General features: G+C 58.7%; 108 protein-coding genes and 1 tRNA gene (1 of these 109 running past the window's edge). 48 read left to right on the plus strand and 61 right to left on the minus strand.

The window, feature by feature from the left end; genetic code table 11:
• The 10 genes from EV660_RS18840 to EV660_RS13815 form a co-directional block, all read left to right on the plus strand.
• The coding region (locus EV660_RS18840) for a hypothetical protein (protein ID WP_211116225.1) at positions 1-312 on the plus strand (312 nt) is incomplete at its 5' end.
• 135 nt (positions 313-447) lie between these two features.
• Complete coding sequence (locus EV660_RS13775; RefSeq protein ID WP_084634656.1) at positions 448-891, plus strand: DUF302 domain-containing protein; 444 nt, start codon at positions 448-450, stop codon at positions 889-891.
• A gap of 192 nt (positions 892-1,083) precedes the next feature.
• Positions 1,084-1,569, plus strand: a complete 486-nt coding sequence (locus tag EV660_RS13780) for a fasciclin domain-containing protein (RefSeq protein ID WP_071479548.1) — start codon at positions 1,084-1,086, stop codon at positions 1,567-1,569.
• Between the two features lie 228 nt (positions 1,570-1,797).
• Positions 1,798-3,159 (plus strand): MFS transporter, encoded by a 1,362-nt coding sequence (locus EV660_RS13785; RefSeq protein WP_084635054.1) that lies wholly within the window; start codon positions 1,798-1,800, stop codon positions 3,157-3,159.
• Positions 3,135-4,019 carry a penicillin-insensitive murein endopeptidase gene (mepA, locus tag EV660_RS13790; protein ID WP_071479546.1) on the plus strand — a complete coding sequence of 295 codons (885 nt, stop codon included), beginning with the start codon at positions 3,135-3,137 and terminating at the stop codon, positions 4,017-4,019. The genes EV660_RS13785 and mepA overlap by 25 nt, the downstream gene beginning before the upstream one ends.
• A gap of 141 nt (positions 4,020-4,160) precedes the next feature.
• The gene (locus tag EV660_RS13795; protein WP_071479545.1) at positions 4,161-5,816 is read left to right on the plus strand and encodes a bifunctional metallophosphatase/5'-nucleotidase; all 1,656 of its coding nucleotides are present in this window, start codon (positions 4,161-4,163) and stop codon (positions 5,814-5,816) included.
• A 167-nt stretch (positions 5,817-5,983) separates the two neighbouring features.
• Complete coding sequence (locus tag EV660_RS13800; protein ID WP_071479544.1) at positions 5,984-6,619, plus strand: queuosine precursor transporter; 636 nt, start codon at positions 5,984-5,986, stop codon at positions 6,617-6,619.
• 253 nt (positions 6,620-6,872) lie between these two features.
• Entirely contained in the window at positions 6,873-7,289 is a 417-nt protein-coding gene (gene arfB, locus EV660_RS13805; protein ID WP_071481861.1) for an alternative ribosome rescue aminoacyl-tRNA hydrolase ArfB, read from the plus strand.
• Between the two features lie 30 nt (positions 7,290-7,319).
• Positions 7,320-7,829, plus strand: coding sequence for an NUDIX hydrolase (locus EV660_RS13810; RefSeq protein ID WP_232727330.1), 510 nt, complete (start codon positions 7,320-7,322; stop codon positions 7,827-7,829).
• A 73-nt stretch (positions 7,830-7,902) separates the two neighbouring features.
• Positions 7,903-9,369, plus strand: a complete 1,467-nt coding sequence (locus tag EV660_RS13815) for an inorganic phosphate transporter (RefSeq protein ID WP_071481859.1) — start codon at positions 7,903-7,905, stop codon at positions 9,367-9,369.
• Between the two features lie 159 nt (positions 9,370-9,528).
• Here the strand turns inward: EV660_RS13815 and gltB are convergent, their stop codons facing one another.
• Together gltB and EV660_RS13825 are read right to left on the minus strand one after the other, a co-directional pair.
• Positions 9,529-14,067, minus strand: a complete 4,539-nt coding sequence (gene gltB, locus EV660_RS13820; protein WP_071479543.1) for a glutamate synthase large subunit — start codon at positions 14,065-14,067, stop codon at positions 9,529-9,531.
• A gap of 31 nt (positions 14,068-14,098) precedes the next feature.
• Positions 14,099-15,541: an NAD(P)-dependent oxidoreductase gene (locus tag EV660_RS13825; RefSeq protein ID WP_071479542.1), complete on the minus strand. Its 1,443-nt coding sequence runs from the start codon at positions 15,539-15,541 to the stop codon at positions 14,099-14,101.
• A 208-nt stretch (positions 15,542-15,749) separates the two neighbouring features.
• Between EV660_RS13825 and EV660_RS13830 the strand changes: the two genes are divergently transcribed.
• Positions 15,750-16,553 (plus strand): undecaprenyl-diphosphate phosphatase, encoded by an 804-nt coding sequence (locus EV660_RS13830; protein WP_071479541.1) that lies wholly within the window; start codon positions 15,750-15,752, stop codon positions 16,551-16,553.
• Positions 16,554-16,589: 36 nt separating this feature from the next.
• On the opposite strand, the gene ubiG is transcribed toward EV660_RS13830, so the two are convergent.
• On the minus strand, positions 16,590-17,327 hold the full coding sequence (gene ubiG, locus EV660_RS13835; RefSeq protein WP_071479540.1) for a bifunctional 2-polyprenyl-6-hydroxyphenol methylase/3-demethylubiquinol 3-O-methyltransferase UbiG: 738 nt from the start codon (positions 17,325-17,327) through the stop codon (positions 16,590-16,592).
• Positions 17,328-17,393: 66 nt separating this feature from the next.
• Here ubiG and pip point away from each other — a divergent pair, with 66 nt between their 5' ends.
• The 5 genes from pip to infB all read left to right on the plus strand — a co-directional run bounded on the left by pip (position 17,394) and on the right by infB (position 24,125).
• Complete coding sequence (pip, locus tag EV660_RS13840) at positions 17,394-18,386, plus strand: prolyl aminopeptidase (RefSeq protein WP_071479539.1); 993 nt, start codon at positions 17,394-17,396, stop codon at positions 18,384-18,386.
• 332 nt (positions 18,387-18,718) lie between these two features.
• Complete coding sequence (gene rimP, locus EV660_RS13845; protein ID WP_071479538.1) at positions 18,719-19,324, plus strand: ribosome maturation factor RimP; 606 nt, start codon at positions 18,719-18,721, stop codon at positions 19,322-19,324.
• Between the two features lie 3 nt (positions 19,325-19,327).
• Positions 19,328-20,953, plus strand: coding sequence for a transcription termination factor NusA (gene nusA, locus EV660_RS13850; protein ID WP_071479537.1), 1,626 nt, complete (start codon positions 19,328-19,330; stop codon positions 20,951-20,953).
• A gap of 17 nt (positions 20,954-20,970) precedes the next feature.
• Positions 20,971-21,603: an RNA-binding protein gene (locus EV660_RS13855; protein ID WP_071479536.1), complete on the plus strand. Its 633-nt coding sequence runs from the start codon at positions 20,971-20,973 to the stop codon at positions 21,601-21,603.
• Positions 21,600-24,125, plus strand: coding sequence for a translation initiation factor IF-2 (gene infB / locus EV660_RS13860; protein ID WP_071479535.1), 2,526 nt, complete (start codon positions 21,600-21,602; stop codon positions 24,123-24,125). The genes EV660_RS13855 and infB overlap by 4 nt, the downstream gene beginning before the upstream one ends.
• A 165-nt stretch (positions 24,126-24,290) precedes the next feature.
• On the opposite strand, the gene EV660_RS13865 is transcribed toward infB, so the two are convergent.
• A complete protein-coding gene (locus EV660_RS13865; protein WP_071479534.1) occupies positions 24,291-26,606 on the minus strand; it encodes a hypothetical protein in 2,316 nt (771 codons plus the stop codon).
• Between the two features lie 138 nt (positions 26,607-26,744).
• Here EV660_RS13865 and EV660_RS13870 point away from each other — a divergent pair, with 138 nt between their 5' ends.
• Positions 26,745-27,416 (plus strand): thiamine diphosphokinase, encoded by a 672-nt coding sequence (locus EV660_RS13870; RefSeq protein ID WP_071479533.1) that lies wholly within the window; start codon positions 26,745-26,747, stop codon positions 27,414-27,416.
• Between the two features lie 15 nt (positions 27,417-27,431).
• Here the strand turns inward: EV660_RS13870 and ubiB are convergent, their stop codons facing one another.
• On the minus strand, positions 27,432-28,961 hold the full coding sequence (gene ubiB, locus EV660_RS13875; RefSeq protein ID WP_071481858.1) for a 2-polyprenylphenol 6-hydroxylase: 1,530 nt from the start codon (positions 28,959-28,961) through the stop codon (positions 27,432-27,434).
• Between the two features lie 2 nt (positions 28,962-28,963).
• Positions 28,964-29,716 carry a bifunctional demethylmenaquinone methyltransferase/2-methoxy-6-polyprenyl-1,4-benzoquinol methylase UbiE gene (gene ubiE, locus EV660_RS13880; protein ID WP_071479532.1) on the minus strand — a complete coding sequence of 251 codons (753 nt, stop codon included), beginning with the start codon at positions 29,714-29,716 and terminating at the stop codon, positions 28,964-28,966.
• A gap of 108 nt (positions 29,717-29,824) precedes the next feature.
• On the opposite strand from ubiE, the gene mutM reads away from it, so the two are divergent.
• The 7 genes from mutM to EV660_RS13915 all read left to right on the plus strand — a co-directional run bounded on the left by mutM (position 29,825) and on the right by EV660_RS13915 (position 36,774).
• On the plus strand, positions 29,825-30,688 hold the full coding sequence (gene mutM / locus EV660_RS13885; protein WP_071479531.1) for a bifunctional DNA-formamidopyrimidine glycosylase/DNA-(apurinic or apyrimidinic site) lyase: 864 nt from the start codon (positions 29,825-29,827) through the stop codon (positions 30,686-30,688).
• A gap of 64 nt (positions 30,689-30,752) precedes the next feature.
• The gene (locus EV660_RS13890; protein WP_071479530.1) at positions 30,753-31,529 is read left to right on the plus strand and encodes an enoyl-CoA hydratase; all 777 of its coding nucleotides are present in this window, start codon (positions 30,753-30,755) and stop codon (positions 31,527-31,529) included.
• 150 nt (positions 31,530-31,679) lie between these two features.
• The gene (gene rpsT / locus EV660_RS13895; protein WP_071479529.1) at positions 31,680-31,946 is read left to right on the plus strand and encodes a 30S ribosomal protein S20; all 267 of its coding nucleotides are present in this window, start codon (positions 31,680-31,682) and stop codon (positions 31,944-31,946) included.
• A 445-nt stretch (positions 31,947-32,391) separates the two neighbouring features.
• Complete coding sequence (gene dnaA, locus EV660_RS13900) at positions 32,392-33,744, plus strand: chromosomal replication initiator protein DnaA (RefSeq protein ID WP_071479528.1); 1,353 nt, start codon at positions 32,392-32,394, stop codon at positions 33,742-33,744.
• A gap of 107 nt (positions 33,745-33,851) precedes the next feature.
• Positions 33,852-34,970, plus strand: a complete 1,119-nt coding sequence (dnaN, locus tag EV660_RS13905) for a DNA polymerase III subunit beta (RefSeq protein WP_071479527.1) — start codon at positions 33,852-33,854, stop codon at positions 34,968-34,970.
• Positions 34,971-35,062: 92 nt separating this feature from the next.
• Positions 35,063-36,157 carry a DNA replication/repair protein RecF gene (recF, locus tag EV660_RS13910; protein ID WP_071479526.1) on the plus strand — a complete coding sequence of 365 codons (1,095 nt, stop codon included), beginning with the start codon at positions 35,063-35,065 and terminating at the stop codon, positions 36,155-36,157.
• Positions 36,154-36,774, plus strand: a complete 621-nt coding sequence (locus EV660_RS13915; RefSeq protein ID WP_071479525.1) for a LysE family translocator — start codon at positions 36,154-36,156, stop codon at positions 36,772-36,774. The genes recF and EV660_RS13915 overlap by 4 nt, the downstream gene beginning before the upstream one ends.
• Before the next feature lie 11 nt (positions 36,775-36,785).
• On the opposite strand, the gene EV660_RS13920 is transcribed toward EV660_RS13915, so the two are convergent.
• Positions 36,786-38,765 (minus strand): lytic transglycosylase domain-containing protein, encoded by a 1,980-nt coding sequence (locus tag EV660_RS13920; protein ID WP_071479524.1) that lies wholly within the window; start codon positions 38,763-38,765, stop codon positions 36,786-36,788.
• Between the two features lie 131 nt (positions 38,766-38,896).
• Between EV660_RS13920 and dapA the strand changes: the two genes are divergently transcribed.
• Positions 38,897-39,775 (plus strand): 4-hydroxy-tetrahydrodipicolinate synthase, encoded by an 879-nt coding sequence (gene dapA, locus EV660_RS13925; protein WP_071481857.1) that lies wholly within the window; start codon positions 38,897-38,899, stop codon positions 39,773-39,775.
• Here the strand turns inward: dapA and EV660_RS13930 are convergent.
• The 4 genes from EV660_RS13930 to leuC form a co-directional block, all read right to left on the minus strand.
• On the minus strand, positions 39,768-40,844 hold the full coding sequence (locus EV660_RS13930) for an endonuclease/exonuclease/phosphatase family protein (protein WP_084634655.1): 1,077 nt from the start codon (positions 40,842-40,844) through the stop codon (positions 39,768-39,770). The two genes, dapA and EV660_RS13930, sit on opposite strands and share 8 nt — an antisense overlap.
• 41 nt (positions 40,845-40,885) lie before the next feature.
• Entirely contained in the window at positions 40,886-41,764 is an 879-nt protein-coding gene (locus tag EV660_RS13935) for a hypothetical protein (RefSeq protein ID WP_071481855.1), read from the minus strand.
• A gap of 234 nt (positions 41,765-41,998) precedes the next feature.
• Complete coding sequence (leuD, locus tag EV660_RS13940) at positions 41,999-42,604, minus strand: 3-isopropylmalate dehydratase small subunit (RefSeq protein ID WP_071479523.1); 606 nt, start codon at positions 42,602-42,604, stop codon at positions 41,999-42,001.
• A 65-nt stretch (positions 42,605-42,669) separates the two neighbouring features.
• Entirely contained in the window at positions 42,670-44,088 is a 1,419-nt protein-coding gene (gene leuC, locus EV660_RS13945; RefSeq protein ID WP_100319036.1) for a 3-isopropylmalate dehydratase large subunit, read from the minus strand.
• A 340-nt stretch (positions 44,089-44,428) separates the two neighbouring features.
• Here leuC and rsfS point away from each other — a divergent pair, with 340 nt between their 5' ends.
• Both rsfS and rlmH read left to right on the plus strand, forming a co-directional pair.
• Entirely contained in the window at positions 44,429-44,815 is a 387-nt protein-coding gene (gene rsfS / locus EV660_RS13950; protein ID WP_071479521.1) for a ribosome silencing factor, read from the plus strand.
• A complete protein-coding gene (gene rlmH / locus EV660_RS13955) occupies positions 44,815-45,285 on the plus strand; it encodes a 23S rRNA (pseudouridine(1915)-N(3))-methyltransferase RlmH (RefSeq protein WP_071479520.1) in 471 nt (156 codons plus the stop codon). Before rsfS ends, rlmH begins: the two co-directional genes overlap by 1 nt.
• Positions 45,286-45,638: 353 nt before the next feature.
• Here the strand turns inward: rlmH and EV660_RS13960 are convergent, their stop codons facing one another.
• The 5 genes from EV660_RS13960 to EV660_RS13980 form a co-directional block, all read right to left on the minus strand.
• Entirely contained in the window at positions 45,639-46,544 is a 906-nt protein-coding gene (locus EV660_RS13960) for a LysR family transcriptional regulator (protein WP_071479519.1), read from the minus strand.
• 156 nt (positions 46,545-46,700) lie between these two features.
• Positions 46,701-48,821: a molybdopterin-binding protein gene (locus EV660_RS13965; protein WP_071479518.1), complete on the minus strand. Its 2,121-nt coding sequence runs from the start codon at positions 48,819-48,821 to the stop codon at positions 46,701-46,703.
• A complete protein-coding gene (mobB, locus tag EV660_RS13970) occupies positions 48,818-49,318 on the minus strand; it encodes a molybdopterin-guanine dinucleotide biosynthesis protein B (RefSeq protein WP_071479517.1) in 501 nt (166 codons plus the stop codon). The genes EV660_RS13965 and mobB overlap by 4 nt, the downstream gene beginning before the upstream one ends.
• Positions 49,315-49,923, minus strand: coding sequence for a molybdenum cofactor guanylyltransferase MobA (gene mobA, locus EV660_RS13975; protein ID WP_071479516.1), 609 nt, complete (start codon positions 49,921-49,923; stop codon positions 49,315-49,317). Before mobA ends, mobB begins: the two co-directional genes overlap by 4 nt.
• Positions 49,920-50,789, minus strand: a complete 870-nt coding sequence (locus EV660_RS13980) for a formate dehydrogenase accessory sulfurtransferase FdhD (RefSeq protein ID WP_375781729.1) — start codon at positions 50,787-50,789, stop codon at positions 49,920-49,922. The genes mobA and EV660_RS13980 overlap by 4 nt, the downstream gene beginning before the upstream one ends.
• 70 nt (positions 50,790-50,859) lie before the next feature.
• Between EV660_RS13980 and EV660_RS13985 the strand changes: the two genes are divergently transcribed.
• Positions 50,860-51,372, plus strand: a complete 513-nt coding sequence (locus EV660_RS13985; protein ID WP_071479514.1) for a DUF2478 domain-containing protein — start codon at positions 50,860-50,862, stop codon at positions 51,370-51,372.
• A gap of 323 nt (positions 51,373-51,695) precedes the next feature.
• Here EV660_RS13985 and clpB read toward each other — a convergent pair whose 3' ends face one another.
• The gene (gene clpB / locus EV660_RS13990; RefSeq protein WP_071479513.1) at positions 51,696-54,308 is read right to left on the minus strand and encodes an ATP-dependent chaperone ClpB; all 2,613 of its coding nucleotides are present in this window, start codon (positions 54,306-54,308) and stop codon (positions 51,696-51,698) included.
• Between the two features lie 486 nt (positions 54,309-54,794).
• Here clpB and EV660_RS13995 point away from each other — a divergent pair, with 486 nt between their 5' ends.
• Positions 54,795-55,355 carry an NYN domain-containing protein gene (locus EV660_RS13995; RefSeq protein ID WP_071479512.1) on the plus strand — a complete coding sequence of 187 codons (561 nt, stop codon included), beginning with the start codon at positions 54,795-54,797 and terminating at the stop codon, positions 55,353-55,355.
• Positions 55,356-55,404: 49 nt separating this feature from the next.
• Here EV660_RS13995 and EV660_RS14000 read toward each other — a convergent pair whose 3' ends face one another.
• Both EV660_RS14000 and trmB read right to left on the minus strand, forming a co-directional pair.
• Positions 55,405-58,722, minus strand: coding sequence for an error-prone DNA polymerase (locus EV660_RS14000; RefSeq protein WP_071479511.1), 3,318 nt, complete (start codon positions 58,720-58,722; stop codon positions 55,405-55,407).
• 84 nt (positions 58,723-58,806) lie between these two features.
• Entirely contained in the window at positions 58,807-59,532 is a 726-nt protein-coding gene (trmB, locus tag EV660_RS14005) for a tRNA (guanine(46)-N(7))-methyltransferase TrmB (protein WP_084635053.1), read from the minus strand.
• Between the two features lie 182 nt (positions 59,533-59,714).
• Between trmB and EV660_RS14010 the strand changes: the two genes are divergently transcribed.
• Positions 59,715-60,143: an FKBP-type peptidyl-prolyl cis-trans isomerase gene (locus EV660_RS14010; RefSeq protein WP_071479509.1), complete on the plus strand. Its 429-nt coding sequence runs from the start codon at positions 59,715-59,717 to the stop codon at positions 60,141-60,143.
• A gap of 7 nt (positions 60,144-60,150) precedes the next feature.
• Here EV660_RS14010 and EV660_RS14015 read toward each other — a convergent pair whose 3' ends face one another.
• Positions 60,151-61,119 (minus strand): calcium-binding protein, encoded by a 969-nt coding sequence (locus tag EV660_RS14015; RefSeq protein ID WP_071479508.1) that lies wholly within the window; start codon positions 61,117-61,119, stop codon positions 60,151-60,153.
• A gap of 261 nt (positions 61,120-61,380) precedes the next feature.
• Here EV660_RS14015 and rpsO point away from each other — a divergent pair, with 261 nt between their 5' ends.
• Positions 61,381-61,650: a 30S ribosomal protein S15 gene (gene rpsO / locus EV660_RS14020; protein WP_071479507.1), complete on the plus strand. Its 270-nt coding sequence runs from the start codon at positions 61,381-61,383 to the stop codon at positions 61,648-61,650.
• Positions 61,651-61,776: 126 nt separating this feature from the next.
• Here the strand turns inward: rpsO and EV660_RS14025 are convergent, their stop codons facing one another.
• The 5 genes from EV660_RS14025 to hppD form a co-directional block, all read right to left on the minus strand.
• The gene (locus EV660_RS14025) at positions 61,777-62,373 is read right to left on the minus strand and encodes a TetR/AcrR family transcriptional regulator (protein WP_071479506.1); all 597 of its coding nucleotides are present in this window, start codon (positions 62,371-62,373) and stop codon (positions 61,777-61,779) included.
• 1 nt (position 62,374) lies between these two features.
• Positions 62,375-63,688, minus strand: a complete 1,314-nt coding sequence (gene paaK / locus EV660_RS14030; protein WP_071479505.1) for a phenylacetate--CoA ligase PaaK — start codon at positions 63,686-63,688, stop codon at positions 62,375-62,377.
• Between the two features lie 3 nt (positions 63,689-63,691).
• Positions 63,692-64,120: a hydroxyphenylacetyl-CoA thioesterase PaaI gene (gene paaI / locus EV660_RS14035; protein WP_198510677.1), complete on the minus strand. Its 429-nt coding sequence runs from the start codon at positions 64,118-64,120 to the stop codon at positions 63,692-63,694.
• 14 nt (positions 64,121-64,134) lie between these two features.
• Positions 64,135-64,929, minus strand: coding sequence for a 2-(1,2-epoxy-1,2-dihydrophenyl)acetyl-CoA isomerase PaaG (paaG, locus tag EV660_RS14040; RefSeq protein WP_071479503.1), 795 nt, complete (start codon positions 64,927-64,929; stop codon positions 64,135-64,137).
• A gap of 143 nt (positions 64,930-65,072) precedes the next feature.
• Positions 65,073-66,164, minus strand: a complete 1,092-nt coding sequence (hppD, locus tag EV660_RS14045; protein ID WP_071481854.1) for a 4-hydroxyphenylpyruvate dioxygenase — start codon at positions 66,162-66,164, stop codon at positions 65,073-65,075.
• Between the two features lie 134 nt (positions 66,165-66,298).
• On the opposite strand from hppD, the gene EV660_RS14050 reads away from it, so the two are divergent.
• The 4 genes from EV660_RS14050 (at position 66,299) to EV660_RS14065 (ending at position 68,562) form a co-directional block, all read left to right on the plus strand.
• Positions 66,299-66,754: an Lrp/AsnC family transcriptional regulator gene (locus tag EV660_RS14050; protein ID WP_071479502.1), complete on the plus strand. Its 456-nt coding sequence runs from the start codon at positions 66,299-66,301 to the stop codon at positions 66,752-66,754.
• Between the two features lie 70 nt (positions 66,755-66,824).
• Complete coding sequence (meaB, locus tag EV660_RS14055) at positions 66,825-67,853, plus strand: methylmalonyl Co-A mutase-associated GTPase MeaB (protein WP_071481853.1); 1,029 nt, start codon at positions 66,825-66,827, stop codon at positions 67,851-67,853.
• A 102-nt stretch (positions 67,854-67,955) separates the two neighbouring features.
• Positions 67,956-68,243, plus strand: a complete 288-nt coding sequence (rpmB, locus tag EV660_RS14060; protein ID WP_071481852.1) for a 50S ribosomal protein L28 — start codon at positions 67,956-67,958, stop codon at positions 68,241-68,243.
• A 242-nt stretch (positions 68,244-68,485) separates the two neighbouring features.
• Positions 68,486-68,562, plus strand: a tRNA-Arg gene (locus EV660_RS14065).
• Between the two features lie 24 nt (positions 68,563-68,586).
• Here EV660_RS14065 and EV660_RS14070 read toward each other — a convergent pair.
• The 14 genes from EV660_RS14070 to EV660_RS14125 form a co-directional block, all read right to left on the minus strand.
• A complete protein-coding gene (locus tag EV660_RS14070; protein ID WP_157798871.1) occupies positions 68,587-69,711 on the minus strand; it encodes a tyrosine-type recombinase/integrase in 1,125 nt (374 codons plus the stop codon).
• The gene (locus EV660_RS18650; protein ID WP_071479500.1) at positions 69,684-69,929 is read right to left on the minus strand and encodes a hypothetical protein; all 246 of its coding nucleotides are present in this window, start codon (positions 69,927-69,929) and stop codon (positions 69,684-69,686) included. The genes EV660_RS14070 and EV660_RS18650 overlap by 28 nt, the downstream gene beginning before the upstream one ends.
• Positions 69,926-70,093, minus strand: a complete 168-nt coding sequence (locus tag EV660_RS18655; protein WP_157798872.1) for a hypothetical protein — start codon at positions 70,091-70,093, stop codon at positions 69,926-69,928. Before EV660_RS18655 ends, EV660_RS18650 begins: the two co-directional genes overlap by 4 nt.
• Positions 70,090-70,806, minus strand: coding sequence for a hypothetical protein (locus EV660_RS14075; protein ID WP_071479499.1), 717 nt, complete (start codon positions 70,804-70,806; stop codon positions 70,090-70,092). Before EV660_RS14075 ends, EV660_RS18655 begins: the two co-directional genes overlap by 4 nt.
• 57 nt (positions 70,807-70,863) lie before the next feature.
• On the minus strand, positions 70,864-71,085 hold the full coding sequence (locus tag EV660_RS14080) for a hypothetical protein (RefSeq protein WP_071479498.1): 222 nt from the start codon (positions 71,083-71,085) through the stop codon (positions 70,864-70,866).
• Complete coding sequence (locus EV660_RS18660; protein WP_100319038.1) at positions 71,085-71,312, minus strand: hypothetical protein; 228 nt, start codon at positions 71,310-71,312, stop codon at positions 71,085-71,087. The genes EV660_RS14080 and EV660_RS18660 overlap by 1 nt, the downstream gene beginning before the upstream one ends.
• Positions 71,313-71,751: 439 nt before the next feature.
• Complete coding sequence (locus tag EV660_RS14090) at positions 71,752-72,819, minus strand: phage portal protein (protein ID WP_071479496.1); 1,068 nt, start codon at positions 72,817-72,819, stop codon at positions 71,752-71,754.
• A 1-nt stretch (position 72,820) separates the two neighbouring features.
• Positions 72,821-73,378: an HK97 family phage prohead protease gene (locus EV660_RS14095; RefSeq protein WP_071479495.1), complete on the minus strand. Its 558-nt coding sequence runs from the start codon at positions 73,376-73,378 to the stop codon at positions 72,821-72,823.
• Positions 73,378-74,643: a phage major capsid protein gene (locus EV660_RS14100; protein ID WP_071479494.1), complete on the minus strand. Its 1,266-nt coding sequence runs from the start codon at positions 74,641-74,643 to the stop codon at positions 73,378-73,380. Before EV660_RS14100 ends, EV660_RS14095 begins: the two co-directional genes overlap by 1 nt.
• A gap of 5 nt (positions 74,644-74,648) precedes the next feature.
• The gene (locus tag EV660_RS14105; protein ID WP_071479493.1) at positions 74,649-74,990 is read right to left on the minus strand and encodes an HNH endonuclease; all 342 of its coding nucleotides are present in this window, start codon (positions 74,988-74,990) and stop codon (positions 74,649-74,651) included.
• Positions 74,981-76,621 (minus strand): terminase large subunit domain-containing protein, encoded by a 1,641-nt coding sequence (locus EV660_RS14110; protein WP_100319039.1) that lies wholly within the window; start codon positions 76,619-76,621, stop codon positions 74,981-74,983. Before EV660_RS14110 ends, EV660_RS14105 begins: the two co-directional genes overlap by 10 nt.
• Before the next feature lie 426 nt (positions 76,622-77,047).
• The gene (locus tag EV660_RS14115; RefSeq protein WP_071479492.1) at positions 77,048-77,257 is read right to left on the minus strand and encodes a hypothetical protein; all 210 of its coding nucleotides are present in this window, start codon (positions 77,255-77,257) and stop codon (positions 77,048-77,050) included.
• Positions 77,254-77,826: a head-tail connector protein gene (locus EV660_RS14120; RefSeq protein WP_134014041.1), complete on the minus strand. Its 573-nt coding sequence runs from the start codon at positions 77,824-77,826 to the stop codon at positions 77,254-77,256. The genes EV660_RS14115 and EV660_RS14120 overlap by 4 nt, the downstream gene beginning before the upstream one ends.
• Positions 77,817-78,143, minus strand: coding sequence for a hypothetical protein (locus EV660_RS14125; protein ID WP_134014039.1), 327 nt, complete (start codon positions 78,141-78,143; stop codon positions 77,817-77,819). Before EV660_RS14125 ends, EV660_RS14120 begins: the two co-directional genes overlap by 10 nt.
• A 403-nt stretch (positions 78,144-78,546) precedes the next feature.
• Between EV660_RS14125 and EV660_RS14130 the strand changes: the two genes are divergently transcribed.
• Entirely contained in the window at positions 78,547-78,765 is a 219-nt protein-coding gene (locus tag EV660_RS14130) for a hypothetical protein (protein WP_134014037.1), read from the plus strand.
• A gap of 187 nt (positions 78,766-78,952) precedes the next feature.
• On the opposite strand, the gene EV660_RS14135 is transcribed toward EV660_RS14130, so the two are convergent.
• From EV660_RS14135 to EV660_RS14155, 5 genes are all read right to left on the minus strand, one after another.
• On the minus strand, positions 78,953-80,053 hold the full coding sequence (locus EV660_RS14135; protein WP_071479488.1) for a site-2 protease family protein: 1,101 nt from the start codon (positions 80,051-80,053) through the stop codon (positions 78,953-78,955).
• Between the two features lie 576 nt (positions 80,054-80,629).
• Positions 80,630-81,670, minus strand: coding sequence for an AbrB family transcriptional regulator (locus tag EV660_RS14140; RefSeq protein ID WP_071479487.1), 1,041 nt, complete (start codon positions 81,668-81,670; stop codon positions 80,630-80,632).
• A 34-nt stretch (positions 81,671-81,704) separates the two neighbouring features.
• Entirely contained in the window at positions 81,705-83,249 is a 1,545-nt protein-coding gene (locus EV660_RS14145; RefSeq protein WP_071479486.1) for a tripartite tricarboxylate transporter permease, read from the minus strand.
• A 27-nt stretch (positions 83,250-83,276) separates the two neighbouring features.
• Entirely contained in the window at positions 83,277-83,750 is a 474-nt protein-coding gene (locus EV660_RS14150; RefSeq protein ID WP_071479485.1) for a tripartite tricarboxylate transporter TctB family protein, read from the minus strand.
• Between the two features lie 58 nt (positions 83,751-83,808).
• Entirely contained in the window at positions 83,809-84,759 is a 951-nt protein-coding gene (locus EV660_RS14155; protein ID WP_071479484.1) for a tripartite tricarboxylate transporter substrate-binding protein, read from the minus strand.
• Between the two features lie 167 nt (positions 84,760-84,926).
• On the opposite strand from EV660_RS14155, the gene EV660_RS14160 reads away from it, so the two are divergent.
• The 5 genes from EV660_RS14160 to EV660_RS14180 all read left to right on the plus strand — a co-directional run bounded on the left by EV660_RS14160 (position 84,927) and on the right by EV660_RS14180 (position 89,371).
• Positions 84,927-86,300 (plus strand): acyclic terpene utilization AtuA family protein, encoded by a 1,374-nt coding sequence (locus EV660_RS14160; protein WP_071479483.1) that lies wholly within the window; start codon positions 84,927-84,929, stop codon positions 86,298-86,300.
• On the plus strand, positions 86,284-86,583 hold the full coding sequence (locus tag EV660_RS14165; protein ID WP_071479482.1) for a DUF4387 family protein: 300 nt from the start codon (positions 86,284-86,286) through the stop codon (positions 86,581-86,583). The genes EV660_RS14160 and EV660_RS14165 overlap by 17 nt, the downstream gene beginning before the upstream one ends.
• A 313-nt stretch (positions 86,584-86,896) precedes the next feature.
• The gene (locus EV660_RS14170; protein WP_134014035.1) at positions 86,897-87,295 is read left to right on the plus strand and encodes a hypothetical protein; all 399 of its coding nucleotides are present in this window, start codon (positions 86,897-86,899) and stop codon (positions 87,293-87,295) included.
• 74 nt (positions 87,296-87,369) lie between these two features.
• Positions 87,370-88,251, plus strand: a complete 882-nt coding sequence (locus tag EV660_RS14175; protein ID WP_071479480.1) for a LysR family transcriptional regulator — start codon at positions 87,370-87,372, stop codon at positions 88,249-88,251.
• A gap of 286 nt (positions 88,252-88,537) precedes the next feature.
• The gene (locus tag EV660_RS14180) at positions 88,538-89,371 is read left to right on the plus strand and encodes a DUF481 domain-containing protein (protein WP_071479479.1); all 834 of its coding nucleotides are present in this window, start codon (positions 88,538-88,540) and stop codon (positions 89,369-89,371) included.
• A 271-nt stretch (positions 89,372-89,642) separates the two neighbouring features.
• Here the strand turns inward: EV660_RS14180 and EV660_RS14185 are convergent, their stop codons facing one another.
• Positions 89,643-91,322, minus strand: coding sequence for a BCCT family transporter (locus EV660_RS14185; RefSeq protein WP_134047592.1), 1,680 nt, complete (start codon positions 91,320-91,322; stop codon positions 89,643-89,645).
• A gap of 305 nt (positions 91,323-91,627) precedes the next feature.
• On the opposite strand from EV660_RS14185, the gene EV660_RS14190 reads away from it, so the two are divergent.
• Positions 91,628-92,425 (plus strand): potassium channel family protein, encoded by a 798-nt coding sequence (locus EV660_RS14190; RefSeq protein ID WP_071479478.1) that lies wholly within the window; start codon positions 91,628-91,630, stop codon positions 92,423-92,425.
• 43 nt (positions 92,426-92,468) lie between these two features.
• A complete protein-coding gene (locus EV660_RS14195) occupies positions 92,469-93,785 on the plus strand; it encodes a mechanosensitive ion channel family protein (protein WP_071479477.1) in 1,317 nt (438 codons plus the stop codon).
• A gap of 163 nt (positions 93,786-93,948) precedes the next feature.
• Here the strand turns inward: EV660_RS14195 and EV660_RS14200 are convergent, their stop codons facing one another.
• On the minus strand, positions 93,949-94,362 hold the full coding sequence (locus EV660_RS14200) for an RrF2 family transcriptional regulator (RefSeq protein ID WP_071481850.1): 414 nt from the start codon (positions 94,360-94,362) through the stop codon (positions 93,949-93,951).
• 89 nt (positions 94,363-94,451) lie between these two features.
• On the opposite strand from EV660_RS14200, the gene EV660_RS14205 reads away from it, so the two are divergent.
• A complete protein-coding gene (locus EV660_RS14205) occupies positions 94,452-95,660 on the plus strand; it encodes an NnrS family protein (protein ID WP_071479476.1) in 1,209 nt (402 codons plus the stop codon).
• The gene (locus EV660_RS14210; RefSeq protein ID WP_071479475.1) at positions 95,657-96,331 is read left to right on the plus strand and encodes an NnrU family protein; all 675 of its coding nucleotides are present in this window, start codon (positions 95,657-95,659) and stop codon (positions 96,329-96,331) included. Before EV660_RS14205 ends, EV660_RS14210 begins: the two co-directional genes overlap by 4 nt.
• Here EV660_RS14210 and mog read toward each other — a convergent pair.
• From mog to EV660_RS18665, 13 genes are all read right to left on the minus strand, one after another.
• Entirely contained in the window at positions 96,328-96,864 is a 537-nt protein-coding gene (gene mog / locus EV660_RS14215; RefSeq protein WP_071479474.1) for a molybdopterin adenylyltransferase, read from the minus strand. The two genes, EV660_RS14210 and mog, sit on opposite strands and share 4 nt — an antisense overlap.
• Complete coding sequence (locus EV660_RS14220; RefSeq protein WP_071481849.1) at positions 96,854-97,363, minus strand: DUF2478 domain-containing protein; 510 nt, start codon at positions 97,361-97,363, stop codon at positions 96,854-96,856. The genes mog and EV660_RS14220 overlap by 11 nt, the downstream gene beginning before the upstream one ends.
• 170 nt (positions 97,364-97,533) lie before the next feature.
• Positions 97,534-98,802 carry a molybdopterin molybdotransferase MoeA gene (locus EV660_RS14225; RefSeq protein ID WP_071479473.1) on the minus strand — a complete coding sequence of 423 codons (1,269 nt, stop codon included), beginning with the start codon at positions 98,800-98,802 and terminating at the stop codon, positions 97,534-97,536.
• Positions 98,802-99,440, minus strand: coding sequence for a hemerythrin domain-containing protein (locus EV660_RS14230; protein WP_071479472.1), 639 nt, complete (start codon positions 99,438-99,440; stop codon positions 98,802-98,804). The genes EV660_RS14225 and EV660_RS14230 overlap by 1 nt, the downstream gene beginning before the upstream one ends.
• 18 nt (positions 99,441-99,458) lie before the next feature.
• Positions 99,459-100,238: a peptidylprolyl isomerase gene (locus EV660_RS14235; RefSeq protein WP_071479471.1), complete on the minus strand. Its 780-nt coding sequence runs from the start codon at positions 100,236-100,238 to the stop codon at positions 99,459-99,461.
• A gap of 12 nt (positions 100,239-100,250) precedes the next feature.
• Positions 100,251-101,048, minus strand: coding sequence for a respiratory nitrate reductase subunit gamma (gene narI / locus EV660_RS14240; RefSeq protein WP_071479470.1), 798 nt, complete (start codon positions 101,046-101,048; stop codon positions 100,251-100,253).
• A 12-nt stretch (positions 101,049-101,060) separates the two neighbouring features.
• Positions 101,061-101,762, minus strand: coding sequence for a nitrate reductase molybdenum cofactor assembly chaperone (narJ, locus tag EV660_RS14245; RefSeq protein WP_071479469.1), 702 nt, complete (start codon positions 101,760-101,762; stop codon positions 101,061-101,063).
• Complete coding sequence (gene narH / locus EV660_RS14250) at positions 101,759-103,285, minus strand: nitrate reductase subunit beta (RefSeq protein ID WP_071479468.1); 1,527 nt, start codon at positions 103,283-103,285, stop codon at positions 101,759-101,761. The genes narJ and narH overlap by 4 nt, the downstream gene beginning before the upstream one ends.
• Complete coding sequence (locus EV660_RS14255; RefSeq protein WP_071479467.1) at positions 103,282-107,022, minus strand: nitrate reductase subunit alpha; 3,741 nt, start codon at positions 107,020-107,022, stop codon at positions 103,282-103,284. The genes narH and EV660_RS14255 overlap by 4 nt, the downstream gene beginning before the upstream one ends.
• A 64-nt stretch (positions 107,023-107,086) precedes the next feature.
• Entirely contained in the window at positions 107,087-108,451 is a 1,365-nt protein-coding gene (locus EV660_RS14260; protein WP_071479466.1) for an MFS transporter, read from the minus strand.
• A gap of 71 nt (positions 108,452-108,522) precedes the next feature.
• Positions 108,523-110,169, minus strand: a complete 1,647-nt coding sequence (locus EV660_RS14265) for an MFS transporter (RefSeq protein WP_134047593.1) — start codon at positions 110,167-110,169, stop codon at positions 108,523-108,525.
• A gap of 48 nt (positions 110,170-110,217) precedes the next feature.
• The gene (locus tag EV660_RS14270; RefSeq protein ID WP_071479465.1) at positions 110,218-110,691 is read right to left on the minus strand and encodes a universal stress protein; all 474 of its coding nucleotides are present in this window, start codon (positions 110,689-110,691) and stop codon (positions 110,218-110,220) included.
• Positions 110,692-110,718: 27 nt separating this feature from the next.
• On the minus strand, positions 110,719-110,997 hold the full coding sequence (locus EV660_RS18665; RefSeq protein ID WP_168800317.1) for a hypothetical protein: 279 nt from the start codon (positions 110,995-110,997) through the stop codon (positions 110,719-110,721).
• Here EV660_RS18665 and EV660_RS14275 point away from each other — a divergent pair.
• The 3 genes from EV660_RS14275 (at position 110,989) to EV660_RS14285 (ending at position 112,890) form a co-directional block, all read left to right on the plus strand.
• Positions 110,989-111,678, plus strand: a complete 690-nt coding sequence (locus EV660_RS14275) for a helix-turn-helix domain-containing protein (protein WP_232727332.1) — start codon at positions 110,989-110,991, stop codon at positions 111,676-111,678. The genes EV660_RS18665 and EV660_RS14275 overlap by 9 nt on opposite strands.
• Positions 111,679-111,984: 306 nt before the next feature.
• Positions 111,985-112,326: a potassium channel family protein gene (locus EV660_RS14280; RefSeq protein WP_071479464.1), complete on the plus strand. Its 342-nt coding sequence runs from the start codon at positions 111,985-111,987 to the stop codon at positions 112,324-112,326.
• Between the two features lie 399 nt (positions 112,327-112,725).
• On the plus strand, positions 112,726-112,890 hold the full coding sequence (locus EV660_RS14285; protein ID WP_157798873.1) for a hypothetical protein: 165 nt from the start codon (positions 112,726-112,728) through the stop codon (positions 112,888-112,890).
• Positions 112,891-113,036: 146 nt separating this feature from the next.
• On the opposite strand, the gene EV660_RS14290 is transcribed toward EV660_RS14285, so the two are convergent.
• Together EV660_RS14290 and EV660_RS18915 are read right to left on the minus strand one after the other, a co-directional pair.
• Positions 113,037-113,837, minus strand: a complete 801-nt coding sequence (locus EV660_RS14290) for a hypothetical protein (RefSeq protein ID WP_134014031.1) — start codon at positions 113,835-113,837, stop codon at positions 113,037-113,039.
• A 127-nt stretch (positions 113,838-113,964) separates the two neighbouring features.
• Positions 113,965-115,343: the 3' end of a VCBS domain-containing protein gene (locus EV660_RS18915; protein ID WP_134047594.1), read on the minus strand. 4,123 nt of this gene lie beyond the right edge of the window; only the last 1,379 of its 5,502 coding nucleotides appear in the window; its start codon lies beyond the right edge, outside the window; the stop codon is at positions 113,965-113,967.

Raw genomic sequence — 115,343 nt, forward strand, 5'->3', positions numbered from 1 at the left:
AGCCGATATGTGAAGGGCCGATCCATCGAAATGAACCAAACCGCCCTCATATCTCTTCAAGTTCCAATTCTGTCAAACAACACAAGACAAAAACATACACAGCGCTACACCAATCCGGCGCAACCCCATGCAACCCTGTCTCGAAAATCTCTCAGCAGCAAACCCTCAGTCACCCTCAAGCCCGCCGCCTCTCCCAGCAACCTCTCAGCCGCCGGTGAGCGCTATCTAGGTAATACAAAACAAACACGCAAGAGAGAAATTCACAACAACCACAAAAAAAATACGGCACCCCCCGGAAACCGTCATAATTAAGGGATATCAGGAAGAGCTTTGCCCTTGCATCGACAGGCACACAGAGATGGAGGTTTGATCTGCATCACTTCCCCTTTGGCAGAAGTCGCGTAAAGTTGCAGCGCAGATGTGACTACAATCAAAGGGAGTGATGCGATGAAAACCACCTTAACGGGCGCTATCGTCGCCGCGATGCTGGCAATGCCCGCATGGAGCGACGGGTTTTACACTGTGGATGTCGATGCCGATTTTGAAGATGTTGTCTTCAACGTTGAGATGGCAATCACGAATCAAGGGCTGGTGATTGATGACGTCAGTTATGTCGGCCGGATGCTGGAACGCACCAAGGAAGATGTTGGCGGGGAAAAGGATCTGTTCGTCGATGCACGCATTTTCTCTTTCTGCTCGGCACCGCTGTCGCGCGAGGTGATGGAAGCCAAGCTGCGCAACATTCAGTTCTGCCCCTATAATGTATATGTCTATCAGTCTGCTGAAGAGGGTGCGCCAGTCGTTGTCGGGTATCGCGAATTCAACGAACCGACCATGCGCAGCATCAACTACCTGCTTCAACAGATCGTCGCCGAGGCTGCTGGCGGCTGACAGAACCAATAAGACCCCGCATTTCTGGGGGCGATTGACACGTTATCGTTACTGGAAGGTTTGGGAAGCGCTGGCTTAGCGACCCAAACCCGCCAGTCAACAGTCTTCACATTATTTTGGGAACTGATCTCTTTCCATCCTCCTGGCGTAACTGGGACATCATCACTCAATGATGCAACCTAGGAGGGTACTATGTTCAGAACGACACTTGGCGCTATTGCACTGGCTGGCACAATCGCTGTGCCTGGTTTCGCAATCGCAGATACGCATGAGCAACCCGGCGATATTGTTGATATTGCGGCAGGCAATGAGGCGTTTTCGACACTGGTCGCCGCAGTAACCGCCGCTGGTTTGGTCGACACGCTGAAAGGTGAAGGCCCGTTCACTGTCTTTGCACCGACGGATGAGGCCTTTGCAGCACTGCCAGAAGGCACTGTTGAAGGGCTGCTGGAAGACATTCCGGCGCTGACAGCGATTCTGACTTATCACGTTGTGCCGGGCACAGTCATGTCTGGTGATCTGGAAGATGGCATGATGGCAGAAACCGTGAATGGTGCGTCAGTGACCATTGGCGTCGGTGAAACGGTAACGGTTGACGGTGCAACTGTCATTCAGGCCGATATCGAAGCCAGCAATGGTGTGATCCACGTCATCGATTCGGTGATCCTGCCGGAATAATGAAGCGTCAACGCTGAGTTGCCGAAACGGCAACTCCGACGTGATGAAGACAGGCTGGCGGAATGCGTGCATTCCGCCAGTTCTTTTATGTGCCTAGCGCTATGGTGATCGGAGCAAGCGTGTGGGGATCATGGCCGTCTCTCGCAGTACATAGATGGGTGGGCTTTCCCTCTTGCCAGCCAGTTCTTGCGCTGCCTTAGTGTCTGCACATGAATGACCGGAGGGCATATGGAACAAAAACGCAAACGCGTTTGGGGGTGGTGGATGTTCGACTGGGCCAACCAGCCCTATAACATTTTGCTGCTGACGTTCATTTTTGCGCCTTATTTCACGTCATTTGTCGCCACCGACCCGGTTAAGGGACAGGCCATGTGGGGCTGGATGCTGGCCATTGCAGGTGTTCTGACAGCACTCTGTGCCCCCGTACTCGGCGCGATTGCCGACAGTTCAGGCGCGAAGAAAAGGTGGATATTGCTATGGTCTTGTCTGTATGTCGCTGGCTCAACCATGCTGTGGTGGGCCGTGCCCGAAGCGGACGAGGGTAGGCTGATCCTGATTCTGGTGGCCTTCGCCATTGGCATGGTCGGGTTGGAATACGGGATTGTCTTTACCAATGCATTGCTGCCGACGCTTGGCACGCGTGAAGAATGGGGCAAGATATCGGGGACAGGCTGGGCATTGGGATATATCGGCGGGTTGATCTCGCTGTTCATCATGCTTCTGCTTCTGGCCGAGAATGACCGGGGAGTCACCTTGCTGGGAATCGCCCCGATTCTTGGGCTGGACCCGGAGATGCGCGAAGGCACCCGCGCTGTCGGGCCGTTTACTGCACTGTGGTATATGGTCTTCGTGATTCCGTTCTTTTTGTGGGTCAAGGAACCAGCGCAGCCAAAAGCCACCGCTGGTGCAATCCGGCGCGGGCTGACCGAGCTGAAAGTGTCATTGCGCGCCCTGCCCGGCCGCCGCAGCCTGCTTGCCTATCTGGGGTCGTCGATGGTCTATCGCGACGCGCTGAATGGCATCTATGCCTTTGGCGGAATCTATGCGGCGGGCGTGTTGGAATGGTCCATTATCCAGATCGGGGTTTTCGGCATACTCGCTGCCGCAGTTGGCGCGCTTTCGTGCTGGCTGACAGGCAAACTTGATTCGCGTTTTGGCCCGAAACCGGTGATCGTCAGCGCGATTGCGCTGCTGATCGTTGTCTGTACTGTCATTATAAGCACCGACCGCACGATGGTGTTGTTCTCGCCTGTGGTTGCGGGGTCGAACCTGCCAGATATTGTCTTTTACATTTGCGGCGCATTGATCGGCGCGGGCGGTGGCAGCCTTCAGGCAGCCTCGCGCACAATGATGGTGCGGCAGGCAAACCCGGATCGTATGACCGAAGGCTTTGGCCTTTATGCCTTGTCGGGCAAGGTTGTGTCCTTCATCGCGCCCGCGCTGATCGCGCTGACAACCACGCTGACAGGCAGCCAGCGTTTGGGGGTGACCCCTCTGATTGTGCTTTTTGTAATTGGCCTGATCCTGCTACTATGGGTGAAAGCTGAAGGAGAACCAGAATTCGAATGCGCATCCCCCTCCTCGCCCTGATCCTTGCCCTTTCCCCCCTGCCGGGTGCAGCGCAATCCCTTGCGAACCAGTTGTTTGGTGGCCATGCCATGCCGTCGCTGCAACAGCCCGAAGCGATAGGGTCCTATGCCAACGGCTGCGCTGCAGGTCTGGTACGGCTGCCGGAAACCGGGCCGACATGGCAGGCCATGCGGCTGTCGCGCAACCGCAACTGGGGGCACCCTGACGCGATTGCCTATGTGCAGGACCTGTCGCGCAAGGCGGTCCAGATTGGGTGGCGCGGATTATATATCGGCGATATCAGCCAACCGCGCGGAGGGCCGATGACTTCGGGCCATGCCAGCCATCAAATCGGGCTGGATATAGATATATGGATGCTGCCGCCCAGCCGTCTGAACCTGTCTGTGGCCGAACGCGAATCGCTCAGTTCAATCTCGGTGCGGACGCAAGACCAGCGCAGCATCAATTCCAACTGGACGGCTCAGCACCATGAGCTGATGAAACAGGCCGCCCTCGACCCGCGCGTTGACCGGATTTTCGTGGCGGCCGCGGTGAAACTGGAAATGTGCCGCACAGCAACACGCGCCGACACAGCATGGCTTCAGAAGATCCGCCCCGCAGTGGGGCATAACTACCATTTCCATGTACGCCTGAAATGCCCGCGCGGGGATCGCAACTGCGTCACACAGACCCCGACCGTGGCCGAGTTGTCAAATGGCGGGAATGGCTGTGATGACACATTGCAATGGTGGGTCACCGATTTCCTGAACCCGCCAAGGCGCGAACGCACCGAACCCGCCCCACCCCGCAGACGGCACCCGCGAGAGTTCACGATGGCGGATCTTCCGGCACAATGTCAGCAGGTTCTTGCTTCTAACTGACTGTTTGGCAAAAATCCTTGCGCACCCCCTTTTGCGCCGTAGACTTCCAGTTGCGAGCGGTCATTACTGCGTCATGTCGCAGTTACAGTATTCGCTGCAAGATGCTTTCAGTCTGTAAACAAGCGACAGGGGATTCCAAAAATGGCATATCACAAAGACAATTCCGCCCTTAGCCGACGTGGCTTTCTGTCCGTGGCAGGGGCCAGTCTGGCGCTGGCAGGTGCAGGGCAATTCACACTGCGCACCGCACAGGCAGGAACGGGGTTTTCACTGGCAGTGCTGCATATAAACGACATGCACAGCCGCGTGGACGAAATCAGCCGCTTCAATTCCAATTGCTCCCCCTCTGACGCTGAAGACAGCAACTGTTTCGGCGGCGCGGCACGTCTTGCAACCGCGATTCGCCAGTATCGCGCCACACATGACGAACAGGGCCGCCCGGTTCTGACGCTGGATGCGGGCGACCAGTCACAAGGGACGTTGTATTACACGACCTATGGCGGACGGGCCGAAGTGCAGATGATGAACGCCATCGGCTTTGATGCGATGGGCATTGGCAATCACGAATTCAATCGTGGCCCCGAAAACCTTGCCCGGATGATAGAAGAAGCCGATTTTCCGGTTGTGTCTGGCAATATCAAGGTTGCTGAAGGGTCTGTGCTTGCGGACAAGATCGCGCCGCATGTGGTGGTCGAACGCAACGGCGAACAGATCGGTATTCTGGGGATTACCACACCTGATACGGTCTTCCTGTCCTCTCCTGGCGAGGACGTCACTTTTCAGGATGAAATCGAACATCTGCGCGAAGGCGTGGCCGAATTGCAGGGTCAGGGCATTACCAAGATACTTGTGCTCAGCCATGTGGGCTTCGGACGCGACCAACAGATCGCGGCGGAAGTAGACGGCATTTCCGCCATCATCGGCGGGCATAGCCACACATTGATGTCGAATACCGAAGAGGGCGCGGTCGAATATGCCACACTGGTCGAAAGCCCGTCAGGCCGGGCAGTGCCAATTGTGCAGGCATTCGCCTTCTCGCGCTATCTTGGCAACTTGACGCTGGAATTTGCCGAAGATGGCGCAGTCGTTTCTGCGACGGGCGATACTGTGCTGCTGGATGCAAGTTTTGCCCCCGCCGAAGATATTGAAGCGCTGATCGCACCCTTGCGCGCCCCGATCGAGGAAATGACCCGTCGTCCAGTTGCAGAACTGGCCGCTGATATTGACGGGAGCCGCGAAACCTGCCGCGCGGGAGAGTGCGAGATGGGCAATACCGTCACCGATGCGATGCTTTCTGAAGTCGCGCATCAGGGCATCCAGATTGCCCTGACCAATGGCGGGGGGCTGCGGGCCTCTATGGGGGCAGGAACCGCAACATTGGGCGATGTGCTGACGGTTTTACCATTTCAGAACACCCTCTATACGCTAGAAGTTTCGGGTGAGACATTGCTGGCCGCGCTGGAGCATGGCGTCAATGATGTCGAAGACGGCGCAGGGCGTTTCCCCCAGGTGGCGGGGATCAGATTCAAACTGGATTTATCTGTCGCCCCCAATTCCGGGCGCGTCTCGGACGTCGAAGTCATGAGCGCAGAGGGATGGACAGCGCTTCAACCGGCCGAAATCTATGGCCTTGTGACCAACAATTTCATGGCTGGCGGCGGGGATGGATATGCCATGCTGCGCGATGGTGGGATGAACGGTTACGACACAGCGATTGATCTTGCCGAAATACTGGCCCGATACCTTTCTGAAAACGAACCCTTCGCCCCTGTGCTTGATGGGCGTATAGTTCAATAGCCTGTTCGCACCCATCCCCGGCGCAGCGCCGGGGATGGGCAAGATACCGGTCAGGGCCGGAACACGCGGGTCATACATTTCTTGCCTTGCCTGATCGGAATTTCTGCATTAGGTGCCGCTGGTCTTCAGGCACAAGTCTCCGCAACCTTGTCAAAACGGAACATATCATGACCCGCACCTACCTGCCCGGCATTCTTGCCATGGCGGCCATCGTTGTCGCTTCCAACATCCTCGTTCAATTCCTGTTCGGAAACTGGCTCACTTGGGGGGCTTTTACCTATCCGCTGGCATTTCTCGTCAATGACGTGATGAACCGCGTCTATGGTCCCTCTGCTGCGCGGCGCGTGGTCTGGGTGGGTTTTGCGGTGGGCGTTGCCTGTTCGCTGATCGGCACACAGATCATGGGTGAATTCGGCCCGCTTGTGACGCTGCGCATCGCGCTTGGCTCTGGCATCGCGTTTCTGACCGCACAGTTGGTCGATGTCGCAATTTTCGACCGCCTGCGAGAGGACAAGCATGGCGGGGCATGGTGGCGCGCGCCGCTCGCCTCGACGCTTGTTGGCTCCACGCTCGATACTGCCTTATTTTTCAGCATCGCCTTTTCGGCAACGCTGACATTCATTGAGCCGGCCAGTGACGTGTCATGGGCAGGTGAAATCCTGCCAATGCTGGGCGTAGGCCCGGCAGTGCCGCTCTGGGTTAGCCTTGCGGTCGCAGATTGGGGTGTAAAACTATCACTCGCACTGCTTGCTTTGGTGCCATTTCGACTCATCGTGAGGAAATTAACGCAACCTGTCGCATAATTTCTTTTGACAAACACAAAATCTGTGCCACCATCCTCATAACAGCAACGTAATGAAAGGAGGTGGTCCAGTGTCTAGAGTGATGTTGGAGAGAGGTGCGAAGACAGTCAGAGGGGGCGTGTCCTGACGGCAGTCCCGAGGGGGACATCCTTCTGATTGGGCCGATGCTCTAATTGGCTCCATCTCCTGAAGCTCGCTTAGGGCCGCCTATTTTCAAGGCGGCCCTTTCGATTCACCGACCCGAATGCAGGCCATGCGCATCAACGACCAGATCACCTTGCAAGACTGGGAAATGACCGAAAGTTTCTCGCGCGCCTCGGGGCCGGGTGGGCAGAATGTCAACAAGGTCTCAACCGCTGTGGAGTTGCGGTTCGAGGCAGAACGCAGCCCAAACCTGCCTGATCCGGTCAAGGCAAGGCTAAGGCGGTTGGCAGGGCGGCGCTGGACACAGGATGGCGCACTTGTGTTGCGGGTAGAAGATACGCGTTCTCAGGCGCGCAATCGTGAAATCGCGCGCGCGCGCCTTGCCGAACTTATCCGCAATGCGCTGGAACGTCCAAAACCGCGCATTCCGACACGGCCAACCCTGGCCAGTAAACGGCGGCGACTTGAATCCAAGGCACGGCGCGCCGAAATAAAGTCGATGCGTGCACCGCCCGGGCAGGAGTGACCGGGTGCGACATATAAATGTAACAAAACCATGTCACGCAGGTTGAGTTGGGAAACAGAGCAGATGAATGTCCGGTCAATGCCGCTTGAGATGCTGAACAATGTGCTTGAATTCATCCGCCCTGCCTTTGTGCAAGCGGCGGCACTATGCCTGCGCGATGGCCCAAAAGGGCAGGAAGTGCTTCTTGTAAAGACATTGCAGCGTGAAAACTGGATCACGCCGAAGGGCTGGCCCATGCGCAACAAGCCACTTTGTCAGGCTGCCGCGATCGAGGCTTGGGAAGAAGCGGGTGTCAAGGGCGCGATCAGCGCGGAACCTGTTGGCGCGTTCACCTACACCAAGATCAAGAAAAGCGGCCTGCCTGTGCAGTGCCGTCCGCTGGTGTTCAGGCTGGATGTGTCCGAATTGCGCGACACATACCCCGAATCGAACAAGCGCACGCGGCAGTGGTTTTCCCTATCCGAAGCCGCCGAAGTCGTGAAACCGCCCGAATTGAAAGCATTGCTGCAACGGCTCGCAGAACAATCAAACCAGACATAGCCAAGGTGATTGTCGCCTTCGGACACCTCTGATACTGCCCTCCATGACAGTTTGATGACAGAGAGTGCCCGGCGTGTCTAATTTTGAAGAGAAATCCTGGAAGACGCTGAATAAGGATCTCGACCGCATTTCCGCAATGGAACAAGCGGTGGCCTATACGTCGCGTCCGCTAGTTGCGCCAGGGCTTGCACTTGCCTTCATGGCCATTACGGGTCTGGCCGTTGCAGCATTCATCGGCTTCGAGCCGCTGGGTCTGGTGGTGATCGCGGCAGCTATTATCGGCGCGTATATGGCGATCAATATCGGTGCGAATGATGTCGCCAACAATATGGGCCCCGCTGTCGGTGCGCGCGCGCTGACGATTGGCACCGCGCTTATTGTGGCCGCTTTATGTGAAACCGCAGGCGCCCTGATCGCGGGGGGCGATGTGGTCGGCACTGTTTCACGCGGGATCATCGCGCCAGAATCGGTTGCGGAAACACAGGTGTTCATCTGGGCGATGATGGCCGCACTTCTGGCAGGGGCGCTCTGGATCAATCTGGCGACATGGGTCGGTGCGCCCGTGTCCACAACACATTCCATTGTTGGCGGTGTGATGGGCGCAGGCATCGCGGCGGCCGGTTTTGCCGCTGTGAACTGGCCCATGATGGGCAGAATCGCAGCAAGCTGGGTAATTTCGCCAGTACTGGGCGGCATTTTTGCAGCCTTTTTCCTGGCGATCATCAAGTCCCGCATCATCTACCGTCCCAACATGATCGAGGCCGCGCGCTACTGGGTTCCCATCCTGATCGGCATCATGGGCGGGTGTTTTGCGACCTATCTTTCGCTCAAGGGCTTGGACAAGCTCATCAAAATCCCTTTTGGCACCGCAGTGCTGATCGGGCTGGGTGTCGGCGTCGTGCTGACTTTCGCAATGCGCCCGGTCATTCGCCGCCAAAGCGAGGGGATGGAGAATCGCAAGAAATCGTTGAAAATCCTGTTCAACATTCCGCTGATCTTCTCGGCCGCGCTGTTGTCCTTTGCGCATGGGGCAAATGATGTCGCCAATGCCATCGGCCCTGTTGCAGCCATCGTGCACGCAGTTCAGGCAGGGGACGCATCAGATGCGGTCGGCATCCCGCTATGGGTTATGCTGATCGGCGGGATCGGCCTGTCCATCGGGCTGTTGCTGTTCGGACCAAAGCTGATCAACATTGTCGGCAGCGAAATCACGCGACTGAACGCCATGCGCGCCTATTGCGTGGCGCTTGCGGCGGCGATCACTGTTATTTTTGCATCATGGTTGGGCCTGCCAGTCAGTTCCACCCATATCGCCATTGGCGCGATCTTTGGCGTTGGCTTTTTCAGAGAGTGGTATCACGAACGCATCCTGAAAGAAAAACGTGTAGATACAACCAGCCCCGTTGAGGTGCGCAAACGCAAGAAGGTTGTACGGCGCGCGCATTTCGTCACCATTCTGGCCGCTTGGGTTGTGACCGTGCCGACTGCAGCGCTTCTATCCGCGATGCTGTTTTACATCATGAACCTGATTGCGCTGTGATAGCCCGCAGTTTGCCAAACTCTGCCTTGGGTTACAGATAACGACGGTGCGGGGCTTTGCAGAAAAGGCTGCATCGGTCGCAGTCACCAGCGCGCCAGTTCACTGAAAGAAAAAGGCGCGAAGCAATTGCTTCGCGCCTTTTTTCGACCATCAGCCTGATTATTCAGCCGGCACCGCCTCAGATTCGTAGCTGATCGGATGCGGCAGATGAATCAACATTTCCTTTGGACAGATTTGCAGGAAATGCGCTTTCTCGCTGTCCCAGTTTCGCAGAATTTCAAGCGCATGTGTCGATTCGGTTTCGCGTGCATGCATCTCGATCAGCGATTTCAGCTCGCCCTCCCAATGCGGCACAGTGACAGGACAGGTGACCAGCGACTCCATATTGATCAATGGTGCCGCCACGCCCTCTGGGTCATAGAGATAGGCCATGCCCCCAGTCATCCCTGCGCCAAAATTGGCCCCGATTGACCCGAGTATGACCGCAACACCGCCGGTCATGTATTCACACCCGTTAGACCCGCAACCCTCGATCACTACCTTTGCACCAGAGTTTCGCACCGCAAAACGCTCGCCCGCGCGGCCCGCAGCAAACAAGTGCCCGCCAGTCGCCCCGTACAAGACGGTATTGCCGATGATCGTATTGTCACGCGCGACCAGCGGCGAGGACATGCGCGGACGCACGACGATCATGCCGCCAGACAGGCCCTTTCCGACATAGTCATTGGCATCACCAAACACCTCGATCTTCAAGCCGGGCGCAGCAAATGCCCCAAGCGACTGCCCGGCACTGCCCGCCAGCTTGACTGTCAGGTGGTCGGGTTGCAGGGTGTTGCGCATACCGAACCGCTTGACGATATGGCTGGACGCGCGCGTACCCACAGTGCGGTGGGTGTTTTCCACTGCATAGGAAAGCTGCATCTTTTCGCCGTCTTCGAAGAAACGCGCAGCATCGCGGATGATTTCAGCATCCAGCGTGTCCGGCACTGCATTGCGGGCCTTGTTGCGATCATAGCGGATGTTTTCTGCACCATCCACCGTCAGCAGAAGCGGGTTGAGGTCCAGATCATCCAGATGCGCCGCCCCACGGCTGACCTGTGCCAGCAGATCGGCACGGCCGATCACCTCATCCAGCGACCGGGCGCCGATAGAGGCCAGGATCTCGCGCACTTCCTGCGCGTAGAATGTGATCAGGTTCACCACCTTGTCGGCATTGCCCGTGAACTTGGCGCGCAAGGCTTCGTCCTGCGTGCACACGCCAACGGGGCAGGTATTGGATTGGCACTGACGCACCATGATGCAGCCCATCGCGATCAGGGCGGCAGTGCCGATACCGAATTCCTCTGCGCCCATCATTGCGGCCATGACAATGTCGCGGCCTGTGCGCAGCCCACCATCGGTGCGCAGCGTCACGCGTTCACGCAGCTTGTTCATGGCAAGCACCTGATGCGCCTCGGACAGGCCCATTTCCCACGGCAGGCCCGCATATTTGATAGAAGTGCCGGGGCTGGCCCCGGTGCCTCCATTATGGCCCGAAATCAGGATGATATCAGCCTTGGCCTTGGCCACCCCTGCCGCAATCGTGCCAACGCCAGATTGCGCCACCAGCTTGACCGTCACCTTTACGCGCGGGTTGATCTGTTTCAGGTCATAGATCAACTGCGCCAGATCCTCGATCGAGTAGATGTCATGATGCGGCGGCGGAGAGATCAGCGTCACGCCGGGTGTGGAATGGCGTAAGCGCGCGATCAGCTTGGTCACCTTCATACCCGGAAGCTGGCCGCCCTCGCCGGGCTTGGCGCCTTGGGCGACCTTGATTTCCAGCTCTTCACAGGCATTCAGGTATTCCGCAGTGACCCCGAACCGGCCAGAGGCCACCTGCTTGATCTTGGCGCAGGGGTTATCACCATTGGGCAGCGGATGCGCGTGGGCCGGATCTTCGCCGCCCTCGCCGGAATCGGACTTGGCACCGATTCGGTTCATCGCAATGTTCAGCGTCATATGCGCTTCGGGCGACAATGCGCCAAGCGACATGCCCGGTGTCACGAACCGCTTGCGAATGGCGGTGATCGATTCAACTTCCTCGATTGCGATGGATTTGCCCAAAGGCTTGATATCCAGCAAATCACGCAGATGGATCGGCGGATTTGCCTGCATCGCCGCAGAATATTGCTTCCACAAGGCATAACTGGACTGGTTGCACGCCTGTTGCAGCAAATGCATGCTGCTCGCTTCCCAGGCGTGCCGCTCACCCGAGCGGCGGGCCTTGTAAAACCCGCCAATCGGCAAGACATCCTGCCCGTTGCGCCAGCCCTTTGCGTGCACCTCTTCCAGTTTCATCTGAATCCCGTGCAGACCGATGCCAGAGATGCGGCTTTGCATTCCGGGGAAATACTCTGCCACAAGTGCGCGGCTCAGGCCGACAGCCTCAAAGTTCAGCCCTCCGCGATAGGACGAAATCACCGAGATGCCCATCTTGGACATGATTTTCAGCAAGCCCAGATTGATCGCCTCGCGGTAGCGGCGCATGGCGTCGATCAGGCTGCCTTCGATCAGGCCACGGTCAATCCGGTCGGCAATGGTTTCCTGCGCCAGATAGGCGTTCACAGTCGTCGCGCCGCTGCCGATAAGCACGGCAAAGTAATGCGGGTCGATACATTCGGCCGAGCGCACATTCAACGAACAGAAGGTTCTAAGCCCTTTGCGGGTAAGCCAGCTATGCACGGCACTTGTCGCAAGGATCATGGGCATGGCAACTTTGTCCATGTCCTGATTTTCATCTGTCAGAACAAGGTGGCCGGCACCCGAACGGACAGCATCCTCTGCTTCGGAGCGGATACGCTCCAACCCGTCGCGCAACGCTTCCTCGCCCGCGCCGACAGGAAAGGTGCAATCGACAAAGGCCACCTGGTCGCCAAACTCACGCACCATTTCGGCAAATTCGCCATTGGCCACGAAGGGGCTTTCCAGAACCAGAATTTCGGTCTGGCTGCTATCTTCATCCAGCACGTTCTTCAGGTTGCCAAAGCGCGTGTTCAGGCTCATCACCCGGTACTCGCGCAGACTGTCGATGGCCGGGTTTGTCACCTGGCTGAAGTTCTGGCGGAAGTAGTGTGACAAGGGGCGATACACTTTGGACAGAACCGCAGCCGGGGTGTCATCGCCCATAGAGGCGATCATTTCCTTGCCGTCTTCGGCCATCGGGGCCAGAACCTGCTCGATCTCTTCAATGGTGAACCCGGCGGCCACCTGACGGCGGCGCAGGTCGGCAGGCTCCATCCCGCGTGCTTCGGGCACGTCACGCAGCTTTTCGTTCAGATCGACAATCTTGTCATTCCACGCGCCAAATGGCTGCGAATTGGCAAGTTTGTCCTTGATGTCGGTGTCGTGATAGAGCTTGGCCTCTTTCATATCGACCGCAATCATCTGCCCCGGCCCAAGCGCGCCTTTTTCGCGCACGGCCAGTTCATCGACCACAACCATCCCGGCCTCGGACCCTGCGATCAGCAGGCCGTCGCCGGTGACCACATAGCGCATCGGGCGCAACCCGTTGCGGTCAAGCCCTGCACAGACCCAGCGCCCGTCCGTCATGGCAAGCGCGGCCGGGCCGTCCCACGGCTCCATCACCGAATTGCAGTAAGAATACATGTCGCGCCAGGCTTCGGGCATTTCGACCGCCTGTTTGGACCACGCTTCTGGCACCAGCATGGTTTTTGCCATGGGCGCATTGCGCCCGGCGCGCACCAACACTTCGAAGACCGAATCCAGCGCCGCCGAATCCGAGGCACCAGAGGCGACGATGGGCTTGATATCCTCGGCCATCTCACCGAATGCGCCAGAGGCCATGCGAATCTCATGGCTTTTCAGCCAGTTCAGGTTGCCTTTCAGGGTGTTGATCTCGCCATTATGGGCCAACATGCGGAACGGTTGCGCCAGCCACCATTGCGGGAAAGTGTTGGTCGAATAGCGCTGGTGATAGATGGCGAAAGCCGATTCAAACCTGTCATCTTTCAGATCGGGGTAGAACTCGGCCACCTGCTCGGCCAGCATCATACCCTTGTAGATGACCGACCGGCAAGACAACGAACAAATGTAGAAACCCGCTATCCCGGCAGCCGAAATCGCTTTTTCAATCCGGCGGCGGATAACATAGAGTTCGCGCTCGAACGTCTCTTCATCGGTTTCCTTGGAATTGCGGATCAGGATCTGCTCGATTTCAGGGCGGGTGGCATTCGCCTTTTCGCCCAGAACCGTCACATCGACAGGCACATGCCGCCAGCCATAGATCGAATAGCCCATGCGCAGCACTTCGGTTTCGACAATCGTGCGCGACCGTTCCTGCGCGGCGAAATCCGTGCGCGGCAAGAAGACCTGCCCAACTGCGATCAACTGGTCCATGCGCGGCTCGTGGCCAGTGCGACGGATCTTGTCATAGAAAAACTGCACAGGGATCTGGACATGAATGCCAGCCCCGTCACCCGTCTTTCCATCGGCATCGACCGCGCCACGGTGCCAGATGGCTTTCAGCGCCTCGATCCCGTTCTCGACCACCTTGCGCGAGGGCGCACCGTCCAGCGAGACAACAAGCCCGACACCACAGGAAGAATGCTCATCTTCGGCTTTGTAAAGGCCATGCTCGGCAATATAGGCGCGGCGCGCTTCTTCGTTTGCGGCCCATTCTGCATCATATTTCGTCATCGTTCAGGTTCCTTTGGCAAAGGACTAAGGATTATTCGGCCGCAACCCGTGCGGGGGCCGAAAGATAGGTCAGAATAGACTCTGCGGCTTCGCGTCCATCGCGGATGGCCCAGACAACAAGGCTGGCACCGCGCACGATATCACCGACCGCCCAGACGCCCGGCAAATCTGTTTCATGCGTGTTGAACTTGGCCTTGATCGTTCCCCAGCGTGTCACCGTCAATTCCGGCACACCCCACAGGGCTGGCAGGTCTTCCGGCTCGAAGCCCAGCGCCATGATGGCAAGGTCCGACTCTTCGGTGTAATCTGCGCCCTCAATGACCTCTGGCGCGCGGCGGCCTGTGGCATCTGGCTGGCCCAGACGCATTTTCTGCACCCGGACACCAGTCAGATTGCCGTCATCATCAGTCACGAATCCCGATGGAGCCGACAGCCAGACGAATTCGACACCTTCCTCCTCGGCGTTCTGCGTTTCGCGGCGGGAACCGGGCATATTCTCGCGGTCGCGACGATACAGGCAGCGCACAGACTTGGCCCCCTGCCGCACGGCGGTACGCACGCAATCCATCGCAGTATCACCACCACCGATCACGACAACGCGTTTGCCACGCGCATCCAGATCACCGCTGTCAAATTCTGGCACATCATCGCCGAAGCTCTTGCGGTTGGAGGCAGTCAGATAGTCCAGCGCCTTGACCAGCCCGGTGGCATTGGCATTCGGGGCTGTCAGATCGCGCGACTTGTAGACGCCCGTGGCGATCAGCACTGCGTCATGCTTTCCACGGATTGCGTCGAAAGTAATGTCTTCGCCCACGGTGCAGTTCAGCACAAATTCAACACCGCCTTGTTCCAACTGTTCAATCCGGCGCATGACCACGGGTTTTTCCAGCTTGAAGCCGGGAATGCCATAGGTCATCAGCCCACCTGCGCGGTCATAGCGGTCATAAACCGTTACCTGCACACCTGCGCGGCGCAGCATATCTGCGGCCGCCAATCCACCCGGCCCGGCCCCGATGATCGCCACAGACTCGCCCCGCTCAGAGACGGGCGTGATCGGCTTGACCCAGCCTTTTTCCCACGCGGTATCAGTGATGTATTTCTCGACCGAACCAATGGTCACTGTGCCGTGGCCTGCCTGCTCAATCACGCAGTTCCCTTCGCACAGCCGGTCCTGCGGGCAGATTCGACCACAAATTTCCGGGAAAGTATTTGTTGCCTGACTTAACTCATAGGCTTCCTGCAACCGCCCTGTTGCAGTCATCATCAGCCAGTCGGGAATGTTGTTGTGCAAAGGGCAATGGCTCTGGCAATAGGGCACGCCACACTGGCTGCACCGCCCGGCCTGATCTGCTGCTTTTTCTTCAGCATATTCGGCATAGATCTCGTTAAAGTCTTCTGAACGCAAATTCGGCGGACGCTTTTCGGGCATCTCTTTCTCAAGCGTCACAAAGCGGAGCATTTGCTGTTTCGCCATGGCTGATCCTCCAGGAATTTTCGCCCTTTTACACAGGCTTATATCGCATGAAAAGTCAGAATTACTGACCTATTTGTCGGTATTTTGCCCTGATGCGATCTTTTCTGGGTTATATTCAGCATTTTTATGTCACTACTACTTACCTATTTTGCCGATTCCACTTTCCAGCGGTTGGCACTAGAGTGCAGGAACTGTAACGAGGTTGGGCATGTCACTCTTCCATTTATTTTTGCTGGCGATCATTCAGGGCGTTACCGAATTCCTGCCGGTCTCCTCTTCCGGCCACCTGATCCTGCTGCCCGCCCTGACACAACTGGACGATCAGGGTCTTGTTATTGATGTCGCCGTCCATGTCGGGACCCTCTTTGCTGTCTGCTGGTATTTCCGCGCCGATGTCGGACTGGCCGCACGTGGAGTCCCCGAACTCGTCCGCGGGCGGATCGAGACGCGCGGCGGATTTCTGGCCCTCTGCCTGATCATCGCGACAATTCCGGTTATCATCCTTGGCCTGATCTTCAAAATCTTCGGCATCATGGACATGCTGCGCTCCATCGCCGTTATCGGCTGGATGATGATCATTTTCGGGATCGTGCTTTATATAACTGACCGCATTGGCGAACAGACCCGCACGGCCACCGGCTGGACGATGAAACACGCGCTCTATCTCGGCCTTTGGCAGGCAATCGCGCTTATTCCCGGCACATCGCGGTCCGGCATCGTCATCTCGGGGGCGCGCGCTTTGGGGTATGGCCGCCACGATGCGGCGAAACTCTCGATGCTCATGTCAATCCCAACAATCATCGCTTCAGGGGCGCTGATGGGAATTGACGTGGTTCGTATCGCCGACTGGCAAGCCGCGCGCGACGGGGCAATTGCAGCGCTCATTTCCTTTTTCGCGGCATGGGCTGCACTTGTTTTCATGATGAAGCTGCTTCGCACAGTCAGCTTCACCCCTTACGTTATCTATCGCATTGTTCTTGGTGTTGTGCTGCTGGCGATAGCATATAGCTGAACTGCATTTTCTTGCCAAAAATACTCAAACACCACGTCACGGCCTGACCGAGGCTGTGACATAGTTCACCGACAGGTCCCGCTGCGAAATGGACCAACCCCATGACAGTTTGTCGAACACCAGACCCTTGCGGTCCACCGGGTTCAGCCCTGCATTTTGCAAAAGCGTATAGAGTTCCTCCGGCGTGATGAATTTTGACCACTCATGCGTGCCCTTTGGCAACCAGCGCATCACATATTCTGCGCCGACAATCGCCATCGCAAAGCTTTTCGCAGTGCGGTTCAGCGTTGAGCAGATCATCAACCCGCCCGGCACCAACAGATTGTGGCAAGCCGTCAGAAATGCCAGCGGGTCGGCCACATGCTCGATCACCTCCATATTCAGCACCACGTCGAATTGCTCACCTTGAGTGACCAGGTCTTCGGCGCTGGTATGGCGGTAATCAATCTCTAACCCCTGCTGTGCGGCATGTACCCGGGCTACGGGCAGGTTGCCTTCGGCAGCATCCGCGCCCACGACATCCGCGCCCAAACGCGCCATCGGTTCAGACAGCAGCCCACCACCGCACCCGATATCCAGAATACGCAGGCCCGCAAACGGCTTTGGCTGCGTCAGATCGCGGTCAAACTCTGCGGCGATTTGCTGCGTGATGTAATCCAGTCTGCATGGGTTGAGCATGTGCAGGGGTTTGAATTTCCCGTTGGGGTCCCACCACTCTGCGGCCATCGCCTCGAATTTTGCAATCTCGCCGGGATCTATTGTTGACACACCCATGCTTCCTCCAGCTTTTTCGTGACATGCTTATGGCAGGTCGGCTTTTCACACTATATAGTATTCATTATGGACAAGTCTGCAGGACATGACACCACAGGATCGGCGCTATATCCGATTTGCGACCCGTTCGACCAGCGCCTTCTGGATGTTGGGGACGGGCACCGCGTCTATGTGGAACAATCAGGCCATCCAAACGGGATTCCTGTGGTCGTTCTGCATGGCGGGCCCGGCGGCGGGTGCAGCCCCACCATGCGGCGTTTCTTCGATCCGTCCACATATCGCGTTATCCTGTTTGACCAGCGCGGTTGTGGCCGCTCCAAACCGGCTGCGTCCGTTACGGCCAACACAACGCAACACCTGATCGCCGATATCGAACTGATTCGTGAAACCTTGGGGATTTCGCGCTGGATGGTCTTTGGCGGCAGCTGGGGGGCGACATTATCGCTGGCTTACGCGCAGGCGCATCCCGACCGGGCCGCCTATCTTATCTTGCGCGGCGTCTTTCTTGGCACAAAAGCCGAATTGAACTGGTTCTACGGCGGTGGGGCTGCCCGTTTCTTCCCGGAAATATGGGCGCAGTTCATCCGCCCCGTTCCCGAAGAGGAACATGATGACCTGATCGCCGCCTATTCCAGACGGCTGTTCAGCGGCAATACGCATGAGGAGAACCGATTCGCGCGCAGCTGGACCCGATGGGAAAACGCCCTCGCCTCGATCGAGACGCGCGGTCTGGGAGTTGGTGATGCGCCAAGCGATTATGCCCGCGCCTTTGCCCGGTTGGAAAACCATTATTTTGCCAATGGCTGTTTTCTTGGTGAGGATGGGGCGCTGATGCGGGGGCTTTACCGTATGCAAGACGTGCCCGGCACCATTGTTCAAGGGCGTTACGACATGATCTGCCCACCGCAGACAGCGTGGAATTTGCATTCAGCCTGGGGCAGGTCGCGACTGGAAATGGTGCCTGTTGCAGGCCACGCGCTGTCAGAACCCGGCATAAGCGCTGAATTGTTGCGGGTCATGAACCACTTGCGCCACGAGGGTCATCGGCTGAGGCTGTGAAAACCCCAGCTCTGCCGCATGATGCGCCGTTTGCCTTTTTGATCGCAGGGCGCACGCTATGGTAAGGCCATGGCGTCACATTTCTGGCAGTTTGGCTTTGGCTGGGTGACAGGCTAACAGGCGCAAGCAATACCCTTGGTCGCCAAAGTGCAACTTACCCTTGCGGTGCTGCTGCCTCAATATTTGAGTGTTCCATGTCAGTTTCGCTTGATCTCTGGGCGCAACTGATTTAGGCAACGCACCAACAGCGGCGTCTGACGTACAGACACCACCGGAAATCATAACGGGCCGCGCGCCCGTTTTTTTGTGTTTGGCCCGGGAAAGGGGCAACAATGAGCGATCTCATCGCCAAAACATCGTTAGACCAGCGACTGGCCAGCATCGTCACCCCGGTGATAGAGGGGCTTGGTTTCGAATTGGTGCGCCTTCGGCTTATGTCGGGCAAGATGCGGACATTGCAAATCATGGCCGATCGCCCTGATGGCGGGATCGAGGTTGCCGATTGCGCGGCGATTTCCACAGCTGTCTCTGCCGCGCTGGATGTTGAAGATCCGCTTGAGGATGCCTACACCCTCGAAGTGTCCAGCCCCGGAATTGACCGCCCCCTGACCCGGTTGAAGGATTTTGCCGCCTGGGAAGGCTATGAAGCCCGGCTGGAAACAACCGAACTGATCGACGGACGCCGCCGCTTCAAGGGCGAGCTTGCAGGCGTCGAGGGCGATGAGGTTCTGATCGAGATTGAAGAGAACGGAGAGCCGGTCACCATCGGTCTGCAATTCGACTGGTTGTCGGACGCAAAGTTGGTGCTGACAGATGACTTGATCGCCGAGATGCTCCGCGCCCGCAAGGAAAGCGGCGCATTCGACGAAAGCCAATTCGACGAGATTGAAGAAGAAACGCAAGCGGACGCGCAAGATGCGCCCCATCAGGAGGACTGAGAGATGGCAATCACCTCTGCCAACCAGCTTGAATTGCTGCAAACCGCCGAGGCCGTCGCCCGCGAGAAGATGATTGACCCCGAACTGGTCATTCAGGCGATGGAAGACAGCCTCGCACGGGCGGCAAAGTCGCGCTACGGCGCAGATATGGATATTCGCGTCAGCATCGACCGCAAGACAGGCGTTGCCGCATTCACGCGCGTTCGCACAGTCGTGGACGAAGAAGAGTTGGAAAACTACCACGCGCAACTGACTGTCGAACAGGCCAAGCCGTATCTGGACGACCCGAAAGTGGGTGACGAGATTGTTGACCGCGTGCCGCCCGTCGAGTTGGGCCGGATTGCCGCGCAATCGGCCAAGCAAGTGATCCTGCAACGCGTGCGCGAAGCCGAACGTGATCGCCAGTACGAGGAATTCAAGGACCGCGCGGGCACCATTCTCAACGGTGTCGTCAAGCGCGAGGAATATGGCAATATCATCGTCGATGTTGGCCGTGGCGAAGCGGTGCTGCGCCGGAACGAGAAGATCGGGCGCGAAAGCTATCGCAATGGCGACCGCATCCGCTGCTATGTCAAGGATGTACGCCGCGAAGCCCGTGGACCGCAGATTTTCCTGTCACGGACCGCGCCGGAATTCATGGCCGAACTGTTCAAGATGGAAGTGCCCGAAATCTATGATGGCATCATCGAGATCAAGGCCGTCGCCCGCGACCCCGGATCGCGCGCCAAAATCGGTGTCATCTCTTATGATTCGGGGATCGACCCGGTGGGTGCCTGTGTTGGTATGCGCGGCAGCCGCGTGCAGGCCGTGGTCAATGAGTTGCAGGGCGAGAAGATCGACATCATTCCCTGGACAGAAGATCAGGCCACATTCCTTGTGAACGCCCTGCAACCCGCCGAAGTCAGCAAGGTTGTGATCGACGAAGAGGCTGGCAAGATCGAAGTTGTGGTGCCGGATGAACAACTTTCACTGGCCATTGGTCGGCGCGGACAGAATGTGCGCCTTGCCAGCCAGTTGACCGGCCTTGATATCGACATTCTGACCGAATCCGAGGAATCGGCACGTCGTCAGGCTGAATTTGCCCTGCGCACAAAACTGTTCATCGACGAGTTGGACATTGACGAGATGATGGCACAGCTTCTGGTCGCTGAGGAATTCACCTCGCTTGAAGAAGTGGCCTATGTTGATCTTGACGAGTTGCTGACGATTGACGGTTTTGACGAAGAAACCGCACAGGAGTTGCAGACCCGCGCCCGCGAAAGACTGGAAGCAGTGGCGGCCGCAGCGCTGGAAAACGCACGCGCACTGGGTGTCGAAGATAGCCTGATCGAATTCGAGGGGCTGACACCACAGATGGTCGAAGCCTTGGCCAAGGACGGCATCAAGACATTGGAAGACTTCGCAACTTGCGCAGACTGGGAACTGGCCGGAGGCTGGACCACTGTAGATGGCGAACGCGTCAAGGATGAAGGGCTTCTGGAAAGCTTCGATATGAGCCTTGAGGAAGCGCAGCATCTGGTCATGAGCGCGCGCGTTCTGCTGGGCTGGGTTGATCCAAGCGAATTGGAAGCCGATGCCGAAGAGAACGTAGATGCAGACGGTGCCGAGCTAGAGGGTGAAACACACTGAGCGGCGCGGGGGCGCAGATGACGCGCGGTGGAAAAAAGACCGTCAGGGACGGGCCGGAACGCCGTTGTATCGTTTCTGGTGAGTCCGGCGATGCGCGTCATCTGATCCGTTTTGTTGTGGGGCCAGATAACCAGATTGTGCCGGATCTGGCAGGCAAGCTTCCAGGTCGCGGGATCTGGGTTAGCGCAGATCGCGCAGCACTGGAGCAGGCAGAGAAGAAGAAATCTTTTGCCCGTGCTGCGCGTCAGGCCGTCACGGTGCCCGAAGGGCTGGCAGATCTGGTCGAAAAACTGTTGTTGCGCCGTGTGATCGACCTTATTTCACTGGCGCGCAAAAGTGGATTGGCCCTTGCGGGCTATGAGAAATGCCGCGATCTTGCGCTGAAAGACGAAATGGCCATTCTCATTCAGGCCCATGACGGCTCGACACGGGGGAAAACGAAGCTGCGCCCACCCGAAGGGCCAGACAGTTATATTGGCTGGCTTAGCGCGCAGGAATTAGGTTTGGCATTTGGGCGGGAACATGTGATACATGCCTCGCTTCGTGCTGGTGGACTCAGTCAAGCTGTTGTAGAGGAAGCAGCAAGACTGAAAGGTTTGCGCACAGGTATCGGCGGATATGCCGCCGGAGAGGATAAGACGGACGCATGAGCGATACAGACGGAAAGAAAACACTCGGACTTGGCGGCAAAGGCGGCCATGTGAAGCAAAGCTTCAGCCATGGGCGGACGAAATCCGTTGTGGTCGAGAAAAAACGCAAGCGCGTGGTCGTCCCCAAGCCGGGCGCCCAGCAGGCATCTGGAACGCAGGGAAAAGCTCCCACGCAATCTGATCCATCGCGCCGCCCCGCCGGGATCTCCGACGCCGAGATGGAGCGCCGCCTGAAGGCGCTGGCCGCAGCCAAGGCCCGCGAAACCCAGGATGCCGCAGTACGCGACGCCGAAGAGCGTGCGCGCGAAGAAGAACGCCAGCGCCGCCGCGAAGAAGCCGAGGCCCGTGAACGCGAAGAACGCGAACGCGAAGCCGCGCTGCGCGCCAAGGAAGAAGAAGAAGCCCGCGCTGCCAAGGCTGAAGCCGAGGCAAAGGCAGAAAAGGTCGAAAAAGCCGCACGCAAGGTACAGGAAGACGAGGCACCAGCCGCGCCAACCGCGACGGCCGCGCCCTTGTCAGAGCGTGCGCGTCCGACTGCCGCACCGCAAGATGCGCGTAAATCCGTCAAGCGCGGGGAAGAAGATCGCGCCACGCGCGCCAAACCACGCGATGATGCTGGTGGACGCCGTGCAGGCAAGCTGACGCTGAAAGACGCGCTGGCCGGCGATGGCGGGCGCCAACGTTCCATGGCTGCGATGAAGCGCAAGCAGGAACGTGCACGCCAGAAAGCCATGGGCCAGACCCAAACGCGCGAGAAGATCGTGCGCGAAGTGCAGTTGCCTGAAACCATCGTGGTGCAGGAACTTGCCAACCGCATGGCCGAACGTGTGGCAGATGTGGTCAAGTCGCTTATGAAAATGGGTGTCATGGCGACCATGAACCAGACAATTGACGCCGACACCGCCGAATTGCTGATCGAGGAATTCGGGCACAAGGTCGTGCGCGTTTCGGATGCCGATGTCGAGCAGGTCATTACCCAGACCGACGACGCCCCCGAAGACCTTCAGCCGCGGGCACCGATCATCACGATCATGGGCCATGTCGATCACGGCAAGACATCGCTTCTGGATGCAATTCGCAAAACAAGCGTCGTGTCTGGCGAAGCTGGCGGCATCACGCAGCATATCGGCGCCTATCAGGTCACGACAGAGAGCGGCGCGCTTCTGTCGTTCCTCGACACACCTGGTCACGCGGCATTTACCAGCATGCGGGCACGTGGTGCCAATGTGACGGATATCGTGGTTCTGGTCGTCGCGGCAGATGACTCTGTCATGCCTCAAACGATAGAGGCGATCAATCACGCCAAGGCCGCCAAAGTGCCCATGATCGTAGCGATCAACAAATGTGACAAGCCCGCAGCCGACGCCAATAAAGTGCGCACAGAATTGTTGCAGCATGAAGTCGTGGTCGAAGCCATGTCAGGCGATGTGCAGGATGTCGAAGTCTCGGCCATTACGGGTGCCGGGCTGGACGCCTTGCTGGAAGCGATTGCACTACAGGCAGAGATTCTGGAACTGAAGGCCAACCCTGATCGCAATGCGATGGGTGCCGTGATCGAGGCACAGCTTGATGTTGGCCGCGGTCCCGTGGCGACTGTTCTGGTTCAGAACGGCACATTGCGTCAGGGTGATATCTTTGTTGTTGGCGAGCAGTGGGGCAAGGTCCGCGCACTGGTCAACGACAAGGGTGAGCGGATCAAGGAAGCTGGACCATCCGTCCCGGTCGAGGTTCTTGGCTTGAATGGCACGCCGGAAGCGGGCGACGTTCTGAACGTGGTCGAGACGGAGGCCCAGGCACGCGAAATCGCCGAATACCGCCAGGAAGCGGCCAAAGATAAACGCGCGGCCGCCGGTGCGGCAACGACCTTGGAACAGCTTATGGCCAAGGCCAAGGCCGATCAGGATATTGCCGAACTTCCCGTTCTGGTTAAGGCCGATGTGCAGGGCTCTGCCGAAGCGATCGTTCAGGCGCTGGAGAAGATCGGCAATGACGAAGTGCGCGTGCGGGTCCTTCATTACGGTGTCGGGGCCATCACTGACACGGATGTCGGCCTTGCCGAAGCATCCGGCGCGCCCATTATCGGCTTCAATGTCCGTGCAAATGCGTCTGCCCGTAACTCTGCCAACCAGAAGGGCGTCGAGCTGCGGTATTACTCGATCATTTACGATCTGGTTGATGACATCAAAGCCGCGGCATCTGGGCTGCTCTCTGCCGAAGTGCGCGAAAACTTCATCGGCTATGCCGAGATTCGCGAAGTCTTCAAGGTGTCCGGTGTCGGCAAGGTCGCTGGCTGTCTGGTAACCGAAGGGGTCGCGCGGCGATCTGCCGGGGTGCGCCTGCTGCGTGATAACGTGGTTATGCATGAAGGCACGCTCAAGACGCTCAAGCGCTTCAAGGACGAGGTCAAGGAAGTGCAGTCCGGTCAGGAATGCGGCATGGCCTTTGAAAACTACGACGATATCCGCGCCAAGGATGTTATCGAGATTTTCGAACGCGAAGAGATCGAGCGCACACTCAGCTAAAACCTGATACGATCAGGGCGAAGACAAGGGGCCAGCAGATGGCCCCTTTTTTCATGCCGGCAGTTATGGCAGTTGCCCAACCGGTTAAATTTCGCAAAATCTGAACAGCAAAAGGCCCCGGAAAATTCCGGGGCCTTTTGGTCTAACTCAGACTTGTCGCTGGTCTTAGCCCGCTGCGTATTTGCGGGCTGGCTGGTCGAATTCAGACGCCGACGACAGCCGGAACGCGCCACCTTCGCCGCGTTGCAGGCGCCCTTCGCGCAATAGGGTGCCAAAGCCGCGCAACATATCATCGCGTGTGACTTCGCGCCCTTCGTTATAGGCAAGGACATAGCTCATCAGATCAACGCGCGTGAATTCCTGCTGCCCTTTCAAGTGCGTCTTGAAAGCTGCCGCAGCTTCGATCTGTTCATCCAGCAACCAGGCATCAACAGCTTCTGCGAAGTCCTTGAAGGCCTTGCGGTCTTCGGCGGAAAGCGGCGATGCTTTCTTCAGGCCATCCAGATCTATCGAACGCGCCGCTGCACTGGTCACGCGACGCGGGCGAACCGGCGTGGCCTGAGCGGTTTCATCAACACGCTGCTCTGACACAAGCACCAGCGGCGCACGCTCAGGCTGTGGCCGCGAACGCTTCGTGCCCTCTGGCCGGGCTGGCCGCCGGGGAACAGGCTGAATTGCTTTGGCCAGCGCATCATGGTCAGAGATGTCTTCCTGATCAGGCTTGGACGCCGCAACCTTGGCAGGCTGGTCAACCTCAACGGCCGGGCTATGCGAAATTGTTGTATCTTCCGAAGCTTGGCGAACGTCCTCAGGCTGATCCGGCGCACTGTCTTTCGAAGCATCGTCACGCGCTGTTACCGAACGCAGCGGCTCTGGCGCGACCAGATCCTCGCGGTAGCGCTCGATCTCGCGCTCTTGTACGATATCGGGACGGCGCGGGCCGGTCGCGGCCTCTTCCGCGCGGGTCGCATCGACTGCAACGCGCATATGTTCAAAAGTCTCGCGGCGGCGCTGTGATTCGACCTGTCCCAATTCAGAGCGCGCTGTCTCCATCAAGCGTGCCGCCGTTTCATCTGTGTCACCGATCATCGCATCGAATTGCGCACGCGCATTTGGTGCGCGCCGCGGCGCGGCCTGGCGCTCGATATGGGCAAGTTCCGAAACAAGGTCTGATTCGTCATCCTTGCTGAGCCCCGTATCCCCGATCATGCTGCGAATCTGTTCCCGCAACTGCTTGTCCGAAAGCTGCGTATCGGGCGCTTTGGCGTCGGACGCGGCCTTCTCCTGCTCGGCCTCGACCGGCATGGCTGCGGCGTAGCTATCTTTCAGGTCAGCATCGAAGTCATCATCGTCGAAGTCATCAAAATCTGCATCGAAATCAGGGTCGTCGCGCTCAAAATGCGCAGCAAGGACGGAATCTTCACCCTCGGCATCCTCAGGTTCTTCCGCCTCGGCTACGTCTTCGGCGGTGATCTCATCTTTTGACACAACGTCAACCAGCTCGGGTTGCGCGGGAAGCTCTGCGGCCTCTTTCTCGATCTCGTCTGCCTGCTGATCGACGCCATCAGCCGACTCGGTGTTGTCCCACACAGCATCGTCGAATGCGCTTTGGTCCATCAGAGCGTGTGATTCAGTAGGTGCAGCAGTGTTTTTTACATTCGCTTGCGGCTCGGCAGCCGCGTCGGGTGCGGACAGTGCCGCCTTGCCAGCAATCGTTGCCACCTGAACATTGGGGGCAGCGCTTGCCGCATGCGCGATACGCTCGCGGATGCGGGCCAGCTTCTCACTCATGCTGATTGACGAAGCGGTGTCCGCCGCCTGAGCAACAGCCGGTTGCGAAACACCTTGTTCGGGGGTTGCCGGTGCAACTTCGGTATCTTGCGCCTTTGCGACATCCTTTTCTTCTGCCGCATCTTCCACCTCAGCCACCGTGGGTGCTTCTGGCTGCTCTGGCGCGACTTCGGCGACCTGAGGGCTGATAGCGTCTTCAGCTTCGGCCATCACCTGAGGTGCAGCCTCTGTGGGAACTTCGGTCATAGCGGCTTTTGCTGTCAGCCCTTCCGCATCAGGTGCTTCGACAGAAACAGATGAAGGATTACTTTGCGCAACGTCCTCTTGACCGCTTTGAACTTCTGACGCCAACGCGGGCACAGACTTTGTTGTGGCAGTTTTCTTGGCTTTCTCTGCGACAGCAAGGGCCAGTGCACCCGAATCGCCTTGCGAAAGCGCCTCTGGCCGCAGGACCACGCCATTTTCCTGCACGCGCGCTTCCACGCGGCGCTGGATCTCGCGCTCTGCGATCCGGTGCAACATCTCGGCGTCAGGGGTCGGAGGTTCAGCCCCGAAATACCTGTCCTGTGCTGCAAGATCACGGAAATATTCAGCTATGCCCTGCATCGTGCCAAAAGGTTCATCAAACCCCTCAAGGGTGCAGGAGAATGTGCCGTATGACACTGTCAGAATCTTGTTCGGGCCGACCATAACATGCTCGCTTTCGTTACCTGTGCAACTGGATAGTTGCGTAAGACATGAGCGATTAGATGTTCAGACTTTGGTGATTTGATGATCTGAATATGGCTAAGAAAAGTCCGATTCGCACTCTGGGAAAAGTCTATAATAATGTGCCAGCCTGTCGACTCAATCTATGGTGTGACGCTTGTGGGGGGCGGAATCTACTCGCAAAGCGATCTGAATCAGGCGCTTGGCCTTGCCCCTGTTCTGATCGCGGCAGACGGCGGTGCGAATGGGCTGATGGCCTCCGGACATGTCCCGAAACATGTCATTGGTGATCTGGATTCACTGGACCCGGCAATCCGATCCAACCTTGGCGACAAGGTCATCCATATCCCCGAACAAGACAGCACGGATTTCGATAAATGCCTTCGCACAGTGCGCGCGCCGTTTATGCTTGCCTTGGGGTTTGACGGGGCGCGGCTGGACCATACGCTGGCCGCCATGTCGTCGCTGGTGCGACACGGGCGGGCACGTGTGATCATGCTGGCGGCGCAGGACATCTGTTTTCTGGCACCACCACGTTTGACACTGTCTCTCCCAATGGGCGCGCGGTTTTCGTTATTTCCCATGGCCCCTGTCTCGGGGCGCTCCGCCGGACTTGAATGGCCAATCGAGGGTCAGGAGTTTTCCCCGGCCGCACAGATCGGCACCTCAAACCGCATAAGCGCCGACCGGGTTGTGCTGGAGTTTGATCAGCCTGGAATGCTGGTCTTGCTGGAGCGTGGGCATCTAGCGGAAACACTCTCGGCCCTGCAATCCGGACCGGACTGGACCTGATTCTGGCCATATCTGTCAGAGAATCGCCCCAAGCACGACACCCAAGCCCACCAACCCGCCGCCAACCAGCCCCCAGATGACCGGACGATTTCGGTCCGGGGCAACCACACGCTGCTGCGGGTGGGCTTGCGCGATCAGGGCATCTTCGACAAGTCGTGGCATATGGGGGCCAAAACGCGCAAGAATGCGCAGAGTGGCAAGCAGATCGCCGGCCAGTGCCTTTGGGCCGATACTTTCGCGGATGTATTCTTCAACCACTGGCTTGGCCACATGCCACATATTGATTTCCGGGTTCAGCGACCGTGCGACCCCTTCGACCACAACCATTGTCCGCTGTAGCAAGATCAACTCTGTCCGGGTTTCCATGCCGAAACGCTCGGTCACCTCGAACAGATAGGCCAAAAGCCGCGCCATCGAGATATGACGCGCATCCATGCCAAAAATCGGTTCCCCGACAGAGCGAAGCGCACGGGCAAATTCGTCGATGTCGCGGTCCGGGGGGACATAGCCCGCTTCAAAATGCACTTCGGCAACGCGCCGGTAGTCCTTGCGGATAAACCCGAACAGGATTTCGGCATAAGCGCGGCGGGTAAAGGAATCGATGCGCCCCATGATTCCGAAATCCAGCGCAATAATCTCGCCCGTGGGGCTGACCTTCAGATTGCCCTGATGCATGTCGCCATGAAAGAACCCATCCCGCAGAGCATGACGTAAAAACAGCGTCAGCACCCGGACACCAAGTTCGTTGCGATCAATGCCAGCCGCATCAAGCGCCGCATTGTCGCCCATCGCCATGCCTTCGACCCAGCTTAGCGTCATGACCCGGCGCGAAGACAGATTCCAGATCGGGCGCGGCACGCTGAAGCCTTCGTCATTCTCGGTATTTGCAGCAAATTCCGCCGCAGAGGCCGCTTCCAACCGCAAGTCCAACTCGCCCTCGACCACGCTTTCGAAATGCCGGATCACATCCAGCGGGCGCAAACGCCGGGTTGATGGCAACAAAAACTCGATCACGCGGGCCGCAAAATAAAACGCGTCCACATCTGTACGAAAAGCGCGTTCCACATTCGGGCGCAACACTTTGACCGCAACGCGAACCCCTGTGTCAGCCCTGATAGCCGAATGCACTTGCGCGATAGACGCAGCCGCCACCGGCTCTGACACCTCGGAAAAAATTTCATCAACCGGCGCCTCAAGCTCTTGCGCGATCATCTGCATCGCTTCGGCGCGCGAGAAGGGTGGCAGCTTGTCTTGCAGGTAGCGCAGCTGATCTGCCAGTTCCTGCCCCACAACATCGGGGCGCGTTGCCAATGTTTGCCCGAACTTGATGTATGCCGGGCCAAGTGCGGTCAGGGCGCGCGTCAAGGGCGGCTGATTCGGGTCGCCCTTCAACCCCAGCAGCTTGAACGGCCAGCCCAAAACACGTGCGGCAAACCGCAGGCGCGGGGGGGCATTCATTGCCTCCAACACCACATGCATGGCACCTGTCCGCTCGAATGTGGCCCCGGTTCGGATCAGCCGCCACAGGTTAAACGGTCCACGCATCATCAAATCTTCCAGCCCGAATGCAGTGCCGCAATGCCCATCGACAGATTGCGATATTTCACCTGTTCAAATCCGGCATCGCGGATCATGCCTGCGAACCGGTCCTGATCGGGGAAGCGGCGAATGGATTCGACCAGATACTGATAGCTGTCCCGGTCATTGGCGACGATCTGGCCCATAACAGGAATGACATTGAACGAATACAGGTCATACAGCTTTTGCAGCCCGTCAACGGGAAGCTGGCTGAATTCCAACACCATCAAACGCCCCCCGGGGCGCAGCACGCGATACGCTTCTGACAAAGCATCTTCTATCCGCGTCACATTGCGAATGCCAAAGCTGATTGTGTAGACATCAAAGCTGTTATCGGCGAAGGGCAGCGCCATCGCATCGCCGACCAGCCAATCCAGCGCATGCGCCATATTCTCGGCCTCGGCGCGTTTCTGCCCCTCTATCAGCATGGATTCGGTCAAGTCCAGCACAGTCGCATGCGCCCCGGCACCTGCCCGTTTGAGAAAACGAAAAGAGACGTCACCCGTGCCGCCCGCAACATCCAGCAAGCGCTGACCGGGGCGCGGCGCCAGCCAATCCATCATCGCGTCTTTCCAGACCCGATGAATGCCCATCGACATCAGGTCATTCATGACATCATATTTCGATGCAACACGCGTAAATACGCCCTGAACAAGCCCGGACTTCTGGTCTTCTTCGACTGTCTGATAGCCGAAATGTGTTGTCTTGTCGTCACCGCTCATGCCTGCCACGCTCCGCATGTCTTGCACCCCTTTGGGGCTGTCTGCTTCCTCTTATAAGGTTATAGGGGGGCGATACAATGCGACCCCGTGACAAGGCGGATCAGAACCATGCCTGAATTGCCCGAAGTTGAAACCGTGCGTCGCGGCCTTTTGCCCGCGATGGAAGGACAGCGCATCCTGCAAGCCGAATTGCGCCGCGATGGATTACGCTGGCCCTTTCCAGCCGACATGGCAAAGCGGCTAAGTGGTGCGGGCATCACGAATCTGCGCCGCCGCTCAAAATACATCCTGATAGATCTGGATACGCGCGAGAGCCTGATCATTCACCTTGGCATGTCCGGGCGCATGGTCATTTCGGGGCTGAAGGCCACCCATGTACCCGGACAGTTCCATTTCGAACACCCGACCATCGGTAAACACGATCATGTCCTGTTTCACATGGCCAATGGTGCGCGAGTGACCTTCAACGATCCGCGCCGCTTTGGGGCAATGGATCTTTGCGCCACCAGCGCACTGGACGCGCACCCGCTCTTGGCCAATATCGGCCCCGAGCCACTGAGCAATGCGTTTCACGCAGATTATCTGGCCAATCGCCTCAAGGGGCGCAAGACGCCAATCAAGGCTGCATTGCTGGATCAGCGAATCGTTGCCGGGCTAGGCAATATCTATGTCTGCGAGGCATTGTTTCGCGCCGGAATCAGCCCATTGCGTGCCGCAGGTCGGATTGGCGCGGGGCGAATCGAGCGTCTGACCGACACAATTCGGGCCACGCTGCGCGACGCGATCGAGGCTGGCGGGTCCAGTTTGCGCGACTACCGGCAAGCCGATGGAGAACTTGGATATTTTCAGCACAGCTTTCGCGTTTACGGGCGCGAGGGCGCGCCCTGCGTGACGCAAGGTTGCCCCCAAACCATACGCCGCATAGTGCAATCTGGCCGCTCCAGCTTCTACTGTTCGACATGCCAGAGATGACTTGAACCCAGTGAACAAGCTGTTATGCCAAGGGGCCTGAACCTAACAATCAAGGTGCCAAACCATGGCCTATCAAACGCTGATCGTCGATATTGACAATCATATCGCACTGATCCGGCTCAATCGCCCAGATGCAATGAACGCGCTGAACTCTACCCTGCTGGGTGAACTGGCCGATGCGCTGGGCGCGGCGGACAAGAATGACAAGGTGCGCTGCATCGTTATCACTGGCTCTGACAAGGCGTTTGCTGCTGGTGCTGACATCAAGGAAATGTCGGAAAAAGGCTTCGTCGATATGTTCCAGGCGGATTTCTTCGCCCCGGAAACCGAAGCGTTGCTGCGCGTGCGTAAGCCGATCATCGCGGCCGTTGCAGGCTATGCACTGGGCGGGGGCTGTGAATTGGCCATGATGTGCGACTTCATAATTGCAGCCGATACTGCAAAATTCGGCCAGCCGGAAATAAACCTTGGTGTGGTCGCAGGGATTGGCGGCACCCAGCGCCTGACCCGCTTTGTTGGCAAATCCAAGGCGATGGACATGCATCTGACAGGCCGCTTCATGGATGCCGAAGAGGCCGAACGCTCCGGCCTTGTCAGCCGCGTGGTGCCTGCAAGCAAACTGATGGATGAGGCCATGACCGCCGCATCCAAGATTGCCGAGAAATCGCAAATCTCGGTCAAGGTCGTCAAGGAAGCCGTCAATCGCAGTTACGAGACGACCTTGCGCGAAGGGCTTTTGTTTGAACGGCGCGTGTTCCACATGCTTTTCAACACGGCTGACCAGCAAGAGGGCATGTCGGCCTTCCTTGAAAAACGCCAGCCACAATTCCGCGACCAGTAATCGATTCACCTATTCCCTTTTTCGACTCGCTGTCGTATACGCGGCGCACATGCGCGTGGGCCCGCTTAAGGCACGAGTCGAAACTGGTCGATCGGACCAGTGAGGGTCCGTTGTGCAACAATATTGAAACGGACACGAAAGACAAAGCCCATGGCCAATACACCACAGTCAAAAAAACGCGCCCGCCAGCTGGAGCGGCGTACCGAAGTTAACAAGGCGCGCCGCTCGCGCCTGCGTACATTCCTGCGCAAGGTTGAAGAAGCCATCGCTTCCGGCGATCAAGCCAAAGCAACCGAAGCGTTGCGCGCAGCGCAGCCAGAACTGGACCGCGGTGTCACAAAAGGCGTTTTGCATAAAAACACTGTCGCGCGGAAAAAATCGCGTCTTGCGTCACGCATCAAGGCCCTTTCAGCATAACGCGCGAACCACACAAAGATAAAAGAAAAAGGCACCTTTCGAGGTGCCTTTTTCTTACCCAGCGATGGGAACAGTTTCGCAACATGGCCCGATTCTTTGCTTCTGTTTGCCTAGTCAAGCAGCAAGTTGTGTTGCCGCTGTGATGGGCGGTTGCTAATGTCCAAGACGACTCGGGTCGGGAGCGGCTGCGCTGTAGAAACGCGCACACTGGCTGCGCTGCATTCGAGCTTAGACAGAGGCAAGAGTGTGTTCATGTGGGCAGCCCTGTGGCAGCCCTGTGTTCTGGTAATGTTTTTGGGTCAGTACCAGTTTCAAATGTTGAGAATGAGTTAGGCTTCGGCTGCGTGTAATAGGTGCGAGCGTTCGGGTATTGGGGATGCCTGACGCTGCTTTGTTCCCGAAATGATGCGACAAAAAGCGCAAGAACAATAAAGGCTGGGATGTGATGGTTGCGGAACAATGGACCGGAATTTCTGAAGAGCTGCGATACGAGATTGGGGAGAGCAACCATAAGAACTGGATCGAACCGCTTGAATGCCTTGGGGTCAGCGATGGCGTGGTTCGGTTTAGAGCACCTTCTCGCTTTGTCGGCGATTGGGTGAAACGCACCTATCATGATCAGATTTTCTCGCGCCTGCAAACGATAGGCACAGACGTAACCCGGATGGAATTCATTGTCGGGGAACCGGCCCAGCGCCCCGCCACGGCCACGGCCACGGCCGCTTCCACCGTCAACAAGTCTGGCGCGGGAGATGAGTTGCAAGGCGCGCCGCTGGACGGGAAATACAATTTCGACAATTTCGTGGTAGGCAAGCCCAATGAACTGGCTCATGCAGCCGCGCGGCGGGTGGCCGAGGGTGGCCCTGTCACCTTCAACCCGCTGTTCCTTTATGGCGGCGTTGGCTTGGGCAAGACACACCTGATGCATGCCATCGCCTGGGAATTGAAAGCCAAGCGTCCAGACTTGCAAGTGCTGTATCTGTCTGCCGAACAATTCATGTATCGTTTCGTTCAGGCCCTGCGCGACCGCGAGATCATGGATTTCAAGAACCTGTTCCGCTCTGTCGATGTGCTGATGGTGGACGACGTTCAGTTCATCGCTGGCAAGGACAGCACACAGGAAGAATTTTTCCACACTTTCAACGCATTGGTCGATCAGAACAAACAGATCGTCATTTCCGCAGACCGCGCCCCCGGAGAGATCAAGGATCTTGAAGCGCGAATCTCGTCGCGAATGCAATGCGGCCTTGTCGTGGACCTGCACCCTACAAACTATGAGTTGCGCCTTGGCATCTTGCATCGCAAGGCTGCCCAATTCGCCCAAAGCTATGGCAGCATCAAGATAGATGATGGTGTTTTCGAATTTCTGGCGCACAGAATCACAACCAATGTTCGCGTGCTGGAAGGGGCGTTGCAGCGGCTGTTCGCGTTCTCCAGCCTGATCGGGCAGGAAGTCAGTCAGGACATGGTTCAGGACTGTCTGTCAGATATGCTGCGCAGTTCGGAACGGCGCGTGACCGTGGAGGAAATCCAGCGCAAGGTCGCGGAGCATTTCAATATTCGTCTGTCTGACATGCTTGGCCCGAAACGCACACGCACGATTGCCCGCCCGCGCCAGATTGCGATGTATCTGTCCAAGGAAATGACCTCTCGCTCACTGCCGGAAATCGGGCGTCGTTTTGGCGGGCGCGATCATACAACAATCCTGCATGGCGTGCGCAAAGTGGTAGAGATGCGAGAGCAGGACACGCAGTTGAATGAAGACATAGAATTGCTGCGCCGCCTTCTGGAAAGCTGACCTGTTGTGATCATCAGCGAAAAAACGCTTGTCGTCATATGAAAATTGACTAGGCTCACGCTCCCCGGCTGGGGGTGTTCTGCCAGCGGTTAAGAAGGGTCTGGGGTATGAAGATCAGTATTGAACGGGCGGTGTTGCTCAAGGCCGTCGCACAGGCGCAATCGGTGGTGGAGCGTCGCAACACCATTCCGATATTGGCCAATGTCCTGATCGAGGCGAGCGAGGGCAGCGTGACCCTGCGCGCGACCGATCTGGATATCGAGGTTCTGGACCGCGCGCCCGCAATGGTTGAACAGGCCGGGGCCACAACCGTATCGGCGGTGCTGCTGCATGACATTATCCGCAAGCTGCCTGATGGCGCATTGATCGAATTGGTGGATGATACCCGCACCGGTCGGCTGCAAGTCTCGGCAGGGCGGTCAAATTTCTCGCTGGCTACATTGCCGAAAGAAGATTTTCCGGTCATGGCCAGCAGCGAATACAGCGCCAATTTTGCGGCCCCTGCCAAAGTGCTGCGCCGCCTGTTCGACAAGGCGAAATTCGCCATTTCGACCGAGGAAACGCGTTACTACCTGAACGGCGTCTACATGCATGTGGCTGATGGCGAAAGCGGGCGGGTTCTGCGCTGTGTTGCAACAGACGGGCACAGACTGGCACGTGTTGACGCGCCGCTGCCCGAAGGGGCCGAGAATATGCCCGGGGTTATTGTTCCGCGCAAGACAGTGGGCGAGTTGCGCAAGCTGCTGGACGACGATGACATGGAAATCGCCGTCTCGGTCTCGGAAACCAAGGTGCGCTTTGCCACCCCCGACATGACGCTGACCTCAAAGGTTATCGACGGCACCTTTCCCGATTACAGCCGCGTCATCCCGACCCAGAACACCAAGCGGCTGGAAGTGGATGCAAGCGAATTCTCCAAGGCGGTCGACCGCGTGGCAACTGTGTCCTCAGAACGGTCGCGCGCAGTCAAGCTGGCACTGGAGGATGACAAGCTGGTGCTGTCGGTGAACGCCCCGGATTCCGGCGCCGCCGAAGAAGAACTGATCGTGGCCTATGGCGATGAACGGCTGGAAATCGGGTTCAATGCAAAATACCTGCTGGAGATTGCCTCTCAGGTCGATCGAGAGAATGCGGTCTTCATGTTCAACACCTCGGGTGACCCCACGCTGATGCGCGAAGGCAATGACACCAGCGCGGTCTATGTTGTCATGCCGATGCGCGTCTGATCTGTTCGCGCCTCTAAAAATAGCAAAGCCCCGCCCTGATGCGGGGCTTTTTCATGCTGGTAACTTGCAGGAATAGTTTTTACCGCTGTGTCATGTCGATTCACCTGTGCCATCTGACCCTGTCGCATTTTCGCTCGCATCTGCGCACGCGGGTGGAACTGGATGGACGGCCTGTTGTTCTGTCCGGGCTGAATGGCGCAGGCAAGACCAATATCCTTGAGGCCGTTTCGCTGCTTTCGCCCGGACGGGGAATGCGCCGGGCCAGCCCGGAGGAGATTGCACGCCGCCCGCAATCAGTCGGCTGGAAGATACGGGCCAAACTGACAACACCCGAAGGGCAACACCAGGTCGAGACATGGGCAGAACCCGGCAGCACAAGGCAAGTGCGCATCGACGAGAAAGCCGCCCCTCAGATCGCACTGGGGGAACTGGTTGCCATGCTGTGGCTGACCCCGGCAATGGACCGGCTTTGGGTGGAAGGAACCGAGGGGCGGCGGCGTTTTCTGGACCGGACTGTCCTTAGTTTTCGGCCGGATCATGCGGTGCAATCACTAGGGTATGAAAAAGCCATGCGCGAACGTAACCGCCTTTTGCGCGAAGGGGTCACGGATAATGGCTGGTTCGCGGCACTGGAGGCGCAAATGGCGCAAGCAGGCGCCCGCATCACCGAGAATCGTCTTGCCGCTCTCAACATCATTGGCACGCATTCCGACCCCAACAGCCCCTTCCCCGAGGCTGACCTGACACTGGACTGCACGGCACCGGCCGATGAAGACGCGCTGGCAACCGCACTGGCCGAAGGGCGCAGGCGCGATATGGCCGCCGGCCGAAGCCTGATTGGCCCGCATCGCGCCGATCTGCGCGCAATCTGGGCTGCGAAGGGCATGGAAGCCGCGCAATGCTCCACCGGCGAGCAGAAGGCGCTTCTGATCTCGATCATTCTTGCGAATGCCCGTGCGCTGGCAACGGTGCGTGGCAGTGCGCCCATTTTGCTGCTTGACGAAGTCGCAGCCCATCTTGACGCGGGCCGCCGGGCAGCGCTTTACGATGCGATTTGCAATCTGGGCGTGCAAGCCTTCCTGACTGGAACAGGCCCAGAGTTATTTGGCGATTTTGGGCACCGCGCACAATACTTTACTGTCACCGAGGCAGGCGGCCTCTCGAAACTGGAAGCAGAAGCGCCATGACCATTACCCCATTGGAACTTGTTTTCTATGCAGGTGCGATTCTGATCTTGTTTCTGACCCCGGGTCCGGTCTGGGTGGCGCTAACCGCGCGGGCCATGTCTGGCGGTTTCACCTCTGCCGCGCCGCTGGCTGTTGGGGTTGCTTTGGGTGACATGTTATGGCCTTTGGCTGCCATTTTCGGGCTGACATGGATCCTGTCAATCTATGGTGATCTGCTGGAGGCCATGAAATGGGTCGCTGTGGCTATGTTCGTCGTCATGGGCTGGCAGTTGATCCGCCATGCAGCCCGCGACATTTCGGCTGACAGCCGCCTGACCCGGCCCGGCGCCCTTGCCGGTTTTGCGGCAGGGGTCACCGTGATTCTGGCCAATCCGAAAGCCATCCTGTTCTATATGGGCGTTCTGCCCGGCTTTTTTGACCTGACCCGCGTGACATGGGCTGATATCACGGCAATCATTCTTGTTTCGGTGTCAATTCCGATGCTGGGCAATCTGATGCTGGCGCTTCTGATCGACCGGGCGCGGGCCTTGCTGCGCTCAGGCACAGCCATCGCACGTACCAACCGGATAGCAGGCGGCTTGATGATTGGGGTTGGTATGGTGATTGCCGTTACCTGATCGCCCCCTCCTCAGTTGCCGCGCAAAAGCTGCTCCATCTCGATGGGTTGAGGGCTGCCCGCAAGGCGGGAGCGATAGACCACAAGCGATTCCGCCACACGCATGATGTAATTCCGCGTCTCGGCAAAAGGTACGCTTTCAACCCAGGTTACAAAATCGACCGAGGCATCGCGCGGGTCGCCAAAGCGGGGAATCCACTGACGCGGGCGGCCCGGCCCGGCATTGTAGCCCGCAGCCACCAACGCCAGAGAGGGACCAAACTCATCACGCAACTCTTCCAGATAGGCCGCGCCAAGCTGCGCATTCAGGCTGGGGTTTCGTGTCAAATCCGCCGCCTCAAACGGTACATCCAGTTTGCGCGCCATCATCTGGCCTGTGCCGGGCAAAACCTGCATCAGCCCACGCGCATCGGCCGGGCTGACAACAACAGGGTCAAACTCGCTTTCGCGCCGCGCAATTGCCTTAACCAGATCTGTCGGGACAGGAAGTGCGGTCTGCGCAAGTTCGGTCACCGGGAAATAGGCACGCGGCAAGACGATTTCATTCTGGACAGCAAGCTTGGCAATGTTCAGCGCAAAATTCGGCTCTCCCAGTTTCAGCATCAGGTCAGCAAGGGCGCCGATCTCATCCTCTTCGGTCAGTTGCCGCGCGAGGAACAGGATAAAGCGGCGCGCCTCATGCCATTCGCCTGCATCGCGCAGCAACAAGGCCGCCTGCAACAGGTCGGATTGCGCAAGTGAGGTGTTTTGCCAGTCTGGATAGTCTGGTCCGTTTATAAGCGAAGGGTCAAGCGTCATGCCCAGCCTGTCTGCGGCAAGCTGGCCATAAAAACTGGTCTGATGTTCGGCCCCGAATTCATAGGCAGCGCGCGCGGTTATTTCATCGCCCATCGCCTCATGCGTGCGACCCTGCCAATAGCCGGAGCGCCCCAATGTGATCGGGCTGGTACTGCGCACCTGCAACGCCCGAAAATGCGGCAAGGCATCTGCGGGGCGGTTCAGATGCTCCAACGCGATAAAACCAGCCAGAAACTCAAGGTCCACGAAATTCAGTCCATCTTCCAGCCCATGCGGGGTTGCAAGGTCATATGCGCGCTGAAACTCGCCATCTGACAAGGCACTGCGCACCAGAAAGATGCGGCTACGCCCCCATGCATCCGGCAATCCCAACCCCTCAGAGGCGCGCGACTGCGCCAGAATCAACTCTGCCGCGCCATCATGATTGCCTGCGCGCATACGAAACTGAAAACGGTCATGCATCAGACCAGGGTCGATTTGCAGCGCGTCCGGCACTGCCGCAACCAATGCGTCAACACCTGCGGCACGTTCTTGAAGGGCAATGCGCGCACGCGCCAGTTGCTGTTGACCTGCGCTTATGCGGTCCAGATGGCGCTGTGCGGCATTCCGCTCTCCGCGCCAAAGCAGCATATCGACGCGCGTCGTGTGGTAGGGTTGCAACGCTGCATCGAAAACGCGTAACAGGCGCAGCTCACTTTCACCGCTCATCGGCTCTTCTTGCCAAAGGCGTTGCGCAAGGCTTTCTGCATCAGACTCGCGCCCTGCGTCTTTCATCGCGAAGATCAGCGCGATCCAGCCCTCCTCAGAAACAGGCTCTCGCTCTGCGAAGAATTCAAGAATAACCTGTGTGCTTTGGCTGGGTAGCAAAGTCTCTGCCCCGCGCGCCACAGCATTTATCAAGGGCCAATGCCCCTTGCTGTCAAGAAAGGCCAGATAGTCAGAAAACCCGCCTTCCCCAGCGCGCAACGCCTGCCATGCAATGATGTCCTGTGCGATTGGCGCACTTTGCGCCGCGCGCGCACGGGCACCCTGCCAATCCGACGACTGTGCCGCACTCAGCGCACTGGCCAGCAGCCCCGCCGCGCGGGCAGGCGGTGGGCTTTCCTGTGCATTGACCGGTGCAATTCCCATCACGCCAGCAAGACACAGGGCAATTCCCCAGTTTCTAACAGCCGAGGTCGCACCGTGAGCCATGACATGCACCCTTTTTCGCCTTGAAAAACACTGCCGATAGTTCTAACCGCGTCGATCAGGGCGGCAAGACACAATTGCGCAATCGTATCTGGTCCGCATTCTGTCCGGTAGTTGCAACCAAGGAGGCGCGCATGCAGATCAGAGGGTCCATTCCAGCACTGGTAACGCCGCTGAAAGATGGCGCGCTCGACATCGACGCATTGCACGCGCTGATTGCGTGGCAGATCGAAGAAGGCTCTCATGGGTTGGTGCCGGTGGGCACGACAGGCGAAAGCCCGACGTTGAGCCATGCCGAACATTTTCTGGTCATCGAAGAAACGGTGAAAGCCGCAGCAGGCCGCGTTCCGGTGATTGCGGGGGCCGGATCAAACAACACTTTGGAAGCCATCGGCTTCATGCGTCATGCCGAGAAAGTCGGTGCCGATGCCGCGCTGGTGGTCACGCCCTATTACAACAAGCCAACGCAAGAAGGGCTGATTGCGCATTTTACCGCGCTGCATGATTGCTGTGAATTGCCCATCATCATCTACAATATTCCTGGCCGCTCGGTCGTGGATATGATGCCAGATACGATGGCACGACTGGCGGAGCTGCCGCGCATTATCGGGGTCAAGGATGCGACGGGAAAACTGGAACGCGTAAGCCAGCAGCGCCTGACGTGCGGGCCGGATTTCATTCAACTGTCAGGCGAAGATGCCACCGCGCCGGGCTTCAACGCGCAGGGCGGGGTCGGGTGTATCTCTGTCACCGCGAATGTGGCCCCACGGCTATGCGCAGAGTTTCAGGAAGCAACGCTGGCAGGTGACTACGCGCGGGCACTTCAGATTCACGACATTCTTATGCCGTTGCACCTGGCGATTTTTCTGGAACCCGGTCTTGTCGGTGCGAAATATGGCCTCTCGCGGCTTGGCAAATGTAGTGACGAAGTACGCCTGCCGCTTGTTGGCCTGACAGAGGCCACGCGGCAGAAAATGGATGTGGCAATGCGCCATGCAGGGTTGATCAATTAAGCTGGCTATCAGGGGCGATGCTGCGCAAGTCTATATCCAGCCAGACCGGCCGGTGAGAAATTCCTTGTGCAGCGAGCGCTGCGGCCAATTCTGCGTCATCCCCGTCGGCTGCTGGCCAGAGTACGCCGCTTGAAAGCACATCAATTCCGGCCTCAGGTAGAATGTAGCTGACCCGCAGGTTTCCGGGCGCTCGGGGCCAGTGTACCGTATCCAACTCATGCGGCCCAAGATGTGCGGCACTGAAGTCATCCTGTGCCGCTTGCAGTGCCCCAGCACTCTGCGGTTGGGGGTCTTGGAGCAATGGGCTTTGCAGCAAAGCGCGCATCACCCCGTGCAGGCCATCTCCGTCATAAGGGTCAAGATTGCTGCCCCCGATCAGGACAAAAGGCCCATCTGGCGGAGACATCGGCAAGCGGCCTTCGAGCAGAGCCAGCCAAAAGGCCGTCTCATCATGATTGCGATACAGATTGCGGCGGCTCTGGCCCCCGAAAACCGGCGGACCAGCCTGATAAATCAGCAGATGCAGGCGCTGACTTGGCGATATCTGGATCGGAATGTCCCAATGTCCCGTGCTTGACAGGCGCTGCACCTGCAACACGGCGGGGTCCAGCGCGGGCAACAATGCATCAGGCAAATCCTGCCACAGAAAATCCGAGAAATCGCGCGCCGATTGGGAACCAACCGGGTAGCGTGACAGAACCGCCAATGCACGCTGGCCTGAAAAATGGCCATATCCCTGCGTATCATCCGGGCCATCATCGCGGCCATCGCCATTCATGTCGCGGCCCATCCGCAGGCCCGCATTGGACGGAAATGCAAATGCATGGGGAAGCGCCGGGCCGCGCTGGGCGATCATGGTGCCAAAGGCACGAAGCGTGACAAGGCCATGATCATAATCCAACCCTGACAGGACCAGCACATCCGGCGCGAGGCGGGCGATGATATCGCCCTTGAGCGCGGGCAAATCCGCACCCGCACGGATATCGCGCAGCGCATAACCGGGCCCGCGCGCACCCAGATCAATGCGCCAGAATACCAGCCGCAAGCTGTCTGGTCCCTTGCACGGCATCGAATTGGTCGCCGCAGATGCAAAGGGATACAGGCAAACGGTCAGGAATAGGCAGATTGTGGCGGCAAGGGAACGGCGTCCTGCGCCTCGGCTACCCGGCGACGCTGCGCACGGATGAGCTGCGCCACACGATACATCGCTACACCGCGCATCACCAGACTGACCGGAATAAAGGCCCAGAGTGAAACCCCCCATACCAACGCCAATTGCGTCTCCAACGTGACGGGCTGCACCAGAAATGAGGACAGATGCAGCAATGCAGGCAGGGAGAATGGCATGATAATCCCTAACGCAACGTTAATCTGCGCATCACGCTCAAGACGCTGAACAATATCGACCCCTTTGGTCGGGTCAAAATTCGGCAGGTTCACCCAGACATTGAATATCTCGGTGCGGCGCGGCCAATAGCCAAATGCAAGCCCGGCAAGAAAAATGAACAAACCAACCAGAGATAACGTGTAGGACAGCGCTGCACTGACCTGCACAATCATTAAATGCTCAATGGACAAACCGGGCGGCAGGGAAGCGACAAGAAGCGCGACAGGGCTGAAAGAGAAATCCAGCAGATTGCCAAGGGCCACCGCGAAACTGGCGAACAGTGTCATTGAATCCGTAACCAACATGATCTCGCGCTGGAGAAGCGTGACCGAAACGACAATCACGAAAAACAGGACAAATCTTGTGCGGTTGTAGGGTTTGGCGTCCCGGAATTCGATCAATCCGGGATAGGCTGCAGAATATTCGGTCACAACGACAACTGCGGCAAGAATAGCCAGAAAGGTCACACCCTGTGCAATGTCCTGCGAGATTTCAGGAAGCAGCAGGGCCGGTGTCAGAAAGACCAATGCAACCAGAAACCCGCGCAATACCAGCATGGTAACTTGCAAGACGGAAATGCGACTACCGCGTCTTTGGGTCATCTTTCCGTTGGATCCAGGCTTTTTTGTTTGCACCAATCGCGGCAGTTCTGGCAGCGATCGCCTTACTCTTGACACAATGTTGCCCATTTCACCAATCCTAGCAAGCTGTATCCCGAGGATCAGCCAACGCCTTCGCTATTTCGAGTCAAAACTGTTACGCGTTTACATCGAAATTATGAAAAAAGTGTGGTACCCATGACAGGTACCACACATAAAAGCTCGTTTTTTTTGGGCTTAAACCCAAGGACGGGCCTGAGATGCCTGCGACTCGAAGCTGTCAATTGAAGATACCTTCTCCAATGTCAGCCCGATGTCATCCAGCCCATTCAGCAGACAGTGCTTCTTGAAAGGGTCAATCTGGAAGTGAAATTCCTGCCCGTCCGAACTGGTGACAGTCTGCGCCTCCAGATCAACTGATATCCGTGCATTCGCACCTTTGCTGGCATCTTCCATCAACAGATCAACCTGATCCTGCGGCAGCACAATCGGCAGCATCCCGTTCTTGAAGCAGTTATTGTAGAAGATGTCGGCGAAACTGGTCGAGATGACGACCCTGATCCCGAAATCCGCCAGCGCCCAAGGCGCATGTTCGCGCGAGGAGCCACAGCCAAAATTGTCGCCTGCAACAAGGATCTGCGCATTGCGATAAGCAGGCTGATTCAAGACGAAGTCCGGTATCTCGTTGCCATCATCGTCAAAGCGCATTTCATCAAACAGGTTCCTGCCAAGCCCCGAGCGCTGGATCGTTTTCAGGAACTGCTTGGGAATGATCATATCCGTGTCGATATTGACCAGTGGCATCGGGGCTGCGACGCCCGTAAGTGTCGTGAATTTTTCCATACTGTCTCTCCTGACCAGAGCGCCGGGGCTTTGCCCCGGACCCCAGAGTATTTTTAGCAAGAAAATCAGGCAGGCTGTGCCATCATCTCACGGATATCGGTCAAGCGGCCTGTAATCGCCGCCGCGGCCGCCATTGCGGGCGACATCAGATGCGTACGCCCGCCGCGGCCCTGACGTCCCTCGAAGTTGCGATTCGAGGTGGCGGCGCACCGCTCTCCGGGGGACAACTGATCTGGGTTCATCGCCAGACACATCGAGCACCCGGCCAGTCGCCATTCAAAACCCGCATCAATGAAAATCTGTGCCAGCCCTTCCTCTTCAGCCTGCGCGCGCACCAGTCCGGAACCGGGCACAACCATCGCGCGCAACCCTGCCTTTATCTTCTGGCCTTTCAGAATTGCCGCCGCTGCACGCAGGTCTTCGATACGACCATTCGTGCATGACCCGATAAAGACAGTATCAACCTCGATATCGGTCAGCTTCTGGCCGGGCTTGAGGCCCATATACTCCAATGCGCGACGCGCCGCCTCGACCTTGCCGCCAGAGAAGCTGGCAGGATCCGGCACCTCGCCGGTGATGGGCAGCACATCTTCGGGCGAGGTGCCCCAAGTGACGACGGGCGCGATATCTTCGCCCTTAAGCGTGACGACCTTGTCCCAATGCGCGTCCGGGTCGGATTTCAGGGTCTTCCACCACGCCAATGCTGCGTCCCATTGTGCCCCCTTCGGTGCATGGGGCCGCCCCTGAACATAGTCGAAGGTTTTCTGATCGGGGGCGATCAGGCCCGCGCGCGCGCCGCCCTCGATGGCCATGTTGCACACGGTCATGCGGCCTTCCATCGACAGTTCCTCAATGGCCTGGCCGCAATATTCGATCACATAGCCTGTGCCGCCCGCCGTCCCGGTGGCCCCGATCACCGAGAGCGTGATATCCTTGGCGGTCACGCCAGGGGGCAGCGACCCCGTGATCTCGACCTTCATGTTCTTGGATTTTTGCTGGATCAGTGTTTGCGTGGCCAGCACATGCTCGACCTCGGAAGTGCCGATCCCGTGTGCAAGCGCCCCGAAGGCCCCATGCGTTGCCGTATGGCTGTCGCCGCAGACAACCGTCATGCCGGGCAGGGTCCAGCCCTGCTCCGGGCCAACAATATGCACGATGCCCTGGCGGACATCGTTAACCGGGTAGTAATTCACGCCGAATTCGCGTGCATTGCGGTCAAGCGCGTCGACCTGAATACGCGATTCCTCATTCTCGATACCGTTTTCACGATCTGGCGTAGTCGGCACATTGTGATCAGGCACCGCGATTGTCTTTTCTGGTGCACGCACCTTGCGCCCGGCCATGCGAAGCCCTTCAAAGGCTTGCGGGCTGGTAACTTCGTGGACAAGGTGGCGGTCGATATACAGCAGGCAGGTGCCATCTGCATCTTCATGGACAACATGAGCGTCCCAGATTTTATCATACAGGGTCTTGGGCATGGCGATCTCTCTCGGATTGGAAGTAGCTTTGCTGAGGAAACGACTGGCCAGATGGCCAGCAACCGACGTCAGCTGAGGCGTGCGAGCACCGATCGCGCATCGCTTTCAAAGCGTTGCGGCAGGCGGGCGTGGTCCGACATGTCAAAAAAGCGTTTCATGGGCTGGTAAATACGCCCGAATCAGCGTTATGGCAACGACAGAAGAGGCAGCCGTTCAATCTGCGTCGCTGAAGGGCTTCACCATGATGCGAAGTTTTTCACGCGATCATTGAGAAATAGCGGCGCCAATGTTATATTGAAGCTGTCAACATGTATCACAGGAGGACAGGTCTCTGTCTCATATCGACATGACCGCCAGTGCGGACCACTCAGCCAAAGCGCCCGCTGCGCAGATCAGCAGCGATGCGATACTTGAGCTGGTTTTGACCTCGCTTGACGACGACAAGGCCGAAGACATCCAGACAATCGACCTGCATGGGAAAACCGCTATGGCGGACCATATGGTGATATGCTCTGGCCGTTCTACCCGACAGGTCGCAGCAATTGCCCAAAAGCTTCTGGACCGGCTGAAGGAAACCTTTCGCCTGACAGCACGCAGCGAGGGCAAGGATGTCGGCGACTGGGTGCTGATAGATGCCGGCGATGTGGTCGTTCATATCTTCCGCCCGGAAGTGCGCGAGTTCTACCAGCTTGAAAAGATGTGGCAGGACACAGGCATCAAGCCCGCAGGCTGATGCGACTGCATATCTGCGCGATCGGGCGCATTCGCAAAGGGCCGGAACGCGCCTTGATCGAGGATTACAGGCAGCGTTTTGACCGCACAGGCCGTGCATTATCCCTTGGCCCTTGTCTTGAGCATGAGGTCGATGACCGCAAGTCGACCACGTCCGGGGACCAAGGGCGGTTGCTGGAGCGGGCCTTGCCTGCTGGCGCATATATCATCGCGCTTGATGAACGTGGCGAGACGCTGGATTCGCGCAGTTTTGCGCAGCTTATCGCACAGCAGCGCGACGCGGGGGCCAGCGATCTGGCCTTTGTGATTGGGGGGGCTGACGGGTTAAGCCCGGATATTCGGGCCGCTGCTCATCGCCTTTTGGCGTTCGGACCAATGGTCTGGCCGCATATGCTGGCACGGGTCATGCTATGCGAACAAATTTATCGCGCCGCGACCATTCTGGCCGGTGGCCCGTATCATCGCGACTAATATTAGCCACCTGACACAAGATACCCGATGACTGCTTGCATGGGCGTTGCGGACGGTGAATGGTTTCGACAAGCCGCGCAACGTCGAGCCGCGGTGCGGCGATACGCGGCTTACTCTGTAGCGCTTATGCTGGCCAAATCCGCGCAAGATCAGATCGTTGCGCTGGTGGTAGCCAAATCTCCGTGCCGAGGGGACGGCCCGGCGATGCGCGGCGACCTTCGGCCTTGATTCCGCGCACCTCTATGTTCCATTTGTCTCGCATAGCCGCCTCTCGTGAAAGCATCGGAGCGGGCGCGGGAACCTTTTGTCAGGTGGCGAACACTAACGGCTGCCTAGATCAGCCCGGTCGACGATTACCAGTCATCTGCGGATCGGCCACTGAATTGCTCGACCAGAAAATCAATCAAGGCGCGTACCTTGGGCTGCGTGTAGCGCCCGGCAGGATAGACCGCATAAAGGCTTTGAACATCGCGCGGCAAATCCGGGATCACGTCTTCGACCAGTCCGGCCTTCATGGCTGGCGCGTAGAGGAAGCTTGGCAAATAGGCGATGCCAAGGCCGTTTATCGCAGCCGTCAGAAGCGATTGACCATCATTGACCGAAAACCAGGACGAAGACCGCACCTGGCGCTGTTCGCCCGAAGGGGCCGAGATACGCCAGACAGAGCTTGCCGCGTTATGCGAATAATACAAAAGCCTATGATCATTGAGGTCGTCAATACGGGCAGGCCGACCGTGCTTGGCTAAATATTCCGGCGATGCGATCAACCGCTGCGTTGCTTCGCAGATCTTGCGCGCGCGCAGGCTGCTGTCATCCATCTCGCCCATGCGAATCGCCAGATCGAACCCTTCGGAGATCAATTCAACGTAACGATTCTTCAGAACCATATTGACGGAAACATCCGGGTAACAATTCAGGAAATCCCCCAAGACAGGAGAGAGATGCGTTGCCCCGAAATCCGTCGGTACGGCAATACGCAGAATTCCCGAGGGTGCGGATTGCATGGACGTGACCAGATTATCCGCCTCTCCCGCGTCATTCAGGACGCGCCGCGCGCGATCATAATAGGCAAGCCCAATGTCAGTAGGGCTGACGCGGCGTGTCGTTCGGTTCAAGAGCCGTGCACCCAACCGCGATTCCAGCGAAGAGACGTGCTTGGAAACAGCCGACTTGGAAATCCCCATCTTTCGCGCAGCATCGGTGAACCCGCCTTGGTCCACGACGGTGGCGAAAGCTTCCATTTCGGTCAATCGGTCCATGATCACGCCCTACACATACAATCTATCTAACCACAGTATGACGTCAAATTGGGCAAGAATGCGGTCACGGCGGGACAGCACTGCGACAATCGTGGATTTTATGTCAAAATTAATCAGTTTTTGGCAACAACGAGGGTGCGAAATGCCAAAAAATGACTAAAGCCCAAAGCTGGAGAGCGGAACATAGCGCACCATCGTGCCGGGTTGGATTGTTGCCGCGCCATCGGGCAATTCGACCAACCCTTCGGCCCAGCTTAACCCGCTGATCCGACCAGAGCCTTCGGACGCGAACACTTCGGCCCGCCCCTCAGCATCCAGCCGCGCGCGCAGATACTCACGCCGACCCGGCTTTTTGGTTTTCGCAAAGGCAGCTGCCACGAGGAAACCTTGCGGTTCCTGCCACCCACACCCTGCCATCAGCGACAGGGCCGGGCGGCCAAAGATCAGCGTGCAGACAAAAGCCGCGACCGGATTGCCGGGCAAGCCCAGCACCGGAACCCCTTGCCAAAGCGCAAGCGCAAGCGGGCGGCCCGGTTTCAGCGCTATACGCCAACTGCTTAGATTGCCCTTTTCGCGCAACAGGTGCGACACATGATCTTCATCGCCCGCCGAAGCCCCGCCCGATGTCAGAATCACATCGCACTCGCGCGCGCCATTGTCCAATGCGGCAGCAATACGTTCGGGATCATCCGGCATATGACCCAGATCGACAGGTCTATGTCCCCATTTGCGCGCAATTTCCAGCAGCATGGGACGGTTGGCGTCGAATATCTGGTGCGGCTGCGCGTCCGAGTTCGGATCGGCCAACAACTCGTCACCCGTGGACAGCACGCCCACCCGCAAATGGCGGTGCACCTTGACCCGCCCCACGCCAAGCGCCGATGCAAGCGCAAGGTCAGCCGGCGTCAACCTACGACCAGCAGGCAGAAAAGATGTGCCTGCAACGACATCCTCGCCCGCCTTGCGCGTGTTGATGCGCGGCTTGATCGGTCCATCAAAGGCGACGCGCGCACCATCGCTCGCGCAATCTTCTTCCAGCACAACAGTATCCACCCCTTCGGGCAGGATTGCGCCTGTCAGAATTCGGATCGTATATCCGTGGGACACCGCCCCCTCAAAAGGTTGGCCCGCAGCCGCACGACCAGCCACAAGCGGCAAGGTGTAAGGCCCGCCGCCTTGCAGCGACGTTTGCGCAAAGCCATACCCATCTACGGCGGAATTTGCAGCGGGCGGGTTGGCACGCCGCGCCACAAGATCTTGAGACAAAATTCGCCCACCGGCCTGGCTCACGGCAACATTTTCTTCAGCAGTCAACGGATGCAACGCTGCGCGCAAACGGCTTAACGCCTCGTCTACCGGCACCCAATCCACCCCCTGTGGCATGGCGAAACAATCATTGCGCAGTCGCGGCGGGGTCAGGGGGGCAGGCTCCAACACCTCGAGCAGATGCGCGGCATGACCTGCGCCCAGAATCCAGCCTTCCTCGCGCAGGGTTTCGGGGGCGGCGGACACATCCATAAGCTGCACCATATCCGCCTTGGCAAAGGCACGCGCCAGCAAATCCACCTGCGCGGCATCCTTGCACGCGTACCCTGCCTGCGCCTGCTTCACCGCCGGATCAATCAAGGACAGATAGGTTTCGACCAGAACAACCGGCGCCTCTCGGCGCTCCATCGGCCAGACGGACAGTGCATCACCAAATTCCGCACGCAACGCCGCCAGATGCGCCTGACCCAACAGGCTTTGCGACCCGACAGAGCCGGTGGTGTATAATTTCCACATCGGATGCGCGCCCGCGCAGAGTGCTTCTGTGTCGCGCAACTCTGCCAGACCATGTCCTTCGCGCGCTGTGCCCTTGGCTGGCAGATCAGGCAGATCGTGCCCATTCGGCCTGCCCCAGAACGGACCGGTTCCGGGAAAGAGGCGATTGATCTGGGCGGCGACTTCGAAACGGTTATTGGCATTGCGCGCATCATCCTTGATGCGTTCGGCCAGCCAGTCCCACACGGCCAGCGCCTCGGCCCGGCCGGTCAGATGCGCGGCAAACCCGCGCGGAAACCCGAAGCCGATATCGAACGCCACCAACATCCGCTGGCCAGCCGCGCACGCGGCGGCAATCTCTGTGCGCAAAACATCCATACAGGCGCGGCGCGTCGGTATGTTCTGCGGCGGCACGGCCCCTGCCCCGGCGCTGCCAATCCAGATGGAATCCGCGCCCAGTTTTGGCGTTGCATTCGCGGACCAGTCCACGACAAGAACACGGTCAAAGCTGCTCATGCCCTTAAGCCCAGATCACGCAGGATAAAATCGGCAATGGCGCTGGTATCGTCCAGATGAAACACAGGCTGCGCCAGATCATCAATCGCGATATCGGCGGCCACGGCGCGAATAGTGCCATTCTCGCGCGCCAGCAGATCGCGGCCCGTCTCTGCGCGGTAGGCTTCGACCTTGGGGTGGTTTGCGCGTTTGTACCCCTCGACCAACACCAGATCGACGGGCGAAAGGCGCGTCAGCAATTCGGCCAGCATCGGTTCGGGGCGGTCGCGCAATTCATGCATGACAGCCCAGCGCCGTGGCGAAGATAACACCACCTCGCGCGCACCGGCGACGCGGTGGCGATAGGAATCACGGCCCGGATGGTCGATTTCCGTGTCATGATGGGCATGTTTAACGGTCGAGACTGTCAGACCGCGCGCCACCATTTCAGCGACCAACCGCTCCATCAGGCCAGTCTTGCCGGTATTTTTCCAGCCCGTCACACCGTAAAGATTCATGCCTGCCTCTCCAGTTGTTCGGCAATCTCGATATCTTGCGGTGTATTGATATTGAAGAAGGGATCGAAGGGCACGGTGTCGAATTCAGCCGTGCCTGCGCCGTGGTTGTCCGTCCATAAAACGACTTTACGCAGACCGCCGGTCAGGGCCGCGCGCAAATCTTCGCGCAGGGCGACGGGCCACAGGCCAAATGTCGGGTGCCGCCAGAGCTTGTCACCCTCGCGCGTCGCGGCCAGCGCCAGCCCCGATGGCCCCGCTGCCGCGCGCAGCCGCGATACAAGATCACGGGGGAAAAACGGTGTGTCAGCGGCGACAGTGACAATCGACGCAGCCCCCTGCCCTGCCGCCCAATCCAAACCTGCCAGCACACCGGCCAATGGGCCGGGCCAGTCCGGCAGGGAATCAGGCACGACCGGCAGGCCGAATTCATCAAACCGCGCGGGTGCGCCATTGGCATTCAGTGCGATCTGCCCCACTTGCGGGCCAAGCCGGTCAAGCACATGGTCAAGCAGGCGCCTGCCCGCCACAACCCGCAACCCCTTGTCACCCCCGCCCATGCGTGTGGCTTGTCCGCCCGCCAGAATGACACCCAAAGGCGCGCTCATGCCTCTGCCCCTTTGCGGCGGTGCCTGCGGTCCTCATCAGGGACAGACGCGACATCGCCATCGCGGATCAGCCGCTCTTCGCCCGAGAGGCAGATGAACCTTTGCCCGCGCATCCGCCCAATCAGCGTCAGCCCCACTTGCCGCGCAATCTCGACCCCCCAGGCCGTGAAGCCAGAGCGCGAAGCCAGCACGGGAATGCCCATTTGTGCGGTCTTTATCACCATCTCGGATGTCAGCCGCCCGGTCGTGTAAAGCAGCTTGTCCGCACCGCGCACCCCATGCTGAAACATATAGCCAGAGATTTTATCGACCGCGTTGTGACGCCCGACATCTTCCATATACACCAAGGTCTGGTCGCGCTGGCACAAAACCGTGCCATGAATGGCACCTGCTTCCAGATATAGTGACGGCAGGGTGTTGATCTCCTTGGCCAAGGCATACAGCCAGCTGGTGCGGATTTCGGCCTGCGGCAGTGTCAGCCCCTCCAGCCCTTCCATCATGTCGCCAAAGACCGTGCCCACGGCACAGCCAGATGTGCGGGTCTTCTTCTTGACCTTTTCTTCATAGCTGGTCTGGCGGGTGGTGCGGACCACGACAACTTCCAGATCGTCGTCATATTCGACCGCCGTGATTTTATCATCGTCACGCAACATACCCTGATTGCGCAAAAAACCGACAGCCAGATATTCCGGGTAATCGCCGATGGTCATGGCGGTGACGATTTCCTGCGCGTTCAGAAAGATCGTCAGCGGGCGCTCCTCGACCACGCGGATATGCTGCACCTGTCCCGTATGGTCACGCCCTTCTACCGCGCGGGTCAGCCGAGGGTTGGAAGGGTCGGGAAAATGACGGGGCGGTTGGGGCATTGTCATCTGGTCCTGCGGCTTGTTTCAGACTAGATGCCATATAACATGCGCATGAGAAAAGGGCAGGGCCATGTTGGGATATGTCACGGCAGAGGGGCGCGGCGCAGCAGACAGGCTGCTGGCCGAACTGGCAGACAGCTTGCACGCACGCGGCTGGCCATTGGCAGGCGTGGTGCAGATTAACCGTGAAACGCGGCCAGACAGGCATTGTGACATGGATTTATGCATTCTGGGACATGACCATTCCCTTAGCATCAGTCAGGATCTTGGCCCCCTTTCCAAAGGTTGCCGCCTTGACCCGATCGGGCTGGAAAACGCCGTTGGCTTGGTCGAAGCCGATCTCGACCGCCGACCTGCCTTGCTGATTATCAACAAATTCGGCAAATCCGAGGTTGAGGGGCGCGGGTTTCGCGCGGTAATTGGCAAGGCGCTGTCAGAAGGGATTCCTGTGCTGACTTCGGTAAACCGAAACAATCTGGACAGGTTTCTGGCCTATAGCGCCGATCTGGCGCAACCCATTGCGCCCAATTCCGACGCGCTGCTGGCATGGTGCGACCAAACCTGCGCCGCCCGTCTGGATTGACAGAACTGCGCGCGGCCTCTGTTTTCGACCAGTCTTGCGATTTCAGGTAGTTGTGAAACGGGACAAAGCTATCGCGCTGGGGGCTTCTTGGATGCTTGCAAGCAAGCGCCACCAAACAAGCGCCCCATCCCGATGCTGCACGTCTTCACGCCTGATGCGGCTATGTCTGCGGCATCCCGCACATACGAGCTTTGTCACTCATGTCCTCGCACTGTGGGTCGGCCGCAAAACATACGCCTCGGCCATATACAGAAACCGCAAGTCACATATGAAAAGACCCCGGCGCAAGGGCCGGGGTCAGGTTTTCTGAAACGGGGCGCGGGTTAATGCACCAGCTTCATGCGCGGGGTGTCATCATCGCCCACGACATGATCACCGATGATCAGCCCCTCTGCACCGGCCGTCACGGTGACGCTGGCACCATCCAGAACCTTGCCAGACAGCAGCATTTGCGCCAACGGATCTTGCAGGTAGCGCTGGATCACGCGTTTCAGCGGGCGTGCGCCGTAAACAGGGTCATAGCCCTTGTCGGCCATCCATGTGCGTGCAGCATCGTCCATTTCCAGCGTGATTTTGCGCGCCAGCAGCCGCTTGAGAAGCCGCGCCATCTGGATATCGACAATCGCGTCCATATCGTCGCGCGACAACCGGTCGAAGATCACGGTTTCATCCAGACGGTTCAGGAATTCGGGCCGAAAATGGGCGCGCACGGCGTCCATCACCTCGGCCTTGACGCTGGCCTTGTCCGCGCCTTCGGCCATCTGGCTTAGCGCCTGAGAGCCAAGGTTCGAAGTCAGGATGATCAATGTTTGCTTGAAATCCACTGTTCGTCCATGGCTATCAGTCAAGACCCCATCATCCAACACCTGCAACAACACATTGAACACCTCGGGGTGGGCTTTCTCGACCTCATCGAACAACACCACCTGATACGGGCGGCGGCGCACGGCCTCGGTCAGAACGCCCCCTTCCTCATAGCCGACATAGCCCGGAGGGGCCCCGATCAGCCGCGCGACCGAGTGTTTCTCCATGAATTCCGACATGTCGATACGCACCATCGCTTGGTCGTCGTCGAACAGATATTGCGCGACGGCTTTGGTCAGTTCCGTCTTGCCCACACCTGTGGGGCCAAGGAACAGGAAGCTGCCCAGGGGGCGGTTCTCGTCGTTCAGGCCGGCACGCGCGCGGCGCACGGCATTGGCCACGGCGTGAATGGCCTCATCCTGACCGACAACGCGCTTGTGCAGTTCTTCTTCCATGCGCAGCAGTTTTTCGCGCTCGCCTTCCAGCATTTTCGAAGTGGGAATGCCGGTCCAGCGTTCCACCACTTGCGCAATCTGTTCCGGGCGCACCGCTTCGGACACCATCTCGGTGCCTTCGCGGTCCTCAGCCTCAGAGAGTTGCTTTTCCAGCCCCGGAATGACCCCATAGGAAAGTTCCCCGGCACGCGCCAGATTACCCTCGCGCTTGGCCTGATCCAACTCGGCACGGGCGCGGTCAAGCTGTTCCTTCAACTCTCGCGCAGAGGCCAGCTTGTCCCGCTCGGCCTGCCATTGCGCTGTCAGTTCAGAAGATTGCTGCTGCAACTCTGACAGTTCCTTCTCCAGCTTCTCCAGCCGGTCACGAGAGGCCGTGTCGTCTTCCTTCTTCAGCGCCTCGGCCTCGATCTGCTTTTGCAGGATTTCACGGTCCAGCGCGTCCAGTTCCTCGGGCTTGCTGTCAATCTGCATCCGCAGGCGCGACGCGGCTTCGTCCATCAGGTCGATCGCCTTGTCGGGCAAAAACCGATCTGTGATATAGCGATGCGACAGCGTCGCCGCAGCAACCAGCGCCGAGTCAGAGATGCGCACACCGTGGTGCAGTTCGTATTTTTCCTTGATCCCGCGCAGAATCGAGATGGAATCCTCGACAGTCGGTTCTTCGACCATCACAGGCTGGAAGCGCCGCGCCAAGGCTGCGTCTTTTTCGACATGCTTGCGGTATTCATCCAGCGTGGTCGCCCCGACGCAGTGCAATTCACCGCGTGCCAATGCGGGCTTGATCAGGTTGGCGGCATCCATCGCGCCCTCGGATTTGCCCGCACCGACAAGCGTGTGCATTTCGTCAATGAACAGGATGATCTCACCATCGGCAGAGGTGACTTCGGACAGAATGGCTTTCAGCCGCTCCTCAAACTCGCCCCGATATTTCGCACCGGCGATCAATGCGCCCATATCCAGCGCCATCAGCTTCTTGTCGCGCAGGGATTCCGGCACATCCCCATTGATGATGCGCAGTGCCAGCCCTTCGGCGATGGCGGTTTTACCCACACCGGGTTCGCCAATCAGCACCGGGTTGTTCTTGGTGCGGCGTGACAGCACCTGCATCGCACGGCGGATTTCTTCGTCGCGTCCAATGATCGGGTCAATCTTGCCTTCGCGCGCAGCCTCTGTCAGGTCGCGGGCGTATTTCTTCAGCGCCTCATACCCCTCTTCGGCGGATGCGCTGTCAGCGGTGCGCCCCTTGCGCAGGTCATTGATTGCGGCGTTCAGGTTCTGGGCGGTCACAGCCCCTGCATCCAACGCATCCTTGGCGTCAGATTTTACCAGCGCCAGTGCTGTCAGCAGGCGCTCCACAGTGACAAAGCTGTCACCCGCCTTTTTGGCGATCTGTTCGGCCTGATCAACCACTTTGGCGGTTTGCGGGTCCATATAGATCTGCCCCTCACCGCCCGAAACCTTAGGAATTTTGGCAAGAGCAATATCATTGGCTTGCGCCACGCGGTCCGGCGCGCCACCTGCGCGCTTGATCAGATTGGCAGCCATGCCCTGATCATCGTCCAACAGGGCCTTCAGCAGATGCGCGGGCACAAGTCGCTGGTGATCTTCGCGCAAGGCGATGGTCTGGGCGGCTTGCAGAAAACCGCGCGCACGTTCCGTGAATTTTTCCAGATTCATGTCTGTTCTCTCCTACATGAGCGCCCGGAATAAGAGGGATGCCTGCCAAGCAGCACAGCCCCGGTTGGGCCTTACGATCTATGTGGGAAGGCACCACCCCTGTTGCAAGATAGGCACAGGTGTGCAGGGTAGAAATTTATGCCGGTTTATGAACCTGCCATGCAATCGGCCCAGTCGGGCCGCGCCCGATATGGGGGACAATACGCGCGTCCATTCCCACAGGACGGTGAATGTGCGATGTGTAGCTTTTCCGTCCTGACAGGCATTCGATAACTGCGACAAGCCAAGTGCAGCGGGCCAATGCCCTCGCGGTCCTGCACTTCGCGCCACGCTGCTTAGCCCACCCCTCCGCAACGGCTTCAAAGCTGTCATGCGCTATCTTGTATCAGGCGGCCATAGTCTTGCCAAAAACAGAGTCTACAATCTGAAGATGTGTTGAATTCAGCTTAGGCAGCAATTTTATTTCACTTGATTGATGAGGTGTGAATGCGCGTACCACTCGTTTTGCTGGGTCTGTCAGCCTTTGGCTATTTTCTTGCGCAAAACCTGCCCGGCTATAGCGATCTGGGGCTACTTGGATTGGTAAGCGGTGTTGCGGCGCTGATCCTGATTGTCCGGGCGCTCTGGCGCCGGGACAGCAAGACCTCAGCCCCCTATATCCTGCTGGATGGATCAAACGTGATGCATTGGGTCAATGGACAACCCAGTCTGGAGCCGGTGCGCGAAGTGGTGTCGCATCTTAAACAACAAGGTTATCGGCCCGGCGTCGTGTTTGATGCCAATGCCGGCTACAAGCTGGATGGTCGCTACCATAACCACAGGGACCTTGCGCGCAAACTAGGCCTATCGCCCGACCTTGTGCTGGTCGTAAACAAGGGCGAGCCTGCGGATGGCGTGATTCTGGAATTTGCCGAGGCGCATAACGCACGCATTGTCACGAATGACAGGTTCCGTGACTGGGCCGAACAATTCCCGCAAGTGACCGAGCCGGGCTATCTGGTTCAAGGCCGTTTTCTCAACGGTAGTTTGCAGCTTGACCTGACCTGAAACATTACACGCAAATATGCGCAACCTGCCCCAGATACTGCATTGTTCATCAGTGAAAATCACGGCTGGGAAACAGTTGCTTGGCCTGTTCGCGCGGATGACGCACAGAGCGCGGCTGGCGGGTCGGCACGGGGCGGCGCGCCTCGTCGCCGCGTCCCAATGTCGGGTCGATCACCCCGCGCCCCATCTCGCCCAACAGGTCTGAGCAATCCTCGACCCGCTCTGCGATCACATGGATAACAGCCCCCTCGCGCTGCACGCGACCAACGACCCGCAGCAATCGTCCGCCAATAACCGCGCGCCGATACTGTTCATAGATTTTTGGCCAGACCACCACATTGCTGACCCCGGTTTCATCTTCAAGCGTCAGAAAGATTACGCCCGAGGCCGTGCCGGGGCGCTGGCGCGTGATCACCAGCCCGCAGACAGAAACCCGCCCGCGCGCCTGTGGCAATTGGTCATGCGCCGTCAGGCCCGGCAGACCGGGGCGCAACAATTCCATCGGATGGGCGCGCAAGGACAGCCGCAGCGACAGGTAATCCTCGACCACGGCTTCTCCCAGACTCAGCGCGGGTAGGGTGACAGGGGCTTCAACAATTCCCTCGCCGTCCATCCCAGCCTCGAACAATGGCAAGGGGCGGGGGGCCTTGAGCGCGCGCACCGCCCAAAGTGCGTCGCGCCGGGCCAGCCCCATACAGGCCAGCGCATCCGCTTCGGCCAATCGGGTCAGCGCGGCGGGGGACACCCCGGCGCGTCGCCACAAGCTTTCTGCGTCGGGATAGCCATTGCCGCGCGCGGCCACGATCCACTCTGCATCGCCCTGCCCCACCCCGCGCACTTGCCGAAACCCAAGACGCAGCGCAAGGCGACCATCGGCGCGTGGCTCCAACGTGCAATCCCAGTGCGAATGGTTCACCGAGACGGGCCGCACTTCTACCCCGTGTTCGCGGGCATCGCGCACGATCTGGGCGGGGGCATAGAACCCCATCGGCTGCGAATTCAAAAGCGCACAGGCAAAGGCCGCAGGGTGATGGCGCTTCAACCAGGCGGAAGCATAGACCAGCAGCGCGAAGCTGGCAGCGTGGCTTTCAGGAAAACCATATTCGCCAAAGCCTTCGATCTGGGCGAAACAGGCTTCGGCGAAGTCGGGCGCATAGCCGCGTTCCAGCATCCCGGCAAGGAAGCGGTCCCGAAAACTGCCAATCGTCCCCATACGCTTGAAGGTGGCCAGCGACCGGCGCAGCCTGTCGGCTTCCTCGGGGGTGAAACCGGCCGCGACCACGGCAATCTGCATGGCCTGCTCCTGAAACAGCGGCACGCCCAACGTGCGCTCCAGCACGCCGCGCAACTCGGGCGAGGGCAGATGCACCGCCTCTTTTCCCTGACGGCGACGGATATAAGGGTGCACCATACCGCCCTGAATGGGGCCGGGGCGAACAATCGCCACCTCGATCACCAGATCATACATACAACGCGGGCGCATGCGCGGCAGGAAATTCATCTGCGCGCGGCTCTCCACCTGAAACACGCCAATCGCATCGGCGCGGCACAGCATGTCATAAGTGGCGCTGTCCTCGCGTGGCAGGTTTTCCAGCGTGTAGCGCGACCCGCCGTGATGGGCGATCAGATCGAAGCATTTGCGGATGCAGGTCAACATGCCAAGGCTCAGCACATCGACCTTCAGGATGCCAAGTGCGTTGATATCATCCTTGTCCCATTCGATGACGGTGCGCCCCTCCATCGCGGCATTCTCGATCGGGCATAATTCATCCAGCCGCCCTTTGGTAATGACAAACCCGCCGACATGCTGGGACAAATGACGCGGAAAGCCGATGATTTCGGCGATCAGTTCCATCGTCTGGGCAAGGCGCGGTTCTGACGCATCCAGCCCAAGTTCGCGCAACCGCTCTGGCGCAGGCGGGCCAGAGCGCCAGCCCATGGATGATGACGCCAGCGCCGACACCACATCAGCCGACAGGCCCATGACCTTGCCCACCTCGCGCACAGCGGCGCGCGACCGGAAATGGATCACCGTGGCGGTCAGCCCTGCACGGTCACGCCCGTAACGCTCGTAAATGTGTTGAATCACTTCCTCGCGGCGCTCATGTTCAAAATCGACATCAATATCGGGCGGCTCGCCGCGCGCTTCGGACATGAACCGCTCGAACACCATGGAAATCGTGTCCGGGGGCACTTCGGTAATGCCCAGCACATAGCAAATCACCGAATTAGCCGCCGACCCGCGCCCCTGACACAGAATGCCACGCCCACGCGCAAAGGCGACGATATCATGCACAGTCAGGAAATAGGACGCAAAACCAAGGGCTGCGATAATGCGCAATTCCTTGGCCACCTTTGCGGCCGTATCGGGCGGCGCCCCTGTCGGAAACCGTCGCCAAAGACCGTCCTGCACCAACCGCTCCAACCGCGCTTGTGCCGGTTCGCCATTGGTGACCTCATCAGGGTATTCATACGACAATTCATCCAGACTGAAGGCACAGCGATCTGCAATTTCCACTGTGCGGCGCAGGGCTGCGGGATAAGCCGCAAAAATACGCGCCATCTCAGCCCCGGATTTCAGGCGCGACTCGGCATTGGCCAGCGCCCGCGCACCAAGACTGTCAATATCGCACCCAATCCGCAGACATGTCAGAACATCGGCCAGTTTGCGCCGCCGCGCGCTGTGCATATGCACATTTCCCAAGGCCACCATCGGCATGGCCAGCACCGCCGCCTGATGCGCCCGCATGGCAAGGCGTTCAGGGTCACGCCCGTCATAACCGGGACTGGTCCCAAGATAACAGTTTCCGGGAAACCGCGCTGCGATCTGGCGAATTTGTCCCTCAGCTTGCGCATCGCGCCCCTCAAGGGGCAAGGCAATCAGGATTATGTCGCAAGCCATATCCAGCAGGTCGGTATGATCCAGATGGCATTCGCCCTTGGGCGCGCGCCGCTTGCCAAGGCTGAGAAGTCGGGACAGGCGGGCATATCCCGCGCGACACACAGGCAGCGCCAGCCATTCGACAGCACTATCGCGCAAGACCAGCCGCGCGCCAACAATCAGGCGCGGCAAAGGACCACTTGGCACAGACAGGGCAGCGCCCGTCTCGGTCTGGCGGCTGGATGTATCCGTCTGCCGGTGCGAGCGGATGGACAAGGCCTCGTCGCGCGCGCGGCCCAACTCGCGCAGGGCCACATGCGCCCGCACGACACCGGCCAGCGAATTGCGATCCGTAATCGCAATGGCACAAAGCCCAAGCTCTGCCGCGCGGGCAACCAGTTCTTCGGGGTGCGATGCCCCTGTCAGAAAGGTAAAATTCGACGTTACGCAGAGTTCGGCATAACCGGACAGGTCCGCGTCAGACATGCTTGCCCCTCTTCACAGATCAAATGTTCTATATTTGTTCCGCGCCGATTCGGGCAAGCCCTGTTGTCCGCAGTCGCAGATAAATCAGCGCGCAGGCGCTGTGTTGCGCCGAAAGGTCAGGTAATGCGGGCTGCGGCCTTCGCGCAGGGCCTTTTGCTCATAGCGGGTCGAAATCCAGTCATCCCAAGGGGTTTGCCAATCCGCGGGCTCTGGCGTCAGGCAGTCAAACCCGGCAGGCGGCACTTCCTCAAGTGTCTGGCGCACATAATCGGGAATATCTGTTGCCACGCGAAAGATCGCGCCGGGCTGCAACACCCGCGCCAGCGGGTCCAGATAGTCCGGCGTGACAAAACGGCGGCGATGGTGACGCGCCTTGGGCCATGGGTCTGGATACAACAAAAAAGCCCGCTGCAAGCAGCTGTCAGGCAAGACATCGAACAGATCGCGCACATCCCAAGGGTAAATGCGCAGATTCTCGACATTCGCACCGCGAATCTTGCCCAGCAGCATGGCAACACCGTTGATATAGGGTTCGCAGCCGATCAGGCCGATATCGGGGTTCAAGCTGCACTGGTGCACCAGATGTTCGCCCCCGCCAAAGCCCACTTCCAGCCAAAGCGGGCGGGCATCCCCAAAGAAGCTTTGTGGGGCTACGGCCGCACGCTCTGGGTTGTCTTCATGGCTGACGCCAACCGGGCGCAAGGCGTGCAGGTCTTCATCCAGGTAACGTTTTTGCGCGGGCCGCAGGGATTTACCCTTGATCCGGCCATAGAAATTACGCTTCTCGGGGGGGGTATCTGGGGCAGTCATTGCGGCACTCCACGTTGCGCGCGCGGGTATGCAGGCCATGAATGCCCCCGTCAAGACCATGTGCGGCGGTTCGGGTTTACAACCCTGCCATGACTTGGCATGCTTATGTCACTGCTACAGAGCCACCGTGCGAGCTTGCGCGCCTCTGACAATTCACCCACACATTCCTGAAAGGATATCTCATGACGCAGGCGACAGCCGGCAATACAGTACGTATTCATTACACAGGCACGCTTGAGGACGGCTCAGTCTTCGACAGTTCCGAAGGGCGCGATCCGCTGGAATTTCAACTTGGATCAGGCTCGATCATTCCCGGTCTGGACCGCGCGATCAATGGCATGAGTGTCGGCGAACAGAAAACCGTCACCATTCCAAGTGCAGAAGCCTATGGCGCGTATCAGCCCCAGGCGCGTCAGGATGTACCACGCGACCAGATCCCGGACAATATTCCGCTGGACCCCGGCACAATGCTGCAAATGCAAACGCCCGAAGGCGGCGCGATCCCGGTCGTTGTGGCCGAAGTGACAGAACAAAGCGTCACTCTGGATGCGAATCATCCATTGGCAGGCAAAGATCTGACCTTCGCAGTCGAAGTCGTCTCGGTTAGCTGAAGTCGCATCACTGCGCGGCCATCGCCGCGGGATGGCCCGAAACAATCGCAATCGCATCCGCTGTCAAACCGGATGCGTTTGTGACATGCGCGACAATCAGGCCATTCAGACGAATATCCGCCATATCAGGCCGCTCGGGGCTGAATGTCACACTTACATCCGGCTGTGACAGTCGCTCCGGGTCATAGTGCAACACGATCTGGTCCTGATCAGGGCTGTAATCGACGATGGTAGCGGGCGCCCGTCCGGCCAGCCAGTCGCCCAGCGCGAAAGTATCGTCTCCTTCACCACCATTCAGCGTATCGCCCTGCCCTGCGATCAGAAGGTCATCGCCCGCGCCACCATTGAGGAAATTCTCGCCACTGCGATCATGCCCTGTATCGTCCAGAACCGCCCCCACTAACGTATCGTCCCCGGCACCGCCTATCAGGACATTATCGCCGCCCCCTGCAAAAAGCAGGTCATCCCCCCATCCGCCTTCCAATGTGTCATTGCCTGTTCCTCCAATCAGGGTGTCATCGCCCTCACCCCCGATCAGATGGTTGTCGCCGCTCTCGACCCGCAGCAAATTGTTCCCGCCCGCACCAATCAGAACATCATTTCCCCCACCGCCCGAAAGCGTGTCATCGGCGACAGCCCCCCTCAAACGGTCATCCCCGTCGCCGCCTTCCAGAAAAACCGGTTCTGGCGGCAGCGCAGGTGGATACAGGTCGCTGCTGTGAATGCGCTCGTGAAGGTCATCGAACAATCCCATATCCGTTTCATGGTCAGGCTGGGACCAAGGGGGCGGTGCCTGCTCTGTAAGGGTTATCGTGTCAGAAAGCCCGAAATCCGGGGTAGACGGTGCCTCTTCCCTGAAGGATTTCACATCTGTCTCGGGCTCCTTCTCTTCATCTTCATCGCCACCCGAGCCCACGAAAACATCAGAAAAAGAGGCCGCCGCAACCGCGGCCAGCAAGCCAAAAAACATCCACATCGCACCCAACCTTCACAAACACGCAGTTCCAGTCACCAATCCCCAAGCTGGATTATACCCTGACCAAACAGACCAACGAAGCAGTTTCGCGCGCCAACGCCCGCAAAACTGCAAGCCTGGTTAACAGCGCTTGAAGACTTCGGGGCTTTTCAAACGCATCTTTCTGGTCTATCTGACCCTCGCGCCGACAGGCGTGACTCCATCGGCCTTGCTGGACGACATCCCGGCCTGCGCCTTCACCTTCAAACCAAGGAGAACCCGATGTCGATTACTGTAGAAGACAAGAACCGCCTGATCGCAGAATTCGCACGTGCCGAAGGCGATACCGGCTCGCCCGAAGTTCAGGTTGCCGTGCTGACCAAGCGCATCTCCAACCTGACCGAGCATTTCAAGACCCATAAAAAGGACAACCACTCCCGCCGTGGGCTTCTGAAACTCGTGGCAACCCGCCGCAAACTGCTGGATTATGTGCGCAGCAAGGACGAGGCACGCTACCGTGACCTCATCGGAAAACTGGGCATTCGCCGCTAAGGCATACCCCTTTGACCGACGCTTGCGCCCGCCCTCCGGCGGGCGTTTTGCATTCTTCGTCCAGATTTCATCCTTGCACAAATATCCGCGGGGGAGGCCGCTTGCGGCCGGGGGCGGCAGCCCCCATCATCGCAACTTCTCAATCCCCCCCAGCAGAATATCTGTTGCCAGATCCGCATAATCCGCGCGGCTTACGGGGCCGCCTTCCTTGAACCAAGTGTAGACCCAATTCATCATGCCGAAAATCGACATAGTCACAGGCATCAGAATCGGGCGCTCGGCCTCGAGGTCAGGGTTGACCTCTCGGATCACCGTCGCAAAGCGCCGCACGATCCGTCGTTCGATCGCCATGATCTCGTCGCGCTGCTCTTGCGGCAATGTCTGCGTCCCGTTCAGCTGAACATTGTGATAATCATCTGAATCCCTGTATTGCTCCAGCACGGCATGAACCAATGCGCGCAGGCGTCGTTTTGGCGGGGCATCGGGCTGATCTGCGGCGGCGATAGCCTCATCCAGTTCGGTCAGATTGGTGCGCAGGATATCGAAGATCAGCGCATCACGGCCGGGATAGTAGTGATATAGCAAGGCTTTCGATACATCTGCACGCGCCGCGATTTGCGACATTGAGGCCTTGTCCATTCCAACTTCGGCAAAGACAGCGGCGGCACTGCGCAAGATACTGCGTTGCTTCACCTCGAAATCATGTGCACGAGACCGTGCCATTTCACCCCTCCTTGGGCCGGTTATCGACCACACGTCTGGCCTTGCCCTCGGACCTTGGTGCGGCACCGGGTATATGCACCTTTACTTTGGCCGTCACCCCCAGCGTGCTTTTGATATGGTGCGACAATTCCCGCTCCGAGGCCACCCGCGCGCCCTCTTCCGCCGCGTTCAGTGTTGCCTCGCAATGCACGGTCATATCGTCCATCCGTCCCGTGCGCGTCAGTTCAATCTGGAAATGCGGGGCAAGCCCAGCGCATTTCAGGATTTGTTCTTCCACTTGTGTGGGGAAAATATTGACGCCGCGCAGGATGATCATGTCATCAGAACGCCCGGTAATCTTTTCGATCCTGCGCATGGAACGCGCGGTGCCGGGCAGCAAGCGCGTCAGATCGCGCGTGCGGTAGCGGATGATCGGCAACCCTTCCTTGGTCAGCGTGGTAAAGACTAGCTCGCCCATTTCGCCATCGGGCAGCACTTCGCCCGTCTCGGGGTTGATAATCTCGGGGTAGAAATGATCTTCCCACAGATGCAGCCCGTCCTTCGTCTCGACGCATTCATTGGCGACCCCCGGCCCCATCACCTCGGACAGGCCGTAAATATCGACTGCATGCATATCAAAGGCCTGCTCAATCTCGCCGCGCATTGCGTTTGTCCACGGTTCTGCGCCGAAAATACCTACGGCGAGCGAGCTTTCACGCGGGTCAATGCCAGCACGCTGGAACCCGTCAAGGATGGATAACATGTAGGACGGTGTTACCATGATGATGCGCGGCTTGAAATCATGGATCAGCGTGACCTGCCGTTCCGTCATCCCGCCCGAGACCGGCACAACCGTGCAGCCCAGCCGCTCTGCCCCGTAATGCGCGCCCAAACCACCCGTAAACAGACCATAGCCATAGGCAATATGCACGATATCGCCTTTGCGCCCCCCGCTTGCGCGGATCGAGCGCGCGACCAGATCGGCCCATGTATCAATATCGCGCTGCGTATAGCCCACCACAGTAGGTTTCCCCGTGGTGCCCGAGGAAGCATGCACCCGCACCAACTGTTCGCGCGGGACAGCGAACATGCCGAAAGGATAGGTATCGCGCAGGTCGGTTTTCACCGTGAACGGAAACTTGGAGAGATCGGACAGGCTGTGCAAGTCATCCGGGTGGACGCCATGATCGTCGAAGCGCTTGCGATAGAAGGCAGACCCTTCATAAGCGTGGCGCAGCGACCATTTCAGCCGTTCCAGTTGCAGGGCGCTGATTTCATCGCGTGAGGCCGTCTCAATCGGTTCCAGATCACCGGGTTTCGGGGACAGGTCTTCCATGGCTTATTCCTCCCTCAGATGCGTGCCCTTGATGACACGCGAATGCCCACGAAATTCAGCGATGACTGTGCCCGCTGCATCCTGTACGCGCACATCATAAATCCCCGACCGCCCCCTGCGCGAGATTTCGCGCGCCTGCGCGGTCAGTCTTGCGCCCAGTTCAACCGGGTTCAGGTACGTCACCGCACAATGCTGCGCGACAACACGTTGGTTGTAGGTATTGCAGGCAAAGGCAAAGGCGCTATCAGCCAGCGTAAAGATGTAACCGCCGTGGCACATGCCATGCCCGTTGGTCATCTGGTCGGTGATCATCATCGACAGTGTCGCCTCTCCCGGTGCGACATGGTCCAGTGACATGCCCAGATTCCTGCTCGCGCTGTCTTCTTTCCACATCGAATGTGCGCTCGCCTCGGCCAATGCCTGCGGGGTCATTGTGTCTGGATTGGTCATTTGCCCTGAAACCTTGGCTGTCGCTTTTCAAGAAACGCGGTGACACCTTCGGCATAATCTTCCGAAAATCCTGCGCGGCGCTGGAAATCCTGTTCAAGTTCAAGCTGGTCATCCAGACTGTTGACGCTGGCTGCATGGATCGCCTGCTTTGTCAGCCCAAAGCCAAAGGTCGGCCCCTCGGCCATACGCTGCGCCAAGGCGCGCGCTTCATCCATTAACGCCTCATCGGGCAGCGCTTTCCAGATCAGCCCCCAATCGGCAGCCTGCTGCGCGGATAGCGGCTCTGCGGTCAGGGCAAGCGCCTTGGCGCGTGCCTCGCCCAATAGCCGCGTCAGCGCCCAGCTTCCGCCCGCATCGGGCACCAGCCCCAGCTTGGCAAAGGCCTGAATGAACCGCGCCGATTGTGCGGCCAGCACAATGTCGCAAGCCAGCGCAATATTGGCACCTGCCCCCGCTGCCACGCCGTTAACTGCAGCAATCACGGGTTTGTCCAAGGCCCGGATAGTGCGGATAAGCGGCGCATAGAAGTCACCAATGGTCTGGCCCAGATCAGGCTTTGGCCCGCCCTTGCGTGGGTCGCGATCCCCCAGATCCTGCCCCGCACTGAACGCACGCCCAGAACCTGTCAGCAAGACCGCGCGCACGGCGCTGTCCTGCGCTGCGCGGTCGAGGCCCGCGCGCAGCGCATGGTGCATGTCAGCATTGAAGGAATTCAGCTTTTCAGGGCGGTTCAGGGTCAGCTCCAGAACCCCGCCTTGCAGGTGTGCGATCACCGTCGCAGGTGATGTCATGACAGTCTCTCCTCCCAGATCGAAAGAGAGACTTGCATAAACCGACCGATCGGTCAATTCTGTTTATCGCACAGATGCCCCCAAAATCCCACCCTGCGCAGGCAGCCGCAGGGTGGGCGGGCGGGGCGGCCTGCCTGCGCAGATCAACCCGCTTTCAAAACCCCGCGCGCGATCTGGTCTGCCTCGATCGATTCAAACAGCGCCTTGAAATTCCCCTCGCCAAAGCCATCGTCACCCTTGCGCTGGATGAATTCAAAGAAGATCGGCCCCACCATGGTTTTCGAGAAAATCTGCAACAGAATTTTCGTCTCTGCGCCGTCGACAACACCTTCACCATCAATCAATATGCCATGCTTGGACATCTTTTCGACAGGTTCACTATGGCCTGCCACACGCTCATGGCTCATGTCGTAATAGGTCATCGGGGGCTTGGGCATGAATTTGATTCCACGCTCGGCGATTGCATCGGTCGCCGCATAAATATCTTCGGTGCCCACAGCGATATGCTGAATCCCCTCGCCCTTGTAGCGCTTGAGATATTCGACAATCTGCCCGGTTTCGCCACGATCTTCGTTGATCGGAATCCTGATCCGCCCACAAGGAGAGGTCAGCGCGCGACTGAACAGACCCGTGAATTTGCCTGCGATGTCAAAGAAGCGAATCTCGCGGAAATTAAACAGACGACTGTAGAACTCGAACCAGGTGTCCATATTCCCTTTGAACACATTATGCGTCAGGTGATCCAGGTAATAGAACCCGACCCCTTGCGGTTTGGGGGCGCATAGCCAGTCAAATTCTTTGTAGGGATGCGCATCGCCGTAATCTTCGATGAAATAGATCAACGAACCACCAATGCCGATGATTGCAGGGACATCCAGCGCCTTGCCGGCCCCGGTATATGGCTTGGCCCCAAGCGCAACCGCATGATCGAAAGCGTGCTGCGCATCCACCACGCGCCAACCCATGGACGCGGCACATGGCCCATGCTCGGACGCAAATTCCATCGCGTGGCTGCCTGTGTCATTGTTCAGCACATAGGTAATGTCGCCCTGCTGCCAAAGCTCGATATCCTGACGCCTATGGCGGGCCGTGCGGGTATAGCCCATTGCACGGAACTGCGCGCGCAGGGTTTCGGGGTCTGGATGCGCGAATTCGACAAACTCAAACCCATCTGTACCGGCAGGGTTTTCTTTACTGATGCTGGCGCGGGGGGCGGCGTGCGGGAATGGGCCCATGATGACCTCCTCTATGATGACTCTTTGCCGCATATTATCCCGGCTCAAATGCGCATTCTGCGCAAAGTTGTGTCTGAACACCAAAGTTATGCTATATTTTGACGAAATCCGACAAATATACGCGGAGAATACGCATGATAGACAATAAAGACCGGGAAATCCTTGCAGCATTGCAGGAAAACGCCATGATGACCTCTGAGGTGCTGGGCACGCGCGTGCACCTTTCGCCCAGCCAGGCAGCACGCAGACGCCAAAAGCTGGAAGCACAGGGCACGATTACCAGCTACCGGGCCCGACTGGACCCTGCCCAGATCGGCCTTGGGGTGCAGGCCTTTGTTCAGGTTCAGATGGGCACGCATACACCCGACGGCGCCAGAAGCTTCAAGCACTTGCTTGGCGCAATACCGCAGATCGTCAACGCTTGGACCCTGACAGGAGAGGCCGATTATCTGCTGCGAGTGTGGTGCGCGGACCTGTCAGCACTGAACACGCTGATCCACGACCAGCTTTTGCCACACCCTGCCGTGGCGCGCGTGCAAAGCCAGATCGTCATGGAGCAATTGAAACAAGCCGCAGCCCTGCCCGTCTGATTGGCCCCGTAGGGCTGGACATTCGTCCCCCAAAATGGCCAAACAGGGCAGTCAATTTATGAGGGGCCGCATGGATAATTCAGCCTTGGCAGAGGGGGTGCTGTCCGGCAACCGCCGCGCATTGGCCCGCGCGATCACGCTGGTCGAAAGCACCCGAGGCGAACATCGCACACAGGCAGGCGACCTGCTGGAACGGCTGGCAGGGTCCGGGCGCGAAGCGATCCGAATCGGCCTGTCAGGTACGCCCGGCGTCGGCAAATCCACTTTTATCGAAAGCTTTGGGCTGATGTTGGCCGAACAGGGGCTGCGTGTGGCCGTTCTGGCAGTTGACCCTTCGAGCGCGCGAACCGGTGGGTCAATTCTTGGCGACAAGACCCGTATGGAGCACCTCTCGCGCCACCCGAAAGCCTTTATCCGCCCCAGCCCCAGCCAGACACATCTGGGCGGTGTCGCACGCCGGACGCGCGAAGCCGTCGCCCTGTGCGAAGCGGCAGGCTTTGATGTCGTGTTGATCGAAACAGTGGGTGTCGGCCAATCCGAAACTGTTGTTGCGGAACTGTCAGATGTCTTTCTGTTGTTGCTGGCACCGGCGGGTGGCGACGAGTTGCAGGGCGTCAAGCGCGGTATCATGGAAGTCGCCGATATCATCATCGTCAACAAAGCCGATGGCGACCTGAAAGCGACAGCGACCAGAACCTGCGCAGATTATGCGGGTGCGCTGCGGCTGTTGCGCCGCCGCCCACAAGACCCTGACGGCTTTCCCAAGGCGATGACAGTGTCTGCGCTGGAACAATCCGGTCTAGACAAGGCATGGTCGGATATCAGCGATCTTGTCACATGGCGCCGCGAAACAAGCCATTGGCAAGGGCGGCGCGCAGCGCAGGCCCGGCATTGGTTCCATGAGGAAATCCGCCAGACCTTGCTGGCGCGGTTGGAAACCCCCTCGGCCCAAAAGCTGACCAGCCACAAGTTACGCGAAGTTGAAACCGGGCAAACCACACCAACAAAAGCCGCCGCCTCGTTGGTTTCGACGCTATGGCCTGAAATGTCGCCCGAAACCCCAACGGAATCGCTTGACCTTGCGCAAGATACCCCCTAATAGCGCGTGACGAGTTTCGAGGCGCTGCGTTGCAGTGCCCTTTTGCTTTGTGGCCCCCGGGATGAATTGTTTCGGATGCCCTTTCAAGACGAGGATAAACCCATGTCGCGCCGTTGCGAACTGACCGGAAAAGGCCCGATGACGGGCAACAATGTAAGCCACGCGAATAACAAGACGCGTCGCCGCTTCCTGCCCAACCTTCAAGACGTGTCACTGCAGTCCGAAGCACTGGGCCGCAGCTTCAAGCTGCGGGTATCATCGGCTGCGCTGCGCTCGGTTGACCATCGTGGTGGTCTGGACGCGTATCTCGCACGCGCCAAGGATGAAGAGCTTTCGGCAAACGCGCTGAAGATCAAGCGCGAATTGGGCAAGGCAGCGCAAGCTGTCTGAACTGTTAGCCTGAAAAGAACACAAGCTCCCGCGCAGACGGGGGCTTTTTCGTTCATGCCCCTGCCAGACGATGTTTCGGTGCTTCTTTCCTTGTCGAGGGGCCATACGCTAGCGCTTACAAAATCAGAAGCGACATGACTGTGCGCATCCGCAGTTGGCAGGCTAAAAAATGAATATAAACAGGCGGTAAGGCAAGAGCGTGCGCTTGCGCGAGAGTTTTCGAAGCGTTATCGTGACAATGTGGTCCCGTAGCTCAACTGGATAGAGCACCTGACTTCTAATCAGGATGTTGGGGGTTCGAGTCCTCCCGGGATCGCCAAGCCTTTTTCATGTCTTTGAAAAGTCATAGCTTTTCGCCCTTTTGTTGGAACTTTTCGCCAAAGTTGGAACTTTTGCCCGCTTCCGATGCGCCGGTCAGGGTTCGTTTGCGGTCAAATTTCTTCGCATACAGGGCGATCATGCTGTCTGACTCGTGCCCAGTCCACGCCTTCACCTGATAGGGGGTCGCGCCCGCCTCGATCAGCAATTCAGTGCGACGCTTGCGCAGGCCATGAGCCGCCTTGCCCTCTAACCCGGCCTCTCTGGCCTTCTTGGAAAACCACTGCGACGCGGCCTTGACGGATCGCACAGTGCCATGCGCCGTCACCATGAAGGTGATGTGGCGCTCCGGGCGGCTGCGGATCGCGTGCGCCAAGTGGTCGAGATCGTCGCCAAGCTGCGCACCAAGGGGCGATGCGTGCCGCGCCATGGGCACGTAGGCGTCGCCGCCTGTTTTGCCCTGGCGAAATGTCAGAATGCCGTCGCGGCCTATATTGCCCTCGCCAAGCCTGATCGCGTCTGAAATGCGCGCGCCGGTCCAATAGATCAGCTCGAAGGCAAGTCGCGGGGCGCTGTCGATCGGCCAATGCTTGCGGAACTTGTCAACGTCGCCTTGCGTCCAGCTCGCATGACCGTCTGTCGCTTGGGTCTTTGACTTTGCCACCGCCGCCGCCGGATTGGCTGGTAAGCTGAACGACTCTGTGGCGTGCGCCATCAGCGCGCGCCAGACTTTCAGCCGGTTGTTGCGCGGATGCGGATCAAGCCCTTTCAGGTCTGCGCGGATATGCTCGGGCCTCAACGTGCGCAGCTCCGCCTGCCCATAGCTCTCTGCGATGCGGTCCAGCTCGGGCCTGCGCCGCGCTCGTGTCCCGTCGCTGAGTGCCGTCCAGTTGCCGCTGCGCAGATAGTCGCGGATCGCCTCATTGATCGATCCTTTCGGGGCTGGCAAGCGCAGGTCGATTCCGTCAAGGTCCATGAAGCTGGCCAGAGCCTTGGCATATGCTGCCAGGAACTTGGGATGATCTGTCGGCGCGTCTGGCATGGCCACGCGCTTTGATCCCTTCGGCCCCATGTAGAACCGGGGATTTCCACTCGGGAAGGTGCCAGACTGGTTCAGATACTTCAGAGCTGTGGAAATACGGCGTCGCATGACGCAAGCCCTCCCTCTGCGCCGTCCGGGTCGCAATCGTGCATCACCAGATCGATCTGCGCCCGCGACCATAGCTTGACGCCCGCCCGCGTGATCGGTGCAGGCATGATGCCCTCGCGCACCAGCTCGTCAAACTTGGTCGTAGATACGTCCAGATATTGCGCTGCGCGCGCGCGGCGCAGGTATCCGGGCCAGTCTGGTAGCGTTGCCTTGCTCATGCCTTGCCCGCCTTCGCCAGTGCCTTCTGCACGTCCTCGCGCTCGAAGGCGTAGGGTTTACCCTCGATCGCGCTCAGGCCGTATCGCTTGCACCAGCGCCAGAAGCGCGGGGGCATGTTCCGCCCAAAGCCCAGATCAGCGGAAAGGTCGCCTGCATAGATCATGTGCTGGCCTCCCTCGTTTTGATGATATGGACAAGTGCGCGGCGCAGGGACAGGCCGACATTCACTTGTAGGATCGTGTCTGCGCGCTCTACCCGGTCACAGAAGTATGCCTCTTTTTCCGGGGCTTCCATGTCCTCGATCTCGATCGTGCGGCCTGCCCTGGTAAAGCGCAGCATAGGCTGAACAGGGAATGGCTTTTTCTGACTGCGAAGCGCATAGCCCAAGCCGTCCCAATTGCCGCTGGCGACCAGATCGCTATCGATGATCACCAAAATAAAGTCGCCGGTCCGGGGTCTGGTTTCATCCAACTTACCAGCGCGCCACAATAGCTCGGCAAGTCGATAATGACAGAATTCACCATCAGGGCCGCGCGCGGTGTCAGTGCAGATATTCGCCTGCTGTAAGTCGTATTGCATTTGAGCAAAGCCATACGGCGTCGATCCATAGCGGGCCTCAAGCTCCGGGCCGATAGCCGATGCGATGCGCGCGGCAGGAACCACGCCACCGGCCAGTGGTGCCAGCTTGCGCGCAAGGTTCAGGCGCGACAAGGCCGCAAAACTATATCTGGCAAGACGCCCGCGCGCAGGCTGTGTAACCTGCGGCAGGGCGTTTCCTTCGCGCTTCAACATTTCAAAAGTCCGGTCGGGCAGGGATAGCGCCTGCTCAATTTCGGGGCCTGTGAAAGTGCCGATATGATCCACATCTTTACTCATATCCCACTCTTTACGGAACTATGCGCCCAATGTCAATACTTCCCACTTTATGCGGATTTAAATTCCTCTGGTGCATTCTGCGCCGTGCTCTGTGCTGTAGCGATCAAGCGCGTTTTCCAATTCTTGTCCCAGCTCTTCCGCAAGAAAGATCAATGCGGATTGGCCTTCCTTGCACTCACCTGCATTTTCCAGAAACGCGACGGCGTTAAGGACGCCAGACAGCCGCAGGGCAGTTGTGTGAATTGTGCAGATCGAGGGTGTGGGGGTGTGATCAGACATTAGATATTCTCCAAATCGGGGGCTATTTCGATCAACAGGTTGATTGCATGCTCCAAAGCGCTGGCCTGCATATGCATGCATCCCCATAGCGAATTGCCATCGGTTGCGCTGTCGCGCGCCAGCATCACGGCTTGCAGAATGCTGATCGCAGCAATCAATCTGTCATGAACCGGCGCAGCCTTCGGCAAGCCGGGGGCGTTCCCCGGTGTGGGGGTGTGATTGGTCATTGTGCTATTCTCCGGTTGTGGTATTGTTCTATATCGGAACATAGCAGGTGTTCTAAATTGGAACAAGATAAAAATTCATTGGCGCAATTGCGGGCTGCACGCGCTCTTATCGGATGGTCTCAGCAGGCGCTTGCGGATGCCGCTGGCGTATCATCTATGACAGTAAAAAGGGCGGAAGGCTCTGGAAGTCCTGCGGCCTCTGCCGATGCGGTGGCCGCCCTGCGCGCCGCCCTGGAAAACGCTGGTGTCGTGTTCCTGGCTGAAAACGGCGGGGGGCCGGGGGTTCGTCTGAGAAAGTGACGGGTGGCCCCAGTTACCTCCTGTGCCACCCTGCGCCGCGCCCTCGAAGGTTCACAAGGGCCGCGCCTGCTCGGGGTTCTATCGTGACTCTCCGAGTATACCGGGCGATAGGGCCTGCGAGTGCGCCCAGGGTGCCACCCTACTCCGTGCTTGTGCCTTTCCAGTCCACCAGCGCCAGCGCCTGCGCGGGGTCTATGCCCTGTTCCTTGGCCTCGGCCAGCGCCTTGATGATCGCGCCCAAAGCGCGGGCCTTGCCGCCTGTGTCGAAGGCTTGCAGGGGCCGCATGCAATCGATCGTGACGGCTGCGCCCAGCTTGGCGCTGCATTCCTCGGCCAGCAGCTCGGCCAGCGGCTGGATGGTCCATTGCGCAAGGTGGCGCTGTGCTTCCCTGATCACCGGGCCGGTTGCGCTGGGGTTCACCATCGCCGGAATCACGCCATAGGCCATCAGGATTGCAGCGCGGGCCTGATCGAGGGTTTCGCGCGTCATGGCGCGTTGCAGATCGGGGGTCAGGTCTTCGCGCTTCTGGCCAAGCTGCGGGTTCATGCCTGCGGCTATGGCCTGCGCCGTGCCCTCGATCACCATGGTTGAGCCACGGCGGCCCCGGAAGCTGGCGCGCAGCTCTTGCATATCTCCGGCGCTGCCCTCTGGCACGGGCAGAACCTGACTTCCCAGCGGGGCGGTCTGATACACATCGCGCAGGGCACTTTCCAGCGTGTGCAGCAGATCGCCGGTCAGGCTCGATCGCCGCAAGGGGATGGTGCCTGCCCACGGCGCTGTCAGATCGGCCCCGCTGCGCAGGTGGATCACTTCACCGGGCAAAGCCGTGACAGATCGCCCGCCGCCCGTTTCCGGGATGCCCAGCCGATAGGCGCGCGGGGTGCTGCCTCGTGTGGTCACGTCCCAGTCAAAAGCCGGGGTCAGGTGGTCGCCCTCGATCAGGAAAATGATTTCCCCGCGCAGGGCCATAGATCTACCAATGAGGGCCATGTGGCGCCGGGTCAGAAGATCCTGCACGCTGCAATCGGCCATCGCAAAGGCCGATTCCCACATGCTGACACATGACTGCACTGTGGCTGTCAGTTCGGCCATACCTGACGCGCCGGAAATGAAGGCATTCCGCGCCTGAATGACCTGTGCGGTATAGCCTGCGCCACTCGATCGGGTTTCGGGGGGCTTGCGCCGGAAGCGGTCGAGAATGCCCATGTCATGGCCTCCATCTGTTGAATGTGCGATGCAGGCCGCGCCGGTCCTGATCGTCGCGCAGCGGGTGCCATGATCGCGCCTCGATCTGCGCCGCCGGATAGGCTGGCCGGGTCACGGCGCTGAACTCGATCAGATCGGCGCGGCTGATCGATCGCAACAGGCCAGTGCCGCGCCGCTCGATCTTCTCGCCCCCGGCTGCAACCCGGAAGCCGGGGGAAAGCCCCCTGATCAGCCCTGCCCGATGCGCGGCCAGAAAGTCGCGCGCCCAGCTTGTGCCGTCATTCAGATCAGCCTCGATCTGGACGGCCTCGCCAGTGTCGCGGATCAGCAGCGTGCCTGCATTGCGACTGGCAAGCGGTTTTTCGAAGTCGTGACCGGCCAGAAAATAAATATCCTCTGCCTCGGCCTCGATCCGGGCTGCGAATGCGCGCGCCTCGATCCGCTCTGATCGCCCTGGCGCAAGCTCGGCCTCGATGCTGTAGGGGAAGCGCCCGACAAGTCGGACGCCCCCGGATTCGGCGCGCAGCTCCAGCGCGCCAGATGCTGCGCCCCAAAGCATCAGCCGCCCGCCGCGATTTGCAGGCCGGACAGGACGCGCAGTTGCGCAGGGCGCGCGACTGTCACATCCTTGGTCGCCAGCGCCGTGATCCGCAAGCCGCCTGCCTGTGCATCGCTGTAGGGATCGCGTATTGCGTCAATCGCTCCATAAAGTCCCACGAATACCGGGGCAATGCCGCCGGTGCTGGTGGTCAACAGCGCTGTCGTCGCCAGCGGATCGCCCGCCGGGGCCGCAAGCCCGTTGCTTGTGGTGTAGGCGTTGGGCAGATGCTTTGACAGGCGGTCCCATTCGGTCAGGCCGCTGCCAGCGTCCCAGATTGCGCCGTCGAGGAAGTCCCACAACTCTGGCCGGATCATGGCATTGATCGAGGCGGGGCCGCTGGCCGCGTTCGCGGTCATGAATGCGGTCACGCCCGCGCGGAATGCGGCCCATGTCGCCAGTTCATCAACTTCCTGCAAGGCGATTCCATAGGCCGATTGACCAGTGATCACGCCCAGCGGTTGCCCATCGCTGCCAGTGCCAAGGAAGGTGACGCGATCAAGCTCTGCCTGCATGGCTGCATTCATGTCGCGCCGCACGGCCTGTTCAAGGGCGCTGCCGGTCTGCTTCATGGCCTTGCGGGTCAGGCGCATCTGCACGCCAAGGGTGTGATCGGGTTTCAGGGGGCGGTCTGCGGTCTGGAACGGGGTCGGGCCGCCCACATTTCCGGCCTCTGTCGCCTGCCAGCCCACGGTTGCGCCTGCGGTCGTCACCGGCCATTCGGTCGCGCCGTGATCGATCTGGATCATCTGCGCGCCCATGCGGGCCGCGATGCTGTCAGGGAACAGGCGATCGATGATCGGGCGCGTGCTGATCGGGTCAGGCGTTCCAGCCGCAACCGTGTTGCGCATTTCCAGCGCAGCCCACGGGATCGGAATGCCGCGATAGCCGCCCGCGTTGCGCAGCTCTGTGACAATCTCGGCGGTTGCGCCGTCGAGGTTGTGGCCAGTGTCGAGGGCTTGCGCGACCTGGCGCAGCTCGAAGCGGGCCATCAGCTCGGAATACTCGCGATCAGAACGGGTTTCCAGATCGGCCCCGGCCTCGCGGCGCTCGGTGTCTTCTGCGATCAGGGCCGCGCGGTAGCGGGTTTCATTGGTCCGATATTCCAGATCGAGGCTGTCCATCGATCGGGTTTCGTCTTCGGTCGGGGTCGGCTTCGCGGCCAGTTCGGCCAGTTGCTGCCTGATCTCGGACTGTCTCCGAGAAATTTTCACTGAGTCCAGCATGTGATTTACTCCTGTGTTGCTGGTGAAGGTTGGTCAGTTTCCAGCGCGCGAATGGCGTCTTGCCATGCATCGCGGGCCGGGGTCTTGAGGGGTGGCGGGTGGCCACACTCAACGCGCGTCTTGCTGGTGTGACAGGACGGGCAAAGGGCTTGCAGGTTCTGGGGGTCGAAGGCCAAGGCCGGGGCCGTGCGAACAGGTTTGATGTGATCGACTTCCAGCCGCCCGCGCGCGCCGCATTTCTTGCAGCGGAAGCCGTCACGCTCGATCACGGCCATGCGCAGAACCTGCCACCGCCGCGTTGCCGTGACGCGCTTGGAATGGCGCTGAAATTCTCGGGTCATGTCCATAGCGCGCGCGCCTTCTTCTGGGGTGTGGCTTTCATGCGCGCGCCCTGGGCGATCGCGATCACCGCCGCCGCCGCTGCATCGATCCGGCCAAGGGATCGGGCTTTCGCCAGCTTGTGATTGCCTGCCGGATCAACCAGCGTGATTGCATCAGCGAAGGCGAAGCGCAGCAGCATCGAGGGCGCGACCTTCACTTCACCGTCAAACAGGGCGCGGCGGAAACGCTCGATGTCTTCGGCGCTGTCCTTCCAGCCAAAGCCGCGCCAGATGAAAGGAACGCGGGCCAGCCCTGCGCCCTGCATGGCTTCGACAAATTCCGCATGGCGGAATCGGTCGCCCACGATCGCAACCGGGGTTTGCCCGTCCAGATGCTTCACCACCTCGGCCAGCCATCGCCCTGGGGGAACCGTGTTTTCACCCATCACGGACAGTTCGCCGCGTTCGTTCATCTGGACATAGCGATCTGAAACGCCATCCGCCGCGCCGCGATCTGCCAACGAAGGAAAGGCCGGGAACGTGCCAAGGGCTTCCAGCCGTCCAGTATCTGGCCAGTAGAAAGCCGCGGCTGACATGCTGCGCGATCCGCCCAGATCAACACCCAGAACGCAAGGGCCATCGCGCGGGGGCAGTTGATCGGGATCGACTTCAGCCGCCATCCATTCGTCAACCGTCACCAGCACAGAACGGTCTTCGGTCGAGACGCGCTCATTCCTGTTCAGGTTGCGGAAGCTGGACAGGGCAGAACCGCCGCGCGCGATTGCCCGCCGCGCCTGTGCCACCAGCCAGTCAGGGGTTGCGCCGATGCCCTCGATCGCGCCGGGGTTGGCGATCAGAAGGCTATTAGGATCATCAGCAGGCAAGCCCATAGGGGGGCGGTGTTCCTGGATGAAAGTTCCGGGGGGCGGTTCGTCCAGCCAGCGGCTGAATGTGTTGGCGTCATCCGGGGCCGATGTGGAAATGATCAGCGCGCGCCCGTCACGTTTACCAAGGCCGGACAAGATCGCGTTCTCCAAGCTGTCGCCCTTCTCGCGTTCCCATGCCGCCCGTTCGTCGAGGATCGCCAAGGTGGGGGCACCGCCCAGAACCGACTTCCCATCCGCTGCGATCACGCGCGCCAGCCCGCCGCCATTGCCCTGAAATTCGACTTCCAGCTTTGATCCGCGCCGGATCGTGAACAGCTCCTGATCGGCCTCTGGCAAGCCTTCGAGGTATCCGACAAGGAAGTTGAAGGCGATCCGTGCCTGATCGCGATTCCGCGCTGCAAAGATGATCTCGCGCTTGGGCTGCGGGGCTTCTTGCAGCGCGCCCACCAGCTCGGCCAGCGCCAGACCAGCGGCCAGCGCCGTCTTGGCGTTGCCGCGCCCAATGGATAGAACGCCCACCATCACGTCAGGCCGGAAGGTGCCCTTGACGAACGATTTCTGGAATTTTGCCAATTTCAGCGGTTTTCCGGCTTTTTTGCCCTCTGGAATCCGCAACAGGGCCAGAAATTGGCAAGCCCGCATTCCGGGCGATTTTCCGGTGATCCGGGGCAGGAATGAGAGAGGAACAGTCCCACCCCGGTCCCCACGGTTCAAGGATTCGCCAGATGGGGCCCCCGCAAACATGCTGATCTGTCGCTCATCGTGTTTCATCTCGCGTATCTCACTACTCTAACGTTTCTAAGTCTTGTGCCCATCGGGCCGAGTTCAGGCTCTTGTGGCGGTCTGTAAGCGGGTTACTGTGACAGGGACTAAAACCCCGCCTGCCCGCCCCAGACCGCCGCGATGTTGCCGTCGGTCCTGAGACGAGGCCCCCGCATTGGTGCACACCTGCATTTCCCGATGCCCGGTGCCGCCTTCTCGTGTGTTCACCGGCTTTCGGGTGCCAGTGGGGTCTTTGGGCCGAGAAGGACCGCCAAAAGGCGGAAAGCGTGCCCATGGGGATTTACACCCCGCCGACAAGCATTGCGGCTTGTCAGTTTGCGCCTGACCCGTTACCTTGGTTGCGCTTTAAGCAGATGCGCCAGCTAACCCGTGAAAGCCCACATCTGCCGAGACCCGCGCGCAAGCGCGGGTCGTTTATCTCTCGATCAACTCCCCTGTGCTTCGCTGAAACAGATCATCGACCATGCCGCGCATGACCTCGATCTGCTTGCGTGTGGGCTTAAACTGTCGCCAATGCGCGCGCCGTGCCATGTCCTTGGCAAAGCTGCGCAGCCATGCTGTCGCGGCCCTCTCGGCGCAGACAGGCATGTAGTAAAGCAGGCGCTCAAGCTCTGGCCCTGTCATGCCTTCACCCCGCGATAGCGCCCTATAGCGCGCTGCATGGCGTAGGACTGGCTGGACGTGCCGCGCGCCTGTGGTGTCTTGGCCTCATGGGCATTCGCGCCCCGGAAGTCATACAAGGCCGCTACCTGATCGCGGATCGCGTGTCGGATGTCGGGGGGCAATGCCTCTGGGGTCGCGCCAAAGCCTGCCTCATACTCGATCACAAATCGGGCATGGTGCAGATACTCTGTGACAGTCTCGCCCAGAACCAGAACAGGACGTGTGCCGCCTATCAGCTCGGCCTCGATCAGCTCGCCCTCGGCCATCACTTGGAATGTCGGATTATCGCCCAGAACCGGGCCAATGGGCAGGCGCAGGCGATCACTGTCTGGCCAGCCTTCCACCGTCACGCGGATTGTCTGAGTGATCAGCGCAATCTCTGCGGCCTCTTCAAGCTCATGCGCCGCCGCCTCGGTCATTTCGATCAGGCTTGTATCGTCATGGTCGCCCACGATGCGCAAGTGATCGCGGGTAGCGACCAGATCGAGGGGAAGCGCGGGGCGGGTCAGGCGCTGAATTGTCATTCGCATGCGCAATTCTCCTGACCCCATTTCAGGAAGCGCAGCCGGTTGGCCAGCGGCATAGACAGGAACAGCCAGCGCAGCAGGCCGCGCCCGTGGTCCTGGTGCAGATTTCGGCCTTGCAGTTCTGTCGCCACGGCTTCGGCTATGGCTACAAGCTCGGCCTCTCCTGCGCGCTTGGCCCATTCCTGCGCGGCGTCCTTGTCCAGCGCCTCAGAGGGTGGCATGCCCGCGTGAAGGTCGATCAGGGCCGCTGTCATAAGCGGTCGCGCGTCTTCTGGTTCTGCTGCTGCGATCGCATGCGCCAGATCAGCCGCGCATTGCATGCGGTAGGCGATTTCGTGGTGTTTTAAGTTGGAAGCGGTCGCGGCAAGTTGTTGATTTTGCTTTTCGGCACTGTTGGAACTTGTCGCCGCTTCACTACTGATTTCGCTTGATTGCCCCGCAACTCCCGGGATCGCCACCACCTTACTAATGTTGTAGATGGGGCATATGAGTGCGCAAAACGGCGGTTTTTGCTGCGCACCGTGTCAAGCATTAATTTCGATTTTTTCTGAAATTCTCGTAAGCCATCGAACCATAACAACAAATATGAAATTCACTCAGACTTGCGGAATGTGGGCGCGCGGGCGCGTTCGGTCCTCTCTGGACGGATCGCAAGAGCCCTTCCGGGGTGACTTGCGCGAAGGACACGTCACCCCAAGCGTACTCATCCGGATTTCACGATTCGTGAACGCTCAAGAAACATACCGCAGTTTTGACCCCGGCGTGAGCATAGGCCGCGCCTGCCAGTCTCGCCGCCCCCTTGTCAAATGTGATGAAGGCCGCACAACGGCTCGCGGCCTCGATGTGCTGGCAATCGCGAAACTGGCCAAGAAAGTGTTTCTCCCGTCGCGCCCGTCCCTTGCTGCTGACGCGCCTGTCTCGGACGATACCGAGCGCGAATAGCATGAACGCGAACCCGGTCAGGTTTCCCCACCGTGTGCATACTTATGGGTCTACTGGGTATGTAATTGACACACCCTGAAATTGGGGCTCGAATTACGTAAGTAATAACAGGTGGTTACAAGACGGGGTTTTCTTCCGAATCACAAGGGTGCGCACTCATATGCCCCATCTACATGATTGAACATCACTAGCGGTCACTTAGCGCCGCCTGGATGCGCAGATATTCAGAGATATTGTCCAGATTGATTAGCCCGACCAGATCGCCATTCTCCAGAATGCAGATCACCTGCACATCTTCGTCCTGTTGCAATGCCTCCATCAACTCTGCCAGATCAGCATCAGGTGCAGCCGTTACTGCGTCGCTCATGATCGCATCTATCGTGCCATCGAGGCCATAATCGCGCAGCCCCCGCAAGATTGCCTTCTGGCTGGCCACGCCGACAACCCTGTTGCCATCAAGAACCGGGAAATCCTTCAACGTGCCTGCCAATGTCAGATCAACGGCCTTTGAGAGCAACGCGCCGCGATTCAAGGTTTGAAAATCGGTGATCATCGCACGCGAGACAGGTTTATGGTGAAGCCGCATCTCAATCTCGGCGCCGCCAGCCTCGGCAATAGCCCCGATCCAGATGAAAACCGCGATGAGAACCAGAAAGGGGTTACCGAAAAGCCCGGCCAACCCGAACAAAAGCGCCAGGCCCTGCCCGATACGCGCTGCCATTTGGGTAGCCCGCAACCGCCCCATGCGAAAGCTGAGTGCTGCGCGCAGAACCCGCCCGCCATCCATTGGAAAAGCCGGAATCATATTGAACACGGCCAGGAATATATTTGCAAACAGAACACTTTGCAAAAAATTGGAGGGCATCAGGGCTGGTGCAGCCATTTCGAAATCTTCGGCAGCGCCGCCGCCGCTCAATCCGAGGATCACGAACAGAACAAAAGCGATTGCAATATTGACGGCAGGCCCCATCAGCGCGACCACAATCTCTTGCCTCGGGTCCTTGGGCATACGCTCCAATGCGGCCAGTCCGCCAATCGGAAGCAGCGTAATGAACCGCGTGCCGATCCCGTAGCGGCGTGCCGTTAATGCATGTCCATATTCATGCAACACAACGCAGAAAAACAGGACCGCGATAAAGCTCAGCCCGAACAAGACACCCCAGATCGTTCCCGTTTGCAACCAATACACCAGCCCGATCCAGACAAAGAGCAGCGGAAAGGTCGCATGCATGAACAAGTCAATTCCAGCAAAGCGCCCGAGCTTCAACGACCAGCCTGTCCATTGCATCGCAGTTCTCCTTCAGCTTGCCGTGGTGGTTTTATAGTAGTGATCAAATGGTCAGGCCGCAAAAGACTTTACGTCTCGGTTCACTCTTGTCCCGTGATGGTAAGCGCCTCCGCTTATCGACACCTAGTGTTTACCGCCTGACACAAGATACCAAACCACTGCTTGGAGGGCGTTGCAGTCTTTGAGTAGCGCGGGATCAAGGCCGAAGGCCGGCGCGCATCGCCGGGCCGCCCCCACGGCACGGCGATTTGGCTGCCACCTGCGCAAATATCTGATCTTGTACGGATTGGGCTGGCATAAAGTGCTACAGATTAAGCGGTGGATCGCCGCACCGCGGCCCTGCGCTGCGCGGCTTTGCACCCGGCCTCGCTATGTCCGCTTCGTCCCTATAGCCGCCTCTCGCGAAAACATCGCATTTGGCGCGGTAACCATTCGTCAGATGGCGAACACTCGCTCACCGGAGTTTAGTGGCGACAAACCTGATCCCCTTGCGTGAAACTTTCTATCCTGACCGATCTTGTCGCGCACACTGGCTGAACCAGGCATCGGGTGGTCAGGGCCTTGGGCCGCGAGATGTCATTTGTCATGCCCATCATGCTTACGCATCAGATGGGCAATCAGTGGTGCACCGAGGATCACAAGAACAATCCGCGCCAGATGATGGGTGACAACAAATGCAAGATCAGCGCCCGCCACAAGGGTCAGAACGACCATTTCGGCCTGCCCTCCGGGGGCGAAAGCCAAAAACGCCTCTAGCGAGGGGGCCAGCCCAGTCTTGGCAACGGCTTCCGCGAATACCAAGGTAAGTGCGGCCAGAACAACCATGAACTTTGCGCCTGCCAGAACATCGCGGCGTAACTCCAACCATGTCACGCCTACATATTGCGCGCCGATGCCCAGCCCGATGAAGAACTGCGCGGCGATGATCGCCTCGGCTGGCGGTCGCACAGTCAGAAGCCCCGTCATCGAAAGGATACCTGCAAGGATCAATGGCCCCAGAATGGACGCCCCGAACATCCCCACCCGCTTTGCAATGCGCCAGCCGACAAGGCCCGCAAAAACCATCAGGGCAAGTTGATCCCAAGCCATTTCAGACACAGGCGCACCGGGCGCATTGGTCAGGGGCACCCCCCAAAGCCCGGTAATCAGAAACGGTGCCACAGAGACGATGATTGCCACGCGGGTTGCATGGATCAACGCCAATGTGCGCACATTGGCACCCGCTTCCTGACCGAACAGAACCATGTCCTGAAACCCACCGGGCATGGCGCAATAATACGCGGTGGCCGGGTCATAGCCGCAGTATTTGCGGAAAAAGACATATCCTGTTGTCCCGATCACAAGTACGAACAATGGCACCAGCGCGACTGACAACGCCATGTCGGGCACACGTCCCAACAACTCTGGTGTGATGGACGCGCCGACAGCCACGCCAAGGATCGCGCGCATTCCGACCCCAAGCGTGCCTGTGTCCTGCAAACCCATTCCGGCCAATGCAGCCAGTAGACAGGCTGCCAAGGGGCCAAGCAAGAAAGGCAAGGGCAGGCCCAGCACCGAAAAGACTGCGACCCCGAGCGCCGCAATCCCCACTGTCCGTATTCGCGCCCTAGTCAGCATGTGTTATCAAGCCGTGCCTTGCAGGTGCGACAGCTCAGCCTTCCTTTTTGTCATCAGCATGGCCGATCTTGGCAAGCTTGCTTCCGACATTCATCTTGAACGTGATCAGAAGAACAAGCACAGCAAAACCTGCAAGCCCGATCCCAAGGGCAGAGCCGAACAGCGCGCCGCCCCAATCGCCACGGTTGATCAGAAGCGCGCGGCGCAGGTTTTCTTCCAGCAACGGCGCAATCAGGAAGGTAATCACCAAAGGCGCCTCTGGTATGCCAACACGGCGCATAAGAAAGCCAAGAAACCCAAGGCCCAGCATCATATACACATCCGCCGGGTCACCCCGCGCTGCAAAGGCGCCGATCACCGCCATAATCATGATGATTGGCACCAGCACTTCGCCCGGAACCTGCCCAAGCCGCGCATAGAGGAATGAAAACGCGCGCCCGATCCCAAGGTTGAACAGGTTGCCAAGGATCAGGATGATAAACAGCGCATAGATCACATCCGCATGAAGCGAGAACATGCGCGGCGAAGGTGTAATTCCCTGCAAGATCAGCGCTGCCCCGATCAGCGCGGCGGTCGCACTTCCGGGGATGCCGAAGGCCAGAAGCGGCACCAGCGTCGGCCCGACAGTGGCGTTGTTGCCAGCTTCGGCGGCCGCGATGCCGTGTATCGACCCCTCGCCGATCTTCTTTTCGGGAAAGGCTTGTTTGGCAATACCGTAAGACATGAAGGACGCAACCGTCGCCCCAAGTCCGGGCAGCGCGCCGACAAATGTGCCAACACCGATCCCGATGCCCATTTCACGCCAGCATGACAGGTACTCGCGGAAGGTCAGCCCCTCGGACTTGGCCCCGAATAAATCCTTGGCCGATTGCTCGACCTTTTTTCCGCCGCGTGTTTTGCGCAGCAACTCCAGCCCCTGATCCAGCATCTGGCTCATTGCGAAAATGCCAATCACCAGCGGCACAAGGTGAATTCCGTCACGCAACCAGCTTTGCCCAAAGGTGTTGCGGGCAACATTGCTTACCGGGTCCGCGCCGATCGTGCCCAGAAACAACCCGATCCCGGCACTGAGCATCCCCTTCGCCAGATGGCGGCCAGATAGCGTGCCCAGAAGCGTGATCGCCACAACCATCAGCCATAACCGTTCCGTGGGGCCAAATTGCAGCGCCATCAACGCGATCGACGGCGCAACAAGGATCACAACAATATCGCTGGCCGTGTCTGCCGTGACCGAGGAATAGAGCGCGGTCAGGATCGCCTTGCGCCCCTTGCCCTGTTTGGTCAGCTTGTAGCCGTCATAGACAGTGGCCGCGCTATCCGGGGCACCGGGCGTCGCAAAGCTGATGGCCGAGATCGACCCACCGAACACCGCCCCCTTGTATAGCCCGATCAGCAGCCCCAATGCGCCGGTAATATCCAGCGTGAAGCTGAGCGGCAGCATCAGCGCAATCCCGGTAGAGGCCGTCAGCCCCGGAATGGCCCCAAGCCCCACCCCAAGGAAAACACCAATCACCAACCAGAACAGTGTGTTGAACGTGAATACCAGCGCTAGCGCGTCATAAAAGGCATCAATCTGCATTCGCAGCGCCTCGCTTTTGAGTGAAGTTCAGAAAATTCCCGCCAGAATGCCCTGCGGAAGGCGAACGCCCAGCAAAGTGAAAAAGGCAAACACGACAACCGGCACGACAATCGCAAGAATGATTGCCAGTCGCACAGGGCGCAGCCCGAACCAGAGCATGAAAGCCAGCAGAAACGGCGGTGACGCCAGAAGAAAACCCAGCCGGGACATGGCCCAGAAGCATAACCCGATACCTGCAAGCATGACAATCGGCAGCCAGGCGTCGCTGGTTCGCGCATCTTGCAGGTTTTCAGGTTGTTCCTTTCGCAAGGGGTCCATGATCATCGCTGCAGCGCATAGAAGCATTAGCCCTACGCCCATCATTGGCATCATGCCCAGCAAAAACCCGTCTCGCATGACCCGGTGCGCCCAGGGCTGCCACAAGATGTAAGTGAACAATGCTCCGATTATCAGCAGAAGATACAGGCCAATCGCCTGATTGCTGCGCCACCAGTTGCTCATTCATGCCCCCTGTTCCAACGGTATGGGCAGTGGCATTTCGCCACTGCCCGGCCAAGGGTTACTGCAACAGGCCGATTGCGTTGCGCATCGTGTTGACCATTGCCTCGTAATCGGCGGCCGCAGCTTCCCGGTCAAGGAAGATGATCGGCTCGCCCGCCGCTTCGAAGACAGCTTCAATTTCGGGGTCAGTCGCAGCGGCCTCGAACATTTCGGCAAAGCGTGCCTTGATCTCTTCGGGTGTATCAGGGTGCATTCCGACCCAACGCGGGAAGGCAAGCCCGGAATAGCCCAGATCCGTAATCATGGGCGGGTTGCCCAGCGCCTCATTCACGCTGTCCGGCAAAGGGATGCTGGAGGTGTTCATCAACGCAATTCCATTTTCCGGCACGATGGTCAGGGCAGTCGATTCCGTCACCGCTGCGACATCGATATGCCCGCCAAGGAAATCTGTAACGGATTCGCCCGTGCTGCCGTAAGGCACATAGATCGCCTCGGCCCCGGCCTGATCAATCGCATTGGCCGCACCCAGCAGGAGCGCATTTGTGCCACCAATGGTCACGGCACGCTCATTCAGTGCCGAAATAAAGCTGTCCCAGTCCGGGAACTCATCTTCCCGCACCACCAGCACGGAAGCGAACGCCGCCAGATAGCCCAGAATATCAATCTCGCCGGGGTCAACAGGCGCATCCTCTTCGCTCAGCAAGGTAATGATGGGGGTCGGCGTGGCGTTGAAGACGGTGTAGCCATCTGCTGGCTGGTTCAGAACATGCATCCAGCCGGTTACCGCACCGGCACCGGGATGGTTTTCGACATTCAGCGACGCGCCCCCGAAATGACGTTCCGCCTCGGCGGCGAACACCCGCGACAACCGGTCTGAACCGCCACCCGCGCCAAATGGAATAACCCAGTTAATCGTGCTACTGGGATAATCACTCGCCGCTACCGTTGTTCCCATTCCCAACGCCAGTGCGGCTGCGACACATGCAGCTGTTGTTGCCTTGAAGCTCATTTCGGTTCCTCCCGCAAATTTTATTTCTGTGCTCACACGCGCCTGACCACAATCCTCCCATCAGGCCAGCGTGATGGCACCGGAAGTGTCGCCCCCGTGCCTGAAGCTGTCAAGCCCTTGCTGAAAGTAGCATTTTGCTGGTATCGATGCGCTGTAAGGGAGAGAAGATGACAACCACCGTTCTTGTGCCTTCGGGCGTCTTGGGGCTGGGCTTTTCGCAAGAAGCACTGAATCTTGGCATTGCCAGGGGCTGCGATGTCATAGCGATCGACGGCGGCTCTACCGATAGCGGGCCGCATTCCCTTGGCACGGGCGTGTCGAAATATTCCCGGGCCGTGTGCAAGGCGGAATGGCGTGCGCTGATGCAGGCGCGGGCGCAGCTCGGTGTTCCGCTTATCATCGGAACGGCTGGCACCAGCGGCACAGACAGTACAGTTGACTGGATGTATGACATTACCTGTGAACTGGCCGAGGAATTGGGACAAAGCCTTCGTATCGCGCGGCTTTACTCCGGCCAGAGTGCTGAGTTTGTCATCTCGAAACTGGCATCGGGCCAGATCAGCCCGCTTTCCCCTGCACCTGAATTAGATGCCGACAGCCTGCGCGACATGTCAAACATCGTAGCGCTGGCGGGTGCTGAACAGATACAGGCCGCGTTAGAGACTGGCGCCGATATCATCATTGCCGGACGCACAACCGATACTGCAATCATCGCCGCGCTGCCCCTTTCACGGGGCGAGCACCCCGGTGCGTGCTGGCATGGTGCTAAAATCGCTGAATGTGGCGCGCTGTGTTCCACCCATCCCGGTTCCGGCGTGATCCGGGTCACCTTCGACAAGACCGGCTTTGAGGTTGAACCGATGGCCCCCGCTGCCGCATGCACCCCGCATTCCGTGTCGGCACATATGCTATATGAGAACAGTGACCCGTTTCGTCTGTATGAACCCGGCGGACACCTGGATGTCAGCCATGCACGCTACAGCGCGCTGGACGCGCGCCGCGTGCGCGTCGAAGGGTCCGAATGGATACCCGGCCCTTATACAGTAAAGCTGGAAGGTGCGCGGCTGGCGGGTTACCAGACCATGCTACTCGCCCTTCTAAGAGAGGCCCATTACGTCGCGCATGCACAAGACTGGGCCGACAAGCTGGTGTCGGTGCTGTCAGAGCGTGTGGTCGCACAAATCGGGCTTGCGCCAGCGGATTTCACCATCGAGATGCGCCTGATCGGGGTCAATGCGACGATGGGACCGCTGGAAAACCGCAACAGCCAGCCCGCCGAAGTGGGCGCAATGTGCCTGATCACCGCCGAGAGTCAGGATATGGCGGATGAAATAGGGCGGCTTGCCAACCCATTCCTGCTTCATATGCCACTGACCGAGGATGAACCGCTGCCCACATTCGCGTTCCCCTTTTCGCCCGCACAGACCAGCCGGGGCGCGATCTATGAGTTTGCCCTCAACCATGTGATGGCATTGACAACGCCCCTTGAGGCGTTTCGCCTTGAAATCAGCGAGGTTGGCGCCCATGCCCATGTTACGTGATCTGGTCCGCAAGGTCGCCGCCAAGAATGCAGGCCCGTTCCAGGTGACGTTAGATATTTTCTGCGGTTCGGACGAAGCCTACGCACGTGTTGCGCCGGCACTGAAGGACAAGGAAATTGCCAGATTGTTCGGGCTTGAACCGCAATTGCTGCGCAGGTTTGACATTCCGGACCTGAATGTCGTGAAATTCTCGATGCCGCGATCCGTCGTTCAAGGCAGCCGCTTCGACCGTGACATGCACGGCGCGCAATTTGCGACCCTGCTGGAAGAAATAGACATCTGAGGCACGCCGAAGCGCCTGCAATTCCCTATACTGCGTCATCTTAACTGGCGCGGAAAACCAATTCCGGAGCTGCTGGCCGCAACTCGCGCTATCAGCGAAAGCGATGCGTGCCTGTGATGATCGAACGACCAGGATTTGATCTGGGCCGCAGCCGAAAGGCAGCGCCATGCAATGCAACTACCCAGCACCATCTGCACAGCGGCCCTGCAATGCACGATTAAGGTAAGCAATACTCATCTGAACCACAATTATTATTCGTTTTTCTCAATGCCATGAAGTGACTAGATTGCGTATGCCAATTTGGAGAAACGTGATGCAAAAAGCCCTTCGCCCGCTGTTACGCCCGGACACTGCCGGTTCTCATGAAAAACTGGGCTATCTCATTGACGGTGCTTATTCTGGTCCCACTTTGCTAATTCCCTTGCCGAGAGGCCACGCCACAAAAGTCGCTGAGGCCATGCAGCGCATTCCACGGCTTGGTAACTTTCGTGGCCGTGTCGCAATTGTAAATATAGGTGCCGTTGGGGCAGATGCAGCGCAGGATGACTGGCTGCGCAACCAGATCGGGACCGTAGATGAAACGCTTTATCTGACAAAAGCCAAAATTGACGGACAGAACCCGCACGCGGTGCAAAAAACCATAGCTGCGATCCTTGGCAAAGCAACTGAGCTTGGCATGATTTCCGGGCGCGGTGTCTTGCCTCAACGATAGCAGACACAGAACAGCGCTGCGATCGGCACCCGCTGAGTGTTTTGTTCCATCCAGCTAAAAGTAGGTTTTTTATTGTGGACTTGACCCTTATCCGTACATTTATGGAAGTTGCGCAGACCGGATCCTTTCTGGCCGCAGCAGATCGGCTGTTTGTGACGCAATCTGCTGTAAGTCTGCGCGTACAGCGTCTGGAACAACAAATCGGAAAGCAACTTTTCGAGCGGTCCAAGGCAGGCGCGAGCCTGACGCCAGCCGGGGCGCAGTTTGAACCCTATGCACTCAGTATTCTGCGCACGTGGAACGATGCACGACAACAGGTCGCCATTCCCGAAGGCTTTAGCGAGAGCTTTGCCATCGGCGCGCAGGCTTCGCTCTGGCCACGGCTTGGCTATCGCTGGCTCGATGCACTGCGCGCCGAGATGCCGGACCTTAGTCTGCGCGCCGAGCTTGGAATGCCCGACCGGTTGACGCGCTCGCTGAGTGACGGCTTATTGCAGGCCGTGCTGACCTATGAACCGAATATGCGCCCAGGCTTTGTCATGGAGTCTGTTATCGAGGATGAACTTGTGCTGGTCGCCCCGTGGGACAATCCGACCATGGACCAGCTTGATGGCCACTACGCCTATGTGGACTGGGGCGAAAACTTCATGCGGTTTCATCAGGACGAGATGAGCCATGTCATCACCAATGGCATGACCTTCGCTATCGGGGTTCTGGCCACGGGCTATCTGATCCGGCGCGGGCTTGCCGGCTATCTGCCAGGTCGATTCGCGGCGCGCTACATTGAAGAGGGGCGCCTCAATCTGGTCGCGGATGCCCCGCATTTTACCTATCCGGTCTGGGTTGTCTGGCGCGAGGATATCGATCCACACCTCGCAAGCGTTGCAAAAAAGACACTCTCGGAAACTGCCGAAACCATCAGCGAAGAGATTGCAGTTGTGACCGACGGCATCTGACCCGAAATTACAGCAAAGCATCTTGAAAACCCGGCCAATGGCCGGGTTTTTTCTGTTTTATTTCATGGCTTTACGCAGCCCTAGCTGCCAAACGCATTTCCACCGACCATCTGCTGTTTTATCATGAAAAATTGTCGTTTTATCGTCAATTATTCTGAATTTCCCTTATGTCGATCGGGCTTCTATCTCCCTGTCAGGCCCAATGGCCCAGGTCGGTGGACCGCGGATGCAAGAGGCATGACGCACCCAAACCGGCCTCCATTCATGGGATTACAAGGAGAACGCCATGAACAAACTGATGACCTCCGCTGCCGCGTCGGTTCTGGCCCTCGCAATCGGCACAACTTCTGCTGACGCGCAGGCGCAATTGGTCGGCGTACAGGCACTGGATGACCGGATCACAGATATCGAGGATCGCGTACGCGATGATCAGGCCCGCGCAGAAGACAGCGCACGCTTTGGCAACCAGCAATTCGCTCCCGGCTGGACCGGCAGTCTGGCGATGAGCTTTTCTGCCAATCGCGGCAACTCGGATGCACGCGACATGAGCCTTGCAGGTCGCTTCAACTACAATGTCGGGCAGTGGAACCACAGCCTAGGTCTGGGTCTTGAACTGGGCCGTGCCAATGGTGAACGCACCAAAGCCGACGGATTTGCCGTGTATGACGCAAATTACTATGTTGCCGATGACTTCTATGTCTTCGGTTTGGGACGGGTCGAATCCGACAGGATGCCTGAAAACCGCACCACGGATGCCTTTGTCGGCTTTGGCCCCGGCTACCGGATCATCAACACCGAAGACGCCGCATGGCGTGTGCAGGCTGGACCTGGCTGGCGGTACAACCACGACCACGATGCCCGCAAGAGCACCAATGAATTGGGCGGCATCGTGTCGTCACGCGCCTATTACCGTGTCTCGGACGGGATCTTTGTGACCAACAACACTGACGTCCTGCGCTCGAAAATCGGAACGATCGCTGAGAATGACTTCGGCGTCAGCATTGGCCAACTGGAGGGGCTGTCGACCCGCTTCAGCGTACGGACAAACTACAACAGCGCCAATACCGGCAAGAAGACCGACCACGTCCTTGGGGTATCGTTGGTCTACGGTTTCCGCTGATCTGACGCTCTTGGAAGAAGCTTAACTTGGGTGCGCATCTGTGCACCCCTTTTTTTTGGCATAAGCGAGAACAACTTGAAGCATAATGCGCAAGTGCCAGCCTCCCCCCCCCACGATTTCTTGCCGAAACAGTCTGTTCAAGCCTTTTAATCACAGCGATACCGCTCCATTGGATATAGATCTGCGGGGCGCAAAATGGTGCCACATCATAGTCCATGGAAAAAGGGGCACCGATCACATGCCCCTTTGATTAAGCTCAGGTCTCGCCTGGTCAGTCGCGCGGCTCGTTCATCAGCCCGCGAATGACCGCGTAACAGGCCCCTAGGAGCACCAGCGTGAAGGGCAGCCCCGTTGACACCGCCATCGCCTGAAGTGCTGCCAGACCACCGCCTAGCAGAAGTGCGATGGCAACCGCGCCCTCAAAACTGGCCCAGAACACGCGCTGGATCACCGGCGCATTGGTCTTGCCACCCGCCGCAATCGTGTCGATTACCAGCGAGCCGGAATCCGACGAGGTGATGAAGAACACCACGACAAGAATGATCCCGATGAAGGATGTGATCGCAGTCAGCGGCAGTTGCGTCAGCATCTGGAACAGTTTCAGCTCCAGCGCTGCATCCTGCACGGCTGTATAGCCGTCATTCACCACCTGGCTGATCGCCGTGCCACCCATCGCGGTCATCCACAGCACCGACAGCAGTGTGGGCACGATCAGCACGGCAATCAGGAATTCGCGCACGGTCCGGCCCCGGCTGACGCGGGCGATGAACATGCCGACGAAAGGCGACCAGCTGATCCACCATGCCCAGTAGAAGGCCGTCCAGCCCCCCGCAAAATTGCTGTCTTCACGCCCGAAAGGCATCGACAGTTCCGGCAGGTAGCGGCCATAGGCCAGCAGATTGTCGAAGAAGCCGGTCAGAATGGCCAACGTCGGCCCTGCAAGGACAATGAAAGCCAGCAGCAACGCGGCCAACCCCATATTGACCTCGGATAGCACCTTCACGCCGCCCTCAAGGCCCCGGATGATAGAGACGATGGCAATCAGCGTGATCACGATGATCAAGAGGATCAGCATCGAATTGCCCGTGCCCAGTCCGAACAGGAAGTTCAAGCCCGCTGCCGCCTGCTGCGCCCCGATCCCGAGCGAGGTTGCAAGACCAAAGACGGTCGCAAACACGGCCAGAATATCGATGATATGCCCAGGCCAACCCCAGACGCGCTCGCCAAAGATCGGGTAGAAGGCAGAGCGCAGCGTCAGCGGCAAGCCCTTGTTATAACTGAACAGCGCCAGCGCTAGTGCGACCACAGCATAGATCGCCCAGGGGTGCAGGCCCCAATGGAAGATCGTGGCGGCCATGCCCAGACGACGGGCTTCATCGACATTGCCTTCCGCCCCGCCAAGCGGCGCCCAGTCTGTGCGCAGACCGTCTTCACCGACCGAAATGCCGCCAAAAGCGGTCGAGTAGTGCGACATCGGCTCGGATACGCCAAAGAACATCAGCCCGATGCCCATCCCGGCAGCGAACAGCATCGAGAACCAGCCGATATAGCCGAAATCCGGCGTGGCCTCTGGCCCGCCCAGCCGCACTTTGCCCAAAGGCGAAACGACAAGCCCAAGACAGACAAGCACGAAAATATTGCCAGATGCGAGAAAAAACCAGTCCAGATTGCTGGTCAGCCAATCGCGCAAGCCGATGAACATAGGCTCTACTTCGTTCTGAAAGGCCAGCGTCAGAAAGACGAACAACATGACCCCGATGGCCGAGACTGAAAACACCACCTTATGGATATCCAGTTCCATCGAGACGGCGCCGCTGAAATTATCCTGTCCGATATCATACTCGGTCTCGATGATCTCCGTCTCACCCTCAGGTTCCGGGATCGGCTCGACCTCTGGGGCCTCTTCGGTCTCGATCTCGTCGAGGGGTTTGTCGTCGTCAGGATTACTCATGGTTCACCTTATGTTGCGCGCAGATAGCGCGGTTTAAGATTGTGAAGGGGTAAAAAAGCGGTGTTCGGGGCAGACCGCGAACCGCATGCAGTCCGCACCCTGCCAATTTTGCTTTACTCAAGATTGTGTCACGCGTTTCATTGAATAGAGTGTCGATATCTTGCCTGAGAAGTTAACGCTATCAATCATTTTCGCATGATGTAAAGGCTTGTGATGACTGGCCAGAACCAGACATGAGAATTTTAACTCCATGCGCTGCGTTTGATGAGTTCAGCTAATACATACTGGCTCCGAGGGAGAACCACGTGTCCCGCAAACGACCTGAAACCCGCCGCGAACGACTGCGCGCCCAGCTGGATCGCCTTTATCACGGGCGGTCAAAAGCCGGGTTGCGGTTTCGGCTGGGCCTGCTGCTGTTTGATCTGATGATCATCGGCAGCTATGTGGCTAGCAGCGTGTTCGATCTGCCAACCAGCTTCATGGTTCTGGATCTGTTTTTGGCCGTGATCCTGATCGCGGATCTGTCCGCGCGCTGGCTGATCTCAAAAAACACACGCAGCTTCCTGACGCGCAACCCTTTTCACTGGGCGGATATGATTGTCATTCTCAGCCTGATTGCTCCGGTGATCTTTGGGGATTTTGCGTTTCTGCGCGTGCTGCGCGCCTTGCGCGTGGCGCGGTCTTACCGTGTGTTGCAGGAACTACGTCAGGACAGCCGGTTTTTCCGCCGCAATGAAGAGGTCATTCAACGAAGCGTTAATCTGGGTGTGTTCATCTTCATTGTCTCGGGCACGGTCCATGCACTGCAAAAAGGCATCAATCCCGATATCAGCACATGGCTGGATGCGCTTTATTTCACCATGGCAGCACTGACAACGACCGGATTTGGCGATATCGTACTTGTGGGGGCTTCCGGGCGGTGGCTGTCAATCGCCATCCTCATCGTTGGTGTCGGGCTTTTCCTGCATCTGTTGCAATCGGTCTTTCAGCCCCCGAAAGTGAGGCAAAAATGCAAGAGTTGCGGATTGCTCCTGCATGACCCCGATGCCATTCACTGCAAGCATTGCGGGGCCGAGATGAGAATTGAAACCGAAGGAGGCTGACATCTGCGAAAACACCCGAAACGACCAGTGGAGAATGATCTAGATGGAAGGTGACCTGATCGACGCCGGCCTGAGCTTGTGGCGCGAGGTTGAGCTATTTCTACGCTCGATGACCAGCCCGTGGCGGATCTATCAGATCGGGATCATCCTCGCCCTGCTGGCCGTCGCACATGTGCTGCGCATTGTGGTAGGCCGCAGGCTGGAAGATTGGGTGCGCCGCCGCGACGGCTGGCCCCGATGGCGGCTGCGCCTGTCGGTCATTGTGATCCAACGTCTGCGCGGGCTGTTTTTCGTTGCGCTTATCTGGGCAACAGTCTGGATCATGCGCGAGGTCACATGGCCCTCTCGCAGCTATGTGCTGGGCATCGCCGCCACAATCGCCACAGCGTGGATGGCGGTCAGTTTCGGTGCACAACTGATCCGCAACCGCCCGTTGCGGCGGATGGTGACCTGGGGTGCATGGATCTATATTGGTCTGCTTTATCTGGGGTTTCTGGACGGTGCGACAGTATTTCTGGACAGCATCGCCGTCACATTTGACGACTTTCGCATCTCGGCCCTGTCAGTCCTGAAAGCAGTGGTGGTCACTGGTGTTCTGTTTCTGGGCGCACGCCTGATACTGCGCATCCTGATCGACCGGATTTCGCGCAGCGAGGATATTTCGCCATCAATGCGCGTGCTGGCGACAAAGGCTTTGCAAGTGGTCTTCTTCGGCAGCGCCTTTGTCATCGGGCTGCGAGCGGTCGGGTTTGATCTGACCGGGCTTGCAGTGCTGTCCGGGGCAATTGGTGTCGGCATCGGCTTTGGCCTGCAAAAAGTGGTGTCGAACCTTGTCTCGGGTATCATCATTCTGCTGGATAAAAGCGTGAAACCCGGAGATGTGATCAGCCTTGGCGACACTTTCGGCTGGATCGGTGAATTGGGGGCGCGCTATGTCTCTGTTGTGACCCGCGATGGGCGCGAATTCCTGATCCCGAACGAAGATCTGGTCACCGGGCAGGTGGTTAATTGGTCACATTCGGACGATTTTGTACGGATCGACCTGAATTTCGGCACCTCCTACAATGATGATCCGCATCTGGTGCGGCGCGTTGCAGTTGACGCCGCCAAGACCGTGCCCCGCGTTCTGGCCAACCGCGCTGTCGCCTGCCACATTACCGCGTTTGGCGACAGCTCCATCGACTATGTCTTGCGCGTCTGGATTCGCGACGCGCATGAAGGGCTGGCCAGCATTCGCGGCGGCATCTATCTGGCGCTTTGGGATGCGTTCAAGGATAACGGCATCTCCATCCCCTTCCCGCAACGCGAGGTCCGGATGCTGGAGAAGGCACCAGATGTTACAGAGGAGCGGCAAGCCTAAGTTCCCCGCAACGCTTGGTCGCATAGGGCGGTTTTTACCCCATGCGGATTGCACGCAAGTTTTGCCGTGCGACCGGGGGTGTGGTGCTAGCGCTTGCCGGATTGGGTGCGAGGGCTTCGTGAGCGCGGCTATACATCCGGCGCTGCGAAAGCATAGCTGCCAGTCACTCTGGTTTTGGTCGCCACGCAATATCTGCAAGCGTGCTCTGGTCAAGCCGCAACAGGAACGCCGCTTCTGCCGCCGACAGTTCAGCGCGCAATCGGCACCCCGGCAAAAGGGTACAGCGGCGATCTGACGGGTCGAAACACTGCACCAGCGCCTGCCCTGCTTCCAGCACGCGCACGATCTGGCCCAGCGTGACATCTGACGGATCCAGCGCAAGTTGCGCACCCCCACCGCCGCCGCGCCGGGTCTCGATAATTCCGGCAGCGGCAAGTTGCTGGATGATCTTGCTCAGGTGATGGCGTGAAATCTCGAATTCATCCGCCAGTTCGCTGGTAGAGAAACTGCGCCCTGGCGCGCCCGCCATGCGCATCAACGCGCGAAACCCGAAATCGGTGAAAGATGTAAGGCGCATGATTTCCGACTGCTTTGATTGAATTGGCATTTACAATACCTATTCACTTCACTACGGTCAAGCCGCACCCTCGGAGAAGGACAATTTCGATGACTACCGCCACGCCACGCCGAAAATGGACCGGCCCTGCCGTGCTCAGTTACGGCTTCCGGCCCTTCTTTCTGGTATCGGGTATCTGGGCTGCGTTCGCGATGGCCTATTGGCTGGTGCTGCTGGCGGGTGCGCACCCCTTGCCGATTGCCTTCGATCCAATGGATTGGCACGTCCACGCCTTTGTTTTTGGCTACCTCTCGGCGGTCTTTACCGGGTTTCTGCTGACCGCCGTGCCAAACTGGACAGGCCGCTTGCCTGTTATGGGCTGGCCGCTTGCGGGGCTTATCGGGCTTTGGGGGCTGGGGCGTATAGCGACCATGGTGGGCGCGAACTGGCCAACAATTCTGGTCGCTGTTGCAGATCTGGCCTTACCGCTGTCCCTGATCACCTTTCTGGCGCGAGAGATTGTGACAGGGCGCAACTGGCGCAACCTGCCTGTCCTGGCATTGATATCGATTTTCGCCTTGGGCAATGCAGTTTTCCATATTGAGGCCGCACAGGGTCCGGCACAGGACGGATATGGGCTGCGGATCGGGCTGGCAGCGACGCTGATGCTGATCGCGCTGATCGGGGGGCGGATCATTCCCAGCTTTACCCGCAACTTTCTGGCCAAGCGGCAAGCAGACCGACTGCCAACGACCTTTACGCTTGGCGATACGCTGGTGCTGGGCCTAACAGGGGCGGCCCTTCTGGCCTTTGTGGCCTTGCCATACTCAACACTGACGGCCGCTTTTTGCATTGCTGCCGGTCTGGGCAACCTGTGGCGCCTGTCGCGCTGGCAAGGTCATCAGACCGGGGGTGAGCCTTTGGTCTGGGTGCTGCATGCTGCCTATGTGCTTTTGTCCCTTGGCTTTCTGACTGTCGGTGCCGCAGCACTTGACCTGTTGCCGCATTCAGGGGCGCGCCATGTCTGGCTAGCAGGCGCAATCGGGCTGATGACACTGGCCGTCATGACCCGCGCCAGCCTTGGGCATGCAGGGCTGCCCCTGACTGCAAGCCGTCCGGTTACATTGCTGTACCTCTCGCTGATCGGGGCGACAGTCGCGCGCCTTGCGGCCGGCGTCTGGCCGGGCGAGATCTGGTTGCTACATCTGTCCGCAGCCTTGTGGATGGTGGCATTCGGTGGGTTTTCGACCCTCTACTGGCCAATCCTCACCCGGCCAAAGCGCGCGCCCAAAGCTGTCAGCAGCGCGCGCCCTGCATGAGCGGCTGGGGTGCATACCTTGCTGCCTGGGCGCTGTTCTTGCTGACCCATGCCGTGCCCGTGCGCCCGCCGGTAAAGCCTTGGCTGGTCGCAAGGCTGGGGCGGGCAGGGTTTGCGCTGGCCTATTCGCTGTTGTCGTTAGCTGTGCTTGCATGGCTGTTTGTCGCGGCCGCCCGCGCGCCCCATATTATGCTTTGGACCACATCTGCACAGGCACATTGGATCGTTCTGGCGGGGATGCTGGCGGCAGTGGTGGTGCTGGCTTTGACACTAGGTCGACCGAACCCGTTTTCCTTTGGTGGCGCGGGCAATGCGCGGTTTGACCCGGACCACCCCGAGGTGGTCGGGCGCATCCGACACCCGGTGCTGGTCGCATTGGGGCTTTGGGCGAGCGTACATCTGATCGTAAATGGGGATCTGGCCCATGCGCTGATGTTTGCAGGTTTCGCGGTCTTTGCCCTGCTTGGAATGCGCCTGATCGACCGCCGCAAGCAGCGCGAATTGGGGCGTGCTGAGTGGGAGGCACTGCGCCTGCATGCCCGGCGCGCAACACCAAATTTGCCGCCCAACGCCATGCTGCGACTTGCGCTGGGCCTGTTCAGTCTGCTTGCCCTGATTGCGGCGCATGAATGGTTGTCAGGCGTGACAATCTGGCCGCGCTTTTTGCCTTAACCCGCTTTCGGTCGAAAAGCCTTGCAGCGCGCGGAGTCTGTTTCGATGCTGGCTGCGCCAATCAGGTCCAGACAATAAGGTACCGCCGCGAAAACCGCGTTGAGGCAGGTCGCAATCGCAGCAGGCTTTCCCGGCAGCGTGATGAAAAGCGTGCGACCCCGTACCCCCGCGCTTTGGCGCGACAGAATAGCGGTCGGCACCTCGGCGAGAGAGCCGCGGCGCATCTCCTCGCCAAAGCCCGGCAGATCGAAATCAATCACATCCGCAAGGGCCTCGGGGGTGCGGTCGCGGGGTGCAGGTCCAGTCCCGCCAGTAACCAGCACAATATCTGCACCGCCATCAGCCAGCGCGCGCAGCGCATCCGCCACGGCTTCGCGCCCATCCGGGACGATCTGACGAATAACGGTCACGGGTGAGATGATGGTGGCGCGCAGCCACTCTTCAGCAGCGGGGCCACCCAGATCAGCATATTCACCGCGGGCCGCACGATCCGACACTGTCAGGACGGCAATCTGCGCAGCTTCAGGCGGCATGGCGCAGCCCTGCACGCAGGCACCAGTCGGTGACGGTGGGAATATCGGCTGGCAGCGCGGTTGCCAGCCCGTCGGCAAACCCTTCGAATGCAGGCAGGTTCAGGCCATTCACCCCCACCAGAACCGGCAGGCCCAGACAGATCGCTTCTCCGATCACCGGCGCAAAGCCACCGCCCTCGGCTTCGGTTTTGCCAAATTTATTGACGATCAGGATATCTGCGCCCGACAGCGCAGCTTCGGTTGCGACAACAGCTTGCGCTAGGACACTGGTATCAAGCGTGCATCCGCGCGCCATTGCCCCACGATCCTCGCTGATGCGCAACACCTGACCCGAGGACAGAAGCTTCAGGTCCATGTCGCATTTGTGCCGGTCTGCGCGGATGGTGTTGGTCTGTACAGTGCCACACATCCACAAACGGCCCTGCAAATGCGCAACCACCTGCGCCAGAAACAGATCATTCGCGCCCCGTCCCGGCAGGCTAATATATCCCAAATTCATCGCGCGCGTCCTTTGTCCAGCATATTCATCCATTTATAAGCCATCAACGCCTCACAAGAGTTGATATAAGTCAATAAAATTGAATTTTCGTCTAACAACTTATCAAAATAACAAATAATGATTGATCCAAACCCGAGACAGGAATTTGATTTATATCAATCACAATATAGTCACAGCGGCAAAATCTCCACGAGTTCGCCCGCGTTCATCTGCTCCAGTTCTGCCGGGATCATGACAAGCGCATCAGCCTGCGATAGCTGTGCAATGCGGTGCGAGCCGGTCTGCTCCATGCAGCTTACCTGCTGCACGCCCCGCGCATCATAGCCAAGCAGGCGCGCGGGACGGAATTCGCAGCGCCCCGGAGTGTGCCGGATCGGCGCTGCCAGCGCGGCGAGGCTCTTTTGTGGTTCATTCTGTGCAAATCCGGCCATTTTTCCTGCCAGCGCCTGTCCGATGACATGCCATGTCACATAGGCTGCAACCGGGTTGCCCGGCAGGCCCAGCCACAAGACATTGCCTAGCTTTCCAATTGAAAGGGGCTTGCCCGGTTTCATGGCAAGTTTCATCACCTCTATCCGACCACCCAGATCGATGATGACCTGCGCCATATGATCTTCATCGCCAACCGAAACGCCGCCTGTCGTGATGACGATATCGGCTTGCGACGCCGCATGCTGCACCGCGTCCCGCAAGGCGGAGGGGGTATCTGCACAGGATGGTAGCGCGATCCTCTGAATCCATGGCCGGGTCAGCGCAGAGGCCAGCATCGCGTGATTTGCGTCCCAGATCTGACCGGGTGCCAGCGCCTTGCCCGGTGCCACCAGTTCGCTGCCTGAACACAGGATCGCAACGCGCAGGCGGCGCGCAACGGGCAAAGCACCGATCCCTGAACCGGCCAGAAGCGCCGCCTCTCGCGGGCCAATGGCGCGTCCAGCAGCAAGCAAGGGCGCGCCCTCGACCAGATCATCGCCGCGCCGGCGGATATGCTGCCCCAAGGCAGGTGCTTTTTCGATACCGACCATATTGCCCGTGCGCGCAACCTGTTCCTGTGCGATCACCGCATCTGCACCAGCGGGCACGGGCGCGCCGGTCAGAATCCGTATCGCTTGCCGTGGCGGCAAGACCACCGGCGCATCGCCTGCGCGAATGCTGCCCGCAACGGGCAAGCCCCAAGGCCCTGGCCCGCGCAGATCGCCAAGTCGCAGCGCATAGCCATCCATCGCCGCATTGTCGAACAAGGGCAAGGCCACAGGGGCCAAGCAATCGCGCGCCAAGGCACGTCCTGTCGCATCTGCAAGAGCAACTTCCTCAACCTCTGACAGGCGCGTGACCATTGCCAGGGCACGTGCGCGGGCTGTATCTACCGGGACAAGGCCAGCTGCGCCATCGCAACCGCAAATGGCCGGGTCTGGGCGGTGAACGGGTCTGTGCAGGGTCATTAAGATGCTCCCAATTGCAACGAATTGATGCGAGCAAGCGCCCGGGTGCAGGCGGTACTCACCTTTGGTGGTTGCTGACGCCTTGCGAAGATTTCGACCATGAGCGTGGCTTTATCCTGATCTGTCAGCCGCAACCGTGCCAGCGGTAGCAGGATGGCATTTTCGACAATCAGATGCCGCCGGTTAGACGCCGCCAGATGGTCAAGCGCATGACGATCTTCAGACGCTGGCAGACTGCCATCTGCCATACAGACAAGTGCGGGCACCAAAGCCGCAAATTCGGCTGCGGCGACCTCATGCTCGCGCGCAAGCCGGATCAGGGTTTTTTCCAGCTCATCCTCGGGCCGGGCGCGGGCGCGCAGGCGCGGGAACAGGCCTTGTTCCTCATCCTCGAAATGCGCTGGCAGGTCGCGACACAGGTTTGCCAGTATCCGGCGCGCCAACTCCGGCCTTGGCTGTCTGGTCGCTGCCAGTATTTCCATATCCGCGCAAAGCTGGCGCTGGTTGAAATGCTCTTCAGTCATGGCCTCTATCGGGCATTCCGCAGCGCTCAGGTATGCCGGGGCCGCGCGCGCGCCGCGGATCGTGCCAATCTCTTGGGCAAGATAGCTCTCTTGCTTTGTCGTCGTCTTGGACATGACCGACCCCTTTCACGATCACGCGGCCTGAAGGGCAACGCCTTCGATCTTGGCTTGCGCGACAAGATCGGCAGTGAAACTGGCCGCAGCCCGCGCCCAGGCAGCTTTCGCATGGGCGTCACGCAGGCGCGGCAGCACAGTGTCGAACGGCAGAACATCGCCGCGTGCGCGGGCATCAAGCCGGATCAGGTGCAGGCCAAATCGGGTCTCCACCGGATCGCTGATCTGGCCTTCCTCTAGCTTCTCGAGCGCAGCCTCGAATTCCGGCACCGTATCGCCCTGCCCCAACTGGCCCAGCAGCCCGCCATTATCCTTGGATGAACAGGCCGAATGATTGCGGGCAAGTTCACCAAAGCGGCGCGGGTTCACGCGCAATTCTGCCAGAACAGCATCGGCATGGTTGCGTAAGGCGGACATATCATCCTGTCGTGGGAACAGGATATGCGCAGCCTCATACAGGGACGGCGCGCGGAAGCGGTCAGGATGCGCGTCATAGACGCGGCGCAATTCGGCCTCTTCCGCAGCAGCGGGGATGATCGCCAACTCGCTAAGTTGACGGATCAGCGCCTCCTCCTCGGTCTCGACCTGACCCGGTGCAACTTCCACCGGATCAGGGGTCAAGCCACGCGCGCGGGCCTCTTGCAGCATCAACTCACGGATAGCGAGGGCGCGCGCGGCAGCTTTCCACGCCAGCCCCGGTTTTGTTTTCGGGGCTGGGTGGTTCTGGGCTTCGGCCGCAATGCGCTCGGCCGAGATTTCGATGCCGTTTACAAAAACAGGCGGCAGAAGCGGTTTCATGATGTGGTGTCCTTATTCAGCAGGGGTAGGTGCTTTGGGCTTTGGGGCCATGCCTGCGGCTTTCATCGCGCGCTTGTCGCGGGCAAAGGGCTTCAGGCCCGTGCGCACAGGTTTCGCCCCTTCGCGCGAACGCACGATCTGATAGCCCGGCCGCCACAGAAAGCGGATCGGAACTGACAGCATGTGCACCAGACGGGTGAAGGGGAACAGTGCCACAATCACCATGCCAAGGAAGATGTGGAACTTGTACAGCCAATGCACATCAACCACTTCGGTCCAGGCATTGATCTGCAGCCCCATGACCGATTGCGACCATGTCATGAACTGGATCATCTTGGCGCCGTCCATGTGGCCCAGTGTCAGAATGATCGTGCCCATTCCGACCAAGATCTGCACCCACAGGATCACCAGAATGCCGATATCGGCAAAGCTGGAATTGTTGCGGATGCGCGTGTCATACAAGCGGCGATGCAAAAGCATGGTGCAGCCGATAAAGGCCGCAGTCCCCGCAACCCCACCGATGATGACAGCCATCCACTGTTTCAGCCCGTAGCTGATGCCCAACGCGTCCAACAGCCAGATCGGAGTAAACAGGCCGATCAAATGGCCGAAGAACAGCACGATGATGCCCACATGGAACAGCACAGAGCCCCACATCAACTGCTTGCGCCGCAACAACTGGCTGGAGGATGATTTCCATGTGAACGGGTCACGCTCATACCGTGCGATGGTCCCGATCAGGGCGATGGCCAGCACCGCATAGGGCAGGATGCCGAAGATAAGATAGTCGAGGCTAAAATTACCAAACATTGTTCTATGCTCCTACATCTGGCCCGGCGCGGTGGCGCGCGGGGCGGCAGGCATGTCCATTTTCGCCAGAATATCCCGGCTGATCGGGCATCCGGCATTGGGATCGGGGCCAAAGGTCACCATCGCCTCTTCCCAGACTGCATCAAGCGCTTCGAGGTCTTCGGGGTCATCGTCCTTTTCCGACAAAAGCGCCTCGGCCTCGGGCGAGGTTTCGGCCTGCGCCAAACTTATCAATGCGGCCAGAACCGGCGCATAGATGCTTTCGCGCCGCGCAAGCCGTTCTGCCAGCGCCACAAGAATATGACCCGCATCCGCCAGAATGGCGCGCGCCTGTTCCGGTGTTTGGGTGGACAGGAATTCCAGCAAGACCGGCAGGTGATCGGGCAGTTCCGGCCCGACCAGATCGAACCCGCCTGCACGATAGGTTTCCAGCAGGTCCACCATTGCGCCGCCGCGATCCCGGCCCTCGCCGTGGATATGTTCAAACAGGTTGAGCGAGAGCGTGCGCGCGCGGTCGAATTGCAAGACATAGCGTTCCTGCAAGTCATAGATGTCGCCATTTTCCAGATCACACAGAAGCGGTTCCAGCTTCTCCATCTCATTGGCGCGTAGCAAGCCCTCTTCACCGAGGATTTGCCAGATTGAAGGGACCGCAGCTTGCAGATCCGTGGAGGGGTATGTCAGCAGCGCTGACAAGGCACGATATGTTTTCATGACTGGATGAACTCCTGTGGGCTGCGGAATTTCTTGCCGCCCGAGAACAGCGAATTGCCGCTGCTGCCGGTTGAACAGCCATTCCCATCGGTGAAGCCGCAGCCCCCCTTCAGGTCATAGGCATCTTCTACCAATTCGCGATGCGTGGTCGGGATGACGAAACGATCCTCGTAATTGGCAATCGCCATCAACTGATACATTTCGTCGATCTGCTGGGGTGTCATGCCAACGCGGTTTGCCACACCCAGATTGACCACCCCATCCACGGTTTTTGACCGCATGTAGGACCGCATCGCCAACATCCGTTCCAGCGCACTAACCACCGGGGCTTCATCCCCGGCCGTCAGCATATTGGCCAGATACCGCACTGGAATACGCAAGGATTTCACATCCGGCATATCGTCCTGCGCGCTGATCTTGCCGGCCTCGGCGGCGTTCTGAATGGGCGAAAGGGGCGGGATATACCAGACCATTGGCAGCGTGCGGTATTCGGGGTGCAGTGGGAAGGCGATTTTCCATTCCATCGCCATCTTCCAGATCGGCGAATTCTGCGCGCCCTTGATCCAGTCCTCGGGGATGCCCTCGGCCCGCGCGGCTTCGATCACTGCCGGGTCATTGGGGTCAAGGAAGACATCAAGCTGCGCATCATACAGTTGCTTTTCGTCCGCAACGCTGGCCGCCTGACCGATCTTGTCCGCATCATACAGCATGACGCCCAGATACCGGATACGCCCCACGCAGGTTTCCGAACACACGGTCGGCTGGCCCGATTCCAGACGCGGATAGCAGAGCGTGCATTTCTCGGATTTGCCCGAAGACCAGTTGTAATAGATCTTCTTGTAGGGGCAGCCCGACACGCACATCCGCCAGCCACGGCATTTTTCCTGATCGATCAGGACAACGCCGTCATCCTCGCGCTTGTAGATCGCGCCAGATGGGCAGGACGCCACGCAAGCCGGGTTGAGGCAATGCTCGCACAGGCGCGGCAGATACATCATGAAGGTATTTTCATACTCGCCATAGATGTCCTTCTGGATGCCCTCGAAGTTGTAGTCCTGGCTACGCTTGGCGAATTCCCCGCCCAGAATTTCCTCCCAGTTGGGGCCCCATTCGATCTTTTCCATCCGCTCACCCGTGATCTTGGAACGCGGGCGCGCGGTGGGGAATGCCTGCATCTGCGGCGCGGATTTCAGGTGGTCATAGTCGAAATCGAACGGCTCGTAGAAATCATCGATTTCCGGCAGGTCGGGATTGGCGAAGATATTCGCCAATATCCGCCATTTGCCGCCCTGCATGGGCACGAGCTGCCCCGACGGGTCACGCTTCCAGCCGCCATTCCAGCGCTTCTGGTTTTCCCAATCCTTCGGGTAGCCGATGCCGGGCTTGGTTTCGACATTGTTGAACCATGCATATTCAACCCCCTCGCGCGAGGTCCAGACGTTCTTGCATGTTACTGAGCAGGTATGGCACCCGATACATTTATCGAGGTTCAGAACCATACCGATCTGGGCACGTACTTTCATTCCGCTGCCTCCACTTTGGCGGGACGGTCAAGCCAGTCCACATTTTCCATTTTGCGAACGATCACCATCTCGTCGCGGTTCGCACCCACAGTTCCGTAGTAGTTGAAGCCGTAGGACAGTTGCGCATAGCCACCGATCATATGCGTGGGCTTCGGGATTGCCCGCGTGACCGAATTGTGAATGCCCCCGCGCTGGCCAGTGATCTGGCTGCCCGGCGTGTTCACGATTTTTTCCTGCGCGTGATACATGAACAGCGTGCCGTCCTTCATCCGCTGGCTGACCACGGCCCGCGCGGCAATCACACCGTTGGAGTTGAAGACCTCGACCCAGTCATTATCGACAATGCCAGCCTTGGCCGCGTCCACTTCGGACAGCCACACGACCGGCCCGCCACGGTTCAGCGTCAGCATCAGCAGGTTGTCCGAATAGGTCGAGTGAATGCCCCATTTCTGGTGCGGGGTGATGAAGTTCAGCACCACATGCTTTTCGGCCGATTTCAGCGATTTGGTCGCGTCACCCGTGATCGTTTTCAGGTCCACCGGCGGGCGCCATGTGACGAAGAATTCGCCAAAGGCGCGCATCCACTCGTGGTCTTGGTACAGCTGCTGACGGCCCGACACGGTGCGCCACGGGATCAATTCATGCACATTGGTCCAGCCTGCATTGTAGCAGACTTCTTCAGACTCAATGCCCGACCATGTGGGGGATGAAATGATTTTGCGCGGCTGGGCGGCGATGTCGCGGAAGCGGATCTTCTCGTCTTCCTTGACCTCAGCCAGATGGGCGTGCTCTTGCCCCGTGGCCTTTTCCAGCGCTTTCCAAGCCTTGACCGCGACCTCGCCATTGGTTTCGGGTGCAAGCATGAGAACGACCTCGCAGGCGTCAATGGCGCTCTCGATCTTCGCCATGCCCTTGGTCGGCCCGTCTGTGTGCGTGCCGTTCAGTGCCTTCAGGTGGTGAACCTCGGTCTTGGTATCCCAGGCAATCCCCTTGCCGCCATTGCCGACCTTTTCCATCAGCGGCCCAAGCGCTGTGAAGCGGGCATGCAGGTTCGGGTAGTCGCGTTCCACCGCAATATAGGCCGGGGCCGTCTTGCCGGGGATCAGGTCGCATTCGCCGCGCTTCCAGTCCTGCACAAATGGCTGCGCCAGTTCGCCGGGGCTGTCATGCTGCAAGGGCAGTTGCACCACATCGGTTTCCACACCCAGAATTTCGGGCGCGACGTCCGAGAATTTCTTGGCAATCGCCTTGAAGATTTCCCAGTCGGTCTTGGATTCATACGCCGGGTCCACCGCCGCTTGCAGCGGGTGGATGAACGGGTGCATGTCAGATGTGTTGAGATCGTCCTTCTCGTACCAGCTTGCCGTCGGCATGACGATGTCCGCATAGACGGCGGTGGTGGACATGCGGAAGTCGATTGTCACCAGCAGGTCAAGTTTGCCTTCTGGCGCTTCATCATGCCATTTCGCCTCGACGGGTTTTTGCCGCCCTTCCTTGCCCAGATCCTTGCCCTGCACACCGTGATCGGTGCCCAGCAGATGCTTGAGGAAATACTCATGCCCCTTGCCGGATGACCCCAGCAGGTTCGAGCGCCACACGAACAGGTTGCGCGGCCAGTTTTCCGGAGCATCCGGGTCTTCGCAAGACATTTCCAACTCGCCGGACTTCAGCTGTTCGGCCACATAAGCGGGGATATCCTTGCCTGCCGCCTTCGCCGCCGCGCCCACTTTCAGCGGGTTGGTTTTGAGTTGTGGTGCTGACGGCAACCAGCCCATCCGCTCTGACCGGATGTTGTAGTCGATCAGGCTCAGGTTCTCCCAATCCCCCTCCGGCGCGGTGGGCGACAGGATTTCCTTTGCAGTCACAGTCTCATAGCGCCACTGATCGGTATGGGCATACCATGCGCTGGTTGAATTCATGTGCCGTGGCGGGCGCGCCCAGTCGAGGGCAAACGCAAGCGCCGTCCAGCCCGTCTGCGGGCGCAGTTTTTCCTGCCCCACATAATGCGCCCAGCCACCTCCAGACTGGCCCACACAGCCGCACATCACCAGCATGTTGATGACCGCGCGGTAGTTCATATCCATATGATACCAATGGTTCATCGCAGCGCCGATGATGACCATGGACTTACCATTGGTCTTCTCGGCATTGTCGGCGAATTCACGCGCCACCTGAATGATCTTGTCGCGGCTGACGCCGGTGATTTTTTCAGCCCATGCGGGCGAGAAGGGCACATCAGCGTTGTAGTCGTTGGTGACATGATCGCCACCCAGACCACGATCCAGGCTGTAATTCGCGCAGAACAGGTCAAACACAGTCGTGACCAGCGCTTCCGAGCCATCGGCCAGCGTGATTTTCCTGACCGGCACATTGCGGGTCAGGACATCGCCACGCGCGTCATTCTCCCACTGGCCCGTGGCCATGCCGCCGAAATAGGGGAAATCAACGCCAACCACATCATCGCGGTCCTCATCAAGGATGAATGACAGTTGCGGCTTGATCGCGGCCCCTTTCGCCTTCTCCTCAAGGTTCCACATGCCCTGTTCGCCCCAGCGGAACCCGATCGAGCCATTGGGCGCGACCAGTTGGCCAGAGCTTTCATCAAAGCAGATGGTTTTCCACTCGGGGTTGTTGGCCTCGCCCAGATTGTCGGCCAGATCACTTGCCCGCAACTGGCGGCCCGGAACATAGCTGTCACCCTTCTGCTCCAGACGGACAAGCATTGGCATATCGCTGTATTTGCGGGCGTATTCCTCAAAATACGGCACCTGACGATCCAGATGGAACTCGCGCAGGATGACATGCCCGAAGGCCATACCAAGCGCCGCGTCGGTGCCCTGCTTGGCATTCAGCCAGACATCGCCGAATTTCGCGGCTTCGGAATAGTCAGGGCAGATCACGGCGGATTTCGTGCCACGGTAGCGCGCCTCGGTGTAGAAATGCGCATCCGGCGTCCGCGTCTGTGGCACGTTTGAGCCCCACAGCAGCAGATAGCCTGCATTATACCAGTCGGCCGATTCCGGCACGTCGGTCTGTTCGCCCCAGGTCATGGGGCTGGCCGGCGGCAGGTCGCAATACCAGTCATAAAAGCTCATGCAGGTGCCGCCCAGAAGCGACAGATAGCGCGAACCGGCTGCATAGCTGACCATCGACATGGCAGGAATGGGCGAGAAACCGAAAACGCGGTCGGGGCCGTATTCCTTCGCCGTATAGGCATTCGCGGCGGCGGTAAGCTCGGTCACCTCATCCCATGTGGCGCGCACAAAACCGCCTGTGCCGCGTGTGCGGGTGTAGCTGGCACGGGCGATCGGGTCTTGCTGAATCGCGGTCCATGCCTGAACGGGCGTCATGGTCTTGCGCTTTTCGCGCCACAGCCGCATCAGCGCGCCGCGAACAAGCGGGGTTTTCACGCGGTTGGCGGAATACAGATACCAGCTATAGCTTGCCCCCCGTGCACAGCCGCGCGGTTCATGGTTGGGCAGGTCCGGGCGCGTGCGCGGGTAATCCGTTTGCTGCGTTTCCCAGGTTACAATGCCCGATTTGACATAGATCTTCCACGAACAAGACCCGGTGCAGTTCACCCCGTGGGTCGAGCGCACAACCTTGTCGTGCTGCCAGCGCTTGCGATAGGTGTCTTCCCAGTCGCGGTTCTCGGTTGTGGTCTGGCCGTGCCCGTCCGAGAACGTGTCCTTGCGCACGCTTTTCAGAAAGTTCAGCCGGTCAAGAAGATGGCTCATGGCTGTCTCCGTTCTTGAGTTTGAGAGGACAGGCGCGCGAAACATGCCGCGCGCCCGGAGATATTCAGCAGGGGTAAGGCGCGCCTTTGCGGGCGTAGAGCACCCAGTTCAGCGCCACGTTGAAGGCAAAGAAACCGGCCAGACCCCAGAAAACAGGCGCGGCAGAATTGAACGCCGCAAAGGACCAGGCAAACAGCATCCCGAACAGGAACGGGCCATAAGCCGCAATTGCTGCTGTGAAACCGATCACGCCGCCTGCCTGACGCGGTGCAAAAAGCATCGGCATCTGCTTGAAGGTCGAGGCATTGCCCACGCCAGCGAAGAAGAACAGCGCAAGCATGCCGGTCACGAACATCGGGAAACTTGCCAGGCTGTCAGTGCCGGTCACGATCCAGGCCACCAGACCGGCGCAAACCAGCATGCCAAGCCCTGCCCAATGCGTCACCCGCGCGCCGCCCAGCTTGTCTGAAATCGGCCCTGCGACAACGCGGCTGGCAGACCCGATCAGCGGACCATAGAAAGCCCATGCCAGCGGATCAGGCGCGCCTTCATAATCGCCATAGATCAGGCGGATCAGCAGCGGAAAGGTTGCGGCGAGGCCCGAGAACGCGCCGAAGGTCATGATATACAGCGAGGTTTGCGACCATGTGTGGCCCGATTTGAAGATGTCGAATTGCTCGCGGAAGTTGGATGTGATCGGGATCGATTTCAGGAAGATCCATGCCGTGATGCCAAAGACAGCCACGAAGGGGATCATCACCAAGGGGGCGTTCTGCAGATAGATTTGCGACTCAACGCCTGCACGTGTCATGGTCTGCGGTTCGCCTACCCAGGCCATGCCGCCCAGAAGCGCAAAGCCGATGACCCAAGGGGTCACGAATTGTACGACCGATACCCCGAAATTGCCCACGCCTGCCTGAATAGCCAGAGCCGTGCCTTGCAGGCGCTTGGGGAAGAACATGCTGGTCGAGGGCATGAAGCTGGAAAAGTTGCCGCCACCCAGACCCGCCAGAAACGCCAGCAGCATCAGCACCCAATAGGGTGTTTCAGGGTTCTGCACCGCATAGAACCAGCCCACCAGCGGGATCAGCAGCGACAGGGTGGACAGGCTGATCACATGCCGTGTGCCATAGATTGGCACAAGGAACATATGGATCAGGCGCAAGGTGCCCCCGGCAAGGCCGGGCATGGCGGCCAGCCAGAACAACTGGCTTGCCGTAAACTGGAACCCGATCTGCGGCAGGCGCACGACCAGCGCCGAGACCAGAAACCATGTGATGAAGGCCATGGTCAGCGCAGCCGTTGTCAGGACCAGCGTGGTCCATGCCTGCCGCTTGCCGCCCGCCTCCCAGAACGCCTCGTTCTCAGGCTCCCATTGTTTTAGCCACGTTCCCGAAGGCGCGGTCTGATGTGTCTGTTGTGCGCTCATTGCTCTCTCGCCTTTCGTGGCTTTCGTTGGAGGGCAGGCCCGCGCCGGGGCGCGCCTGCGTTAGATTTCGGTCATTCGGCGGGTTGGGATTTGCTGCGGGCCAGCCGGTCCAATGCAGCGCGCAGATCATCGACCGAGGCAAATTGTGCCTTCAGTTGCAGCCCGCCACCGCGCTGGATCAGCTCGACCTTTTCGGAACCTGCAAAGATCTGAGCCACTTCGGCATCAAGTGCCTTCTTCTCGGCGGCCTCGCGGGCAATTTCACGATCAACGGAGGAGATGACATATTCATCCCCGAACCCGCCTTCGGGTTCTTTCAGCCAGATGTAGCAAACGATCCAGCTGATGAAGGCACCGGCGGCGATGATGAAGAAAAAGGTCGAGGCATCGACGAACATGAAAACAAACAGGTAAAACACCGCGCCCACATTGCCGTAAGCCCCTGCCATGCCAGAGATCTGGCCTGTCACACGCCGCTTGATCGACGGAACGATCCCGAAGGTCGCGCCCTCTGCGCCCTGCACGAAGAAAGAGCACATGATGGTGATCGCAATCGCAATGATCAGCGGCCAGCTGGAATTCAGCAAGCCCATCAGCACAAACCCGATGGCAATGCCGAACATATAGGCCATCATCACGAAACGACGGTTGCCGAAACGGTCCGACACCAGCCCGCCCATGGGCCGCGCAAACAGGTTCACGAAGGCAAAGCTTGCCGCGATCAAACCAGCGGCCACGGCGGTCAGGCCCCATGTTTCCTGAAAGAACATGGGCAGCATTGACACCACGGCCAGTTCCGCACCGAAATTGGCGAAATAGGTCACATTCAGCGCCGCGACGGAAGAAAACGGGTATTTGTCGTCTTCCGGCACACCCTTTTTCAGGATCGGCACATTGACGCGGATCGCCTGCCAGACCTGCCATGCCACGATCACCGCTATGGCGAAGTAGCAAAAGGCGGCGGTGATGCCATCGATATAGCCCATCAACTGCACGCGATAGACAAGGATCGACAGGATACCGACCATCGGCACCGTGAAGATGCACAAGAGCACCAGATCACGCCAGCTTGACACTTCCAGCGCTGACGCCTTCCGCGGCTTTTTCTGCGTGTCCTTGCTGGGCCCATCAGTGATGGCGAACCAGTAGAACACACCATAGGCCGCGATCACCACGCCCGAAGTCGCCATTGCCAAACGCCAGCCTTCTGGGCCGCCATAGACATGCAGCGCAATTGTCGGGATCGTGATGGCAGCCGCAGCCGAACCGAAATTGCCCCAACCGGCAGCAAACCCTTCGGCAAAACCAATGGAGCGTGGCGGGAACCACAAGGCCACCATATGAATGGTCACCACGAAGCTTGCCCCGATTGATGACAGCACAAGACGCGACATGAACAGCACTTCGCGCGAGTCGCCAAAGGCAAACACAAAAGTCGGGATCGCCATCAGGATCATCAGCACCGAGAACACACGGCGCGGGCCGTAACGGTCCAGCGCCATGCCGACGATGATGCGGGCAGGGATGGTCAGCGCCACGTTCGCAATCGCGAACAGGCGGATATCGTCACGGGTCAACCAATCGACCGAGGCAAGCATCGAACTTGCCAGCGGGGCCATGTTGAACCAGACATAGAAACTCATGAAAAACGCAATCCACGTCAGATGGAGTGCTTTGATCTCTGCATTCTTGAAGCGGAATAAGTCGCTGACTTGCATGTCAGACCTCGAAAGTTTGAAAATGGCTCGCGCGCTTTTTGGATTCGGTTATTCAGCGTGCGTGGGAATGATCAGAAGCGGACAGGACGCGCGCCGTGCCAGAAACGCACTGGTCGAGCCAAAGGTCATGTGATCGAATTCCTCAACCAGTGCGTCCAGCCGCTTGGTAATGAAATTCAGCGGACCAGGGTCGGGCTTGTGGCTGTGGCGCGCCATAACCAGCAGGTCCGGTTGGCGCTCTTCGATTGCGCGCAGGATCATCTTGCGGGCATCGCCTTCGGCAATCAATACCGCCGCCTCGAACCCGTCTGCGGCCAGTTCTGCTGCAGCCCGTTCGGTACCGGCTTTCTGATCTGCATATTGCGCTGAAAACAGCTGATCTGCATCTGCTGTGGCGCTGCCAACTTCCTCGACCACGGAAATCAGCGTGATCTTGGGCTTCAGTGCTGTCAGCAGGTCGCGCACGGCATCCAGCGCGATCCTTGCATTGCGGGAATTGTCATAGGCCAGCATCACATGCATTGGCATCTCCTTACACTCCGGCTTTGCTCAGGCACCGGTTCGCAAGCAGACAGTCACAACAGGAATCAGGAAAACTTGATCGAGATCAATAAAGGCAGAGAGCTTTTGGAAAACGCACTTGAATTGAAATCCGCCAAACTTTGTGATTAAACAGTTCTGGTCGACAAAAAGACTTTTGTTTTGTTTGGCCTTGAGGTTTATTGGCCTGATGAATTGATATTTATCAATCAGGAAAAAGGCAGCGGCGTGCGACCCGAAGAGCTCCCAGAGATTCGGCACCTTCATTTGTTTCGGGATATGGCCCATGCCAATTTCGAGGCGCTGATGGCCAGTTCCTACGCCCAGAATTTTCCGCCGGGGTTGGAAATGATCCGCCAGGGCGACCCTGCGGATTTCCTGCATATCGTCTTGGAAGGTTCGGTTGAACTGTTGGCGCAATGGGGTGGGCGCGAATGCACCATGGCGGTCGTGCGCCCGGTTTCGACCTTCATTCTGGCCGCCAGCATCCGCGATGCGCCCTATCTGATGTCTGCCCGCACATTGGAGCGCACGCGCATCATTCTTGTGCCGTCATCAGATTTGCGGGCCATGTTCCGGCGCGATACGGAATTTTCGGTGTCCGTGATCAACGAACTGGCCGCAGGCTATCGGTCTGTGGTCCGCAACGCCAAGACGCTGAAGCTGCGCAACTCGCGAGAGCGTGTTGCATCTTACCTGTTGCATCAATCCTTGCTGGCTGGTGGTGCGGCATCCTACATTCTGCCTGTAGAAAAACGGCTTCTTGCCTCCTATCTCGGCATGACGCCTGAAAACCTGTCGCGCACGCTGAAAGTGTTGGAGAGCGACGGGTTAAAGATGGATGGCGCGCGCGTCATCATCACGGACCGCGAGAAACTGACCGCACTCGCACAACCTGACAAATTGATAGACGGACCAGATTCCGCAGGCAATGAAAGCGGCGCGGGGCTACCGACATCGCATATCTAGAGCGGCTTGTGTTCTATCTCACGCGGGATGCGCTGCGCCTTTCATCGGGCCGTTTTCAGCAATCTACCCTTGGATCGGATGCCTGTAATCAGCAAGTATGGCCATTTGCTGGCGCGAGTTGTTGCCGCCGAAACTCTGGAAAGAGGCAAGGCTTAAATCGTATCAAGGCCAGTTGCGCGCTCGGAACTATTCCATTGCGCAAAGCCAACGACATTTCTCCGCATTCGCGGACATAATCCGCCTTGGCAACTTGAACCAAGGCGATACCCCAATATAGTCGCAGGTCTCAAGTGCGGGAGCCTGTCGATGGTATCATTTGCCTTAACCATAATTCGGTTCTTTCGGGCGCTGCGACGCGCATGGCGTGATGCGCTTTTTCGGTCCAGTTTTTATCTGCTGTTGTTAATTCTGTTTTCTGGCACGATGTTTTACGCGACAGTTGAGGGGCTGCGCTGGGTGGATGCGGTGTATCTGAGCGTCGTAACCCTGACGACACTGGGATATGGTGATCTTCATCCCGTTACAGATGTGGGAAAACTCTTTACAATTTTCTACCTGTTCACGGGGATGGGCGTGGTCATTGCTGTCGTCACACGGCTTGCGCGGGCAATGTTCAACGAACCGGCCTCGAAACAAGACGACCCGTAGAACGGGTGCATGGGTTGACCGATCTGTAAAAATCCCTTTTGGAAAATTTCCCACAAGCTAAGACCGACTACTGTTTCAACCCGCGCAGGCGCTGTGCATTCGGTCGCCCTGAGACTACCCGCTGGCTTTCTTTGGTTTGGTGTGTGGTGGCTTAATCATTCAATCGTTGACGCAATAGCGAAGCTTGACGGCGCAGATTTCGCATCAAGGCAGGCGAAAGCCCCTCCGGCGAATCCAGAATCATGTCAATCAATTGCAGCGCCTCGCGCGATTGTTCCGTATTCAATTGCGATACATCCATAGTCCGAATACTGGCCGGATTGCCGCTGCTTGTGCCCGAAGGGACATCCTGTAACAGGCCCGGCGCAATCGCACTGTTGCTCGAAGGGGCGACAGCGCTTGGGCTGGATTCCGGCGCTGGCACAGGTGCTGGTGCAGGAGCGGGCGCGGGGGCTGGTGACGGGGCTGGGGCAGGAGCGGGGGCCGGTGCAGGAGCGGGGGCCGGTGCAGGAGCGGGCGCTGGTGCAGGAGCTGGTGCGGGTCGCGGCGGAGGTACAACCGTAACAGGTGGCAGCACCGAAACTTGACCCGCCCCCGCTGCCGTTCCTACTGCCATGACCGAAACTGTCATGACACACACAATTGCACTGTACCATTCCGGGCGACACTTGCGATGGGGCCAGTTCGTTTCTGTATTCATTGTATCCCCCTCAGTACAGGCCCTGCGCCAGCACGCTTACATTGAGAATGAAGCGCCCCGAAGATGAGACGCGGCGCGTCGCATCTGCATAATAGAGTCCAAGCTGAAGGTTCATACTCTGCCCGAACTGTGGCGTGAATTGTGTCCCAATGATCGCTTCGTCGCCCAGCCAGCTGACCCCGACCGACATTGAAGGGGTCAGACCCATGGCCACACCGCCGAAAACACCGAAATCGCGCTCGATGTTTCGCACTGCACTACCCATGCCCAGCGTTAACATTCCCGGACGCGTCGAAGCATTCCCCCAAGGCACTGCGAAGGTCGTAGACCCGGAGATATAATAATTGACCGGAACGGTTTTCGGGTCCCCCCAGCGCAGCGCATTGCTTGCCCCAATGGACAGGGCGCTCACTCGCCCCGTCCGGGGATTGTGGAACTCCCGAAAAAGCTTGAAGCTAAGATTGCCGTCTTCTCCCAGAACTGAGCTGTCACCGCTGCGCCGCCAAGGCGGTGTCAGGCTGACCAGTCCCAAATGCACTTCGGCACCAAGCGCCCGACGCGCATCGCCAAAGCCAAAACTGATGACAGCCGAGCCGTCCCAATCGTTTATTGTTCGATCGCGCCGATTGGTAAAAGCGGCTCCAAAGCCAATACTACCATGCCCAAGGCCGAAACCACTCGGTATTCCAACCGTAGATGCTTGGGGCACGCGGGGCGCTGGAGTGCGATGTTGTTGCTGCGCGGCGAGTGCACGCAGATCGGCAAGAAATTCCTCAGCATCCTGTGCGTGAGAGGGCAGAGGCAGAAGCAAGACAAGGACCAGACAGCACCAAACCAGCGACCGCAATGGTATTGGAAAATTCAAGATTATCCCCCCGGATCGGTGGTCTTCAGGGCAGCAACCCCGCATACAAGTGCTGCGGGGTTGCATGTTCAGATCAGCCTGCCGTTCCCATATAGGGCTCAAAGTGGCCGAGGTTGGCACCAGTGAACTGGTTCAGATCACCAATTTCAGAGAAGTAGGCAAGCCCGCCCTCCTCAAGTTCATTGATCGTGCTTGCCTCAGACAGGTTGACCCAAGCAAGGGCCGCATCTGTGCCATCCGTGAACAGGCCGATGAAGGGGTCGGTTCCCGGGTCAAGGCCAATCGCTTCAAAATCAAGTTCATTCAAGGCGGCCTCTGCTGTCAGTTCAGATAGCGCGGTCGTGAAGACAATGAAGCCCACATTCTCCCCAACAGTGCCGACATCTCCGATCATTTGCCACATGTCACCACGCAGGCCAGTCACGGGCAGGATTTCGATGATATCGGCATCTGCCCCCTGGCCAAGCGTGAAACCGATCACGTTATCGACACCGTTTTTCTCCGGGTCTGAATTGAACAGGACGACATTGCGGCCACCCGCCGACAGATCGATCAGGTCATCACCGGCACCACCAAAGAAGACTTCATTGGCGCTTGTCCCGGTGAGTGTATCATCCTGCGACGTTCCGAAGATAACCTGTTTGACCTGTGTGTTCTCTTCGCCATACAGCGTAGCGACATAATCTCCCGCCTGCGTGTTGATCGACAGATTGTTGGGGTCCAGACTGTCAGGCACGGAGACGAACAGCACATCGAAGCCGAAACCCTCGAAGCTGTTGAGCATGGTGCCAACCCCTCCCAAATCGACGCCGATATTCAAGGATGCTGACAGATCTCCGAATACGCCCGGATCACCGTCAATATCGATGGCACGCGCCTGCCAAAACAAGCCTTCGGCAGCGATGAAGTCGTTCTCCACCACGTTTACAGTCCCATCGAGGCCACCGACCAAACGCAACGCGACGAGTGGCCCGGTATAACTGGAGGACGCGACCCCCAAATCGGACAGACCCTCAAGAATGACATCACTCGATGCGTCGAGCCATGTCAGCGTGTTGGAGTTGACATTTGTTGTGCCTGACAGGAAGCCCTGAAGCTGGATCAACGCCGCCAGATCATTGACTGTGAAGATCTGATCAGCCGCAACAGTGATCGTGTTGTCTGTAATCGAGATTCCATCAGACTCTCCGTTGGCAATCGAAACGCTGATCGCCCCGATGAAGCCCGACTTGTCATTTTCCAGCCCTTCGGGCGCGGCGTTCACAAAATCCCGGAAGGTGTTGCCGGAGATGTCGATATTCGCGAAATGATAGGCGTCTTCGGATTCGGCATAGATCTGGATACCACCACTGTTGAACTGGCCATCATTGCCCGAGATGGTGATCCCGTCGTTGATACCCTTCAATTCGATCCAGAAATTCCGGCCAAAGGAGACACCGCCATAGCCTTCCG

The sequence above is a fragment of the Roseinatronobacter bogoriensis DSM 18756 genome, from assembly GCF_004366635.1.
In the GTDB taxonomy this organism is placed as follows: Bacteria; Pseudomonadota; Alphaproteobacteria; order Rhodobacterales; family Rhodobacteraceae; genus Roseinatronobacter; species Roseinatronobacter bogoriensis.

Coding starts and splice junctions, on each gene's coding strand:
- EV660_RS13775 (WP_084634656.1), top strand. CDS start 448: ATGAAAACCACCTTAACGGGCGCTATCGTCGCCGCGATGCTGGCAATG.
- EV660_RS13780 (WP_071479548.1), top strand. CDS start 1,084: ATGTTCAGAACGACACTTGGCGCTATTGCACTGGCTGGCACAATCGCT.
- EV660_RS13785 (WP_084635054.1), top strand. CDS start 1,798: ATGGAACAAAAACGCAAACGCGTTTGGGGGTGGTGGATGTTCGACTGG.
- mepA (WP_071479546.1), top strand. CDS start 3,135: ATGCGCATCCCCCTCCTCGCCCTGATCCTTGCCCTTTCCCCCCTGCCG.
- EV660_RS13795 (WP_071479545.1), top strand. CDS start 4,161: ATGGCATATCACAAAGACAATTCCGCCCTTAGCCGACGTGGCTTTCTG.
- EV660_RS13800 (WP_071479544.1), top strand. CDS start 5,984: ATGACCCGCACCTACCTGCCCGGCATTCTTGCCATGGCGGCCATCGTT.
- arfB (WP_071481861.1), top strand. CDS start 6,873: ATGCGCATCAACGACCAGATCACCTTGCAAGACTGGGAAATGACCGAA.
- EV660_RS13810 (WP_232727330.1), top strand. CDS start 7,320: ATGTCACGCAGGTTGAGTTGGGAAACAGAGCAGATGAATGTCCGGTCA.
- gltB (WP_071479543.1), bottom strand. CDS start 14,067: ATGACGAAATATGATGCAGAATGGGCCGCAAACGAAGAAGCGCGCCGC.
- EV660_RS13825 (WP_071479542.1), bottom strand. CDS start 15,541: ATGGCGAAACAGCAAATGCTCCGCTTTGTGACGCTTGAGAAAGAGATG.
- EV660_RS13830 (WP_071479541.1), top strand. CDS start 15,750: ATGTCACTCTTCCATTTATTTTTGCTGGCGATCATTCAGGGCGTTACC.
- ubiG (WP_071479540.1), bottom strand. CDS start 17,327: ATGGGTGTGTCAACAATAGATCCCGGCGAGATTGCAAAATTCGAGGCG.
- pip (WP_071479539.1), top strand. CDS start 17,394: ATGGACAAGTCTGCAGGACATGACACCACAGGATCGGCGCTATATCCG.
- rimP (WP_071479538.1), top strand. CDS start 18,719: ATGAGCGATCTCATCGCCAAAACATCGTTAGACCAGCGACTGGCCAGC.
- nusA (WP_071479537.1), top strand. CDS start 19,328: ATGGCAATCACCTCTGCCAACCAGCTTGAATTGCTGCAAACCGCCGAG.
- EV660_RS13855 (WP_071479536.1), top strand. CDS start 20,971: ATGACGCGCGGTGGAAAAAAGACCGTCAGGGACGGGCCGGAACGCCGT.
- infB (WP_071479535.1), top strand. CDS start 21,600: ATGAGCGATACAGACGGAAAGAAAACACTCGGACTTGGCGGCAAAGGC.
- EV660_RS13865 (WP_071479534.1), bottom strand. CDS start 26,606: ATGGTCGGCCCGAACAAGATTCTGACAGTGTCATACGGCACATTCTCC.
- EV660_RS13870 (WP_071479533.1), top strand. CDS start 26,745: ATGTGCCAGCCTGTCGACTCAATCTATGGTGTGACGCTTGTGGGGGGC.
- ubiB (WP_071481858.1), bottom strand. CDS start 28,961: ATGCGTGGACCGTTTAACCTGTGGCGGCTGATCCGAACCGGGGCCACA.
- ubiE (WP_071479532.1), bottom strand. CDS start 29,716: ATGAGCGGTGACGACAAGACAACACATTTCGGCTATCAGACAGTCGAA.
- mutM (WP_071479531.1), top strand. CDS start 29,825: ATGCCTGAATTGCCCGAAGTTGAAACCGTGCGTCGCGGCCTTTTGCCC.
- EV660_RS13890 (WP_071479530.1), top strand. CDS start 30,753: ATGGCCTATCAAACGCTGATCGTCGATATTGACAATCATATCGCACTG.
- rpsT (WP_071479529.1), top strand. CDS start 31,680: ATGGCCAATACACCACAGTCAAAAAAACGCGCCCGCCAGCTGGAGCGG.
- dnaA (WP_071479528.1), top strand. CDS start 32,392: ATGGTTGCGGAACAATGGACCGGAATTTCTGAAGAGCTGCGATACGAG.
- dnaN (WP_071479527.1), top strand. CDS start 33,852: ATGAAGATCAGTATTGAACGGGCGGTGTTGCTCAAGGCCGTCGCACAG.
- recF (WP_071479526.1), top strand. CDS start 35,063: ATGTCGATTCACCTGTGCCATCTGACCCTGTCGCATTTTCGCTCGCAT.
- EV660_RS13915 (WP_071479525.1), top strand. CDS start 36,154: ATGACCATTACCCCATTGGAACTTGTTTTCTATGCAGGTGCGATTCTG.
- EV660_RS13920 (WP_071479524.1), bottom strand. CDS start 38,765: ATGGCTCACGGTGCGACCTCGGCTGTTAGAAACTGGGGAATTGCCCTG.
- dapA (WP_071481857.1), top strand. CDS start 38,897: ATGCAGATCAGAGGGTCCATTCCAGCACTGGTAACGCCGCTGAAAGAT.
- EV660_RS13930 (WP_084634655.1), bottom strand. CDS start 40,844: ATGCCGTGCAAGGGACCAGACAGCTTGCGGCTGGTATTCTGGCGCATT.
- EV660_RS13935 (WP_071481855.1), bottom strand. CDS start 41,764: ATGACCCAAAGACGCGGTAGTCGCATTTCCGTCTTGCAAGTTACCATG.
- leuD (WP_071479523.1), bottom strand. CDS start 42,604: ATGGAAAAATTCACGACACTTACGGGCGTCGCAGCCCCGATGCCACTG.
- rsfS (WP_071479521.1), top strand. CDS start 44,429: ATGACCGCCAGTGCGGACCACTCAGCCAAAGCGCCCGCTGCGCAGATC.
- rlmH (WP_071479520.1), top strand. CDS start 44,815: ATGCGACTGCATATCTGCGCGATCGGGCGCATTCGCAAAGGGCCGGAA.
- EV660_RS13960 (WP_071479519.1), bottom strand. CDS start 46,544: ATGGACCGATTGACCGAAATGGAAGCTTTCGCCACCGTCGTGGACCAA.
- EV660_RS13965 (WP_071479518.1), bottom strand. CDS start 48,821: ATGAGCAGCTTTGACCGTGTTCTTGTCGTGGACTGGTCCGCGAATGCA.
- mobB (WP_071479517.1), bottom strand. CDS start 49,318: ATGAATCTTTACGGTGTGACGGGCTGGAAAAATACCGGCAAGACTGGC.
- mobA (WP_071479516.1), bottom strand. CDS start 49,923: ATGAGCGCGCCTTTGGGTGTCATTCTGGCGGGCGGACAAGCCACACGC.
- EV660_RS13980 (WP_375781729.1), bottom strand. CDS start 50,789: ATGCCCCAACCGCCCCGTCATTTTCCCGACCCTTCCAACCCTCGGCTG.
- EV660_RS13985 (WP_071479514.1), top strand. CDS start 50,860: ATGTTGGGATATGTCACGGCAGAGGGGCGCGGCGCAGCAGACAGGCTG.
- clpB (WP_071479513.1), bottom strand. CDS start 54,308: ATGAATCTGGAAAAATTCACGGAACGTGCGCGCGGTTTTCTGCAAGCC.
- EV660_RS13995 (WP_071479512.1), top strand. CDS start 54,795: ATGCGCGTACCACTCGTTTTGCTGGGTCTGTCAGCCTTTGGCTATTTT.
- EV660_RS14000 (WP_071479511.1), bottom strand. CDS start 58,722: ATGTCTGACGCGGACCTGTCCGGTTATGCCGAACTCTGCGTAACGTCG.
- trmB (WP_084635053.1), bottom strand. CDS start 59,532: ATGACTGCCCCAGATACCCCCCCCGAGAAGCGTAATTTCTATGGCCGG.
- EV660_RS14010 (WP_071479509.1), top strand. CDS start 59,715: ATGACGCAGGCGACAGCCGGCAATACAGTACGTATTCATTACACAGGC.
- EV660_RS14015 (WP_071479508.1), bottom strand. CDS start 61,119: ATGTGGATGTTTTTTGGCTTGCTGGCCGCGGTTGCGGCGGCCTCTTTT.
- rpsO (WP_071479507.1), top strand. CDS start 61,381: ATGTCGATTACTGTAGAAGACAAGAACCGCCTGATCGCAGAATTCGCA.
- EV660_RS14025 (WP_071479506.1), bottom strand. CDS start 62,373: ATGGCACGGTCTCGTGCACATGATTTCGAGGTGAAGCAACGCAGTATC.
- paaK (WP_071479505.1), bottom strand. CDS start 63,688: ATGGAAGACCTGTCCCCGAAACCCGGTGATCTGGAACCGATTGAGACG.
- paaI (WP_198510677.1), bottom strand. CDS start 64,120: ATGACCCCGCAGGCATTGGCCGAGGCGAGCGCACATTCGATGTGGAAA.
- paaG (WP_071479503.1), bottom strand. CDS start 64,929: ATGACATCACCTGCGACGGTGATCGCACACCTGCAAGGCGGGGTTCTG.
- hppD (WP_071481854.1), bottom strand. CDS start 66,164: ATGGGCCCATTCCCGCACGCCGCCCCCCGCGCCAGCATCAGTAAAGAA.
- EV660_RS14050 (WP_071479502.1), top strand. CDS start 66,299: ATGATAGACAATAAAGACCGGGAAATCCTTGCAGCATTGCAGGAAAAC.
- meaB (WP_071481853.1), top strand. CDS start 66,825: ATGGATAATTCAGCCTTGGCAGAGGGGGTGCTGTCCGGCAACCGCCGC.
- rpmB (WP_071481852.1), top strand. CDS start 67,956: ATGTCGCGCCGTTGCGAACTGACCGGAAAAGGCCCGATGACGGGCAAC.
- EV660_RS14070 (WP_157798871.1), bottom strand. CDS start 69,711: ATGCGACGCCGTATTTCCACAGCTCTGAAGTATCTGAACCAGTCTGGC.
- EV660_RS18650 (WP_071479500.1), bottom strand. CDS start 69,929: ATGAGCAAGGCAACGCTACCAGACTGGCCCGGATACCTGCGCCGCGCG.
- EV660_RS18655 (WP_157798872.1), bottom strand. CDS start 70,093: ATGATCTATGCAGGCGACCTTTCCGCTGATCTGGGCTTTGGGCGGAAC.
- EV660_RS14075 (WP_071479499.1), bottom strand. CDS start 70,806: ATGAGTAAAGATGTGGATCATATCGGCACTTTCACAGGCCCCGAAATT.
- EV660_RS14080 (WP_071479498.1), bottom strand. CDS start 71,085: ATGTCTGATCACACCCCCACACCCTCGATCTGCACAATTCACACAACT.
- EV660_RS18660 (WP_100319038.1), bottom strand. CDS start 71,312: ATGACCAATCACACCCCCACACCGGGGAACGCCCCCGGCTTGCCGAAG.
- EV660_RS14090 (WP_071479496.1), bottom strand. CDS start 72,819: ATGGGCATTCTCGACCGCTTCCGGCGCAAGCCCCCCGAAACCCGATCG.
- EV660_RS14095 (WP_071479495.1), bottom strand. CDS start 73,378: ATGCTTTGGGGCGCAGCATCTGGCGCGCTGGAGCTGCGCGCCGAATCC.
- EV660_RS14100 (WP_071479494.1), bottom strand. CDS start 74,643: ATGCTGGACTCAGTGAAAATTTCTCGGAGACAGTCCGAGATCAGGCAG.
- EV660_RS14105 (WP_071479493.1), bottom strand. CDS start 74,990: ATGGACATGACCCGAGAATTTCAGCGCCATTCCAAGCGCGTCACGGCA.
- EV660_RS14110 (WP_100319039.1), bottom strand. CDS start 76,621: ATGAAACACGATGAGCGACAGATCAGCATGTTTGCGGGGGCCCCATCT.
- EV660_RS14115 (WP_071479492.1), bottom strand. CDS start 77,257: ATGACAGGGCCAGAGCTTGAGCGCCTGCTTTACTACATGCCTGTCTGC.
- EV660_RS14120 (WP_134014041.1), bottom strand. CDS start 77,826: ATGCGAATGACAATTCAGCGCCTGACCCGCCCCGCGCTTCCCCTCGAT.
- EV660_RS14125 (WP_134014039.1), bottom strand. CDS start 78,143: ATGCAATGCGCGGCTGATCTGGCGCATGCGATCGCAGCAGCAGAACCA.
- EV660_RS14135 (WP_071479488.1), bottom strand. CDS start 80,053: ATGCAATGGACAGGCTGGTCGTTGAAGCTCGGGCGCTTTGCTGGAATT.
- EV660_RS14140 (WP_071479487.1), bottom strand. CDS start 81,670: ATGCTGACTAGGGCGCGAATACGGACAGTGGGGATTGCGGCGCTCGGG.
- EV660_RS14145 (WP_071479486.1), bottom strand. CDS start 83,249: ATGCAGATTGATGCCTTTTATGACGCGCTAGCGCTGGTATTCACGTTC.
- EV660_RS14150 (WP_071479485.1), bottom strand. CDS start 83,750: ATGAGCAACTGGTGGCGCAGCAATCAGGCGATTGGCCTGTATCTTCTG.
- EV660_RS14155 (WP_071479484.1), bottom strand. CDS start 84,759: ATGAGCTTCAAGGCAACAACAGCTGCATGTGTCGCAGCCGCACTGGCG.
- EV660_RS14160 (WP_071479483.1), top strand. CDS start 84,927: ATGACAACCACCGTTCTTGTGCCTTCGGGCGTCTTGGGGCTGGGCTTT.
- EV660_RS14165 (WP_071479482.1), top strand. CDS start 86,284: ATGCCCATGTTACGTGATCTGGTCCGCAAGGTCGCCGCCAAGAATGCA.
- EV660_RS14170 (WP_134014035.1), top strand. CDS start 86,897: ATGCAAAAAGCCCTTCGCCCGCTGTTACGCCCGGACACTGCCGGTTCT.
- EV660_RS14180 (WP_071479479.1), top strand. CDS start 88,538: ATGAACAAACTGATGACCTCCGCTGCCGCGTCGGTTCTGGCCCTCGCA.
- EV660_RS14185 (WP_134047592.1), bottom strand. CDS start 91,322: ATGAGTAATCCTGACGACGACAAACCCCTCGACGAGATCGAGACCGAA.
- EV660_RS14195 (WP_071479477.1), top strand. CDS start 92,469: ATGGAAGGTGACCTGATCGACGCCGGCCTGAGCTTGTGGCGCGAGGTT.
- EV660_RS14200 (WP_071481850.1), bottom strand. CDS start 94,362: ATGCGCCTTACATCTTTCACCGATTTCGGGTTTCGCGCGTTGATGCGC.
- EV660_RS14205 (WP_071479476.1), top strand. CDS start 94,452: ATGACTACCGCCACGCCACGCCGAAAATGGACCGGCCCTGCCGTGCTC.
- EV660_RS14210 (WP_071479475.1), top strand. CDS start 95,657: ATGAGCGGCTGGGGTGCATACCTTGCTGCCTGGGCGCTGTTCTTGCTG.
- mog (WP_071479474.1), bottom strand. CDS start 96,864: ATGCCGCCTGAAGCTGCGCAGATTGCCGTCCTGACAGTGTCGGATCGT.
- EV660_RS14220 (WP_071481849.1), bottom strand. CDS start 97,363: ATGAATTTGGGATATATTAGCCTGCCGGGACGGGGCGCGAATGATCTG.
- EV660_RS14225 (WP_071479473.1), bottom strand. CDS start 98,802: ATGACCCTGCACAGACCCGTTCACCGCCCAGACCCGGCCATTTGCGGT.
- EV660_RS14230 (WP_071479472.1), bottom strand. CDS start 99,440: ATGTCCAAGACGACGACAAAGCAAGAGAGCTATCTTGCCCAAGAGATT.
- EV660_RS14235 (WP_071479471.1), bottom strand. CDS start 100,238: ATGAAACCGCTTCTGCCGCCTGTTTTTGTAAACGGCATCGAAATCTCG.
- narI (WP_071479470.1), bottom strand. CDS start 101,048: ATGTTTGGTAATTTTAGCCTCGACTATCTTATCTTCGGCATCCTGCCC.
- narJ (WP_071479469.1), bottom strand. CDS start 101,762: ATGAAAACATATCGTGCCTTGTCAGCGCTGCTGACATACCCCTCCACG.
- narH (WP_071479468.1), bottom strand. CDS start 103,285: ATGAAAGTACGTGCCCAGATCGGTATGGTTCTGAACCTCGATAAATGT.
- EV660_RS14255 (WP_071479467.1), bottom strand. CDS start 107,022: ATGAGCCATCTTCTTGACCGGCTGAACTTTCTGAAAAGCGTGCGCAAG.
- EV660_RS14260 (WP_071479466.1), bottom strand. CDS start 108,451: ATGAGCGCACAACAGACACATCAGACCGCGCCTTCGGGAACGTGGCTA.
- EV660_RS14265 (WP_134047593.1), bottom strand. CDS start 110,169: ATGCAAGTCAGCGACTTATTCCGCTTCAAGAATGCAGAGATCAAAGCA.
- EV660_RS14270 (WP_071479465.1), bottom strand. CDS start 110,691: ATGCATGTGATGCTGGCCTATGACAATTCCCGCAATGCAAGGATCGCG.
- EV660_RS14275 (WP_232727332.1), top strand. CDS start 110,989: ATGGCCCATGCCAATTTCGAGGCGCTGATGGCCAGTTCCTACGCCCAG.
- EV660_RS18665 (WP_168800317.1), bottom strand. CDS start 110,997: ATGGGCCATATCCCGAAACAAATGAAGGTGCCGAATCTCTGGGAGCTC.
- EV660_RS14280 (WP_071479464.1), top strand. CDS start 111,985: ATGGTATCATTTGCCTTAACCATAATTCGGTTCTTTCGGGCGCTGCGA.